This is a genomic window from Desulfovectis peckii (assembly GCF_055391705.1).
Map to the genome: position 1 here is coordinate 519,042 of NZ_AP042409.1, position 115,343 is coordinate 634,384.

Sequence of the window (115,343 nt, forward strand, 5' to 3'; positions counted from 1 at the left end):
TCGGAGACCTTCAGGGGGAAGTTATTTACCGCTTCCCGGCCTCGACATCTCTTAATATAGTAGAAATCATGAGCGGTATGCAGTTTGAAGAAGTGGATGCCTTCGTGACCTCTGCTATATCAGAGATTGCAAATATCATCAGCGGTAATGTTCTAACTGCCCTTTCCGATAACGACGTGAAGTGTGATATATTACCGCCGGTGCCAGGCAAGCTTGATGACGATAAAGAATATGAAGTGAAAACAAGTTGCCGTATTAGCACAGCAATCGGTGATGTAGGTCTGGAAATAAGATTGAACCCTGCTTCTTAACCTGCTACGAACCTGCCACGGGGACGGTTCTTGTGGCAGGTTAACCGCCCATTTACCTAAGCAATTGGTTTACTTACCTCCCATACCGTTTCAATTCCTCGCTTATTTTGAAATTATTAAGGGGGATCGCCAATTAAATGTTTAAAAAGCCATCAATGTTGGGGCTATTTGCCGGAATAATTTCCATTGGTTTATGGATATTGTTAATGTTCTTTAATCCTTATTCTAGTAATCTAAATAATGATACGATATTAATAACTTTATTTATGTTAGTATTACCTGCTATTACAGCTATAATTTCTTTTTTTACATCAAAAAGAGTATTAATGCTAATTGCCTTTTTATGGTCTTTACCGTTGAGTCTGTACATGTTAATGACTCCGGGAATTTTCCTCTTGTTTGGAATCACCTGCTTTTGTTATTTATTTAGTTATATTTTTTATGTGAAAAGGGCGCTTTCCTAGAGTAAAGAAAGTGTCTTTTTTATTTTATAAGTGTTCTCATGGCTCTGTTCTTGGTTGCAACGCCCCCAAAACATCTTAACCTTGTAGTATAAGAGACTAGAGGGAGAGAAAACAGAGGATGTCCACAATGGCCCAAGTAAATAGTATCAGAGAATCATTCTTATTTTCTTGCAAAACTGCAGCATTTGACGGGCACAACCGTAACCGTGGAACTTACAAACCTTGCTAAAAGGAAGGGTCATTAAGGAGCCGTAAAATTGGTATAATCTTTAAAGAACAGCATTTTAAAAAACTATAAGCTTATGGTATGAGGCTTGAAAAAAGAAAGAAGGGAAAATGATTATGGCGGTTATCCAAAAAATACTTGGTTTTAGCATGAACCTTGCTGCCGATATTTATAGAAAAAAATTTGAAGAGGATACCCGGCGGGCGCTTGAAGTTAATGAAGGGGTATTACGGGAAATACTGCAATTAAACAGTGAATCAGAGTATGGACGTAAATACCGTTTTTCTTCTGTCACCACGGCTGCAGATTATCAAAAGCAAGTTCCTTTAACTGATTATGAGGACTACCGGCCTTATGTTGAAAGAATGGCCAACGGTGAGAGCAATGTCTTGACAACTTTGCCTGTGATATATTTTGGACAGAGTTCCGGGACTACGGGAAAGAGTAAGCTAATACCGGTTACTGCTAAAAGCAGGAAAGTGATTAATACTCATATGATGTTGTTAACCCAGGGCATGCTGCTGAAGGCTGTACCGGCAGCCCGCAGCGGCGGTAGGGGACTGTTTCTCATGAACACCGTAAAGGCCGGGAAAACCAAGGGCGGTATCCCCATCGGGGCGGCAACCTCAGGGGGCATGCAATCCATGCAGTCTATCGTGCCTTACATATGGACGTCGCCGCCGGAAATATTGCAGCTGCAAGATCAACGCACTGCGCTATACTTACACTTGCTTTTTGCCCTGCAAGAATCAAATCTTGCCTATATTAGCGCGCCTTTTCCGTCACCTATATTGCAGTTATTCCGGTTGTTGGAACAAGAGTGGCCAAATTTAGCAGAAGACCTGGCTGAGGGCAAAATAAACAGACATTTAGAACTGGCGCCGGACATTAGAAGGCAGCTAAGCATGCGGATGCGCCCTAATGCAACGCGGGCAAAAAAGTTGGCAGCAGAAGCTAAACAGGGCATGGAGAATATCGCCCTTCGTTTATGGCCAAAATTACAATATATTACCTGTGTGGCGGGAGGAAGTTTTAGTATCTACATGGATAAAATTCGCCGGTATACCGGTGCAATACCCTACTATTCGGCAGTGTACAGTGCCAGTGAGGCTATGATCGGAATATGTACCCGCACTAATGATATTAGTTATGCGCTTACACCCCACACTGCTTACTATGAATTTATCCCGGTTACAGAGGCAGAAAAGCCTAACCCAACTGTGTTAAACTTGGCTCAGCTGGAGAAGGGTGAAAGTTATGAGGTGGTGATAACCAATTACGCCGGGTTTTATCGTTATAAACTGGGCGATGTAGTTAAGGTGGTTGATTACTATAACGAAACTCCGGTAATTGAATTCTTATATAGAAAAGGGCAATTACTTAACGTGGCGGCAGAAAAAACCTCTGAGGAAGCTGTTTTGGCGGCATTAAAAAACTCTGCCCGGCAATGGGGAACTGATATACTGGACTATACAACCACTACCGACATAGATGGACTTGTGGGCAGGTATGTATTTTATGTTGAGGTAGAGCATCCTGAAAAAGCAACGGATGTCAGCGCTTGGCAAGGGATTTTGGAAAAAGAACTACAAAAAACTAACCCCCGTTACGGGGCCGGTATTGAGGCGGGTAGAATAGCAAACCTGTTGCTGAAAATTGTGGAACCCGGCAGTTTCCAGCGTTTAAAACAGCAATTAATTCTAAGAGGAGCTTCAGAAAATCAGGTCAAAATACCCAGAGTATTAAATGATAAAGAGCTAAAGGACATTTTAGATCAACATATATTAAAAAGCGGGGATTAAAGAATGGATAAAAATTTTAAGCCGATAGTGATATTATTTATTACTTTGCTACTGGTAATGGTGGGATTTGGAATTGTAATTCCGATTTTTCCCTTTTTAATTTTTGATTTAGGCGGTGGGGCAACTGCCCTGGGCTTTTTTATGGCTGCCTACTCGGTAATGCAGTTTATTTGCGCTCCTTTCTGGGGCAGCTTGTCTGACCGAATTGGCCGAAGACCGGTACTGTTAACCGGCTTAATCGGTTATGGAATTACCTTTACTTTGTTTGCCTTTGTGTCTGAGTTGTGGATGATGTTTGCCATTAGAGTATTGTCAGGCATTCTTTCTTCAGCTACTTTGCCCACCGCAATGGCTTATATTGCCGATACTACCAGTGGCGCAGAAAGATCCAAGGGGATGGGTATACTCGGGGCGGCCATGGGGTTAGGAATGGTTATCGGGCCGGCTTTGGGGGGCTGGCTGGGCAGTGAAAATTATGCCTTGCCCTTTTTTGTAGCCGGCGGTCTGGCTATATTGACCCTGCCCTTTGCCCTTATTTTCATACCTGAATCCCTAAAAGAAGCTAATAAAACGACTCATAAAGAAAAAACCCGCATCACCTGGGAAGTGGTAAAAAACCCCCTGTTCATGTTGTTTTTAATTTGCTTTGTTTTTAACTTTACTTCCTCTTTATTTCAAGGCATCTTTGCCCCATTTGCTGCGGATAAAGTTGGCTTCGGACCCAAGGAGATAGGCATTTTATTTGCTGTTTTAGGCATTGTCAGCGCAGTTTTGCAAGGAGGGTTAATTGGCCGGCTGGTTAAGCGCTTTGGTGATGTAAAACTGGTTAAAGCAGGCTTGCTGATCGGTTCGGCAGGTATGCTACTATTGCTGTTGGCGCCCAATGTATTATGGTTATACGTAACATCTGCGATATTTAATATAGGTTGGACCTTGCTGGGCCCAACCACTTCCAGCTTGGTAACCAATAATGCTACAGGCGGGCAGGGTGCTGCTTTAGGGATTATGCAATCCTTTAATAGCTTTGGGCGTATCTTCGGGCCTATTGTCGGCGGGGTATTATATGATCTGCAAATGAACATGCCGTTTTCTTTAGGGGCAGTGATGATGTTGCTGATGTTTATATTGTCAAGCAGACAACTCTCTCGCCTGCGTGAAGGTAAAAGCCTTGAAAGGGCATCTTAACCAGCCACGGGAACCAGCCACGGGGACGGCAGACTGTGTGAAAACCTCATAAAATCCACAAAACCATGGCACCTTCTGGTAGAATGATAAATAAAGGGAGGTGCCATTATGGCATATATAAAGGGAGAAGATCGCAACCAACTTACATTGTTTCCCAATAGTATTGATGAATATATAAGTGACGATAATCCGGTACGAGTAATAGAGGCTTTTGTAGAAAGCCTTGATATGATAGAGTTAGGCTTCACACACGCCCAAACCCATTCAATCGGTAGACCCCCTTATGACCCGCGGGATCTGCTCAAACTTTACCTTTATGGTTATCTAAATGGTATTCGCTCTTCACGCAAGTTAGAAGCTGAAGCCCATAGAAATCTGGAAGTAATCTGGCTGCTCTCCAATCTTAAGCCCGATTTTAAAACCATAGCTGACTTTAGAAAAGATAACAAGAAAGCTCTTCAAAAAGTCTTTAAGCAGTTCAACCTTCTCTGCAGAGAATGGGAATTATTCGGCCAAAACGTAGTAGCTATCGATGGTTCCAAATTCAGAGCAAGCAATTCCAAAAAAAATAATTACAATAAAAAGAAACTAAATAGACTGCTCAAACACATAGATCAAAAGATAAACGACTACCTAAATGAGCTGGACAAAGGGGACCGGTGTGAAGAAGATACCCACAAACCTACCGCTGAAGAAATTGCCCAGCGTATAAGAGAACTCAAAGAGCGCAAAGAAGATTATGAAAAGAAACTGCAGACTATTGAACAAACTGATGTTACAGAAATATCTACAGTTGACCCAGACGCCAGACAAATGTCAGTCAATAACAACGGTACAAACATCTGCTACAATGTTCAAACTGCCGTTGATGGAAAGCACTCCATGATAGTAGATTACGATGTCATAAACAATCCCACGGATCATGGACAGTTAAGCCAAATGGCTAAACGGGCTCAAGAAATACTAAATAAAAAAGAACTACATATTCTGGCCGATAAAGGATATTATTCTGCAGCAGAATTAAAGGAATGTGAAAAAGCCGGATTAAAAACCTACGTGGCTAAGCAAAAATTCTCCAATGCAACGGAAGATACAGATTTCTATGCAGACAAATTTACTTATGATAAGGAACATGATTATTACATATGCCCTGCCGGGCAAACTTTGCTACCTGCCGGTTATCGTAAATCTAAAGGGAAAACAATCGGGCGAAATTATCGAAACTACAATGCTTGCCAAGCTTGCAAACTTAAGGACCGCTGTACTAAATCAGTACGTGGAAGAACGATAACCCGACATATTGACCAAGACCTTCTTGATAAAGTAGACCAACGAACACGTGAGAACAAAGAACTATATTTAAAAAGGCAAATGATAGTTGAACATCCCTTTGGTACTATCAAGGGTATCTGGGGTTTTGGTCACTTTATTACGCGCGGCCTGGAATCTGTAAAAACAGAGTCAGGTCTAGCTTTTCTTGCCTACAATTTGAAAAGAGCAATAAATATCCTGGGTGTTAAGGAATTTGTAAGGAGGTTACAGGAAGCATAGAGGAGGTTACCTCCTTTGGTTTCATTTTAATTACCAAAATTCGGGAATAATGAACGGCAGTGTGAATTTATAAGCAAAAACATGCTCGTTATTTACACAGTCTGACGTTCCTTCTGGCCGGTCTACAACCGGCCGTAAGAAAAGTAAGATTTTTAAACAATGGGAATTATTTAAAAATAAAACCCAAATACATAAGGAGGAAAGGTAATGAAGGTAGTGGCATTTAACGGCAGCCCAAATAAAGAGGGCAATACCTATCACGCAATTAAGATCGTGACAGGGGAGTTGGAAAAGGAAGGAATAGAAACAGAAATAATTCATGTGGGAAACAAGTCTATTAGAGGTTGTTTATCATGTGGTCAATGCAGAAAGAACAGGGATGAAAAATGTATTACCCGGGATGAAGTAAACGAATGGATACAAAAAATGAAAGAAGCGGACGGCATAATTTTAGGGTCACCGGTTCATTATTCGTCAATTAGTGCGACAATGAAAGCCTTTTTAGACAGGGCGTTTTATGTTGCCGGTAATAACGGTGGAATGTTTAGACATAAGGTAGGTGCAGCAGTTGTTGCTGTAAGGCGTTCAGGGGGGCTGCCTGCTTTCCATCAATTAAATCATTATCTAACTTATTCCGAAATGATCATACCGGCCTCGTGCTATTGGAATGTTATTCATGGCACGAGACCCGGAGAGGCGTTGCAAGACGAGGAAGGAGTACAAATAATGAGGGTCCTGGGTAAAAACATGGCCTGGATCCTTAAGTTAATAGAAAAAGGAAAGGGAGAGGTACCGGAGCCGGAAAGAGAAAAGAAAGTGGTTACAAATTTTATTCGCTAGGAAAGTTTAAAGGGACACCGCTATAAAACCCGGGATAACCCAGATTTGTTAGAGCGTTTATCCGATGAGGGGCTAAAGGGTGTCTGAGAGCAAATATCAATAATGTAGACTATATAAAAGTTCTGTTGCGGCTTATATTGTTCCGGCAAGCAACAGAACTTTTTATTTACCTACGGTGATAAGGCTGTTATGCATCCCTATTCAACCTGCAGCCCCGCAAACAATACTCTTAACCCATATAAGAACTGCTCATCAAAATCCAAATTCAATACATATTCCTTACCCCAAAGCCGCTCTAACTGTTTAGCTTCTTCCCGAGAAATCTGCTTGTTACGAATTTCGTCAGCAACGAATGATAAAACATAGTTATTTATAAGGTTTCCGGCGGTCAAACAGTTTCTATCAGCAACGCCGTACTTGGTTAATGTATTCAAAACAAACTTGATGACTTTTATTCTGTTTGGTGTGTTGGGAACAGACCTGGCAAATATTTCCGTAGCATCTCTGGTTTTTAATAATACCCTTCTAAACTCCAAGGCAAGGAAAGTCAATGCTTCTTTAGGATCGTCTACTGCTTCGGGTAAAGTTATATCTTGGGTAATATGTTCTGCGATTAAATTATACAAGTCCTGTTTATTCTTGATATGCCAATATAAAGAAGCAGCCTTTATATTCAGCTCTTTTGCCAGGGTGCGCATTGATAGATTATCAATTCCGTCACGGTTTAGAATCTCCAGGGACGCTTTAACAATTGCTTCTTTTGTAATAGCCATAAAATCACTCCACAAAATATGTGATTAGCTATTGTCCCTAACGGTGTTAGGTGCTATACTAACAGTGTTAGGGAACTGGCTAACGGTGTTAGATATCCTTATTGTAGTCCATTTGGCTATGATTTTCAACGAATTATAAAGGTGACGGTATCTTGAACTAAAAACAAAAGGAAGGAGGAGTAATTAAAATGATGAAAAACCTGAGGAAAAAGAAAGATGTGGGCATTTATGGAATAGCGGCAAAATGGTATGATAAAAACACTCGCAAAAGCAGGCTTGCTGAAATGGGGGAGTATGCCGATGAAATTGTATCTCTGGTTAGCCCGGGGGCCAGTATTTTGGAGGTAGCACCCGGACCGGGATATTTAGCTATTGAGTTGGCCAAGAGAGGCTTTAACGTAACAGCTGTAGAGTTAAGCCCTGATTTTATAAGAATAGCGAACAAAAATGCGCAGGAAGCAAATGTTTCAGTTGACTTTATAGAAGGCAATGCATCTGACTTACCTTGCGGGGATGAAACTTTCGATTTTATTGTTTGTAGTGCCGCATTTAAAAATTTCAAAGAGCCGGTAAAGGCACTGCATGAAATGCATAGAGTACTTAAACCGGGAGGAACGGCCCTAATAATCGACATGAATCGTGAAGCCACAAATGAAGATATTAATAACCAATTGCGGGGAATGAAAGGCTTTGATAAATACTTCGTGAAGTTTTCATTTCAGACCTTTCTGAAACAAGGTGCATACACCAAGAATGAATTCGAAGCAATGGTACAAAAGACACCGTTTCGGGACTATACAATTAAATCAGAAGGCATCAGTATATATGTATATCTTTATAAATAGGCAACCCTGCGGATAAAGAATTTATTGCCGGTATAACCTCCATTAATGAACAACAAAGGAGTACGTTCAGATGCCATTTGAAAATAACTTCCCTACTAGGCGTGATGAAGAGCTAAAAAATACACGGTCGGTGAGCTGAAGCCGCATAACGCACCGATTACTCTTGCAGAATACCATCCGGTTTGGCCCCATTTATTAAAGCGGGAAGGGAAGGGGGTTCGTTCGCTACTGGGCAGCAAAGCACTGCAAATTGAGCATGTCGGTTCCACCCCAGTGCCGGGGCTTTTGTGTGTAAGGGAGCCTCTGAAATAGACAGAAGGATAGGCTTTCGAGATTGGTTGCGTTTTGCGAATGGATCAAATGCAAAATAAAAATGAAGGAGCACTGTCACAGAGTAACCCTTCGGTGGCAGGTATTTTTTTTAAATTTTTAGAGGAAATTAATAGAAATTGTAGTATTATTTATGATAAAGTAAATTAAACTTTACAATAGGTTTTTATATTAAAGCATTTGCCTCTACCGGTAGGCCAATAAGGCAAAAGTAGGCAAGTTGCAAGAAGGGAAAGTTATAATAATATTGCAAAAATTCTGGATATTATTAAACGATGTTTAAACCTCTGGGTTTAAGGGAGAATATTATACCTTTTTGAAGGCTTTTTAAGAAAATAAAGATAAAACAAAGGAGGATGGTAAAATGTCAGAAAAATCTGCTAACAAATATGCCGGCACAAAGACGGAAAAAAACCTGTTGGAAGCATTTGCGGGGGAAAGTCAGGCAAGAAACAAGTACACATATTTTGCCAGAGTAGCCAAAAAGGAAGGCTATGAGCAAATAGCCGAAATCTTCCTAAAAACTGCAGAAAACGAACAGGTACATGCCCGGCTGTGGTTTGAAGAGCTTGGCTTAGTAGGCAACACGGCTGAAAACCTATTGGCGGCGGCAGAAGGCGAGAATTATGAGTGGACAGATATGTATGAACGTTTTGCAAAAGAGGCCGAGGAAGAAGGCTTTACTGAACTGGCGGAAAAATTCCGTAGAGTTGGTGCCATTGAAAAAGCTCACGAAGAGCGTTACCGTGCCTTATTAAAAAATGTAGAGCTGAAACGGGTTTTTGAAAAAGATGAAGAAGTCATCTGGGAATGCCGCGTTTGCGGAAATCTAGTAAAAGGTAAAAGCGCTCCGGAAGTATGTCCGGTTTGCAAGCACCCCAAAGCTTACTTTGAAATGCGCAAAGAAAATTATTAATTCATAATTAACTAATCAGTTGCTTAACCTGCCACCGGAACCTTCCTTGTGGCAGGTTTATAGTACTTGACTTATCCCAAGGAGCCGTTTTTTAGTTTATATAAAAAAAAGGAGGGTTTTATCATGTGGAAATGCAGCGTGTGCGGCTATATTCATGAAGGTGGAAGCGCTCCGGAAAAGTGCCCGAAATGTGGTGCTCCCCAGGACAAATTTGAAGCTGTGGCCGATGATGCTCGCGAGTTAATTGAAAGATCCCGTTACACGAATCAGCTTCTGGCGGCATTGATGGATATAGGCGCTCAACTGGAGGATCTGGCTTATGAAGGCATTGAAGATAACCTGGATCCCGGCTGTGTGAGAGTGTTCAATTATGTGCAAAAGGCAGCGGTAGAGATGAAGCAAATGGCAAAAGCGGAAATTCAAACCCATATATCGAAAGGTAAATGGGGTTAGGTCAGGGTACTATAAGGAGGACACCCGATGAAAAAATGGCGCTGCTTAGTATGTGGCTATGTTCATGAAGGCCCTACACCTCCCGATGAATGCCCGGTCTGTGGTGTGGGCCCGGATCAGTTTGAAGAAGTGGTAGAGAGCCCGGAACCACAAGCGCCGGATTTACCGGCAGCAGATTTAGGAGACGTAGGCAATGTCGGTACCGTTCCCGGAGGCAATCAGCGGAGTGCCATTCATAAAATAGGCTATGGTCTTTATGTGGCTACTTCCAAAAAGGGTAATCGTTTCAACGGCCAGGTATGCAATACCGTTTTTCAGATTACCAGTGAACCCCAGCGGGTAGCGGTAGCCCTAAACAAGCAGAATTTGACCAATGAATTTGTCAAAGACAGCGGCCTTATTACCGTCAGTATTTTGGGTAAGGACAACTTTGAGGATATTAAACGCTTTGGTTATCAAACCGGCCACAAAGTGGACAAGTTTTCCGGGTTTACTTACGGAGAAAGCGCCACCAATAAGCTACCGGTATTGCTGAATGCCGTTGCCTATTTAGATCTTAAGGTAGACCCGAACTTGGTTATAGAAGTGGGCACCCATACCCTTTTCATTTGCGATGTGGTAGACGGAGGGCCGATCAAAGACGGCGAACCGATTACCTATAGTTATTATCGGGCCAACAGAGATAAGGTATAAACATTAACCGGCCATGGGGGTATTCCTCGTGGCCGGTGCTTTTTTACCTGCCATGGAGATTTTTTGGTAGTTTTTAGCAATAACATATTGACAGATTATTAAGGAATGATTTTAATATAGGTGTAAGTTAGATGTTTATTTCGTAGCCGGCTACATAAAATTTACAATTGAATAATTCTTTTGAAGGGCTCTTTTGTGATCCTGTGGGCGCATGCCAAGCCTTCAGGATTGAACAAGGGAATCAGGTGAAAATCCTGAACGGTACCGCCGCTGTAAGCGCTGATGATCAAGCTCCTTGACGAAAGTCAGCCACTGGGAAACTGGGAAGGCAGAGCTTGATTGCAGATTAGTTATCTGCTAAGGCGTAAGTCAGAAGACCTACAAAAGGGCTTATTGCCTTATGGGCAAAAAAGCATTTGCCCGTCGCACAATAGGTGACGGTCTTTTCACCTATTGCCTTATAAGCGACAAAGGCATCTGTTATTTTTTGGTTAAATAACCGTTTGCAGGAAAACGGCTGCAACAATTATTTACATTGTTGTAGCCGTTTTTTGTTTGCTTTAAAAGAAACAAGGTAAAAACAAACAACCCAAAAACCACAGAACGCTACTCTTTTGCCCCTTTTAGAAAGTATAGGTCTATATCACACTGCCGTGGGTTTTCTGTATCCTGGGGGTTATGCAAGCAAACTGTTTTATGGGGGAGGAAGATCGAATGACAAGTAAGCTTTGGAAAAAATATGCAGCCCTTTTTCTGGCCTTAATGATGATTTTGTCAATCTCCTGCCCATTTACTGCATGGGCGGAAGAAGCAGCTAATCAACCGTTAGGACAGCTGGGTGTTATTGAAGAAAACACTGCTTTCACTGAAGCTGATGAAGCAACAATGCAAGCAGATAAAAGTACATTACAAAAAACCATATCGGATGCAAACACCGACAAAGGTAGTGTAGTAGTAAGCGTTTACGGAACCGATGCGGAGGCCGAAGATAAATGGGTAGGCCGGCTAGAAACAGATGCCAATGTACAGGCCATAAACCAGGAGGAGGAAAACTTTGAAATAAATGAGGCCGTTACATGGCCTGAAGATGCCTTGGCCAAACTGGTAAGCCACTATTTAGAGCATCCGCCAATGAACCCGTCAGGGGACTGGGAAACCTTCGTCGGCCTATGGGGGGCGGGAGAAGACCTGTCAGCTCCGCCGTGGCCTAGTTACCAGTGGAAAACACAAGACCTGGGATACGACCATATCCATTATATCTTTAGCTTACTGGCTACCGGTGAAAATCCGGCAAAGGCCTTTGAAACCGAAAGAAACCTCTTTGCCGAACTGGCAAGCCGGCAAAACCAAGATAACGGCAGCTTTGGGGACTTAGGAAAACACATATTTGCAATCATCGCTTTGGATGTGGGCACAGAGCTGGGAGTAGACGTAGGTGCATGGGACGAAGAGACTAGAAGCAAAGCAGTTGACTATTTATTAAGTCAGCAGAACAATGATGGCAGCTTTGGGCCATATAGCCAGATTGATTACACCGGCTGGGCGTTGATAGCGCTGTCTAAATCGAAAGACACCCATGCCGTAGCCATAAACAAGGCAAAGCAGTACCTGAAAAGCATGCAGCAAGACAGTGGCGGTTTTGGCGGAACAGGTTGGGATGCCGAAAACTGTATCAGCATTGCCTGTGCCATTCAAGGCCTAATTGCCATCGGTGAGGATATATCTTCGGCAGACGGCCCTTGGGGCAAGAACGGAAAGACCCCCATTGACGCGTTGTTAAGCTATCAAATAGAAGAGGGTTCTTTTAAATGGCAGCATGATGATTCTGAAGGCAATCCATGGGCCACCAAGCAGGCTGTAGTTGCCTTGGCTGACATTGTTAATGAGCAGTCAACCTGGTATAAATTGGGCGGCATAGATCCGGATCATGAGCAGGATGGGGATAATGAGCCTGATAAAACCGCTTTAGAAGCGGCAAAAGAACGGGCATATGCAATAAATCCGGCAAAATATACAGAAGAAAGCTATGCGGCACTATTAGCGGCCCTGGCACTGCCTGAGACAAGCCCGGAAGAAATAGCTGCCAAAGTAAAGGCCATAAACCGGGCCATTGAAAACCTGGTATTAAAAGATGCCGTATATACCTTCAATGTGCGGATAGAAGGCAATGATCGGACAATTGTGCCGTTAAGAGAAGTTTCAGTCTCAATTGCTGATTTAGACTTAAGTGAATATGGGGTTGAAACTGATTTTACGGAACCCAAGCCCCTGCACGTCATTATAAAGGCATTGGAAAATGAGGGAATTGACTGTAAAGACGGAGAGGGCATAAAGATAGTTAACTACGGAGAAAATTTTATTCTCATTTCTGCCATAGACGGATTGGTTGCCGATTATCCCGCCGGCTGGTTGTACTGTGTCAATAACCATTGGGTTGAGAAGGGTGTTGCCGAACAGGCCATTGACGAAGGCGATACCATTGTCATGTTCTTCGTAGAGGATTTCGCGGAATACACATATTCTTGGTTTGATACAGAAAAAACAGCAATTCAGCCCGGCCAGGAGTTACAACTTACTTTAACAGGTTCTGCTTATGATGCGCTGACAGGCGAGATCGTTGCCGGCCCGGTTTCAGATGCTGCCATACTTGTTAATGGTCAAGTTTATAAAGTGAACGGCGAAATAGTAAAAACCGACTCTGCGGGCAAAGTAACCCTTACTTTCAGTGAACCGGGAACCTACCATGTAACTGCGGAAAAGAAAAATGAATCCGGTGTAAGAATTATAACCAGGCCCTACTGTTTAGTTGCAGTTGAACAAACTCCCGGCAACGGTGGCGACGTAACACCTCAACCCAAAAAGTATATCACGCTCTCGGTGGACAAAATGACAATCAACAAGGGTTACGTTATACCGCCCACCCAAGTGGAACTTGAACCGGGAGATACCCCTTGGGCCGTTTTAAAAAGAGAGCTTGATGCCCGGAATATAAGCTATGAATATAAATGGCACGCAGCCTATAATACCGTACATGTACAGTCCATAGACGGGGACGGGGAATTCGACCATGGCCCATGGAGCGGCTGGATGTATTATGTTAACGGAAAATCCCCCGGTTACGGTGCCAGCCAATACCTTCTCAAAGACGGAGATGTCGTAGAGTGGCGCTATACCACGAATCTTGGGGAAGACTTGGGCGAAGATAACAGCAAATGGGGGCCGCCACCCGGCAGCCTGGCTACTGATATAACAGGCGGGGAAATAAAAGTAACGAACAGCACGGGAACGGTATCTATAACTGACGAGCAACTAAATGAGGCATTAAAATCAGCTGATAAGGATGGCTATTCTTACATTTCCATTAAAGTGGAAACCCTAGATGCGGTGAGCAAGGTAACGGTTGAATTGCCAAAGAGTTCTGTAGCTTCTATAGCCTCACGGAAAGGATACGGCTTGAAAATAGAAACCCCAGTGGGTAATTTAGATCTTTCTAATGCCGTACTGGGCTATCTTGCAAAACAGGGAAAAGGAGACAAGCTGACAGTCAGTCTGAAGTCGGTGGATACTTCCCAACTAACTGACCAACTGCGCCAAATAATAGGGGATAATCTTGCATATGACATTACCGTTGAAAGTGGCAGCCGGCCCATCAGCAACTTTGGCGGCGAAAACATCACCCTTTCCCTGCCCTATAGCTTACGGGAAGGGGAAAGGGCCGATGACGTCAAGGTGTGGTACTTAAATGATGCCGGAGAGCGGCAGCCGATAGAGTGTACCTATGATGAAAAGACCGGTCTTGCTACCTTTAAAACTTCGCAGCTGTCATGCTATTTGGTTGGTATAGCTGGAGAAGCAAAAGGGGAAGAAAAAGGCGATTTTGTTCTTAAGTTCATCGATGTGAAGGAAAGCGACTGGTTTTATGAAGCGGTGAAATATGCAGTAGAATATGGACTACTCGCCGGCACCGGTGAAAGCACTTTCAGCCCCCATGAGCCCATGACCCGGGCCATGCTGGTAACCGTGCTGCATCGGCTGGAGGGTTCGCCTGAGGCAACGGATACAAACAGCTTTACCGATGTAAAAAACGATGAATGGTACACCGATGCGGTCATTTGGGCAAATGCCAACCACATTGTAAAGGGCTACGGAAAGGGATTGTTCGGACCCGACGATCCCATTACCCGCGAGCAGATAGCGGCTATCTTATACAACTACGCTTGCTTTAAGGGATATGACCTTACCGCTACGGCAAGTTTGAGCAATTATACCGATGGGGCAGCAATCAGCAGTTGGGCTTTGAGAGCAATGAGCTGGGCCAATGCCAAAGGACTGATTACCGGACGTACCGCAACCACACTGGTACCGGGCGGCACCGCCACCCGGGCGGAAGTGGCGGCAATGCTGCAACGATTTGTCTGTCGGGAATTTTAGGCCCTGTATTGCCTATGCGGGCGGGAACAGGCTACTGGAATTAACTTACCACCTTTTTTTCGGGGGAGTGTTTTCCTTGATAAATGCCAAAATTAGGGGGTTAAAGTAGGTGAAAATAGGGATAAAGAGCGCAGCGCTGCTGCTGGCCTTGGTTTTAATATTTGCCGGGCAAATCACGGCCTGGGCTGCCGATAATCAGATAAGCGCTGTAATAAAAGATACGGCGGCATATATTTATCGAACGGTTAAAAGCCCGCAGGTAGATTCCGTGGGCGGCGAATGGGCCGTCATCGGCCTGGCCCGTTCCGGCTACAATGTGCCGAAGGGTTTTTATGAAGACTATTACCGAAGGGTAGAGGCTTACCTCAAAGCAAATAACGGTGTGCTGCACGAAAAAAAATATACCGATTATTCCCGGGCCGTCCTTGCCCTTACCGCGGCCGGTTATGATCCCACCAATGTGGCCGGGTATGACCTGACAATGCCCCTGGGTGACTTTGAAAAAACCGTCTGGCAGGGCATCAACGGCCCTATATATGCCCTGCTTGCCCTGGACTGCGGCAATTACGCCGTACCGAAAAACCCTAATGCGGCCGTGCAAGCCAGCCGCGGGATGTATGTAGATGAAATTTTGCGCCGTCAGCTTCCTGACGGCGGCTTCTCCCTCTTAGGCGGAGATAGCCAGGCAGACCCGGACATTACTGCCATGGCGCTGCAAGCTCTGGCCAAATATCAGGAACGGGCGGACGTGAGAGCGGCAACGGAAAAAGCCCTTGCCTGTTTGTCAAGACTGCAAAACAGTGAAGGCGGCTATGCAAGCCGAAACGAGAATAACCTGGAAAGTGTTGCCCAAGTCATTGTCGCTCTGACGGAACTGGGAATTCCTTTGGCGGATCCCCGCTTTGTTAAAAACGGCAACACACTGGTAGATAATCTCTTAAGCTACTATGACAAGGGGCAGGGCTTCCGTCACATCGCCGGCGGTGGCAATGATCTGATGGCCACTGAACAGGCATTTTACGCGCTGGTTGCCGTAGAGCGCGCCCAGCAAGGTAAAAGCAGCCTGTACCGTATGACCGACAGGGTACAAACCCAAGCTCCTTCCCGGGGGAATAGCGCTGTAGGTTTACCCGGCAAACATGCCGATGTTAAAGCCATGGCCTTGAGGTATCCCGGCAAGACTTTTGCTGATATCAGCAATCATGTTGCCCGCTCATCCATTGAAGCCCTGGCGGCACGGGGCATCATCGGCGGCAAGACCGAAAAAAGCTTTGCACCCAACGCTACCATGACCCGGGCAGAGTTTGCCGCCATTATTGTTAAGGGGTTGGGGCTTAGGGAGAAAACAACCGATGTTTTTGCCGACGTTCCGGCAAACAGCTGGTACGCAGGGGCGGTTGGCTCGGCCTACAGCTATGGTATTGTAGCCGGCACCACCCCCACAACTTTTAATCCGCACGGAACTGTCACCCGTGAAGAAGCGGCGGTGATGGTTGCCAGAGCGGCAAAGCTTGCCGGTATGGAAATTTTCCTGACCGACAGTGAGCTGCGAAATGTCCTGGCTCAATTTACAGATTACACCGCTTCCTCCCAGTGGGCGCGCTCTTCTCTGGCTTTCTGTTATCAAGAGGGCATTCTCTCCCAGGAGGATGTTGCTATCCGGCCAAAGGCAGCCATCAAGCGTTATGAAGTGGCCGAAATGCTGTTTAGAATGCTAGAAGCGGCAAAGCTTTTATAAAGGATGGGATAGCATATGAAGCGGCATAAAGGCAAAATCATTGCGGCGGCGCTTATTCTTTGCCTCCTTGCTGCCGCATATCTTTGGGGCGGAAACTATGCCGGCGGGGATATATTCTCCCCTGCCGGCACGGCAATGCCGGACAGCTCACAGGTAAAGCCTGCCGAAACAGAAAAGGCAAAACCCCCCACCCCCTTACCGGCAGAACAAGCCGAAGGCGAAATTAAAGGGGCGGATGCTAAGAAACAGGACACGGATGTTGACGCCAAAACAGGTAAGGACGAATATCTCACCGCTCCGGTACCGATGGGCAAGCCCCTGCCGGCAGAACCCCAGGAGGCCGTAGTCAAGGATAAGGCCTATACCTGCATCCTGTCGGTGCGTTGCGACACCCTTCTGGATAACATGGAGCTTCTTGCTCCGGAAAAGAGGGAGCTGGTGCCAAAGGACGGGGTTATTTTCCCGGCCACAGAAGTAACCTTTTATGAGGGAGAATCGGTATTCAACCTACTGCAGCGTGAGATGAAGAAAAACAAAATTCATATGGAATCTCGCTTTATGCCCGTGTATAACAGTGCCTATGTCCTTGCCATTAACAACCTCTATGAATTTGACGCAGGCGAGCTTTCCGGCTGGAAGTATAAAGTCAACGGCCGGTTTCCCAATTACGGCCCTTCACGCTATCAGCTAAAGCCCGGTGATCTGGTGGAGTGGGTATACAGCTGTGATCTGGGCCGAGATGTGGGCGCATATTATGCTAACGGAGGCAATTGATGAGGGACACATTTTCTAGCTACCATCCGGCTGTAAACTTTCTATATTTTACCATGGTGTTGCTGTTTTCAATGTTTTTTATGCATCCGCTTTGCCTGGGAATATCGTTGCTGGGCGCTTTTTGCTATTCGGTTTATCTGAACGGTAAAAAAGCTTTCTGCCTTAATGTGAAATACATGCTGCCGATGCTGCTGGTTACCGCCTTTATTAATCCGGCCTTCAACCATGAAGGGGCTACCATTCTTGCCTATCTTAGAAACGGCAATCCCGTAACACTGGAGTCCCTTACCTACGGAATTGCGGCGGCAGTGATGCTCATTACCGTAATCTGCTGGTTTTCTTGCTATAACGCGGTGATGACTTCAGATAAGTTTATCTATCTCTTTGGGCGGGTCATTCCTGCCCTGTCGCTCATTCTGTCCATGACCCTGCGCTTTGTGCCCCGCTTTAAGGCCCAGCTTAAGGCGGTTTCAAATGCACAAAAGTGCTTGGGACGGGATATATCTAACGGCAGCCCTATAAAGCGGGCAAAACATGCCTTGCGGATACTTTCCATTATGGTGACTTGGGCCTTGGAAAACACCGTGGATACGGCAGATTCTATGAAAAGCCGCGGCTATGGATTGCCGGGGCGCACAGCCTTTTCTATCTATCGTTTTGACCGGCGGGATAAAAATGCCATGCTGTTTTTGCTTTTTTGCGGCGGCTATATTTTAACCGGGGCTTTTATGGGCGGTCTTTACTGGCGCTACTTTCCTACCATGAAAGGCGTGGGGCTTACGCCTTACTCCGTCAGCCTGTTTTTATGTTATTTGGCCCTCTGTCTGATGCCGGTTGTAATCAACGTAAAGGAGGATTGGAAATGGAAATCTTTACAATCAAAAATTTAACATTTTCCTATCCTCAAAGCGATAAAAAGGTATTGGATAATCTGTCCTTTTCCATTCAGCGAGGGCAGTTTGTAACCCTTTGCGGCCCCTCCGGCTGCGGAAAAAGCACCTTGCTGCGCCAGCTTAAAACCGTACTCTCTCCCCATGGGCAGCGAAGGGGGGAGATTTTATTCGAGGGGAAACCCTTATCGGAGATTGACCGGCGTACTCAAAGTGCTCGGATTGGATTTGTGATGCAATCGCCGGACCATCAGCTCGTTACCGACAAAGTATGGCACGAGCTGGCCTTTGGGCTGGAAAGCTTGGGGCTCGATACACCGGCCATCCGCCGGAGGGTGGCGGAGATGGCTTCGTTTTTCGGGATCCAAAGCTGGTTTTACAAAAATGTCAATGAGTTATCCGGCGGACAGAAACAACTGTTAAATCTGGCCTCAATCATGGCCATGCAGCCGTCAGTACTCATTCTGGATGAACCAACCAGTCAGTTAGACCCCATCGCGGCAACGGAATTTTTGTCAACCGTAGGCAGAATAAACCGGGAGCTGGGTGTTACCGTCATCATAACCGAGCATCGGCTGGAGGAGGTATTCCCCCTGTCAGACCGGGTGCTGGTGATGGATGAAGGGCGGTTAATTTGCGACGGTAGGCCGGAGGCAGTGGGCAGGCAATTGAAAGAGCTGCATCACCGCATGTTTTTGGCCATGCCGGTGCCCATGCGCGTTTATGCCGGGGTGGAAAATGATCTGCCTTGCCCTGTCACCGTAAGAGAGGGGCGTATATGGCTGGATGCCTTCGCAGAAAAACAGCCGCTGGGTGCAGTGCCGGCGGCGGATGCCCCGATATATAAGCCAGGCGCTAAGCCTGTTATTGAGCTTAATGATGTGTGGTTCCGCTATGAAAGGGAAGGGCCGGATGTGCTGAAGGGGCTTTCCATGAAAATATATGCCGGTGAATTTTATGCCATTTTGGGCGGCAACGGCAGCGGAAAAACCACGGCGCTGTCGTTAATTTGCGGTATCAACAAGCATTACCGGGGAAGGGTGAAAATAAACGGGCAAGAACTGCAAAAGATAGGAGGGGGGCAGCTTTTTAACCGCATGCTGGGCGTGCTGCCGCAAAATCCCCAGGCCCTTTTTGTGAAAAATACGGTGCAAGAGGATCTTTTAGAAATGCTTGCGGAGGAAAAGCAGTCTAAAAAGGAAAAGGAGCGGCAGCTACAGCAAATTGCCAAGCTGTGCCGGATTGAAAATTTGCTGTCCATGCATCCCTACGACCTGTCCGGCGGTGAACAGCAACGGGCGGCGCTGGCAAAGGTACTGCTGTTGGAACCCAAAATTTTGCTTTTGGACGAACCCACCAAAGGGATGGATGCGGAATTTAAACAGATATTTGGCAGGATTCTTCATCGGCTTTTACAAAAGGGTGTCACCGTCCTCATGGTAAGCCATGACATCGAGTTCTGTGCCCAATATGCCCATCGCTGTGCCTTGTTTTTTGACGGCAATATAGTCAGCTGGGATACTCCGCGCCGCTTTTTTTCCAGCAACAGCTTTTACACCACCGCTGCCAACCGCATGGCCCGGCACAAGCTGCCAAGTGCGGTGACGGCGGAGGATATCATTGTCGCCTGTGGCGGCAAGGCTACAGCCTTTGAAATCAAAGCTTTTGAAGACTGGGCCATGACCTTTGGGGCTTTTATAGATAAACAAGCCGATGAAGCGCCGAAAGATAAGCCCATGCTGTCAGCTTTTGATGATAAGGATAAACAAATTCCTCTTTGGCGTAAAATTGGCGCCTTGCTGGTAGGGCTGGCCTTTGTGGCCACAGTTTATTTTGCCGCCGGCAGTGTAGGTGATTTGTCAGCACTCTTGCTTGTGGGCGACTTGCCGGCTGTAATTGCCGGCAACTCTGCCGATTTTTGGCCCCATGCCCTGATGATTGTTGTGCCGGTGGCGGAGCTGGCCCTGTTATTTACCCTGCTGCGTCCAAAAAAATTTTGTATTGTCAATGAGCAAACGGCGGTGGAAAAACAAAAGCTTTCTAAGCGCACTTTGGTCGCTACGGCGATGATCCTGATTATCATCCCGCTGACCATCTATGTCGGTATTTACTGCCTGGGCGACAGAAAGTATTATTTTATCAGCATGCTTATTATATTAGAAACCATGCTGCCCTTTGTCATGGTGTTTGAAGGGCGCCGGCCCCGGGCGCGGGAATTAATTATTATTGCGGTACTTTGCGCCATTGCTGTGGCGGGGCGCATTGCTTTTTTCATGCTGCCCCAGTTTAAACCGGTGGTAGCTATCGTCATTATCGCCGGCCTTGCCTTTGGCGGAGAAGCGGGATTTTTAGTGGGCGCTGTCAGCGGTTTTGTATCCAATATGTTCTTCGGTCAGGGGCCCTGGACGCCCTGGCAGATGTTCGCTTATGGCGTCATCGGTTTTTTGGCCGGTGTACTGTTTAAAAAAGGATTCTTGCGGCGCAACACCATTGCCCTGTGTATCTTTGGCGGCTTGAGCACCTTTTTTATTTACGGCGGAATCATGAACCCGGCAATGGTGTTGATGTTCCAGGCTAAACCCACAATCGAAATGTTTTATTTAGCTTATATCCGGGGCATTCCTTTTGACCTGGTTCATGCTGCGGCCACGGTATTCTTTCTTTGGTTCTGCTCCCGCCCCATGCTGGAAAAGCTGGACCGGATCAAAGTCAAGTATGGCTTGATAGAATAAATACCAGCCACGGGGACGGTTCTTTTGGCCGGTCTGGCAAAGGTAAGCTAAGAATACCCACCTTTGGCAATCCGGCGAACAAAACTCTGGAAACCTTCTACCGGCAAGGACAGCCCACTTGTTGACATAGGCATAATCATGTGATAAGTTAGGGTTGTTAAAATACGGATCATAAAGGTGCGAACGGTTAGATGTGATTCATAACATACATATAAGACAAGAACAACCATGAAAGGATGCTGGCATAAAGACAGCGACTTTTGTGGTTTTTTTATTGTTAAAACGCAAAAGTTTCAGATGCATTTATAAAGCGGCAAAGACAAAAAGGTATATACCGGCTGCTTTGAGAATAAACATGGGTTGGTAATGAAGGGGAGGAAATGAAAATGAAAACCGGAAAGTTATTGGCAGCAATTCTAATCGTAGCGTTGGGTTTGAGCGGATGTGCCTCTAATGTTTCGGCACCTGCGGCTACTTCCGGTGAATCCCGCATTGTTACGGATGCATTTGGCAGGCAGGTAGCAATACCGGAAAAAGTTGAGACCGTTGCCGCCATTGGCGGAGCCGCCCGCATCCTGACCTATGCCGGCTGTGCGGATAAGTTGGTTGGGGTAACGGATATGGATAAACAAAATGTTTCAGCAATGCCCTATTCTGTGGTCAATGCCGAACATTTTGCTACCCTTCCCTCTGTTGGCAGCGGTGGCTTTAATGACACCCCCTATATTGAAGAATTGGTGACTCTTGCACCGGACGTGATCATTGGCTTAACCGATGAAAATACCATTAAAAACGTGGCCGACAAGACCGGTATTCCTACTGTTGGTATCTATCCGCAAGGGATGTTTGATGAAAGCTTTTATGCGGCGTTGGAATTGGTTGGAGAAGTGATGGGTACGGAGGAAAGATGCGCCCAAGTAATTGACTATATTAAAGAATGCCAGGCAGATTTAGATCGCCGCACAAGAGACATCCCTGATGAGGAAAAGCCTACCGTTTATACCGGCGCCGTGAGTTTCCGCGGTGCCCGTGGATTTGAAGGCACCTATGCCAATTACCCGCCTTTTACCGCCATTCACGCCAAGAATGTGGCGGATGAAACGGGCAAAACCGGGGCATTTATTGTGGACCTGGAAAAGGTAACGGTATGGGATCCGGATATCATCTTTCTTAATCCGGCCAATATGAATCTGGTTAACGAGCAGTATGCGAAAAACAAAGCCTTTTATCAGAACCTAAAAGCGGTACAAAACGGACAAGTATACACTCAGTTACCTTATAATTACAATTGGACCAATTTAGAGCTTGCCATTGCCAATGCTTATTACGCCGGTAAAGTGATTTATCCGGAAAGGTTTGCTGATATAGATCCGGTAGAAAAAGCAGACGAAATTTTTACTGTCATGCTCGGTCAGCCCTTCTACGACAAGCTGGCCCAGGATGGAATGAAATTTGAGAAAATCACCATAGGAGAATAAAATTGCATGAAGCCCCCGAAAACATATGGAAGGTATATACGTTATAAAAAACTCTTTATCTTGCTGATGGGTGTAGCAGTGACACTGGCCGCTTTGTGGGCGCTCAGTGCCGGTTCTGCCGGCCTTTCATTGCCGGAGGTTGTAGCAACCCTGTTGGGATACGGAAGCAAACAATCAACGATTATCGTTTTTAACCACCGTTTGCCAAGAATTGTTACCGCCATTGTGGCGGGAATCGGTTTAGCCACTGTAGGCTGTGCCATGCAAAGTCTTTTGAAAAACCCTCTGGCTTCCGCCTCTACTTTAGGTATTGCCCAGGGAGCGGCTTTTGGCGCTTCTTTTGCCATTATTGTTTTGGGGGCGGGAATTCAAAATCAAAGCTTTGGCGGCATAACTATTATCAACCCTTATATAATCAGTATCTGTGCCTTTGTCAGCTCTATGTTATCTACCTTAACGGTACTGGGATTGTCCTACTTTAGAAGGGTGACACCGGAATCTATGATCCTTGCGGGTGTGGCTCTCAGCAGCATGTTTGCCGGTGCTACCGCACTCATGCAGTATTTTGCGGCAGACGTAAAGGTAGCGGCAGTGGTATTCTGGACATTCGGTGATTTAGGCCGCACCGGCTGGGAGGAAATAATTATTATGACGTTAATAGTGGCAACAGCCTTTATTTATTATGCCTTTAACCGCTGGAATTTTAACGCCTTGGAAGGCGGTGAAGAAACAGCCAAGGGGCTGGGGGTCAATGTAACCGGTTTTCGTCTGCTGGGCATGTTAATCGGCTCTTTAACTGCAGCGACTATTGTTTCTTTTATCGGCATTGTCAATTTTATCGGGCTGATTGCCCCGCACCTGGTGCGGCGGGTTATCGGCAATGACTACCGGTATTTACTGCCGGCATCGGCATTAATGGGGTCACTATTGATGGTGGCCAGCGATACAGTGGCCCGGCTGGCGGTGGCTCCGATTGTCCTGCCAATTGGGGCAATAACTTCTTTTCTCGGTGCACCTTTGTTTCTATATCTTGTGTTTAAGGGGGTAGGCGGCAGAAAATGATCCGGGTTCAGCAGTTATCCTTTGCCTATAGACATGAGACACCGATTTTGACCGATATTGATTTTTCTGCCAGTAAAGGGCAGTGCACCGCTATTTTGGGGAACAACGGTGCGGGTAAGAGCACTTTAATCAAATGCCTCAACCGTATTTTGGAGCCCCAACAGGGGGTGGTCTATGTCAATGGCGAAAACACCCGGGAACTTAAGCGGAACGATGTAGCCAAGTGCTTGGCCTACGTGGCACAGCACAATGCGGGAGCAAGATTTACGGTATTTGATAGCGTTTTATTGGGCCGAAAGCCCTATATTAAGTTTGAACCTACCCAGGAGGACATTCGGATTGTGGAAAAAGTTATCAAGCGCATGAAGCTTGAAGATTTTGCTCTGCGCTATCTTGATGAGATTTCCGGAGGAGAATTGCAAAAGGTCATGCTGGCACGGGCATTGGCTCAGCAACCGCAGGTGCTGCTGTTAGATGAGCCTACCAGCAATTTGGATTTGAAAAACCAGTATGAAGTACTGGAAATTATACAAGACATTGCCCGGACGGAGCAAATAAGTGTGCTCTTAGTTATTCACGACTTAAACCTGGCCTTGCGTTATTGTGATAAATTTTTACTCTTAAAAAACAATCGCATATTCTGCTACGGCGGAATTGAAGTCATGACACCTGAAAACATCAACGAGATCTACGAAATTCCCGTCACCGTTCAAGAAGTAAAGGGCGTAAAAGTTGTCATACCCTTTCCGAATAATTAATACCGGCCTCTACCATTTACTTATAGTGCCAGGCGCCTTTAAAAGGGGCCTGGCACTTTTTGTATGGCGAGTTATGCCGGTTTATCTTAATGTCGGTACTGTCAGATCCAAATAATTTCAAAATGTTATCATAATTTGGCAGGAAAAAATCGGAATATATATAAATATATACACCCGGAAGCTAAGTTTTGTAAATATGCCTATGGTAGAATATTTCTCTTTTTTATTTAAAAGTACTGTCATGGCAAGGAGGAGCGGCATGAGCAATAAGATACTGGTAGCAAGTTTAGGCAGCTTATCGGAACCAATTAAGACAACACTCAATTACCACCAACCAGAAAAAGTGATCTTTTTTGCCAGCCAACTTAACGTCGGACAGATAAGGGAAATTGTTGGCGATGTTGGTTACCAAGGCGAAGTGGAAGTGGTTTGTGTCCCAAACCCAAACGATCTTATGTTATGCTTTAAAACAGCAAGCTGTATGTTGGACGGGGTAAATATTGCTCCTGATCAGGTAGTGGTAGATATAACCGGTGGAACCAAGGTAATGGTGGCGGCTTTGGCAATGGCTGCTCAAGAAAAATATTCCCATTTCAGTTATGTAAACGGCATCATACCTGACAATGAGGGATTAGGTATAGCCAGTAGAGATGAACAAGTATTGGAGTTTTGGATTAAATAAATGACAATCCGAAATTTGAACAGTGGTAGTATTACGGCCCATGTTAAGGCATAGATGAACGAAGGGCAACTATTCCAGGGGGCTAAGTGAATAACAAATGGGGCGGGCAGAGACCATATTGATTGGCAGAAAAGAAGGTAAGTTGGTGGTAGCCAAAAACCTTTTAAAACTTGATATCCCTTATAGGGCAGATTGTTTTGCAACGGAAATAAACTGACAGAAAAATGGGATAAAAAAGTTGGCAGATGAAGTAGAGCAGCAGAAGAAATAAGATTACATATGTTTTCACGGTTTGGTTGTGGCAGCTTCATTTTTAAAGCTGTCTTTTATTATTTGTACTACACGTTTCAGTCCCCTTGTCATCGGGGAATGGAATGTAACCGATTCCGGAAGTAGTCGTCAACCGCATCATGGATATCAGTTTCAGTCCCCTTGTCATCGGGGAATGGAATGTAACGAAATGAAAACGTCCCTGGAAGAAAGTCTTGAAATTATGTTTCAGTCCCCTTGTCATCGGGGAATGGAATGTAACGTACAATTGTTCGGTTGGCTGTCGGCGTCACGCCAGCTGTTTCAGTCCCCTTGTCATCGGGGAATGGAATGTAACCGATTCCGGAAGTAGTCGTCAACCGCATCATGGATATCAGTTTCAGTCCCCTTGTCATCGGGGAATGGAATGTAACGAAATGAAAACGTCCCTGGAAGAAAGTCTTGAAATTATGTTTCAGTCCCCTTGTCATCGGGGAATGGAATGTAACGTACAATTGTTCGGTTGGCTGTCGGCGTCACGCCAGCTGTTTCAGTCCCCTTGTCATCGGGGAATGGAATGTAACGTAGCATTGTCGCCAAAAACATCTATGTCTTGCCCTTGTTTCAGTCCCCTTGTCATCGGGGAATGGAATGTAACAGAGCGCTCGGCAGGATACGAAATAACTCTATCCGCTGTTTCAGTCCCCTTGTCATCGGGGAATGGAATGTAACGTACAATTGTTCGGTTGGCTGTCGGCGTCACGCCAGCTGTTTCAGTCCCCTTGTCATCGGGGAATGGAATGTAACTTTCGTTCAGGAAGATGAGCCTGTTGCGGAAAATATGTTTCAGTCCCCTTGTCATCGGGGAATGGAATGTAACCCGAACCACATCGCTATCATAGGCGTCTCCAGAGAAAGGTTTCAGTCCCCTTGTCATCGGGGAATGGAATGTAACCGTATGATTTGGGATGGTTATGCTGTGTTTATGATTGTTTCAGTCCCCTTGTCATCGGGGAATGGAATGTAACTATGCAGTTTCGTTTGTCTTTTTTAGGTGCTCTGCATGTTTCAGTCCCCTTGTCATCGGGGAATGGAATGTAACCTGGGAGTATCTTCGTATGGTTTGTATACTTGGGAAAAGTTTCAGTCCCCTTGTCATCGGGGAATGGAATGTAACGACGCAAGCGGCGATGTGCATGCGCTGGCGAACGTGGGTTTCAGTTCCCTTGTCATCGGGGAATGGAATGTAACATTAAACCTCCTTGCGAAATCTCTTGCTAATGTTTGGTTTCAGTCCCCTTGTCATCGGGGAATGGAATGTAACTAAAAAAAGATATACTGACCGGAAAAGTGGAGATTTCGTTTCAGTCCCCTTGTCATCGGGGAATGGAATGTAACTGCGACTCTAATACGCCGTATGCTGGAGGTCATCACTACGTTTCAGTCCCCTTGTCATCGGGGAATGGAATGTAACAAGGATTTTCCAGCCTTAAAAATCCTATCCCATGCTATTGTTTCAGTCCCCTTGTCATCGGGGAATGGAATGTAACGTGTATTAGCTTTGGCTGCAGCATCAGGAGAAGATCTGTTTCAGTCCCCTTGTCATCGGGGAATGGAATGTAACACAACTTTAATTCCGTGCATCTTGTCAATGGCATAAAGTTTCAGTCCCCTTGTCATCGGGGAATGGAATGTAACAGCTATGTTTTGTGGCTTAAGACGTGGAGAAGTGTTGTTTCAGTCCCCTTGTCATCGGGGAATGGAATGTAACCCTCCCTATCTTCCCCAGGAGCATCATATACTTTGCCCCAGTTTCAGTCCCCTTGTCATCGGGGAATGGAATGTAACTGTGCAACCTGATCGGTACTGGATTGTCCGTTACGCGTTTCAGTCCCCTTGTCATCGGGGAATGGAATGTAACTGACCCTGCTGTTTTATCTCCCCATTCACATTTATATAACGTTTCAGTCCCCTTGTCATCGGGGAATGGAATGTAACTAAGTGCTGAATGATTTAGTCTTACATGGAATTGTAGGGTTTCAGTCCCCTTGTCATCGGGGAATGGAATGTAACTGAACGAGTAATAAAACTAAGGGGTAATGGCAATGCAGCGTTTCAGTCCCCTTGTCATCGGGGAATGGAATGTAACTCAAGCTATTGCACTAGACCTGTTTAAGAAAGCTGGCAGTTTCAGTCCCCTTGTCATCGGGGAATGGAATGTAACCCAATAGTGAAATCGAGGAATGATGCATATGATGAGTTTCAGTCCCCTTGTCATCGGGGAATGGAATGTAACTGCGACTCTAATACGCCGTATGCTGGAGGTCATCACTACGTTTCAGTCCCCTTGTCATCGGGGAATGGAATGTAACAATCCTCACAATGTCACAAAATCACAGGTAGGTTTGTTTCAGTCCCCTTGTCATCGGGGAATGGAATGTAACTAGCCTGTTCCGCTGTTGCGGGTGGGTAAGCTTCGCTGTTTCAGTCCCCTTGTCATCGGGGAATGGAATGTAACTGGTACGAGAGGTATGTTCGATGATTCATCGGCATTTGTTTCAGTCCCCTTGTCATCGGGGAATGGAATGTAACGACCATTCGGCTGCTGTCCGGAAACTTACTTTCATGGTTTCAGTCCCCTTGTCATCGGGGAATGGAATGTAACAAGGGCTTCTAAAGCAAAATCATTATCCGGAGTTAGGTTTCAGTCCCCTTGTCATCGGGGAATGGAATGTAACTCCCAAATAAGAAATGGGTTAAGGATACTACTTATCCGTTTCAGTCCCCTTGTCATCGGGGAATGGAATGTAACTGCAAAAAGCTTGAAAACTTAGGGTTTATGTATTTTAGTTTCAGTCCCCTTGTCATCGGGGAATGGAATGTAACCAAACAAAGAAACGGCCAGGGGAATTTAATATAAAAGTTTCAGTCCCCTTGTCATCGGGGAATGGAATGTAACTGTTCATTCCACTCCAGTGATAAATCTCTCGGAGCAGAGTTTCAGTCCCCTTGTCATCGGGGAATGGAATGTAACTGAATTGATTTCATCTAGGGAGATGGGTCAGTCCGGGAGTTTCAGTCCCCTTGTCATCGGGGAATGGAATGTAACCGGTTTCGCACTCAGCTGCTCGCACATGAAGCCAACGGTTTCAGTCCCCTTGTCATCGGGGAATGGAATGTAACCAAAGGGTATGGCTTTAGGTGGAAAGGTTCAAGTCATGTTTCAGTCCCCTTGTCATCGGGGAATGGAATGTAACCCAATACGGTGCAAAGAGCCAAACCCTTGATTTTCAAGGGCTACAATAACTGCCTTAAGCGTTACTAATCGCTGTTTTTTCGAAAATAACCTTTCTGTTAAAAAACCCAGGGCATTTTCGAAAATACCAATTTATTCCACAACATAATCACCTCGACAAGCAGTGTAACAAGGACAAGTTTTATAACATTCGTCTGCCAAACCCGGATCTATCTCCTCATATATCATCCGCATTTTTTCGTCTCTTTCCTCGATAAACCACTGGCGCAGTTCGTCATCAATAATATGTATGTCTTTTTTCAATATCAGCCGGCGGTCTTTGAACTCGGCATAGACAATACAGCCCAAATTCACGGGGAATTCATATACTGCTTCCATTACCAGAGCGTAACCAGTAGTTGACAAGCGGTGAAATTTTTGCGGCTTGCCGAATTTCAAATCAAGGATCATCGGCTCGCTAAAAGTAAAGGCGTCGGCGCTAAGGTTGCTGCTTAAACCTAGGAAAGAGCCGTCTAGCTTTTGTTCCACCACTACCGGAATTGCCAGTGAAACCAGAGAATCCTCTCCGATATATGGTTGCTTTACTAATATCTCCTGAATACGGCTGTTGATGCGGGTTATTTCAAAGCCGGTAATTAAACTTGCTTTGTCTTTTAGATCCTCAAAATCCCTTGTATTGAGCCTTTTCTGATAGGAACTTAAATCCGGCTCGAAAGGCTGGGAAATCTCATCTAAGATCTCCTGATAATTAGCAACGCCTTTTTCATAGATTATCCTTTTGGCCCTTACCAATACTTGTACCAAGGCATCATGAAAAGCAGCCCCTTGGATCATGGCTTTATTAGGTTCAGGTTTTAATCCGGTTACTCGTCTCAAATACAAATCCCGATTGGTAGGGCAATAAGAGTTAGCTGTTTCATAAAGGGCCAACTTTATATCATATATCGGACTAAGAGGCGGGGTATGCCAATTCCAACCTCTGAGCTCCTCATGTACTCCTAATTCTCTGGATTTAGGTAAAAATCCTTTTAATAACATTTTCTTTTCTTCATCGGTGAGAAAATACATAATTACCTCCTATCACGGCAATAATTGCGGTACTCACAATCCTTACATTTTCCTTTGCTATAAGGCGGTCTGGGGAAGGTTTCGGTTGCGATCATCTGACGGATTTTTCTCAGTGATTCTTTCACAAATTCCCGGGCACTGGGGGTGATCTCTATCGAATAAATTCGATTGCCGGGAATGAGGTACAGGAACCCTCGGCGAACGGGTTTTTGGTAGTTATCTTCCAACAACATGGCGTAGGCAACTAACTGATATTTGTGATTGAGGGCCGGTTGGTGACTGGAATATTTAAACTCCACTGGGATAGCCTCTCTGTCAGTAACAATATGCATGTCCAGCATACCTTCCAAGCGAAGTCTTGGCGAATACAGCCGAGTATGAAATATTCGTTCACCGTTTTCCAAGTGGTAACGACGAAAAGTACGCCGTTTTTCAAGTCGTTCCAATTCCATATGTTCTTCTTTACCGTAATTCATTTTATAGGTAGTTTTCTTGTCTATCGGGCAAACATAAGAATAATACAAAATGCGGGGGCAGTATAAAAATTGTTTGATATCGCTGACCTTTAGATTAATCATCAAATATGCCCTCCGGCCCTACATGGATATCTTTGCTTAAGCGAAAATCCTTATCACATATCGGTATCATAAGAATTTTGCCGTGATTTTCTCCCAACAGCCGACGAAGTCTTTGCCATAACTCTTCCCGGCGATTATGGTTTAAATCCCCCAAAAATGCACTGTACTGTATATGCTCAAGACCATAATCTTTACATGCGTCTAGTATTTTGTTTCTGATCCGGTCTTCAACAATATCATAGATTACCAAAGTCCGCATAACTACCACCTGCATATAAAAGGTTTGTATTTAGACTCGCCCCGCAGAAAGGTAGCAATCCTTCGGGCCTGCATTTGGATGATGGTACGTAATTTATATTTCTTTCCCTGGAAAGTATTTTGGGCATCCAGTCGTTCCAGTACCAATTTGGCTAGTTGCCGTCTGGTTTCCAGGGGTAGTTGACCGTCTTCTATAATAATTTCCCAACCTTTGTTGACGGCGGCAATTATTACCCGATCTACCACTGCCTGCCGGAATTCTTCGATAAAGTCATAAACCAGGCTTTTTTTGCCAGCTCGATCAACATGGAGAAAACCTCCGTAAATGTCCAGTCCGGCTAACAATAAAGCTGTTTCCACTTGTTGGGTCAAGATACCGTAGCCGTAATTTAAGGCGGCATTGATGGGATCAGTAGTGCCTTGGTGTTGTCTGCCGGGAAATTCTACCTTGGGAGCTAAAATCAGCTTAACTGCTTCCCAGTACGCGAAACCGGCCCGTCCTTCTATGGATAACAGCTGCTCTCTAACTTCATCGATGTTAGATGTCTTAACACTGTGTAACTCATCGACGGCATTTTCAATGCGAACGGTGGCTTCCCTTAACTTGTTAAAGGTATCCAAGTCATTTTTTCTGCGGTACTTGGCAAAATATTTGATTACGTTAGCCTGATTTTTGAGCTTTCCTTCAATAAAACATTTGACTAACTTCAAGCTTCGGCTGTCGTAATAAGCCAGCAGTTGCTCACGCCTGGTTATCACGGTACCGCTCAAGTGCGGGGATACCAGTTTGGCATAGGGGCGGCCGTTGGATGTCAAGAAACTTATTTGGATGCCGTGTTCCATACATTCTTTAATAAAGTCTGTCGACATAGACGCACCGGCGGTATCAATAATCACTTGTTCCAGATTGTGAAAAGGAATTTCCTTAACTATTTTGCCGTTTTGTTTCAATACCAGCCGTTCGCTCTTTTTTCCCAGAAAGGAGCCGTATTCGGATACTAAAAGTTCCATGAAATGATGCCTCCCTTACCTATGCAAAATGACATTCCCATTAGAGTGCTAAGTTGTCTAAGTACTTTGGTTTAACAGATTGCGATTCAACTGTAGCCCAAATTTCGAGCAGTATGCTACGTCTGCTACCCAAATGTTGTTCTTAAGCCTTTGGAGTTTTTTGCTTCTTAATAGGTAATTAAACTGGTTCAAAGTAACGGGGACCAGTAGCTCAGAAGATAATAAAGGCTCGATTTTTAATAGGGATTCATAATCTGCTAACAAGCTTTTTGGTAGCACTTCTTCGCCTTCAAATAATTCTGTAAAGGCTTTTTCTATCCTATCATCCGTTTCGAAGGGGTAAAGACCGGATAAGATTCTATTCTTAAAGTCACGATAAGCTTTTTGGACAGTATTTTCCCACCAAAGTCCGATGTCGTGGGAGTATACCTCATCCAGCAATTCTTGAATTAAGGATTCATCAATCAGGCTACCGTCTATTTTGCTTAATACTTTTAATGCCTGCTCAACTAATAAAGGATCATAAACCGGACAGCCTTTCGGGATACCGGTCATTACAATAACGTCTCTTTCTGGGTAATTGCGTCCTCTGTTCACCCGGCCAAAGCGTTGGAGCAAGGCTTCCAAAGGGGCTGGCTCTGAATACAGCACGTCAAAATCCACGTCCAAACTGACCTCTACTACCTGAGTGGCTACAAGTACATATGATTCCGTCTTTTTTTGCCCGGTAGCCGCTTTCTCTAGTAGTTTTTGTTCTTTAGCAAAACGATCCCTGGAGCAAAAACGGCCGTGAAGCAATTCCAAAGGTACAGAAGGAAGGAGATTGCTTAAAGCATCATAGATCTGTTGTGCACGACTGACTGTTGTGGCTACCACTAATACCGATAAACCGGATTTAACTTTTTGTACAATTTCCTGGATAACCTGTTCATCCACCAGTTCCCCTCGTTTGAGATAAAGGCGGTGGCGTTGAAACTTCTTGTAAGTGTTTAGAGAGGCTCGGACAACATGTTGGCAATCAAATAATTCTTTGAATAAGTTTTGGAGGATAGTTGGGAGCGTGGCCGACATCACTAAAACTTTACCTGATAGATCATTGGCAATATGCTGGAGCATTGCCAGAATCATGCCCAGCCGGTAGGGATCGTAAGCATGAATTTCATCTAAAATAAAATAGCCTCCGGAGCAGTCAGTCCACAAAGCTTCATGGCCTTGCAATTGAAAAGCACCGCGCAACAATTGATAGGGTGTCAGTATTCTAATTGGAGAAACGTGCAGCTTGCCAAGGTTAATTTCTTGAAGAGCTAAAGCTTTAGCAGATTCCGGAGTATATTCCTGTTCCAGCAATTGGCGATACAAAGCTTGCAGGGCTCGGGAATGCTGCAGCACCACCTTGTCGTTGCCAAATAAGCTTCCTAGCCGAAGCCGCATGGCGTTAAGACTTGCTTGATAGGGGAGGACATAAAACACCGGCGGTGCGACATCTTTTTTCTTTACGTTGTTGGCAGCCCAAAGTAAAGCTGCCTGGGTTTTACCGCTTCCGGTGGGGGCGATCAAAATAGCATTGCCTTCTGTTTCGGCAGCTTGCTGCTGGTGTGGGTATAACTTTTCCAAAGCTATTGCTTTGGTCATTGCTGCAGAATCCGCCAGGGCAGGACAGGGACGAAAACTTTTCCAAGCAGACCCGGCATGATCACTTAAGAACATGAGGCCGCGGATAAACCGCCCTTGCAATGCCAAAGGTGAGTTGTAGTCTTGAGAGTTGATTTCATAAGCAAGTTTTCGAAAAGCTCTGATGGCTTCTCGTGCTGAAGCAATGAATTCCTGCCGAGAGATTTGCGTGGGGTATTCAAAATTAAGCCGTTCCTTGTCAATTAAAGGTGTCTGCTCTAGTATAGGAAGAATTTCCTTTCTGATAAAGCAGGGCATGGTTTTGTAGAAATCATCATCAATTTGTTCGGCTATACTTTCTAACACATCAGGTAAAGGGGGATCCAGCCAAGGATCCGGCTCCTGATAGTGCAAGTTGATGTAAGAAAGGTTTTTGTGGTGAGATAAAATTCCGGCAGCTACCCATGGAAGATCTTCCTCATAGGCTTCGGGTCGGAACAGCCACGACAAAAAACCGGCAGACAATACTTCATGCCGGAAGGGGAAGCGTCCCTTGCCTCTTAGCATGGCTTGGAAACCTGCAGCTCCTTTACCTAAATCGTGGCATAGAGCGGATATCATGGCTCTATGCCACAACAAGGGTTCTTTTGCCAGTGATGCCAAAAAAGGTTGACGGTAATAAAGGGTTTCCATGGTCTTAGCAACCTGTTTCAAATGAGTCGACAAAGTCTCCCCAGGTTGGTTATTTTGACTGCTTTTTGCCCAAAGGTGGTCAAACGTTTTCTTCACCCCCCACAAAAGAGTGAAAAACAATTCCTTTATGGACACCTTCTCGGATAGGGGTGGATGGGTCAACCCACCACCAATCTCCCTCATATTGCAACAGCTTTTGCAGTGGTGTATCTACTTCCCCTGCAAAAAGCCTTTCATGGAGGATTATATATCTGCCAAAGCTGGGCTCCCGTTCCGGTGGCGGAGTAATATAACGGGGCATCAGCACGGTAATACCTTTACCTGTATATTTCCGCATGCTAAATGGCAGTAAAGTACTTTCTAAGTAGGCTCCCTTAGCTTTTTCAAGTTCTAGTTCTTCCACGGTAACTATCCTCGCCAGATCCTGAGAACGCCCAAAGTTGACACAAAAACATGGGTTTCTAAAAGCCTCTGCCAACTCCGGCGGATGGAGATAAAGGGTTAAGCTGCAGTCGTAGAGAAAATCCCGGTAATGGGGTTGGACGACCCCGGTGGTTGAGGTAGGGTACTTCTTGCCATCTAATTTGAAATCCCTTTTCCCTCTGGTAATGATGTGCTGATGTTCCAAGTCACTTCCTTTTGCTTTAAAAGTAAAGTGATAAGCAAACCGTAATGGTTCAGGTTCAATCCAATCTCCCACGGCGCTGGCTATGTGCCCGTAAATGGTTGAGGGAGGCGGCATATCAAAAGTAATCTGCCGACCAATGAGAAAATGAGGATAGCGAAAAGAAACCACCGGTGCTTCTATCCTAATTTTTGCTACAATCACTGGTACCACCCGGCATTTTTTTCTTGTCTTAGGGCTTTGGCCAATTGGTGAAGTATTTGTTTGGGATGACCTAACTGGATAGTTAATGTATTGTTATCAGATTTTTTGTATTCAGATAAGAATTTTTCCAGCTTGCTTCTCTCTTCGTCTAAAAAGCCTTTTGCCCAGCCAATATAAATATCAGATAGAAAGTCTTCCTGATAAACTTGGAGGATCTCCTTCAAAGCTTCTAAATGCAGTTCTGTTTGGTATATATTGGAGGATCTAAAAACTCGGTAAAAAGGATGGTTGCCGTTTCTGGTTATTGCTACAAATACTACGGAAGGGGCAACATCTGTGTAATGAAGAGCCTGCTTGGCTCCCCCGTCTAGTTGGGCAATACCTTCAATTAAGGTGGCAGCCCGTTCACTTCTTTCCTTAAAAGGCAATCGCCAAGCTTTTTGTTTACGAACTATTACTTCTTGACAGTTGCTTTCTTGGGCTGCTTTCCTGCGGTTACTGTCTAGGTTTTTGTATCCTACTTTTTCAGTATCGTAAAAAGTGCCAACGCTGGTGAGATCCAAAGAAAACAATCCCTGTAAATGGGCACGGTAAAACTCATGTTCATGAGGAACGGAATCACCGTCATGCCGGGACATGGTGCCAAAATCATTAATAATTGATGTGGGGGAAATGGATACTAGTGTACTGACCCGGAAAGGTGAAACTCTGGTGATCTCACGGTTTTTTTCTAAAGGAGTGGCATTGACATTTTTTGACCTATCTCCTTTTTTAGAAGGTGCCCGCATGTAACCAAATAGATCATCATCCCAGTTTTCAATCGGGTTAGCATCGGTGTAGGCAATTTTGTCTTCCCTGAATACGGGTGCGGCTACCCACTGTTCGAAATTATGTTCCAAAGTATTGCGTAGCCAGTAACGAAAAGCCTGAGCAGATACATATGGTCTAGTTCCTTCAGGTGTACGAATCTTTTTAACGACAACGGTATTATCTGTTGTTGCTCTTTGATCAGCTCCTGCATTATTTAACGCAGAGGCGGGAGCATCAATAACAAGCAAGCCGGTCACGAAAGCCATCTATTTTTCCTCCTTCACAAGATTTTAAATTTTTAAGAAACTTCTTGGCTTTCTAGGTCGTCCAACAGTTCTTTGTTGTCATCCTTTTCAAACCAGTGATGCTTGTAAAGTTGTTCTACCAAGCGAATGGAAATCAAATCTCTGGTTAGGCTCCAATCTGATTTACCTACCAAGTCTTCCGCTTCAAAGACTTCAAGGTATTCATCCAATCCAAACAAGAGTTTATTGTTGGTTTTCGCCTCGTTACGCTGGGCTTTGGTTAGAGCACTACGCAATTGCCAAGGGTGACGGCTATAAACGATTTGTCGAAACAGATTTTTGTCATTGGTTTGTTCAATATGAGCTGCCAGGGTATCGGCAAAATTTTTAATCGATTGAATATGACGTGGATCCATGCCCATCACCTCCTTGATAAATAGTTCGGTTAAAGGCCAGCAGACTATCTCTGGACTATTTAGACGTCCTTCGAAGTCCTTGCTGTCTGCGGAAAATAAACGTTGGGGAGCGGCTCTCAATAAATGACGGCGCAAAAAAGTTTTCGCTGCTTCGATATTGAGGTAACTGTCATTGTAGATATCCAATAGATCTGCTAGTACATTGTTACGGGATCGTCCCGGGCCGCCGGGGATACTATGGCCAGAACCAACAGGTTTATTCCAACCTCTGGATAGCAAGGTTTGCCAATAATTGTTATAGGAAACCAGATTAGCTAGTGACAAAAAACGTATTAGCTGAGATGGTAAATAGAAAACTTCTAATGACGGACCTTGTCCTGAATTGCTCAGCCAGTAAGCAGTTATAGAAACCGGATGTTCTCTAACAAAAGATTCATGCCTTTTAGACCATAATTCCATTAAATCGGAAGCGATGAGAGTTTCTGCTCCTTTAGCATCAGGATATTTAGGCCGTTTTTTCCCGGGATCCCAGACAGCGTGTTCTCTTTCCAGGTATGGTGACGGTCCATTTTGTTGGAGTAAACGATTGTCTCGCAATGCACCCAATAAACGGCGGTTATCTTGCAAATATCGTGTGGCAAAGTCTATAGTCAACGGAGGATAATCACTATGGGCGACAAGAAGCTTTCCTTCCACCCGCCTACCGCCCAAAGGTAATGCCTGCAGTGCTACCAAGTAAGGTCCTGCTATTGGAAGTGCACCTCTAAGGGAAGGGAAGAAATTCAGCACATTTTCCCCGGTAAGCATAGGCATTTGTCTACGCTCAATAAGGTGGGTGGCTGGTTTTCCGGAAAAAGGACATGTCAGTCCTTTTGCTCCAGCATCTCCTGTACTCCGGTGGGCACGAAGCACTCTATTTTCATATTCTTTTTTTGTTTTTGGTGAGGAAGTAGCGTTATCATAGGCGTTCATGGTGAAAACACAGGAATTATAGCTGGTCATGAGACCGCTAAAATAGTATTCGGCCATTTCATCAGCAGCATGATCCAAGTCAGTAAGTGTTAATTTCCTGGGATCATCCTTATTTACCATGGCACAAAGGGTAGCTATGCCTACATCTACCAGCGGGTGGCCTGTCCAGTCAAGTATCGGCGAGTTACCATTATTTTGGGCGGCAGCGCCCATCGTCGCAACCTCCTTTACTAGTAAATCAATTCTTTTATTTATTAGCATTAGCTCTACTTATTACCTAAAATAATAGATCGGCTACCCCGACAAACACAGTCGGGAACATATTTTCGCTCCCCCTTTACGAAGGGCTTGATTGGTAAGCCTTTCGCATAGCTTCAATTTCTTGTTTTACTTCCTCCCTGAGACTGGCCGGAGCCAGTATCTCGGCATGAGAACCAAAACTCATTATCCATCGTTTTACCTCTCCTAGGCCGCTGACTGTCAGTCGCATAATAAGAGAACCGTCTGTTTGAGGTTCAAGTACCTGGCTGGGGTGCCACTGACGTTCCTGGATCCAGCGGGCTTGGTACTGGTCAAATTTGATAATCACTTCTTCCAGGCTATTGCCAACTTCGATTCCAAGGCTGGATTGCAGAAATTCTTGAAGAGAAAAGTCAGGCTGGGGAGTAAAAGTGTTATCAGTTACGATAAGTTTCTTGATCCGGTCCAAGGCAAAAATTCTGATATCCTTTCTTAAGTGGCAATAACCGATGAGGTACCATGCTCCTTGGAAATAGCGTAAATGGTAAGGGTCTATGTAACGGTTTTCTATGGCGTTTCGCCACATACTGTGATACTTTACCCAAACGACCTTTTTATTTTGAATTGCGATAGCCAATTGATGATAAATCTGGGCCACTTGTTGTTCTGGTCCTCGTAAAGGCTGTACATCAAAGGAAATAACTTGTTCTAGAGTATCAAAATCTACAGAAACCCCTTGAGGAAGAAATAGGCAGATTTTTTCAAAGGCGCTGCGTACAGGCTCTTCCAGTGCAGTCCCTGCGCACTGGCTTAGCAGCTTTTGTCCTAAAAAAAGAGTTACCATTTCTCCCTCCGTCAGATTAATTGATGGCAGTTGGAAATCTTTTTTGGTATAATAATAGCCCATCCGATGGCGGCTATAAGCGATGGGAGCTCCTAACCGGTCGCGCATAAACTCAATATCACGTTCAATAGTACGGCGATGAACCTCCCATTTCTCAGCCAATTTTGGTACATTGGGATACTGTTGATTCCGCAATTGTTGATCAATATAGTAAATGCGGGCAAAACGGGAGCGTTGTACAGAAGAACCTTTAATCTTACTCAAAACCAATGCAACTAATCCTCCTTTATAGCAACAGTTGGTATTTCCCCATTCCAAAAGTTGCTGCCTTGCCTACATGGACCAGTTCACCGAGCTTAAGTATTGGCATAAACTGCCTGAATTCCCCTTCATAAGTGACTTGTCCCACTAATCCCCCCAGACGCATCTTTGCTTCTTGGCGGCTAGAGTACCTTTCCCAGTTCACCCACCGTGTACTATCGTTAATTCTGGTTATTGTTTCTGCTTCATTGATCAAGGCACGAAAATCTGTATCCCATTCCATGCCATGGTGAAAGTATAGAAATGAGGATAGACGTCGTAATAAAGCCCTGATTAACATATGGAATTCAATATATTTAACAAATTTGTCTTCGTGCTTGATCCTGGTCATAGTCTGGTAATGGATAGTGAGCAAATTATTTGAGGCAGAACCGAATGTTTGGATAAGAGCTTTTCCTGTTGCAGTTAGATTATGGTTATATACTTTCCCGGTAGCTGCCTGGTAGATCTCCTGTTCCTGGTTGTTGATGGGGCTGATTGCCAAAATTCTATCTAATTGAAAAGGGCGGCGGCCTTTACCAATGCCAATTTCCCCAAGTTCTTTAAAAGCTAGGATGAAGTAAGGCAAGTATTCAATGGCACGCCCTACTAAAACTAACCCGAAGGAAAGCCTTTCTCCTGGTTGGTATTGGGTCTTTGTTTCCAGAGGCGGTTCCAAAATAAAAGGTCGGGGGATGTCTTCGTATTTTCGCAGTGCCTGAGTGTTTTCTGGGGGAGCAGTTTCGAAAATGTAAGCGTACGGGCATTGCTGTGTCAAAATGCAGAGTTTGCAGTCTAAATGACTTTGGGCGCAGGCAATTTTTTTAAAAGCGGTACCAAAACCACCACGTAAGGTTGAACCTTTGTAGCGAGGTAAAATGAGGCCGGCATCACCGGCAATTAACTCCAAACGGTAACAGGCTATTTTAAAATGCTCCAACATTAGTTATTTCCTCCAAAGCTTTGAGAATTATAGTAATATTTAGTTATTTTTGTACTCTTTCCCTGCTTAATTTAGTTAAAACTTTACAAAAGTCATGGGGTTTGAATAATTTTACTGTGGATGCATTTGATAGCTGCGTTCAATCTTTGTTAAGCCATTTAATCCCTTATTTTCGAATAATGAAAATTATAGTTGTTTAGGAATTACCGGAACCAAAATAAAAAAGAGCCGTCAAAGTATCGGCTCTTATGTAAAAATGACAAAAGGTTTCAGTCCCCTTGTCATCGGGGAATGGAATGTAACTCGGGTTGTGTGGGTGAAGTATGGACTGGCCTTGGAGTTTCAGTCCCCTTGTCATCGGGGAATGGAATGTAACAAAAAGCAAACATCCGTAAGCGCCCCATGACTGCCGGTTTCAGTCCCCTTGTCATCGGGGAATGGAATGTAACGGTTTATTTACTCAAGATGTTGAAGATCTGCAAGCTTGTTTCAGTCCCCTTGTCATCGGGGAATGGAATGTAACACAGTTTCAGTTTGCGCGTTTGCGGCCAGCGCACGCGTTTCAGTCCCCTTGTCATCGGGGAATGGAATGTAACGAATCGTTGACAAAGGTGGCTTGCTGCTCATTGCCGTGTTTCAGTCCCCTTGTCATCGGGGAATGGAATGTAACCTGTTAATTTGATAGCTGATAAACCAAATAAAAGACAGTTTCAGTCCCCTTGTCATCGGGGAATGGAATGTAACCCCGCAAGAAAATTTAGAGTACGTCCTTACCTGGAACTGTTTCAGTCCCCTTGTCATCGGGGAATGGAATGTAACAATTCCCGCTTCGATAAGTATTTTGAACGCAGCATCTGTTTCAGTCCCCTTGTCATCGGGGAATGGAATGTAACTGCACCTATTGCCATTGGAATTTTTGGTATTTTCCTTGCAGTTTCAGTCCCCTTGTCATCGGGGAATGGAATGTAACTCTTATCAGCCATGAGGACAGAAGTAAGGACATTACAGTTTCAGTCCCCTTGTCATCGGGGAATGGAATGTAACTTATAATCCTTCTCATCTGGCATGGGTATCTCAAGTTTGTTTCAGTCCCCTTGTCATCGGGGAATGGAATGTAACCGAGCTTTCGGCAGGCATTATATTTCAAGGAAATGTTTCAGTCCCCTTGTCATCGGGGAATGGAATGTAACAGAAAGAATATTTACTTCAAAACGAAGATACCATCCTCCGTTTCAGTCCCCTTGTCATCGGGGAATGGAATGTAACTGAAGTTGCACGTGAGCCGCGCCACGTCAGACTGTGTAAATAACGAGCATGTTTTTGCTTATAAATTCACACTGCCGTTCATTATTCCCGAATTTTGGTAATTAAAATGAAACCAAAGGAGGTAACCTCCTCTATGCTTCCTGTAACCTCCTTACAAATTCCTTAACACCCAGGATATTTATTGCTCTTTTCAAATTGTAGGCAAGAAAAGCTAGACCTGACTCTGTTTTTACAGATTCCAGGCCGCGCGTAATAAAGTGACCAAAACCCCAGATACCCTTGATAGTACCAAAGGGATGTTCAACTATCATTTGCCTTTTTAAATATAGTTCTTTGTTCTCACGTGTTCGTTGGTCTACTTTATCAAGAAGGTCTTGGTCAATATGTCGGGTTATCGTTCTTCCACGTACTGATTTAGTACAGCGGTCCTTAAGTTTGCAAGCTTGGCAAGCATTGTAGTTTCGATAATTTCGCCCGATTGTTTTCCCTTTAGATTTACGATAACCGGCAGGTAGCAAAGTTTGCCCGGCAGGGCATATGTAATAATCATGTTCCTTATCATAAGTAAATTTGTCTGCATAGAAATCTGTATCTTCCGTTGCATTGGAGAATTTTTGCTTAGCCACGTAGGTTTTTAATCCGGCTTTTTCACATTCCTTTAATTCTGCTGCAGAATAATATCCTTTATCGGCCAGAATATGTAGTTCCCTTTTATTTAGTATTTCTTGAGCCCGTTTAGCCATTTGGCTTAACTGTCCATGATCCGTGGGATTGTTTATGACATCGTAATCTACTATCATGGAGTGCTTTCCATCAACGGCAGTTTGAACATTGTAGCAGATGTTTGTACCGTTGTTATTGACTGACATTTGTCTGGCGTCTGGGTCAACTGTAGATATTTCTGTAACATCAGTTTGTTCAATAGTCTGCAGTTTCTTTTCATAATCTTCTTTGCGCTCTTTGAGTTCTCTTATACGCTGGGCAATTTCTTCAGCGGTAGGTTTGTGGGTATCTTCTTCACACCGGTCCCCTTTGTCCAGCTCATTTAGGTAGTCGTTTATCTTTTGATCTATGTGTTTGAGCAGTCTATTTAGTTTCTTTTTATTGTAATTATTTTTTTTGGAATTGCTTGCTCTGAATTTGGAACCATCGATAGCTACTACGTTTTGGCCGAATAATTCCCATTCTCTGCAGAGAAGGTTGAACTGCTTAAAGACTTTTTGAAGAGCTTTCTTGTTATCTTTTCTAAAGTCAGCTATGGTTTTAAAATCGGGCTTAAGATTGGAGAGCAGCCAGATTACTTCCAGATTTCTATGGGCTTCAGCTTCTAACTTGCGTGAAGAGCGAATACCATTTAGATAACCATAAAGGTAAAGTTTGAGCAGATCCCGCGGGTCATAAGGGGGTCTACCGATTGAATGGGTTTGGGCGTGTGTGAAGCCTAACTCTATCATATCAAGGCTTTCTACAAAAGCCTCTATTACTCGTACCGGATTATCGTCACTTATATATTCATCAATACTATTGGGAAACAATGTAAGTTGGTTGCGATCTTCTCCCTTTATATATGCCATAATGGCACCTCCCTTTATTTATCATTCTACCAGAAGGTGCCATGGTTTTGTGGATTTTATGAGGTTTTCACACAGTCTGACGGCGCTACGGTGGAGTTTCAGTCCCCTTGTCATCGGGGAATGGAATGTAACCAGGAAGTGGGACAACGCGTTTAGATTTTTCTGTTTTGTTTCAGTCCCCTTGTCATCGGGGAATGGAATGTAACTCGTGCAAGTCTTCCCTAACCCGGTCATCTCATAAGCCGTTTCAGTCCCCTTGTCATCGGGGAATGGAATGTAACTTACAGGCGTCCACGGGGATATAATTCCTACGTCAGGGGTTTCAGTCCCCTTGTCATCGGGGAATGGAATGTAACTGATTACTCCACTCTCAGTAGTCTCAAAAATAATAGGTTTCAGTCCCCTTGTCATCGGGGAATGGAATGTAACCCGGCAAAAGCCTTCCGCAGTACATCATGCTGCGCCCTGTTTCAGTCCCCTTGTCATCGGGGAATGGAATGTAACAACCGGAACGTTTAGGGAGGGGCTCCGGGCCGCCACCGTTTCAGTCCCCTTGTCATCGGGGAATGGAATGTAACGCCGGGGTTGCACGATTGCCATTTTCACGGTGTCGATGGTTTCAGTCCCCTTGTCATCGGGGAATGGAATGTAACGCTCCGTCTGCGGGCTGTTGGGCTGTCCCGGGTACATGTTTCAGTCCCCTTGTCATCGGGGAATGGAATGTAACCAACCTGGTTACCGATCTCGTCCTCTTCCACTGTGAGTTTCAGTCCCCTTGTCATCGGGGAATGGAATGTAACCTCGCCCGAGAACTCGAACACATCGACATGATACCGAGTTTCAGTCCCCTTGTCATCGGGGAATGGAATGTAACTCCAAAAAGCAATCCGGAGCCGATAGCATTGCCGCGTTTCAGTCCCCTTGTCATCGGGGAATGGAATGTAACACTGCCTTGGTACAGGACAAGCCTGTTTCTATTGTAAAGTTTCAGTCCCCTTGTCATCGGGGAATGGAATGTAACCGACTACGGTGTAAAGACCCACTCCATTGATTCCATTATGGTTGTGATAGTTAACCGGATAAATTTTCGCCTAAGATTTTTCGAAAATGACCTTTCTGCATAAAATGCCAGAGCATTTTCGAAAATACCAGTTTGTTCCATTTATTATTCACCTTTCAGGGTGTATGTTAAGATCGACTCATAGAATAATAATGTTTTTAAATTAAATATAGAGTTGCTTTTATAATGTATCCCGATTAGGGCTACTGATACAGGATATTTCAGTGAAAGAAGAACTATGCTAATTATAAATCCTAATTCTCTGGAATTGCCAAAAGTCCTTTTAATTATAACTTCTTTTTTCCCTTGTAGAGAAGGAATATAAACCTACCATGGGTTCTTACCCTCGACAATTGCGTATCAAATTACCAAAATCGGGGAATAATGGACGGCAGTGTGGAGCTACAAGCAAAAACATGCTTGTTATTTACACAGTCTGACGTTACGGCGGCAAGTGTCACTTTTCATTTGTATTTACAGCTTAGCAATACACCTGGCAAGAAATTGCAATTTAGATATTTATTCTTCTGCAAAAATAAGGCAGGATTTGGCTTATTTTTGCAGAAGACTCTAAAAACCATAATTAACCTACCTGCTATGGAAATGTGCTTTTGGCAGGCCAACCGGTTACAAGAAACGTACCCGTAATGTTAAATTAAAGGAAAACAAGGAGGATGCAAAATGCCAAAATACCGTTGTACTGTTTGTGGGTATATTCATGAAGGAGAATTACCGGAGGACTTTAAGTGCCCTAGATGTAAACAGCCGGCCTCAGTATTTGTAAGAATTGAGGAAAACGAAAAGCCCGCTAATAAATATGCCGGAACGAAGACGGAGAAAAACCTGTTGGAAGCACTTGCCGGGGAAAGTATGGCAAGAAATAAGTACACATATTTTGCCAGAGTAGCCAAAAAGGAAGGCTATGAGCAAATAGCCGAAATCTTCTTAAAGACTGCAGAAAATGAACAGATGCATGCCCGGCTGTGGTTTGAGGAGCTTGGCTACTTAGGCAACACTGCCGAAAACCTTTTGTCGGCGGCAAAAGGTGAGAATTATGAGTGGACAGATATGTATGAACGTTTTGCAAAAGATGCCGAGGAGGAAGGTTTTACAGAACTGGCGGAAAAATTCCGCAGGGTTGCTGCCATTGAGAAAGCCCACGAAGAGCGCTACCGTGCTTTATTAAAAAATGTAGAGCTGAAACGGGTTTTTGAAAAAGATGAAGAAGTTACATGGGAATGCCGCGTTTGCGGGAATCTTGTAAAGGGTAAAAGCGCTCCGGAAGTATGTCCGGTTTGCAAACACCCCCAAGCTTTCTTTGAAATGCGCAAGGAGAATTATTAATCCATAACTGAATAACATGATGCTAAGTGCCAGGCATCCTTTTCTAACGATTTCCAAAAGGTGCCTGGCACTTTTAGTGAAAGAGAAAAAGACATTCAACGAATCCCTCCGGTGTATAGAAACCAAAGATTGTTCTTCACTTAATGAAAATACGTTAGTGTTCAGCTTAAAGAAAAAACTTCATTCTTTTAAACATCCAACGTATCAAAACGCTGAAATACTGCATAGACTATGTTATCATTCATAAGCTGATTCTTTTTAAATACAACAATCACAACAGATTTTTTTAATGCCCAAGCCCTCATAATTATTCAAACAATTTATAAAAAATCCCTTGCATAATCTTTGCTCCTGTGCTACAATCTTTTCTAAATTTTTATATCTGCGAAAAACAATGACGGAGAAAAGTAGATTAACCCCAGTCTTTCAGAGAGGAAGAGTCATCGGCTGAAAGCTCTTCTAAGACATGATTAATCGAAGTTCTCTCCTGAGTTGCCAACTGAAACCTTAAAGGCAAGTAGGTTGTGCCGGGGCTTCCGCCGTTAAAAGGAAGAGGGTATCGGACTTATCCTGTACCCTGCAAGAGATAACCTAAATATTAGTTATTAGGTTAATTAGGGTGGTAACGCGAAACTTTTCGCCCCTAAACGGGGTGAAAAGTTTTTTAATTTAGGATAAGCCGTTATCGTTAGAGTGGGTTAAAGACTGTCTTTAACCAATTAGGGTGGTACCGCGGAAGCCTCTGCTTTCGTCCCTGAAGGGATGAAAGCGGGGGTTTTTTCATTATAAAAAGCGAAGGAGGTGAGGCCCGGTGCTGGGATTAACAGATTGGGGGATTGTCGCGGCATACCTGGCCAGTGTGCTAGGTACCGTTGGCTGTGTGTTATATGGTGTGATTAACTGGAACAGAAGTAAATAAGGGGAGGTTAGATAATGGGTCAGTATACCTTTTATATTATGGTAGGTGTCTACACCTTAATCATTGCTTTTTGTGGCTACCTGGGCTACCGGCACACCAAAAATGCCAAGGATTATTTGATTGCCGGCAGTTCGGTAAATCCGGCCTTAATGGCTTTGTCTTACGGTTCTACTTTTATCAGTACTTCTGCCATTGTCGGATTTGGCGGTGCAGCAGGTATGTACGGCATGAGTCTGTTGTGGCTTACTGCCTGCAACATTATTTTCGGAGTATTCGTTGCCTTTGTGTTTTTCGGCAAAAGAACCAAAATTATGGGCACCAATCTGGGGGCACAGACATTTCCGGAGCTCATGGCCAAAAGATTTGATTCTAAATTCATCCAAGGCTACAGTGCTGCTTTGATTGCGTTAGCCATGCCTTTATATGCCGCAGCGGTAATGATCGGCGGTGCCCGTTTTCTGGAACAGGCCATTAATGTCAATTATGCTTTGGCACTGATCATTTTTGCCCTATTGGTAGGAATTTACGTTTTTTACGGGGGCTTGAAAGGGATCATTTACACTGATGCGGTGCAGGCGACGATCATGTTTGTCGGGATGGTAATTCTGATCTTTTCTACCTATAGTGCTCTAGGCGGTATTAAAGAAGCTCACCAAAAGCTGACGAATATGTCCCATCTGGTGCCGGAAACTTTAGCCGCTCAAGGGCATACCGGCTGGACCTCGATGCCTGTTTTCGGCTCTGAAATTTGGCTTTATGTGATGACCACTTTGGTATTGGGTGTAGGAATTGGCGTGCTGGCTCAGCCTCACCTGGCCGTCAGGTTTATGACTTTAAAAGGCGCTACTGACGTAAACCGGGCGGTAATTGTAGGGGGCATCTTCATTTTGTTCATGACGGGAGTCGCTTTTGTGGTAGGATCTTTGTCCAATGCTTATTTCTATGAATTATACGGTAAGATTTCCCTGGCTATGGTTACGGATCCTGCTACCGGGACACCCAATATTGATAAAATAATTCCTATGTTTATCGCCGATGCACTGCCTGATTGGTTTGCCTATTTGTTCATGTTGTGCCTGTTGTCTGCAGCCATGTCTACTTTAAGCGGCCAGTTCCACGTCATCGGCACTTCCGTGAGAGATCTTATCCAGCGGAAAGACGGCACGGATCGGGCCAATACAACCGGTTTTACCCGGATGGGGGTGCTGGTTGGTTTAGTTGTTACCCTGATACTGGGCTTTAAGCTGCCGGGCAGCATTATCGCCATTGCCACCGCCATGTTTTTCGGGCTGTGTGCCTCCGCCTTTCTGCCCATGTACATTGCAGCTCTTTACTGGCCCAGGGCTTCCAAAGAGGGGGTTATAGCCGGAATGGTGGCCGGATCGGCAATCTTCATTTTAAGTGTATTGTTTGTCCACCAGAAAGAAGCGGTAATTTTTGGGGTGTCCCAGCTGATTTTCGGCAAGCCTTACTTGTTCGGCTTCCCATGGAACATTATTGATCCTATGGTAATTTCCCTGCCTGTCGGGCTAATTGTGATGGTAGCAGTCAGCCTGGTTACTGCTCCCTATGAAGAAAAGCATTTAGAGAAATGTTTCCAAGGTATCAATGACCGAAGCCATATGTCGCCAACCCAGATGGCTTGGTCGGCAAAAAAGTAGTCTTTAGTGAAAAAGGGACACCCCACTTGTTTTTTCGAAAGGGGTGTCCCTATTTCCTGCCACAGATACGGTATTTTTGACGGGGTAGAGAGATATTTATCATGGTTTTAGTCATTGTCAGCCGGTCCGGTTTTAGCAATGCCCCTATATAATTGCCTTCTTGTTTTGGAACGGGGATTTTATTATTGCCGAACTAACTTAACGGCTAGGCATTTTGAAAAGGTTTCAAGGGATTATCTGGAGAAATATAGAAAAATATTTAATGATATGCGGGAGTAAATAAATTGAAAATTGCTTTAATTTCTTGCGCAAGTAAGAAAAAGGCATATAAATGCCCGGCAATTTTTATCTTTGCGGCACAAAATTAATTATAGAAAGGCGAGTTATTTTGAGAGAAGATTTTACGGAAGGACCAATCTATCAAAAGCTTTATTTATTTTCACTGCCTATTTTATTAACGAACTTACTGCAGGCATCGACGCAATTGATTAACAGCCTATGGGTAGGAAACTTGCTGGGGAGTACGGCATTTGCCGCGGTAACGATTGGCACGACGGTGATGACCGTGGTATTGGCATTTGTACTGGGGCTGAACAACGCCACTTTAACCATCTTTGCCCAATTGAGAGGCAAAAACGCTCAGGATGAAATAAAGTCCTACTTAAATACCTTTGTCATTATATTAGGTATCTTATCGTTGACTTTTGGGGGCCTGGGCTACATTTTTGCCGAACCGCTACTGGATTTCCTCAATACACCGACCTCGATCATCCCTAAGGCAAAAGTTTACTTGCAAATCAGTTTTATCGGCACCTTATTTTTAGTAGGTTATAACTTTATCGGCACATTGCTGCGGGCATTCGGAGACAGCAAAACGCCGCTATATTTTGTCTTACTGGCAACGGTACTAAATACTGTTTTGGTCCCGCTGTTTATTGTGGCTTTTGACTTAGACATTGCCGGTGCTGCCTATGGCACAGTACTGGCACAAACAGTGACGGTTACATACAGTATTTTTTATTTAGCCAAAAGGCTTAAAAAATTTTCCTTCAAAATTCAGTCCCCGAAATGGATGGAAATAAAAACAATTTTACAATTAGGCATACCCTCAGGAATACAAATGATTGTCATTTGTGCGGGCACCACTGCCATTTTATCTGTGGTAAATACTTTTGGGGCGCAAACAGTAGCAGGATTTGGCGCCGCCCAACGCTTAGACAGCATTATTTTATTGCCGGCAGCGGCACTTGGTACCGCCGTAAATGCCATGGCCGCGCAAAATATCGGGGCAAACAAATGGCCGCGCGTATCGCAAATTGCCAAAATAGGCCTGATATATAATATTTGCATTATGTTAACAATTGCTGTCATATTGTTCATTTGGGCGGAACCTCTGATTAGGTTATTTATTCAAGACGAAGGCAGTGTAGCCTTTGGTACATTGTATTTAAAGACAATTGCTTTCTTTTATCCCTTTTTAGGCTTTAATTTTATCTTAAACGGAGTTGTTCGCGGGTCAGGGGCAATGTTCCAAGTATTAATTTTAAACATCATCTCATTATGGGTATTGCGCGTTCCCTTGACCTATTCCGTGTCCTCTATATTTGGAGAATTAGGAATTGCCTTAGGTATCGGCATTAGCCTTTTCATCAGTTGTTTATGCTCAATCGCTTATTATCGCTGGGGCAGCTGGAGGAAAAAACAACTATTTGCTTAACGTATAGCTTTAAATCAGTGCCAGGCACCGATTTTTAGTAACACCAAAAAGCCCCTGGCACTTTTTATACCGGCCAAAAGAACCGTCCCCGTGGCCGGTCACTAAAAAGCCAAGAGACTCCCCTTTAAGGAGTCTCTCTATATTTTTAGCGAACTTTATTTATCATCATCATCATCGTCTTTCTCTTTGTCATCATCATTATCATCATCGTCATTGTCATTATCATCATCCATTGCATCTTTTTGTAATTCTTCTTGCACACCTGTGTCCTCTGCCGGAAGTTCTACATCTCCACACCCAACAACAAATACTATACTCATCATGAGAATCAGCAACAGTGCAAGAATTTTTCTCAATGAAAAAACCTCCCTTTAGTTTGTTGTATTTTAAAGCAGACATTGTACTTCCGTCAATTTCCCAGCAGCATCAAACACCGTTTATGCATTACCTCCATAACCGGCCAATTTTAAATTTAATTGGCGATGCCCGGCAGCTTTTACCGGCCAAGAGAACCGTCCCCATGGCAGGTATGAAACAATTTGGTGTAGAAAAACGTCTAATAATTGATAATCAATAAAAATTATGGAAAATGTAGTAAATGGAGGCAAATATGAAACTTAAAAAACTATGTACAGCTTTTTGCTTAACCACATTATTAGCGCTTCCTTCGCTATGCTTGGCCGATACCCCAGCAGGTGCCGAAGAAACAAAAGCAGCCCCTGACCAAAGGGTAGTATTGACATTGGGCAGCAATGAGGCATTATTGAACGATGTTCCCTACCGGTTGGATGTACCGCCCGAAGTAGTGGATGGCACGACCTTTTTGCCTATTCGCTTCGTTGCCGAAAAAGTGCTTGATGCGGCGGTAAAATGGGAACCCACTACTAAAGAAATTGAACTGGCCCAGGGCGACATACAAGTTAAGTTGTCCCTGGAAGCAGGACAGGCCTTGGTTAACGATCAAGCAGTAGAAATTACTAGCCCGCCTTTTGTCAAGGACGGGCGCACCCTGGTGCCCCTGCGTTTTTTGGCAGAAAACTTTAACATGCAAGTGGAATACAACCATACAGATAAAACCATTACCTTAACTAAGGCCAGGGCAACAGAACAGTCGCCGGTTAACATGCCACCGGTGATTACTTCTCTGGGGCTGCAAAAAGATGAAATTAAAATCGGAGAAACACCCCACTATTTTTACACATACGATAATGAACCGGGCGAGGCTATCGTTGCCGAAGAGTGGTTCTGCCGGTTTGTCGGTGACAGCCAGGCGGTAAGCGGTAAACCCCGGGCATTTTTCCGTCCCGGTGAATACATTTTGTCTTTAAGAATAAAAGATGCCGCGGGAAAATGGAGCGAAACCGCCACCGCAAGGTTTACCGTATCAGATGAGGTTCTTATAAGCGAAAGGGAATTTAAATTCACTAATCCCCTTTACGGTGAGTTATACGAAAATGCTGAGAATGTAAACTTTAACCGGCTGCCGGCCAATGAAAATACCGGCTTTGAGTTTACCGGGCCGGTGCTCCATATAAGCAACAGTCCGGAAGTGGTAACCCAGCCGGGCATTCTTTACCAAAGTGAAGCTTCAGGCGATTTTAGGCTTTTTTATCACCACTTAAACGGCTTTGACGAAAAGCAGTATCTGTATGTGATAGTAGAAAACAAGGGTACCCGTCCGGTGACCTTAAAAACTTTGAAGTCCGGGGTAGGGGGTCCCACCCAGGATTATATGAGCCTGGGGCAGACGGTATCAATGCGCTATTTGTCCTCAGCTTCATCTTCTACCGTCACTATAAAACCGGGAGAAAAGATCATTCTCAACCAGGGCCTACGGCATTTAAATAAAGGTGAGGCAGTCACCGGCATGCAGGATTTTTGGGCTGACGGCACCGTCACCATCAGTGTTGTCATGGGTCCGGAAAATCCGCCCCAGCCCGAGCCTGTGCCGGAACAAGAACCGGAAGAAACAGAGGGTAACACCGAGATATTGGTTGAGCCAATAGCCACAAGTGACACGCAGAAAACACCGCAGCAGTTACTGGAAGAGAAAATTGATTACCTACTTTCCTTACCCGCTCTGCCCGCTCGCCCACCGCAAATAAGAGGGGTCTTCCCCAGTGGGGACTGTCTGGTAACAATCCGGGCAAATGGCGAGAGCATGGAAAAAGTCATCCTCGGTAAGGAAGAAAGGGGCTTTGACAGTTGGTTGGAAGGAATGGACCCCCTTACCGGGGATGCGGTAAACAACATCGGTAATTACGGTGTAGTTTACCGGGTTAAAGTATCCTCTCCGGTAAAAACAGGTATCCTGCTCAACCCCCGGGGCAGCATATTTAAGGGAGCTTTCCGGGGCTTTGACGGTAATGTTTACCAGGTGCCGAAAGCCAGCTTCTTTATCGGAAACCAAAAGGCTGCCGTATTGGGCGTACTGCAGGCCGGCCAAACGGCAGAGTTTGTGTATACTCCACCCAGCGGTTCCGATACGCCGTTGGTGCTGGCCTTAATACCGGAACAATTTTGGACAACTGCAGACTAAAACAGCGGACGCTTTTCTGTTTAGCGACACCACACCGATACTAAAAGGGCGGTGTGGTGATTTTTTATCCCAAGCAGTGGGAGGCCGATACCGTGCTGTCAACAAAATTTACGCAAAATGTGTTTGCTCATACAAATAAATAGTTACTGCATATATAATTTATATTGACATAAATACAGTTAATATCAGAATAGAGGGATTCCTTTTGGCTTTATTATTAGAATCATCATGGGCATACGTTCTGGTATTTCTACTTAGTGCAGTACCGTTTATTGAGGCAGTCACCGTTATTCCCATAGCTATTATAGCCGGTTTATCAAGTGTTCCCGTTGTTTTATTGGCTTTCTCGGGCAACTTTATTACAATGCTTTTGGTAATTTTATTAGCTGATAAAATAAAAAGAAGAAGAATGAGAAAGAAAGGCAAGGGAGTTAATGCCGAAGTTCCTTCCAAGAGGTCTTTAAGAGCAAGAGAAATCTGGAGAAAATACGGCCTTCCGGGTTTAGCCTTTATCGGACCTCCGCTAATAGGCAGCCATTTAGCGGCTTTAATGAGTATATCTTTAGGAGGCACCAAAAAGATGACCACAATATGGATGACTGCCAGTGTAGCTTTTTGGTGCATTTTAATTGCCGTACTTGCCCACTTAGGTTATGGTTTGTTCAATTAAAGGGTCACACTTGAGTAATTTACTTACAATTGGTATGATTTAACAAGGCGATAACACACGGCAAAAGGCCGTTTACATATTATCTGTTATCTTCAAACTGATACCATATTGCTCAAAAGCTTAACTTTTCTTTTACTAATTGTATAGAAAACAGAAGAATTAGCTAAACTATTGCATTTATAGTCAGTTAACCACGGTGGTGAAAATAGATGTTATTAATTGAAGGTAAATATAACACGGCGAAGGTATTTACCGATATTATTGAAGAAGGTGCCGCTTCCCAAATTCAAACTTTATGTAATCAGGAATTTGTAAAGGGCAGTAAAATTCGCATTATGCCGGACGTGCACGCCGGTGTGGGTTGTACAATTGGCACAACCATGATCATTAAAGATAAAGTGGTTCCCAATTTAGTCGGCGTGGATATCGGCTGTGGCATGGAAACCATTTTAATTAAGAACAAACAACTGGATTTACAAAAGCTTGACGAATTGATTTATCAGAGAATTCCCTCCGGTTTTTCCATTCGCAGGACGCCACATCATTATAACGAAAAAATTGATTTGACCAAGCTTCGTTGTCTGAAAGCGATAAACCTAGACAGGGCACAAAAGAGTATCGGCACCTTAGGTGGCGGCAATCATTTTATTGAAGTTAATAAAGACGATGAGGGCAATTTGTATATTGTCGTCCATTCCGGCAGCCGCCATTTAGGCCTTGAGGTGGCAAATTATTACCAAAAAGCCGGATACCAACAACTGCGCAAAAAAGGTAAAGATGCCCATAAAAACATTCCTTCTTCACTGGCTTACGTAACCGGCAGTTTGTTTGACGACTACATTCATGATATGAAAATAGTTCAGCGGTTTGCGAAACTAAACCGCAAAGCAATAGTTGATGAGATTGTAGAGGGCATGAAAATAGATATTATAGAGCAATTTACAACCATTCACAATTATATAGATACCGATGCTATGATCCTGCGAAAAGGGGCCGTGTCTGCCAAAAAAGGGGAGCAGTTTTTAGTTCCCATTAATATGCGGGACGGCAGCCTGATTTGTATTGGCAAGGGTAACGCAGATTGGAATTACTCCGCACCCCATGGGGCAGGCAGACTGATGAGCAGAAAGAAGGCAAAAGAAACTTTCACCCTTTCAGAATATAAAAAGCAAATGAAAGATATCTACACAACATCGGTGCATAAAGAAACTTTAGATGAATGCCCGATGGCTTATAAAAGTATGGATGACATTATCAAGCATATTGAGCCAACGGCCGACGTAGTGAAAATTATTAAACCAATCTACAACTTTAAAGCTAAATAAGGTAGGGGTGACCCGGTTTTAAAAAAATATATAGTTGGAGGTGTCTTTAATGAAAGAAGTATATGATTTTTTAAAGAAATGCGGGGCATACTTCATTGCCACTGTTGACGGAGATCAGCCCAGAGTGCGCCCTTTTGGCACGGTAGAAATATTTGAGGACAGGCTCTATATTCAAACAGGCAAAGTAAAAGATGTTTCTAAGCAGATGCAGGCAAACCCCAAAATAGAAATCTGCGCGCTGGACGGTGAAACCTGGCTGCGTGTTTCGGCAACCGTGGTGCGCGACGAACGGATAGAAGCAAAACAGCACATGCTGGATGCTTATCCGGAATTAAAGGTAATGTATAAAGCCGATGATGATAACACCGAAGTGTTATATTTAAAAGATGCCACTGCTAGATTTTATACATTAGAGGGTTTACAACGTGAAATTAAGTTTTAAAATACTATCCAACAGTTTGGGCGGCAGGTACTGCCGCCTGTTTTTTTTTTACGTCCGGCAATGTATAGAAAAAGATATATAAACCATAAATTGCTAGTATTACAGAAATTTATCATTTTTGCACTTGCAATAATGGTAATTTTTATGTATAATGTTAGCAGCGAACAAAAGTGAGTGCTAGTAACAGAAAAGGCTTCTAATTAATTAATTTTGCTTAATTGCTTAATTATTTAATTGGGAGTGATTTTCTGTTTTTTATTTAAATAAGGCGGTCAAAAACACTCCCAGCAGGGGGTGTTTTTAGTTTACTAACGATGTCCTCTAATGAGGCACTATCTGAAAAAAACAAATTAATAAACTTAAAAGGGGGTATTTATTTTATGTCTAAAATTAACATTGCTATTGCAGGTGTAGGTAACTGTGCCAGTGCCTTATTGCAGGGTATCGAGATGTATAAAAAATCACCGGAAAACACCATCGGACTGTTGAATTATGACCTAGGTGGCTATACTCCCGGTGATATCAACGTAGTTGCCGCCTTTGATATTGACAAGCGTAAAGTAGGCAAGGGTCTTAAAGAGGCCGTGTTTGCCAAACCCAACTGTACTACCGTTTTTTATGACCAATTACCGGATTATCCCGTTCAGGTTCAGATGGGGCCGGTTTTAGACGGGGTATCTGAACATATGGCCGATTATGATGAAGATAAAACTTTCGTTGTAGCCGATCAAGAACCCTGCGATGTAGCTAAAGTTTTAAAAGAAACCGGTGCGGAAATTCTCATTAACTATATGCCTGTAGGATCAGAGAATGCTGCAAAGTTTTATGCTCAAGCCTGTCTGGAGGCAAATGTAGGCTTTATCAATGCTATGCCCGTTTTTATCGCTTCAGATGAAGCTTGGGCTAAAAAATTCCAGGAAAAAAATATCCCCATTATAGGCGATGACGTTAAAAGCCAGGTAGGGGCAACAATTGTTCACCGCACCCTAACCAAGCTATTTGAAAACCGTGGTGTGGTTCTCGATCGTACTTACCAATTAAACTTTGGCGGAAACACTGACTTTTTAAACATGCTTAACCGCAGCAGGCTTAAATCTAAGAAAAAATCAAAAACCCAGTCGGTGCAAGCCGAGCTGAAGAAAGCATTAGCGGATGACAATATTCATATCGGCCCCAGTGACTACATTCCCTGGTTAAATGATAATAAAATCTGCTTTATTCGCATGGAGGGAAGAGGTTTTGGCAACGTGCCGCTAACCCTGGATGTTAAACTTTCAGTAGAAGACGGGCCAAACAGCGGCGGTGTAATGATAGATGCCATTAGATGCATGAAACTGGCCCTCGATCGGGGCATTGGCGGTATATTGTACTCTATTTCCGCCTTTACCATGAAATCCCCACCGATTCAATACACAGACACAGAAGCGAAAAAGATGGTGGAAGAATTTATAGCCGGTGGGAGAGAGCGGTAATGAGAGCTGTTTTGTTAGCTGCCGGAGAAGGCAAGAGGCTGCGGCCTTACTTTAATAGGCCCAAGCCTCTTGTACCTTTATTGGGGCTTTCCCTTATCGAGCGCAACATCCTATCCTTGCGCGAATGCGGTATAAATGATTTGGTAATTATCACCGGCTGTTATGCCGACGAAATTCGCAATTATTTAGGCAATGGGGAAAAACTTGGCGTAAGCATAAAATATTTGCATAATGCGGATTGGCAGCTGGGAAACGGGACGTCGGCATATACCTTCCATAAGGACTACCGCCAAGAAGAGAAATTTATATTAATGATGTCAGATCACATTTTTGAACTAGATTTATTAAAAGCCTTTATTGCCGAGGCAAAAAACGTCAAACAGGATGAGCTGTTACTTGCCGCCGATAACCGGCTGGAAAACATTTATGACCTTGACGAGTGTACTAAGGTAAAAGCAAAGCAAGATTATGCGCTTAAACTGGGGAAGGGCTTGGATGATTTTAATGCCGTAGATTGTGGCCTTTTTATCGCTACCGGCTCACTGTTAGACGCCTTGGGCTCCTCTATTGCCAAGGGAGCCCATGCCCTCACCGATGCGGTAAACCTGCTGGCTGAACAAGGTAAAGTTAAATTACATTATATAAAAAACAGTTGGATTGATGTGGATGACCGGCAAAGCTATAAACAGGCAGAGAAGCTTCTGCTGCAGTCCCTGATACCTCTTAAAGACGGTTTTATTTCGCGGGTTATTAATCGCAAATTTTCTATCAGGATAACAAAACTGCTGGCTTCAACAAAAGTAACGCCCAACCAAATTACCTTTTTCTCCTTTTTAACGGCGGTAGCGGCAGCAGTTTCCTTTGCTTTTGCCAGCCCTTTTATCGGAGGAATACTGGCCCAGCTTGCTTCCATACTCGACGGAGTGGACGGAGAAATTGCCCGGTTGAAATTTTTAAAGAGCGGTTTTGGTGAAATATTTGATTCTATCCTTGATCGCTACGGAGATTTTTTTATTGTGATTGGTATGACCTTTTCATGGTATAGTGCCACAGGTGATATTGCGGCTTTACTGGTAGGTAGTGCGGCCCTCACCGGAATACCGATGTCTATGCTTTTTAAAGAAAAATTCCAAAATCTTCTCGGTAAAAAATTCATTCCTGAAATTTATGACGGTATAACGCGCTACCTTCCGGCAAATCGCGATGGCAGGTTGTTTATTATTATGCTGGGGGGCATTTTAAATCTGCTGCCGGAAGCCTTACTCTTTTTGGCCCTTGTCACCCACCTGCAAACTTTATATCGCCTCTATAATGTTCGTAAACTTTTAACTTAGCGGTGTGGCTTTTCTGCGGGTAAAAACATGATTGCGCAGATTAAGCTCTTTTAACAGGGCCAGGGCTTCATCTATGTGGCCGCCCAGCTCATCAGGGGAATGGGCGTCAGAACCGACGGTAAAGATTTTAATGCCGCATTTGGCTGCCAAAGCCAACATCTCTTTGGTGGGATGAAATTCCTTTAAGCCCCGGCGGCGGCTGGAAGTGTTGATTTCCAACCCCATTCCCCGGCGCGCCATTTCTTTAAAAATCGGCTCTGCCGCACCACGGTGAACAGTAAGGATTTCGGGGCCGTAATGCCTAACCCCATACCGAAGGTATAGGTCTACATGGGCGATGCAATCAAAAAAACCGGTAGTGACCGCATCTTGAAGTGTGGTAAAATAGTCGGTGCGTAATTCAGATAAGCTTTTATTTTGAAAATAGCGTGGGCTTTCTTTCATAGAAGAAATGGCGATATGGTCAAGGCAGTGGATTGCCCCCAATACAAAGTCAAAGGGATAATTGTTCACAATTTTTTCTATCTGCTTTTCACAGCCCCGGCAGTATCCTATTTCTATTCCGGCTTTTACTTTGAGATTAGTATTTTTGAATTCTTCCTGAGCCCGGGCAATTTCTTTAAAATAACAATCCAGCCAAGTATAGTTGAAAACCGATAACTTTTCTCCATTGCAAATAACAAAATTATCTATTTCGTTACGCACCGGATCCAGCTCAATATGGGTAGTAAAACAAATTTCCGAAAGCTTTAACTCCACTGCCTTTAGGCAATAGTCTCTTATCTTAAAAGGAGAGGCATCTATAGAATAGTTAGGGTGAATGTGATAATCAGTTCTGGCAGATTTCATTGTTGCTTGACTCCTCCATATGTACATAGATCAAGTGGATTAACTATATTAGTTCTATGTGTTTACATAATATCCTTTAGCATTAATTAGTAGACGGCTTAGTTTAAGAGCTTTACAAACCCGATAGTTGATGAAAGGGGATAACATAAACGTACTATACATTTTTTTGTAAAAATAAAGGATTTTATTGTAGTAATGCATTATTAAATATATAAATAACAAGATAGATGACGAGAAATGTTGAAGAACAACTTTTTGTTGCCTGTTGTAAAAGGACCGATGAAGTATATGCAGAAATTATGGCAAATAATTAAGAAGGAGTTTTTACCGGTCGCCGCAGGAACGGCTGCAGCGGTATCGGCAGTATTTGTACCCCCGTCTTTGGAATATGTGTCTTACATAGATTTTAAAGTAATTGCCATCTTGTTTTCTCTGATGGTGGTCATTGCCGGCATCAGAGAAACCGGAGCCTTTGAGGTATTAGCGCAGAAGATGCTTTTAAAAACAGGCAGTGTACGCACTATGTCACTGGCCTTAATTTTGCTGTGTTTTTTTTCATCCATGCTGATTACCAACGATGTGGCGCTGCTTACCTTTGTACCCTTTACCATAGCGGTGTTGTCCTTTGCGGGAAAGGGCAACCTTATTTTTGTGATTACCATGCAGACGGTAGCCGCTAATTTAGGTAGTATGCTCACTCCGGTGGGAAACCCGCAAAATCTATACCTCTATTCCTTTTTTCATTTAAGTATTAAGGACTTTTTGCTGATTACCTTGCCAATTGTGGCATTCAGCTTGCTCATAATTGTCGGTATCACTTTTGTGATCAAAAATAGCCTTGTTTCGGTGAATTTTGCAAAAAAAACGGATATTGAAAACCGCCGCAAGCTATATATTTTTTTGGCGATGTTTGCTCTCTGCATTGCCGCGGTTGTTGGGTTAATTTCTTACATTCCTATGCTGCTGGCGGTGTGTCTGGTAGTGATGTTTACTGATCGGCAAACATTTAAAAAGGTAGATTACAGCCTTATGTTAACCTTTGTATTTTTCTTTGTCTTTGTGGGAAACATTAGTCAGCTGGAGTCTACGCAGGAAGCTATCGGCAGCATTATTCACGGTCGAGAAATACTCTTTGCCGTGCTGTTGTCACAAATAATCAGTAACGTACCGGCAGCAGTGATGCTGTCTTCCTTTACCGATAACTACCCTATGCTCATTGCGGGTACTAATATCGGCGGGCTGGGGACACTCGTTGCTTCCCTGGCCAGCTTAATATCCTTCAAACTTTACCTAAAAACAGAGCATGCAAAGCCGGTTAAATACTTAATTGTTTTTACCCTTGTCAACCTGCTTATTCTTCCTGCACTGCTTACTTTTACTTTTCTTTGGTATTAAAAATATAGCAGGATTATCTTGGTTTATGAAGAATGTTTCGTCAGAAGCGGCGTTGCTCAAAACCAAATAACATGCCCTTTATCGAGGATTAAGTGTGGCACAAGAACAAAGATATATTGTATAATAAGAAAGCATTTGCATGTATCTAGGCATTAAGTATAATAAGGAAGGTATTTTATGTCTGCAGAAAATGAAAATAACGTTACCAGAATATGTATTGGCGATAAAGAATATATCTTAATTGGCACCGCCCACGTTTCCCGCAGCAGTGTAGAGCTGGTGAAGCGGGTTATAGAAGAAGAAAAACCGGATTCGGTTTGCATCGAATTAGATGAAAAACGATATCAAACGGTAACAGAAGGCGGTAAATGGCAAAATACCGATATTTTTAAGATTATTAAAGATAGAAAAGCAACCCTTTTGTTAGTTAACCTTATTTTATCCTCCTACCAAAAACGGGTGGCCAAACAATTTGGCATTACTGCCGGGCAGGAAATGATTCAAGGGATACAGTCAGCAAAGGAAGTCGGCGCCCAATTGGTACTGGCCGACCGCGACATTCAGGTCACCTTTGCCCGCATTTGGCGCAGCGTGGGTTTTTGGGGAAAAATAAGGTTGATGATGGAAATTATCTACAGCATTTTCAATGACGAAGCCATTACCGAAAAAGAACTGGAAAAAATGAAGTCAGAGGATATGCTGAAATCAATGCTTGAAGATTATGCCAAGTCTTTTCCGCGGTTAAAAGTTACTTTAATAGATGAGCGGGATCAGTATTTGGCCCAAAAAATCAAAGATGCTCCGGGCAAGAAAATTGTCGCCGTGTTAGGAGCGGCTCACGTACCCGGCGTTACCAGAGAAATCCACAAAGAACATAATTTGCAGGAACTAACTGCCGTGCCTAAAGGCTCTAATGTCGGAAAAATCATCGGCTGGTCTATTCCCGCATTAATTATATCCTTAATTGTATATATGTTTATCAGCAATCCGGCGGTCGGTGCGCAGCAATCAATAAGCTGGGTACTGTGGACAGGCTCCTTTGCCGCCCTGGGAACGCTGCTTGCTTTCGGACACCCGCTGGCCATTGTTACCGCCTTTGTTGTTGCGCCGATAACCACTTTACACCCCTTACTTGCTGCCGGCTGGTTTGCCGGATTGGCGCAAGCCTATGTGTGCCGGCCAAATGTAAGAGACTTTGAAAAGCTGCCCGAAGATGTTTTTAGCCTGAAAGGTTTTTGGAATAACAAGATAACGAGAATTTTGCTTGTTGTGACACTGGCCAACATCGGAGGTTCCATTGGCACCCTGATCGGGGGGGCCGACGTCATTCGCTTATTCTTGCAAAACATTTAAGGACGGGTTACTTACTATGGAAGACAAGCAATATTCCCGGCTGATTAATTCATTTTTAGAAAACAAAAACGAAGAACGGGCGGTTCAGATGGCCGCCTATATGAAAAATAAGTTTCCCTTTTTAGGCATACCTAAGCCTGAGCGGGCCAAACTGCAGAAAGATTTTATTAAGCAAGCCAAGAAAAAGGGTTCAATTGATTGGGCCTTGGTTTTTAAACTTTGGGAGATGCCGCAGCGGGAATTTCAATATTTAGCCGTTGATTATTTGCAGGCCTTAAAAAACTTTCTGCAAAAAGGTGATATCGATCAGGTAAAAACCTTAATTATTACCAAGTCTTGGTGGGATACTGTAGACAGCATTGCCCAGAACCTTGTCGGCCAGCTGTGCCTTAAGTATCCCGAGCTGATAGAAAGCCACATACTAAAGTGGGCACAAAGCGAAAATATTTGGCTGGTACGGGTGGCGATTATCTTTCAGCTAAAATACAAAGAAAAAACCGATACCAAACTTTTGGGCTTAATTATCAAACAAAACTGTGACACCAAAGAGTTTTTCATTAACAAGGCTATTGGTTGGGCCTTAAGGCAGTATTCAAAAACCAACAAAGAATGGGTTAAACAGTTTATCGAAAATAATCAGCTGCACCCACTTAGCGTAAGAGAAGGAAGTAAATATTTATAGATAGGGCAAAACCTAAAAAGTTATGAAAGTATAATAACTCCCACCCGCTGGGGGTTATTTTGCTTGGGGTTGAATGCCTTCTTATACAAACATTATGAAAAATTAGCCAACGAAAAACTGTAGCAAAGTTGGATGGGGGCGGTAAATTATATCAACTTGCCCTCTGTTTTTTTAAAAAAGTTATTGACATATGTTCAAAATCCCGTATAATGGGATTATAAATAACATATGTTCAAAACTATTTTAGTAAGGAGGGAATTTATTTATGCCAAGAGGAGACGGAAGCGGTCCATTTGGACAGGGAGCAATGACTGGAAAAGGATTGGGTGATTGCCTAGTACCTATTGAAGGGAATTTTATCCCGGCGTTGAACAGGGGGCCGGGTCGCGGCAGAGGATTTGGTAGGGGTTTTGGTAGAGGCTTTGCCAGAGGCTTTGCCAGATGCGGCAGAGGCTTCGGCAGGTATTATGCCGGGTTAACTGACAAACAATTACTGGCCCACGAAAAAGAACTGCTGCAAAAAAGGTTGGAAGTAATTAACCAACAGCTGGAAAAACAATCTGAGGAAGATAAGTAATAGAAGCGGGTTCTGTTATTTATCTTATTTAGATTAGTGCTTTTTATTTATGTTATAAACCTTGATCTAAATCAAGGTTTATTTTTATTTCTAATGTTATACTTAGATGTAATACAAATATTAGAAGTACTACAGATATTTAGGGGGAAAGAAGATGGCTAAAGCGGTATTTCAACTGGAAACAATTACCTGTCCAATGTGTGTTAAGAAAATTGAATCAGCACTGGGTAAAACAGCAGGCGTAAGTTCAGCCCAGGTATTATTTAACTCCAGCAAGGTTAAAGCCGAATTTGATGAAGCACAAGTCAGTGCCGAGCAATTACAAGAAATAATTACCAAACTGGGCTTCCAAGTGTTGTCTTCTAAAATATCTTAATGAGTAATCCGCTTTAGGTGTTATCTTAAAGCGGATTTTAATGTCATAAAAAAACAGCTTTTAATTGACATGATAAAGGAAGTGAAGCACTATGGTGCTGTTCATTAATAAATATAAAAACCAAATTACCGCAGTTTCCGGGCTTTTAATTGTTGTCGGCCTGATATTGGGGGTTTCCGGATATGCAAGGGGGCGGGCCGTTGCTTTAATTGCCGCTACCATTGTTGCCGGTATTCCCATTGCCATTAAGGCCTTTCAAGCACTGCGCTATCGGGCTTTCAGCATTGAATTGCTGGTAACAATTGCCGCTGTAGGTGCGCTTTATATACAAGAATATACTGAGTCTGCGGTAGTGACTTTTTTGTTTTTATTCGGTGACTACCTAGAAGGCCGCACGCTGGAAAAAACACGTTCTTCGCTGAAGGCGCTGGTTGACATGGCCCCTCAACAGGCAACGGTAATTCGGGATGGGCAAACCGTCACCGTGCCTGTGGAGGATGTGGTTAAAGGCGAGCGGGTGATCATTCGCTCCGGGGAAAAAGTGCCGGTAGACGGCAGCATTGTATCCGGAAAAGCGACGTTAAATGAAGCTGCCGTTACCGGTGAATCGGTGCCGGCCACAAAAAAAGTAAGGGATCAAGTTTACAGCGGGACCATTGTCGATACCGGTTATATTGAAATTGTGGCCGAAAAAGTAGGAGACGACACTACTTTTGCTAAAATTATCGAACTGGTGGAAGAGGCTCAGGAATCAAAAACTAAAACCGAAAAATTTCTTGATAAATTTTCCCGCGTTTATACACCGGCCATTATTGTGTTTGCTTTTATTGCCTTTTTAATTACCGGCAATCTGCATATGGCCATTACCTTTTTAGTAGTGGCCTGCCCCGGTGCGCTGGTAATTGGGGCACCGGTATCTACGGTGGCCGGTATTGGCAACGGGGCCAAAAACGGTGTGCTGCTCAAGGGCGGCGAAGTGGTGGACAAACTTTCCCGGCTAGATACCGTTGTGTTTGACAAAACCGGTACCTTAACCAAAGGAAAGCCGCAGGTAACCGATATCAAAGTTTTCGGCAACTCAGACGCAAATGAAACGTTAAGATTAACGGCTGTTGCGGAAACCATTTCTGAGCATCATTTAGGCCAAACCATTGTCAAAGAAGCGCAAGCCAGAAAACTGGATTTAAAATCAAAACCGATGAAGGGAGAAGTAATCAAAGGCGGCGGCATTACAGCTGTCGTCGAGGGTCATTATTTGGCAATCGGCAACCGCAAATTAATGGAGGCAGAAAAAGTCAATATTCCTGATGAGGTATTAAATTACGCGGTAAAACAAGAAAAGGCCGGTAACACAGTCGTTTATGTGGCCATAGACGGTCAAGCGGCCGGCATTATTTCCATCGCGGATCAAATTCGTGAAGATGCCCTGCCCGCACTGGCCGCATTGAGAAAGCACGGCATTAAGAAAATGATCATGCTCACCGGAGATAACAAACATACCGCTAAACTGGTAGCTGATAAGCTTGGTTTGGATGAATTTCATGCCGAACTGCTGCCGGAAAACAAAGTGGAATTTGTGAAAAAATTAAAAGCACAAGGACACATAGTAGCCATGGCCGGAGACGGCATTAACGATGCCCCGGCTATTGCCGCCGCAGATATTGGCCTAGCCATTGGCGAAGGCGGCACCGATGTTTCCATGGAAACGGCAGATGTTGTGCTGATGGCCGATAAGCTGATGCAGTTTGCTCATGCCTACTCGCTGGCCAAGGCCACTATGGGCAACATGAAACAAAACACTTTCTTTGCCCTAGCGGTGGTATTGGTCTTATTGGCCGGCGTAATCAACGGCAATGTGCATTTGGCCTCGGGTATGTTTGTCCATGAAGCCAGTATATTAATTGTCATTTTTAATGCCATGAGGCTAATTGGCTTTAAAATGTAAGTAAGGCTCATACCGCACTGCCTTGGTGCTTAAAACAAAACTAACAAGGTGGATGACAATGAACAACGGCAATCCAAAACATTGTAAACATGCCTGTATTACACGGGTACCCATTTTCAACCATTTAGAAAACGAACAAATGGCAGAAATTATGCAGGTGACCAAATCTTTCTCTTATAAAAAGGGGGAATTTATTTACGGCGCCGGTGACCTCGCTAACGCTCTTTATATAGTTGCCCGCGGCAAAATTAAAATTTACCGTCTATCTGCAACGGGTAAAGAACAATTGGTGCGCATTTTAAATCCGGGTGATTTTACCGGTGAGTTGGCTTTGTTTAAAGAATCAACCCATCAATCTTATGCCCAGGCGCTGGAAGATAGTCAAGTTTGTGTAATTACCCGGGTAGATCTGCAGCAATTTTTAATGAAATACCCTTCCATCTCGTTGAGAATTTTGTCTGAGTTTGCCCAAAGGTTAGAAGTAGCCGAAAAACGAACCACCCGTTTTGCCACTGAAAAAGTGGAAACGCGGATTGCTCATTTTCTGGCGGAATGTGTAGACCGTGAAGAACCGTCACCGGAATTTGTCCTGCCATTGACTAAAAAAGACCTAGCTTCTTATTTAGGTACTACCCCCGAAACCTTGAGCAGAAAGTTAAAGAATTTGGAAGAGGCAGGGTACATCAAACAAACCGGCCGGCGCAAGATTAAAATTTTAGATTTAAACGGCTTACTGATGGTGTAACCCTAGCCGTCAAAAACCACCCGCATCTAGGCGGGTGGTTTTTGATCTAATCTTAAGAACAATGCGTTATAATATAAAACGGCAAGGCAGTATGAGGGACAAGCGAGGTGGTAATTTGCCCATCTTGGAATTTCAAAACGTAACATTTGCCAGTGAAGGTAAGGCGATTTTGAAAAACATCTCGGTGTCTATAGAGCCGGGAGATTTTATTTCCCTAGTGGGCCCGTCCGGCAGCGGCAAAAGCACTTTTTTAAAACTCTGCAGCCATTTAATCAGCCCAACAAGCGGCGATATTTTTTTTAAAAACAAAAATATGCTGCAATATAATCCCACCGAATTAAGAAAGAGCATTGCTTATTGTTTTCAAACGCCCCATTTGTTTGGCGATCGGGTGTTGGAAAATATCAAGTTTCCTTTTGCGGTGCGCAACGAAAAGTACAATCATAAGCGGGTAGAGAAGCTGTTTTCCTTATTCGGCATGAGCACAGATTACTTAAACAGAAAGGTGCAAAACCTGTCCGGAGGAGAAAAGCAGCGCATTGCTTTAATCAGAAGCCTGATTTTCAAACCGGAAATACTGCTGCTGGATGAAGTTACCTCTGCCCTTGATGAAAAGAATACGCAAATTGTAGAAAAGGTGATTGCTTCATTAAACAAGGAAGGAATTACCCTTTTGTGGATTACTCACAACCCAAAGCAGGCAATAAAATACGCCAATAAAGTACTGACTATAGAAGCCGGTGAAATTAAGTCATTCGAGGTGATTAAATGAACGCTTCAAATGCCATTGACATTACATCGCTGTTGACTGCTTCATCATTAGTAATGGTGGCACTGTTTTTTTCTTATTGGCAGCGGCTGAAACTGGAAAAGGATTTACTGTTCAGCGTGTTTAGAGCGATTGTTCAGTTGGTGGCGGTAGGGTTTGTTTTGGAATATGTTTTTGGCTTGGAAAACCCTCTTTTTACCAGCTTGCTGCTGTTGTTTATGACTTTTAACGCCGCCTATAACGCTGCCAAAAGGGGCAAGGCCGTGAAAAACGCCTTTTTTATATCCTTTTTATCTATCAGTGTGGGAACAATCGTTACTTTGGCGGTGCTGGTTTTTTCCGGTGCAATTCAATATCAGCCCTATCAAATTATACCCGTCGGCGGTATGATTATCAGTAATGCCATGGTGGCGCTGGGCTTGTGCTATAAAAATATGCTTACCGCTTTTAAAAGCAAGCGGGAAGAAGTAGAAACCAAATTGGCATTGGGTGCGGATCTGCTACCCGCTTCTGCGGAAATAATTCGCGAGGCCATTAAAACAGGTATGTTGCCAACGATTGATTCCGCAAAAACACTGGGCATTGTAGCCCTTCCCGGAATGATGACCGGGCTAATACTGGCCGGCACGCCACCCCTGGAAGCAATTAAATACCAAATTATGGTGACCTTTATGATGCTTTCTACCACGTCAATATCTTCTTTTATGGCCTGTTATTTGGCCTACAAAGGCTTCTTTAACGACCGCAAGCAGTTAATTTCTTTTTAGACACCCATGCTGCTTATGCGGCACCAGCAGTAGGATGAAAATTGGCAACTTAATTTTCAGGGCAGGTAAACCGGAATTAATGCAGCAAATTTACAAATTAATATACCCCGGGATGCATCTTTGCCGCCCAGGGCAATTTTTAACTCACGTTTTCTCGTCCCATTTTAAACCGTTCCAGCTTGAGGTTTAAATAATTTACAAAATCTGCATCGCTTTGTTCTTTAGCTTGCAATCTCATTACCCGGTCAAACTCGATACCGGCCAAATAAACTTCTGCTTTCAATGCTTCAATTGCCGTACAACCAAAGCCAATCCAGTTTTTGATATTTCTGCAGTCATACCGGTTCAAAGTAAGCATAAACCCTTTTAATTTCATGGGCAATCCCCCTTTGTGAGATTGTTATAACTATCACTAACTTTTTAGTATAGTTTAACATAAAAGTTTTATTTTGAAAAGATACTAATTAATGTTTTATTAAAAAAATTGCGACAATAACCAGACGGTGCACGGATTAAGCCTTTGACCCATTTACTGCAGTTTGTTTTTTAAAAAAACTTGAGCAACAGGCTAATAAAAATTTTCACAATTTCTTTAAGTAGAAAAATGTAGCAATATGGGATATAATGTAGTGTGAGTAATTATATGGAACAGTAGAGGTGAACGCAGTTATGTCAGCAAACAAGGTAATTTTTCATATTGACGAGATGGCTAAGTGGAAGTTATTGTTAACCAACCTAAATAATTTGGTAGCCGCTGTTGACGCCAGGCAGTTTAATATTGAGGTTTTGGCTAATGCCGAAGCGGTAAAGTATTATCAGCGCAATGCTGAAGCACAAGACAGCGATACCATGCAAAAACTAAAGGCCCAAGGGGTAAAATTTGTCGCCTGCAATAACGCCTTAAAGGCCCATAACATACAGCCGGCAGATTTATTTGACTTTGTCGAGATCGTTCCGGCCGGTATTGTAGAGCTTATCGATAAACAAGGGGAAGGATACGCCTATATCAGACCCTAAGCCCCTAGGAGGGCGGGCCATCCCCGCCCGCAGCTGGGGCATTTTTTTTGTTTAAGTACACAATTGCTTTTTCCAATTGATGTTCCTTAATTTCCATTACTTTAATGGTCAGCCCCCACTCCTCCAGTTCGGGTGTGCTGCCGTCTTCCGGTATATAGCCCAGCATGCCGAAAACAAAGCCGCCGAAGGTATCGTATTCATCAACGGGCAGTTCAACATTGAGCTCTTTAGAAACCCCTTCCAAAGAAACGGGCCCTTGTATCTTCCAAGTGTGTGAATCAATGCGTTCAATCAGAGTCGGCTCTTCAACAACCGTTTCGTCATCTTCTAAATCGCCTACCAGCTGCTCCAGCAGGTCATTCATGGTAATAATTCCGCTCATGCCGCCGTGGTCATCCAGCACAATGGCAAAGTGCCGGCGACTTTTTTTCATGTTGCGGAACAATAAATCGGTACGGACTGTTTCCGGCACTAAATAGGCCGGTTTTACCGCCTTTTTCAAAACGTTTTCGCGGGATTTATCCCTTAGGCGAAAATAATCTTTAGTGTTTAATATGCCGACGATATTGTCAATGCTTTCGTTGCATACCGGATAGACGGTATGGCGGCTTTTATTGATGGTTTCTTCCCATTGTTCATCGCTTTCATCCAGCCACAAAATAGATACTTCCGTTCGGTGCGTCATAACTTCTTCTGCCGTTTTATCATTGAATTCAAAAACGTTTTGAATCATTTCTTTTTCGCTTTTGTTAATTGCCCCTTTCATACTGCCTTCATCCACCATCATGCGAATTTCTTCCTCGGTAATTTGCTCATCGGCAGCTTGCGGATCGATACCAAACAGCTTTAATATGGCATTGGTAGATGCCGTCAATAGCCAAACCAGCGGGGCAAAGATTTTAGAAACGGAGTAAATCATGCCGGACATGGCCAAGGCCAGCGTATCGGCATATCTCATCGCCACCCGTTTGGGAACCAGTTCTCCTAATACTAAGGTAAAATATGATAAAATTAAGGTGATCATAATTACCGCCACGGTATCTAAGGTGGCCGGCGGGGCACTGATACCAAGCTCGACAAACCAATCTACCAACATATCGGAAAAGTTATCCGCCGCAAAGGCGCTGGCCATAAAACCGGCTAAGGTAATACCTACCTGAATAGTAGCCAAAAATCGGGCCGGCTGTTCGGTCAGCTTAATCAGCTTAATGGCGCGCTTATTACCGGCGGCGGCCAGTTTGGCCATTTTATTGTCATTCATCGAAATAACCGCTATTTCGGCACAAGCAAAAACGGCGTTTAAAATAATTAACACCAGCTGCAGCACCAGCAGCCAAAATATAGAGCCGGCTTCAGACAAAAAAATTACCTCCATGAAATGATATGTCTTCAATCTATAAGTTGTCTGATAAAATGAAACAATATACCATATTCATATAAATTATCGCTGAAAGGGTGAGGATAATCAGAGCTTTTATTGGCATTGACTTTTCCAGAGAACTAAAAAATGAAATCTATAAACGGCAGCAAATAATGAAAAGCTATGCGCACCGGGGCAGGTGGAAGTACATAGATAATTTTCATCTGACGTTAAAGTTTTTGGGCGAAACTACATCTGCCCAGCGGGAACAGATTAATGAGATAATGAAAAGCATCTGTGCTAATGAGAAACCTTTTTGCCTGCAAATTAAAGGTGTGGGCACTTTTCCCGGCCGCGATTCCGTCCGCGTTTTATGGCTGGGGTTGGCCGGCGACATTGCCCCCTTGCAGTCGTTGCACCAAAAAATAGACACGGCATTGGCGCCCATTGGCTTTCAGCCGGAAAAAAGAAGTTACCGGCCCCATATCACCATTGGGCAGAATATTGTCTTTAAACGCAGCACGGCGCAAATTTTAGAGCAAATGAAGGACCTGCAGCTGGGAAGGGTAGAAGTAAGCAGCCTGTTTTTGTTTAAGAGCGAGCAAATTAACAACAAACGGGTTTATACCAAGGTGCAGGAATACCCTTTGGGTGAGTGGCAATAAAAAAACCCCCTAGGGGGTGGGGTAGCTTAAGTAAAGTTACTGTTCACGGCAACTGCCGGATTAATGAAACTCTATATCAATTTTTTTCCTGCTGTCAGATTGTACTTTAGGCATGCGAATTTCCAGCACACCGTTTTTATATGTAGCTTTAACTCCTTCAGCCGAAACCGATGCAGGTAAGCCAATAGAGCGTTGAAAACGACCGACAAAGCGCTCCTGCCGGTGCATATTTTCTTCCCTGACTTCGTTTACTCGGTTGATGGTACCGCTAATGTGAAGTACATTGTTATCAACAAAAATGTTGACATCGTCTTTCTTTTCTAAACCGGGAAGATCGCAGGTGGCCACTACTTCGTTTTCTGTTTCGTAAATGTCAACCCTTGGTTCACCAAAACTTTGGCCAAAACTGCGAAAAACCGGAAAATCAGTGTTGAAAAAACGATCGAATTCACGTCTCATATTGTTCAGATAACGAAAAGGCTCGTAAGGAATTAAAGACATTGCTGGCATTACCTCCGTTTGTGGTTTTAGTAGTATTATGTACCGACAGAAAAATGTTTATTCCGTCATTTAGTATTTTGTTGCGGCGGTAATACTAACTAATACATTGTTTTTTATTGAGGTGAAGATTACTATGAGTAATCAAGAAAAATTTGATATTAAGCAAAAGATCATTGCAGAAAACGAAAAAAAATACGGCCGGGAAATTCGTGAAAAATACGGCGATGAAGTGGTTGATAAATCATTTGAGCAAATAAAGGCCATCTCTCCGGAACAATATTATGAGATAACCAAACTGACGGCAGCGTTATTAGGAGCGCTGTATACCGCCATGAAAACCGGTGACCCGGCTAGTGAATTAGCCCAAAAAGCGGCGGATTTACACCGGCAGTGGTTAAGTTATTTTTGGGATGAATATACCAAGGAAGACCATGTAGGGGTAGCTCAAATGTATGTAGAAGATGAGCGGCTGAGAGCTTTTTACGATGCCGAACATAAAGGCGCGGCAGAGTTTTTAAGGGATGCCGTACTGATTTATACCGGCTTGAAAAAGTAAGTGTGCGTATGGCTACAACTAAACAACATTACATTTATGAGAACGGGCAGGGGACCGTCCCTGCCCGTTCTACGTCACGGTCTTGACCGCGCCGCTTGTTGATTTGTAAAGGAAAGCGGTTAAGACCGCTATTGGCTTTTGGAGTCTGCACAAATTACATTTACGGCTGAATGGCAATACCTTCGATGATATGTATGGGCAGACCCTAAGGCCGTCCGACCTAAGCAACTTTGCCTTTAAAGAGAATTGCACCATTCGCTGTTTCTAAAACGTACATAAAAGGTGGTGCCGGTGCTTCCCGTTTGATAGGTTATCCTGGCGTTATGCCGTTCGGCAATGCTGTAGCAGGTAGCTAACCCCAATCCGGTACCCTGTTCTTTGGTGGTAAAAAAGGGCGTTCCCAGTTTTTGCTGCACTTCCAAGCTCATGCCTTTACCTTGGTCTTTAACTTCCAATACCACCTCATCGTTTTCCATGTATGTTTTAATGGTTAGTTTTCCGCCCGGTTTCATTGCTTCCAGTCCGTTGCGGGCTAAATTGAGAATAACCTGGCGAATTTCTTTTCCGTCCAGCGGCAGATCACATACGTCTCCCAAATAAATTTCCACCTTTTTATTGGTGTTTAACGCGTCTGCTTTAATTAACGGGGTAAGGTTTTTTACAATGCTGTTTAAGTTCTGCATCACCAGCTCGGAAGCTTTGATGCGGCCGATAGAAAGAAACTCAGTAATAATATCATTTGCTCGGTCCAACTCTTCCAGCATGAGCTGATAATAAGAATGATACTGTTGACAATCTTTCTTCATGGCAAGAATTTGCAAAAAGCCGCGCACGGTGGTCAGCGGATTGCGCACTTCGTGGCTGATGCTGGCGGCCATTTCGCCGATAATATTTAAGCGTTCTAAGCGGGCCATTTTCCGCTCGTAAAGTTTCATTTCGGTTAAATCGCTTACTACACCGAGAATGCATTTGGAACCGTTTAATTCTATAATTTCAGCGGAAACCAAGGTATAGCGTATATTGCCGTTTTTGTCTCTAAGTTCCGCCTCAAAGTTGCGGACGGAATTGTTTTTGTTAATCAGTTCATGATATAGCCGTAGGGCATCCGATTTTTGGCAGATATTCAGCTCCAGTATAGATTTACCGATTACTTCTTCCCGGGTGTAGCCGGTTACTTTTTCAAAACTTTTGTTCACTTCATAAAGGACGCCGTTTTTGATAGAACTGATAAACATCATGTTGGGGCTGGAGTGAAACGCTTTGGAAAATCTTTCTTCAGACAGACGCAAGTTTCGCTCTGCCTGTTTGCGTTTAGTTATATCCTGAACATGGACGATAAAATATAAAGGTTGGTTCAATGGGCCCTGCACTTGCGAAACACCGGCATGTACCCAAATTTCATGCCCTGATTTGTGCAGATATCTTTTCTCAATTTGAAAAGAGTCAATGTTGCCTTCTAAAATTTGCTGCATCAATTCTTGGCATTTTTTGAAATCATCGGGGTGGGTAATATCTTTTATGTTGAGATTGATCAGTTCTTGTTCAGAGTAACCGACGATTTGACAAAAGGCAGCGTTTACTTTAAACCAGTGGCCGTTACAACTCAACAATCCAATGCCGGTGGGAGCGTATTCAAAAGAACTGCGGAAGCGCTCTTCACTTTCTATTAGCTTTTTGGTTTGCTCTTTAAAAAGTACCTCTAAATGTTCTCTTTGAGCTCTTAGCTCTTCCTCAAGCTGTCTGCGGGTGGTAATGTCCCGGATACAGGAAACCACTTTGTTTACTTTCGAATTGACTTCCGAAAGCGGAAAAGCGTAAATTTCTATCCAGATTTTTTTACCTTCACGGTCGTAAATGGGCATCACTTGAGATTGGGGCGTGCCAACTTGAAAAGTTCTCAGCACCGGACAAGAGGTACAGGATTTATTAAGTCCGCTAATTACTTGATAACAATACTTTCCGACTATCGGCCGTTGAGGCGCAAACCACTGTTCTAACTTGTTATTTGCCCGTAAAATGCGCAGCGAGCGATCAACGACAATGATACCTTCCTGAATACCGTCAAATATTGCTTTTAACAATGCTTCATTATCGTCCAATGTCTCATAAACGCTACAACTTTGATTAGCTCTAAACTTTTTTGGTTTTTCTGAATAATTACTTGACAATGTTTTGTTGTGCTGACAGCACATGCCGCATTCCCCCAAATAAATCTAATTATAGACAATATTCGCTATGACTTGTCGAACTTCCTTTATTAAGATAAAACAATTGTCTTTGTATTAAGGAAAAATTATGTCGGTCGTCAATCAAAATGTTAGTTATAGCTTGGTGCTTGTGAATTGAAGATATTTTTGCTATTATTGTCGAGGGAGTGTGATACAAAGTGAATTTGACCACTGGTTTAGTGGGCTTGCCAATGGTTGGTAAAACCACAATTTTTAATTTGTTAACCAACTCAAATTTAGAAACATCAAACTTTTTATCCGGAAAAACCGAAACCAATATCGGTGTTGCGAAAATACCGGATAAGCGTATTGATTTTTTATCCGCTATGTTTAAGCCGCGCAAAACTACATATGCACAAATACAAGTCAGTGACGTACCCGGTTTGGTGCGTGGCGCCAGCCAAGGACTGGGTATCGGCAATAAGTTTTTAGATGACATTCGCAATGTAGATATGGTGGTTCATGTGGTGCGGGCATTTAACAATCCTGATGTACCGCACGTTGAAGATAGCATTGATCCGATGCGTGATATTGAAACCATCAGTTCTGAGCTGCTGTTTGCCGACATGGAGTTGCTGGATAAGCGTATTCAGCGTATTAAGGGCGGTAAAAAAGTAAAAAAAGAGCAGCTTGCTGAATTAGAAGTATTACAAAGGTTATTGGCAGCATTGGAAGAAGAAAAGCCGCTAAGTGTGGTTGAATTGAATGAAGATGAACGGCAAATGCTGCAACATTATCACTTTTTTACCGAAAAACCACTGATGCTGGTAATTAACATTGATGAAGAACAATTTAAAAAGGGCGATTACCCAAAGAAAAAAGAAGTTGAAGCCTGGGCGGCTGAACGCGGCATACCGGTGCTGGAAATATGCGGTTTAATTGAAATGGAAATAAGTCAGCTTGACGAAGATGACCGGCAAATGTTTATGGAAGATTTAGGGATTACCGATTCCGGTATCGACAGATTGGCCCGGGCGGCTTATGCTCGTTTAGGTTTAATTTCTTTCTTTACCGCCGGTGAAGATGAAGTTAAAGCTTGGACCATTCGCAAAAACACCAACGCTAAAAAAGCAGCGGGTAAAATCCACTCTGATATTGAGCGCGGTTTTATCCGTGCCGAAGTGGTAAAATACGAGGATTTGGTTGAGCACGGCAGCATGGCCAAGTTAAAGGCAGACGGTAAGTACCGCTTAGAGGGCAAAGATTACATCGTTGAAGACGGTGATATTATCAACTTTAGATTTAATGTTTAAAAATAAACCGCCTTTTCCTTAGGCGGTTTTTTTATCTTGATTAAAATTGATAACCGGCAGCCCTTTCTATAATCGGGGCAAGTTGTTCTTTTGTACCGTGATCAGAAAATTCTTTCATTATCTTGTATTTCCGGCTGATAGAGCCTTGGCCCAAAACTGTGCTTATTAAATGATTGGGATAGGGAATCAGCGTTCTTTCTTGTTCAATAACTTCAAGGGGGAAGAAGCGGGCCTCCAGATCAACCAAGGCAGATATTAAACCCGCCAATTGCTTTCTTTTCAGGTATTTTCCCGTTGAATTTTTCACATTGGGGCACCATTCCATTTTTTTGTTGGCAATTTCATCGGGAACTTTAATTTGGTATTCTTCCCACAGTCTTTTGGCAATAGGCTTAAGTCCCTGACTGGGATAACTTTGCTCAAAATCCTCCTTATTTAGCAACCCATAGGTGCGACAAGAAAGGGGGCGAACGGAATAAATTCGGCATTTGTTGTCCGCTCCCAGAAAGGGGCATTTTTGACTGACATCCACTAAATCCAGAAAGTAATATTCTGTTGACTTAACTAAATAATCATGCCAGTGCTCTTTCTGTTTTCGGATATATTCATACAGGTTTAAATATTCTATGAAAAAAGCCGGCGGGCTGCCCCAACTGCAGCAGCTCGCACAATTGTTACAGGTGGTTTCCGGCAGCTGATCATAGATTTTTTGTAGCTCGGCAAAAAGATTTTCTGTTTTGGCCAAGTTCAGTGCTTGGTAAATTCCAGCGGCAGGTAGCATTGACCTATTCAACTCCTTTTTGATCATATTTTCACTTTTTATTATAGCAAAATATAGCAACAATGGCGATGGAATGTATTTACATCTTATGACAAGATATAAAAAATAGTAAAAATTTTCGACATTGTCGTCTAGCTGACTGTTGGTTTCTTGTCAGCGTGTAATAATATTGATAAGACACGATCCTTTTCTCTCCACGAGAACATTACCTGTAAAAATTTCTTTTTTTTGTATTTCAAACCCGGAAGTTTTTTTCCGGGTTATTTTTTTTTAATTCATGTTGTTACAATTCGTGAAATAGATTACAATATAGCTAAATACCTGTTTACTTTGGACCCAAGGGGGTGAGCGTATGTGGATGACGGTAATGTGCTTAATTGGCGGCATGGGTTTGCTGCTTTACGGAATGTATATTATGAGTGAAGGGCTGCAGAAAATTGCCGGCAGTAAGCTGCGCAGTATTCTCAGCACATTAACACAAAACCGCTTGATTGGAATGCTGATTGGAGCCTTGGTAACAATAATTTTTCAAAGTAGCACAGCTACCACAGTTATTTTGGTGGGGTTAACCAGTGCCGGTATTATTACGCTAAAACAGACATTGGCGATCATACTGGGTGCAGACATTGGCACTACGGTGACGGCCCAGTTGATTGCTTTAAAAGTTACAGAAATTTCCCTGCCTATTGTGGGTATCGGGGCGACCATTGTCTTTTTTGTCAAGCGGGAAAGGTATAGAAGAATCGGCCAAGTATTGATTGGTTTCGGTTTGCTGTTTTTAGGCTTAAAAATCATGTCTGATACCATGTACCCACTGCGGGATGACCCGCGTTTTACTGAATTGTTGATGCATTTTAGCGACCGCCCATTGTTGGCTTTAGTTATTGCCGCTATTTTTACATTTTTAGTACACAGCAGTGCAGCCACTGTCGGTATTATCATGGTGCTGGCAATGCAGGGAATGATCGGGCTTTATTCCGCTATATACTTGCTTTTTGGAGCAAATATCGGCACGTCATTTACCGCGCTAATTTCCAGCCTGGGTTCCACCAGAGAGGCACAGCGGGTAGCCACTGCTCATCTGCTCTTTAAAGTAGTAGGGGTATTAATCTTCCTGCCTTTTGTGTATCCTTTTGCCCAACTGTTAACTTGGATAACACCTAACTCGCCGGGCTTCCAAGTAGCCAACGCACACATGCTTTTCAATATTGCTATAGCGTTTTTATTTGTACCGTTTACATCCCTGTTTGCCAAACTGCTGGAATTCATTGTACCGGAAAAGAGAAGTGCCAACGGCGTAGTTCAGCCTAAATATCTTGATGAAGGGTTACTCACTTCACCGGCAATTGCCATTGGCTTGGCTACCAAAGAAATAATGCGCATTTCAGATAAAATATACTATATGTATTCCCGCACTGAAGACATGTTTAAGAACTTTGACGAACAGATTGTTCAAGATGTTTTAGACAAGGAAGAACAGGTGGATATACTTTCTGAGGCTACTAACAAGTACATTGCACAATTAATGCGGCAAAGTATTTCCCGGGATGAATATAACCAGGCAATGGGGTTAGTGAATATCCTTAAGGATTATGAGCATATTGGCGATGTGATGGAGAAAAACATAATATACTTAGCGGAAAGTAAACATGCCAACAATGCTGATTTTTCAGAGGAAGGTCATCGTGAATTAGCCTTAATGCATAAAAAGCTGTTAGAAATGATTAACGTAGTTAATACTGCATTTGCCACCAATAGCTGTAACCTGGCCGCCAAAGCACAACAAATGTATGATGAAATTGTAGATTTGGAATTTAGATTTAGAATGAGCCACTTTGCCCGCATGCATCACGGCGGCCAAGAAAGCGAAAATACCAGCTCTATTTTCTTAGATTTAATCAACTCTAATTTGCGTATTGCCGAACATTTGAAGAACATAGCCGAATCGCTCACTGACGAAATTTCCTGCACCTGGCAGGATGAGGTAGAATTAATCTACGGCCCCGACGCCACTAACTACTCGGCCACAAATGGCAACACTAAAGCTAACTAACCAATTATTGTAGAGCCGTGAGCCTGTAAAGAAACTTTATAATAGACACAGCAGAGATTAGGGCTGCCAAGGCAATGGCCTTGGCAGTTGCATTTCCCATTCTAATTTACGACCCGGGAGTGATGCGTATGCGGATGACGGTAATGTGCTTAATTGGCGGCATGGGTTTGCTGCTTTACGGAATGAATACTATGAGTGAAGGGCTGCAGAAAATTGCCGGCAGTAAGCTGCGCAATATTCTCAGCACATTAACCCAAAACCGCATTATAGGAATGCTGGTTGGGGTCTTAGTAACTATAGTTTTTCAAAGTAGCACTGCTACTATTGTTACATTGGTAGGTTTAACCAGTGCCGGTATTATTACGCTAAACCAGACATTGGCGATCATACTGGGTGCAGACATTGGCACTACGGTAACGGCCCAGTTGATTGCTTTAAAAGTTACAGAAATTTCCCTGCCTATTGTGGGTGTTGGGGCGGCCATTGTCATTTTTGGCAAGGGGGAAAGGTATAAAAGATTCGGTAAAGTATTGATTGGTTTCGGTTTGCTGTTTTTAGGCTTAAAAATCATGTCTGATACCATGTACCCGCTGCGGGATGACCCGCGTTTTACAGAATTGTTGATGCATTTTAGCAACCGCCCATTGTTGGCTTTAGTTATTGCCGCTATTTTTACATTTTTAGTCTGCAGCAGTGCAGCCACTGTCGGTATTATCATGGTGCTGGCAATGCAGGGAATGATCGGCATTCATCCCGCTATATATATGCTTTTAGGGGCGAATGTCGGCACTGCGTTTACCGCGCTAATTTCCAGCCTGGGTTCTACCAGAGAGGCACAGCGGGTAGCCACTGCTCATCTGCTCTTTAAGGTAGTCGGAATTTTAATCTTCTTACCTTTTGTGTATCCTTATGCCCAACTGTTAACTTGGATAACACCTAACTCGCCGGGCTTCCAAGTAGCCAACGCACACATGCTTTTCAATATTGCTATAGCGTTTTTATTTGTACCGTTTACATCCCTGTTTGCCAAGCTGCTGGAATTCATTGTACCGGATAAGAAAGGCGCTAACGGAGAAGTGAAGCCTAAGTACCTTGATGAAAGTTTACTCACTTCACCGGCAATTGCCATTGGCTTGGCTACCAAAGAAATAATGCGCATTTCAGATAAAATATACTATATGTATTCCCGCACAGACGACATGTTTAAGAGATTTGACGAACAGATTGTTCAAGAAGTTTTAAACAAGGAAGAGCAGGTGGATATACTTTCTGAAGCTACTAACAAGTACATTGCGCAATTAATGCGGCAAAGTATTACCCGGGATGAATATAACCAGGCAATGGGGTTAGTGAATATCCTTAAGGATTATGAGCATATTGGCGATGTAATAGAGAAAAACATAATATACTTAGCAGAAAGTAAACATGCCAACAATGCTGATTTTTCAGAGGAAGGTCATCGCGAGTTAACCTTGATGCATAAAAAGCTGTTACAAATGATTAACGTAGTTAATACTGCACTTGCCACCAACAACTGTAACCTGGCCGCCAGAGCACAACAAATGTATGATGAAATTGTAGATTTGGAATTTAGATTTAGAATGAGCCACTTTGCCCGCATGCATCACGGCGGCCAAGAAAGCGAAAATACCAGCTCTATTTTCTTAGATTTAATTAACTCTAATTTGCGTATTGCCGAACATTTGAAGAACATAGCCGAATCGCTCACTGACGAAATTTCCTGCACCTGGCAGGATGAGGTAGAATTAATCTACGGCCCCGACGCCACTGGCCACTCTGCCACAAATGGCAACATTAAAGCTAACTAATCAGTTAGCGTGAATCATGGCTGTCAAAGAAACGTTGCAATAAATGCTACTGCGGTAAGACCGCCTTGGCGGCTCTCAAGCAAAATTTCACTAAAACAAAGCATATAAACGATAAGGGCAGGGGTGAAACCCTGCCCATTCAACTTACTTATCGACAACGGTAATTTCCACTACTTCGTTATCATCTAATTCTAATTCTACTTCCCAATATTTTTTCAGATCTTCAAAATCTAATTTCTTATCGTCTACATCATCAATGATATCTACCTTTGAATCTACTTTAAAGGTAAAGCGGTTTCCGCTGTCCTGTCTGATGGTAATTTCATAATCATCTTCATCTATTTCATAAATTTCACCGGGAACGATAATGCCGTCTTCCGCTTCATCTACTTCAATGGCAATCACTTCGTCATCATGAATGTATACCGTTACCTCGCTGCCGATGATGTACTTTTTAATATCAATATCTTCGGCGATGTCATAGGTGTATTTATCATTAATTTCTATCTCATTCTTATCTAAATCCGTAATCACGCCGCTGTAACTTTCCGCTAATTTTAATTCTTTTACATCACCGCGAGAGTTCAGATAAACAATTACATACTCACCGGAACTTCTCGTTAAATCTTCAAAGTCCATTCTTTTGCCGTTTTCATCATATACTTTTACATTTTCATCAACATCATAGGTTTCTTTATCGCCGTACTGATCAATGATGGTTATTTCCCAATCATCTTCTTCATCTTCGTCATTTTCTAAATCGTGTATGGTGCCGATGATTTGATCGGCGCCGGATTCATCCAGTACTTCAATTTTAATTACCTCTTTATCGTCATTATAAAAAACCTTTACCTCGTAACCTTTGCGCAAATCATCATAGTCATAATCGTCGCCGTCTTCATCTGCTACCAGCACTTTTTCCTTGTCAACATCAAATGATTCTGTAGAGCTACCTTTGGAAATCTTAATTCTCTTGTTGTCGATATCATAAATTTTTCCCACAACACTGCTGCACTCTTCCAAATAGATTTTTTCAATTAAGCCGTTTTTTAAACTTAAGCGCACAAAAGCGTCTTTGCTTAACTGCAGCAGGGAAATAGATTTGTTATCTTGATCATAAATTTTCAGGGATGAGGCAAACCCGTAGGTTTTGCTGTCTCCGGTCAGTGTTTCGATTTCTAAAGAATTATAATTTAATTCTTTAACCAGCCCCATAACCTCTTCGGTGGTGCTTGTATTATCGTTAGTGCTTGGTGGGTTGGCAGTGCCGCTGCCATCGGTGAACTTGGTTATTGTTTTAATGAAATTGATTTTATTGCCGTCAAAGTACACACGAACCGGGGTGTTGTTGGCAACACTGCTTGCGTTTACCGCAGTACTGCCGTCATAAATGGCAACGTTGTCAGCTAAGGTATAAACGGCAACGGTTCCCTTGACATTGTGAAAAGTTACTTGGTTGCTGCCGGGGGAATAGTTGGAAATTTTACCTTCAGCCCGGTTGCCGCTGTTGGGGGCAATCATCCCTTTATCGGTCATTCGGGCAAAAATAGCGGCTAATTCCGCTCTGGTTACTTTAGCCAGCGGGTCAAAAGTAGTGGTATCGCGACCGCGCATCAAACCGGCTTCATATACACCGGCAATATGATTTTTATACTGCTGAAAAATGCTGTTATTGGTATCCGTAAAGGGCAAGTTATCTCCGTTGCCGGTTAAATTAAAGGCTGCAGATAAAATAATGGCTACTTCCTGTCTGGTAGCCAGCGGCTCGTTGCGGTTTATGCTACTTAATCCTGCCGGGTTAATCCAGCCGTTGGCGGCAGCCATTGCCAAATACCCTTTAGAACCTTCCGGCAGATTAGGAGAGTACTGATAAGGGCGGTCGACATAGTTTTTCGTTTGCGGTTCTAAATTTTTAGCTCTAATCAGCATGACCAAGGTATCGTGAATTGATACCGGGTTGTTTGGTTTAAAAGTGCCGTCGGGATATCCCTTAATTACTGCGGCGGCATTCATTTCTTCTATGTCGGGGCGGGCCCAGTGCGTATCCTTTACATCTGTAAATCTGCTTTCGGCAGCCCAGGCAGATGCAGTAAATGTCAGCAGTAAAACCAGCGCTGTTAAACACAAAAGCAATTTTTTTCTGCCGTTAATCATGACTTTCCTCCCTTTTATAGTTTGTGATATAGTTATTTAGATGATAAATTAGCCATAAAAGGAAAAAATCCTGCTGTACTGGATTAAATTGTTAATTATTTCAAGCCGATAACTATTATAGATGACATAAAAAAAGGAGCGTTAGGTAATGGGTAAGTACAAAAACGTTTTTATCAGTGCAATTATTTCGTTGTTCATGCTTTTTGCCATTACTGTGCCGGCGGCAGCTGCAAACGGCAATGATATTTTTGCCGATATAGACGCCGATAACCTGCGGATAAGTGATGCGTTTGAAAAAGAAAAAGATGACGATGCAGATGATGATGATTACATTCCGGAATATATTACCCAAACCAACATAGTTGATATTGAACTGAGATCCACCGGCTTAGACCGCAGTTATTTAAATGATACCAAGGTGTATATTAACGGTAAAAAAGCTAAACCTGTTGGGCGCCACTGGGAGTTAAACAACTTTCAGCTGCAGCCGGGAAAAAATGAAATTACCGTTACCTTAGAAAAAGATACCCCGCCCAGCGGCAGTAAAACTTTTACCGTCATTATTAACTATTTAGATGTAGATGCCCCCAATTCTGCCTATCGGGTAGTGGATATTTTTGAACATTTTACCGGCGATGACGGCTTAGTAATCAGTGCTTTTAACGATGCGGTACGCCTTGATTTAGGCACCGGCAACGCCATAATGAACCGCACCCGGAGTGAAGTAGCCGAAGAGCAAAATATAGAGATCGGCGTTTACAATAATGAATACTTAAATTTACGCGGCAACTATCTGCCGGTAAGCCGGCTGTACAAAATTGCCGCTGATGATGAAGATTATACGTTGCTAAATAGCGGCAGATTAACGCTCAAATACGATACCGACAGTTTTGGCCACGGTTTAGACACCCTAACCGTACTCTATTTTAAGGAATACGGCAAAAGCCCCAACCGTTCGGTGTTTGAAAATCTGGGCGGTGTTGTTGACGCGGAAAACAAAACCATTACCGTGCCCTTTCGCCAAGACGGGTTTGGCTACTACGGGGTGTACGCCGTGTCGGGAAGTTTCAGTGATTTTTATTACGGCAACCAAACAGTTAACTGGGCAAATACTTATGTGATGTCACTTTATGCCAAAAATATTATGAACCCGTTAAATCCGTATACCGGCTCCTTTGGTTTAGTTACCTGGGACGGCCGCGAACAGCCAATTACCCAAGGCGAGTTTGCCACCATGCTGGCGAAAGCCCTTAATTTACCGGTACGCGAAAGTGCAGTGTATAACCATGATTATTTATACGGCTACAACAATAATCTAGTACACGTTATTCAACGCCCCTATGTAGAGGCGGCATTGAGCCACGGTTTATTTAACGGCATAAGTTACAGCGATACCGCTTATCTTACCCGCGAACAAGCTGCGGTAGTGCTGGCGCGGGCAGCAAACTTAAAAATATATGATGATTTAGATGTAATCAGCCGCATTACTGGCAGAACCTTTACCGACGGGGCAAAAATCACACCTTGGCAGCGCCCGTATGTTTATGCCGCTTACCGCACCAAACTAATTAACGTTTACCGGGACGGCTCCAGATACAAATTTTTGCCCGGTGAGCCATATACCAGAGTGCAGGCTGCGGAATCGGTATATAAATTAATGCAATATAATAGGCAAGCAGAAAATAACTAGATCGGCCTATGCCGATCTGGTTTTTTTTCGGCATTAACCGGCATATACATTACCAACGCAACTATGTAAAAAAGTGGCTGGGAGGGAAACCGTTTTGAAAAAAATAGTTGTTGCCGGTCGCAATGATGCCGGAAAAAGTACTATTTTAGGAGAAATCTATAAAGGCTTAAAAAACAGAGGTTATCAGCCTTTAGCTGTGGGTTCGGGTGTGCAGGATGAAAAACCTTATCTGCACAAAGGCATAGACGTTAATTACCTGACAATAGCCGTTCCCCAACCCGGCTGGGATGTAGTGGAGGATATTGAAAGAGTAATTCGGGATGCCATCAATAAAATACGGGAAAAAAATCGGCTGATTTTGCATGCCCGCAAAGCGCTGGAAGAGCTGAATAAAGTGCGCTCGGTATTAGAGCTAGGCCATCTTTCGCAGCGGGACATTCCTAAGCGTGCCGACGAACCAAACGTAGTGCTGGTAGAAGCGGTAGGGATCAATGACGGTTATAAATCACCGGAAACGCGCAAGCTGGCCGATGTTTTAGTTACTGTCATTCCGGCAGGCATTAAAGGGGAAATATTAATGGAACCGGGAAATATTTTGCTGGATGAAGCCGATATCTTAGTGGTTACTAAAATTGATGAAACCCCCCGTGATGTTACGTCTACTACCGTTAAACTGCTGCAGCGGATCTACCCTTATAAGCCGATTATCCCGGTGGTAGCAACCCAAGGGGTGCATACCAATTTGGTGATTGATGAAATATTAAAACTAATGATCGACCCCCTAATTTTGGTGGATAAATCTCAACAGCAAAGGGATTACAAAAAGCATTAATTTATTATTTATCTCGAACAACTTTTTATTGACAGCGTCGACAATTGATAGTAAAGTATTTTTAGTAAACAGCAGACTGTTTATTCTCTTATCAAGAGAGGTGGAGGGACTGGCCCGATGAAACCCGGCAACCACCCCACAGTGGGGAAAGGTGCCAATTCCTGCAGAAGTATATGCTTCTGAAAGATGAGAGAGGTATAGCGTAAGTAAACCTCTTCTGTCTTGCAGAAGAGGTTTTTAGTATGCCTTTTAAAGATATAGGGCCCGTGTAGGGGACAACCTATAACTGTATGTACGGCAATCGCAGCATGAACTTTGGCAGCTAGATAAAAAGGAGCAGATGCAAATAATGATTACCATAAAAAACCTCAGCAAAATATATAAAAGCGGTCAAAATTCAGTGGTGGCACTGGATAATATCAGCCTACAGATTCGCAAAGGGGAAATATTTGGCATTATCGGCTACAGCGGTGCCGGCAAAAGCACGCTGGTACGCTGTTTAAACATGCTGGAAACACCTACCAACGGTACGGTCACCATTGACGATAAAGAAATTACCGCCTTAAGCGGCGATGAATTAAGAATGGCCCGGCGGGAAATTGCCATGATCTTTCAGCACTTTAATTTGTTATCATCACGTACCGTGTTTGGCAACGTAGCCTTTCCGCTGGAGATTGTCGGCACGCCGAAAAACGAAATTAAAAAGCGGGTTAAAGAACTGCTTGATTTGGTGGGCTTAAGTGATAAGATAGACGCCTATCCCGCCCAGCTTTCCGGCGGCCAAAAACAGCGGGTAGGCATTGCCCGGGCACTGGCCAACAACCCTAAACTTTTGCTTTGCGATGAAGCTACATCTGCACTGGACCCGGAAACCACCAAGTCAATCTTAAAATTAATTAAAGATATTAACCGCAAGCTGGATTTAACCGTGATGATTATTACCCATGAAATGAAGGTAATTACCGAAGTATGTGATACCGTGGCGGTACTGGAAAACGGCAAGATTGTTGAAATGGGCACGGTGGTTGATGTATTTACCCGACCGCAGCATCCTACCACCAGAGCTTTTGTACAAACGGTGATCAACACCAGTGTGCCCGAACCGGTTAAGCAGCGCATGAATCAGCCCGGCAAAGGATTGTTTGTTCGCATTTCCTTTATCGGCGATCATACCGAAAAACCGGTGATTTCCGAGTTGGTAAGAAAATTTAATGTCAATGCCAACATCCTTTACGGCAACATTGACCATTTACAAGACACTCCCTTTGGTGTGTTAATTATCGAACTGACCGGCGAGCAGGATAGCATTAATCAGGGCCTGCAATATCTTTCTAAGCAGGGGCTGCAGATTGAGGTGATTAATAATGGCAGAGTTGATTAACCACATTATTGCAATTGGCCCGGACTTGTGGAAAGCCACTGTAGAAACGTTAATTATGGTTGGCGGCACGATGCTGTTTTCTACAATTATCGGTTTGCCGCTGGGGGTTTTGTTGGTAACTACCGAGCGGGGCCATATTTTAGAAAGCCCTAAGTTTTGTCAAGCATTAGGCTGGATTACTAACATTCTCCGCTCAGTGCCGTTTATTATCTTACTGATTGCTTTGTTTCCCTTAACCCGCCTGATCGTCGGCACCACCGTTGGTACCACGGCGGCGATAGTGCCCTTGGTAGTAGGGTCGGCACCCTTTGTGGCCCGCATTGTGGAAACTTCTTTAAAAGAAGTGGATCGCGGGGTAGTGGAAGCGGCGATATCTATGGGAGCCAAACCAATGCAGATTATCAACAAAGTAATGCTTCCCGAAGCGCTGCCCGGTATCATTTTAGGCTTAACTATTACCACCGTAACCGTCATTGGCTACACCGCAATGGCCGGTGTGATCGGCGCCGGCGGTTTGGGTGACTTAGCTTACCGCTATGGGTTTATGCGTTTCGATATGATCACTACTTGGGCGGTTGTGGTAATTTTGGTGGTTATGGTACAAGTGATTCAGTCTTTTGGCAGTTGGTTATCCAACAAAGTCAATAAAAAATAATATTAAGGGGGAATTAAAGTGAAAAAAGCCATTCTTGCGCTGACACTGGTGCTGGCGCTGGTGTTGGCCGGCTGCGGCGGCAATGCTGCGGATAACACCGAAGGAACTGCAGGCGAAGGGACCAAAACCTTGAAGGTGGGAGCAACACCGGTACCTCACGGGGAAATTTTAGAAGTAGTTGAGCCGATTTTGGCTGAGCAGGGAATTGAACTGGAAATAGTAGAATTTACTGATTATGTAATTCCCAATACCAGTTTAAATGACGGCGAATTAGACGCTAACTTTTTCCAGCATCAGCCTTACTTAGATGACTTTAACGCCAAACAAGGCACTAAACTGGTCTCAGTAGCGGCAGTTCACTTTGAACCGATGGGCCTGTACTCCACAAAATACAATGATGTTTCCGAGTTTCCGGAAGGGGCAAAAATCGGTATTCCCGGTGACGCCACCAACGGCGGTCGGGCACTGGTAGTACTGCAAAAGGCCGGATTAATCACCCTGAAAGAAGGGGTAGGCATTGATGCCACCAAAAATGACATTGTAGAAAGCAAGATAGAAGTAGTAGAAATGGAAGCCGCTGCCTTACCCCGGACCCTGGAAGACTTAGACGGAGCGGTAATTAACGGTAACTATGCGGTAGATGCCGGACTGACACCTGCCGATGCTTTAGTAGCGGAAGATTCCTCCTCTGAGGCGGCAGAAACCTACGCTAACGTTTTGGTTGTGCGCGAAGGCGATGAAAACCGTGAGGAAATTCAAAAGCTGGTAGAAGCAATACTGTCTGACGAAGTAAAAGCATTTATTGAAGAAAACTATGCCGGAGCCGTTATCCCGGTATTTTAACGGGCAAGCAAGTCGCTTAAAGGGGCTGAAGCACTAAGGGCCAAAAGCTTCCCAGTGCTTCAGCCTTTTTGTGTGTTAGGGGTTGGTTAGGGGTTGGAATGTAGGGGCTGCCTTCCACGGCAGCCCGCTGAAGAAACGCTACATATATGAGAACGGGCGGCATTGGGCCCCCTACAGGTGAACGTAAATCAATAAAAACGCAGGGCCCGGTCGTGACACTTCCGTCTTGTTATCGCAAACGGAACGGTCAAGAGCTTCTCTACACCCAGATTCCGCATAAGCTACATTAATGGCTGAATGGAAGCATCTTTTGGTATAATCTATATTATGAACCACCCTGGTTGGGGCATCAGGTTGCCACAAATTCCGGATAAGTGGTATAATTGAGTGATTTTTAGAAATAAGGAGAGATGGCTTTGGACAGTAAGGCGGGTACCGGTAACAAAATAAAGGCAATGTTGGTGTTGCTGGCGGCAGTAATGGCCGGGCTGATTTTTTACGTGCAGTGGCAGCTAAAACCGGTAGACAAAGAACAAAGTGAACCGGTAATTGTAGAAATACCTTCTAACAGCAGTTGTGCCTCAGTAGCAAACTTGCTTGAGGACAAGCACTTAATTAAAAATGCCTGGGCATTTCGTGCTTATGCTCGTTACACAGGACTGGACAGTAAAATTCAAACCGGTGAATACCAATTAAGTGCCGATATGTCGGTACCGCAAATACTGGAGCATCTCGTCAGTGGCAACGAAGTGCTGCACACCGTGACCATTCCCGAAGGTTACACAGTGGAAGAAACAGCGGCGTTATTGGCCGGTAAAGGGTACGTTGATAAAGAGAAATTTTTAAAACTGTGCAAAGAAGGGGATTTTAACTACCCCTTTTTAAAAGGGCAAAAAAATACCAACTATGTATTAGAAGGCTACCTCTTTCCCGACACATATAAGTTTTCTAAGCAAGCCACCGAAGAAGAAATAATCCAAATGATGCTGCAACGCTTTGTCCAAGAAATGGACAAGCTGGATTTTACCCAAAAAGCACAAAAATTAAATTTAACGGTGCACGAGGCGGTAACAATAGCAGCGATGATTGAAAAAGAAGCAAGGGTAGACAAAGATCGCCCGTTGATTTCCGGTGTCATACAAAACCGTATGAAGAAGAATATGCCGCTGCAAATTGATGCCACTGTACTATATGCATTAGGCGAACACAAAGAAGTGGTGTTGTATCAAGATTTAGAGGTAGATTCCCCGTACAACACCTATAAAGTAAATTCACTGCCACCCGGGCCGATCGCCTCGCCGGGGGCTGCTTCATTAAAAGCGGCGGTAGAGCCCAATAATCACAATTACCTGTATTATGTAGCCAAACCGGACGGCAGCCATGATTTTTCGCAAACATTGGATGAACATAACCTTAAAAAGGCACAGTATTTGTAACTATTTGTGGTAACGGTTGTGCTTTGAGGAGTGATACATTAATGAAAAAACCCGAACTGCTTGCTCCGGCCGGAAACTTAGAAAAACTAAAGGCAGCGGTAATTTATGGCGCGGATGCCGTTTACCTTGGCGGCAAACAATTCAGTTTGCGGGCGGGTGCCGGCAACTTTGAAAGGGAAGAACTGGCTGCCGGCCTTGAGTTTGCTCATCGGTATGGAGCAAAAGTGTATGTAGCGGTAAATATCTTTGCCCATAACCCGGATTTAGACGCCCTGCCTGCATATTTTAACCGGCTGTATGAGATGGGGGTTGACGGGGTAATTGTTTCCGACCCGGGCGTTATAAGCATTGTGCGGCAAACCACCCCCGATTTACCAATTCATCTCAGTACTCAGGCCAATACCACCAATTGGCTAAGTGCCCGGTTTTGGCAAGGCCAAGGGGTAAAAAGAATTGTACTCGCCCGAGAGTTATCACTGGAAGAAATTAAGCAAATAGCAAGCCGCGTAGATATCGAATTAGAAATATTTGTCCACGGGGCAATGTGCATGGCTTATTCCGGACGCTGCCTGTTAAGCAACTTTCTTACCGGGCGGGATGCCAACCGCGGTGATTGCGCCCAGCCCTGCCGCTGGCGCTATTATTTAATGGAAGAAAAGCGCCCCGGACAGTATTTTCCGCTGGAAGAAGACAACCGCGGCACTTACTTTATGAGTTCACGGGACCTATGCTTAATTGAATATCTGCCGCAGTTAATTGATGCCGGGGTAACCAGCCTGAAAATTGAAGGCCGCATGAAAAGCCTGCACTATGTAGCCACCGTGGTAAAAAGCTACCGCCAGGCTATTGATCGCTACTTTGCCAACCCCGATGCTTATACTTTTGATCAAAGCTTACTGGATGAAATATCCAAAGTAAGCCACCGGGATTACACCACCGGCTTTATTTTTGGCCGACCGGGGATAGAGGCGCAATCCGATAAATCTTCCCAGTATCGGCGCGATTACCGCTTTGTGGGGGTAGTAAAGGGTTACGATCACCTAAGCAAAACGGCAGATGTAGAACAACGCAATAACTTTGCCGTAGGTGACACCATTGAAGTACTGCAGCCCAAAGGCGAAAACTTTATATTTACAGTGAAAGAAATTTACGATGCAGAAGGGAACCCCCAGCCCAGTGCTCCCCATCCGCAGCAGCAACTAAAAATACCGCTGCCCCAGCCGGCATTAAAATGGAGCATGCTGCGCCAAATAGTAAACAGGTAGTAGATTGTATATTTTGTTCAATGGGTGCACATCATATTAGGTAATAACTGGAAAACTACCTAATAAGGTGTGTGCCTATGAACTTATTTCAGCAAAAAAGACTGGTAAAAACATTTTATCTGCTGCTAATACTGTTTATTCCCATTGTTGTTCGTTTAATAGATGTGCAAATTACCCACAGCCCGGAATATGCCCGGCGGGCACTGGAGCAGCAGTCAGTGAAAGTAGTGTTGGAAGATATCCCGCGGGGGGATATTCTCGATCGCAATCATCATTCATTAACCGGCAGCGACACTGAAGAACGGATTATTGTTTTTCCCGATTTAATGGACGATCCGCTGGAAGTTGCCAAAGTGCTGGCGGATATTGTCGGGGTAAAAAAAGAAGAGGTGTTAAAACAAATTCGTGCCGGTAGCGGTATTCTGCCTTATCAACTAAGTTTAGAGCAGGTTGAAAAAATAAAAGAGGCCGCCTATGACGGGGTGACGGTGCTGCCGGTTGAATACCGCTATTATGGGCAGCCGCTGGCAGTGCATGTGGTTGGCCACTTAGGCAGCATTAGCTCTCAAGAAATGCTGACTGAACTTACCGCTGCTGCTGACAAACCATATGCCTTAGGCGACTTAGTGGGTCAAATGGGATTGGAAAAATACTATGAACCGTACTTAAAAGCAACCGCACCGGAGCGACTGGTGTACACAGTGGCTGATGCCGCCGGCAACTTGCTGGCCGGTATCGGCTTAAAAGTGGAAGTAGAGCGGCCCGACCCCAAACGCTGCGATGTAGTTACCACCATTGATTATCGGATACAGCAAATTGTGGAAAAAGTAATGGATGAAAACGAGATAAAGCAGGGCGCGGTAGTGGTAATGGATGTGCATAACGGCGATATTGTGGCCATGGCCAGCCGTCCTAACTTTCATCCGGCAGAAGTTTCCCGCTTTATGGGGAAGGATTCTGTAAATACCTTTATTGACCACTGTACCGCATTGTATCAGCCCGGCTCGATTTTTAAAATTGTGGTGGCCGCTGCCGCTTTAGAAGAAGGGCTGGTTACTCTTGACAGCACCTTCGTCTGTTTGGGCCACAATGCTGATTTAGTAAGCTGCTGGCACCATACCGGACACGGGCTGATTACCTTTAAAGAGGCCTTTGCTCAATCATGCAACCCGGTTTTTGCCGAGTTGGCATTAGAATTAGGGGCGGAAAAAATTATTAGCTATGCCCAAAAACTGGGGTTAGATAACCAAACAATTATCGGCTACCCCTATCCGGAGGATACCCGGCAGGATTTAAATAAAATCGCTGAGCCTTACAATTTAGTGAACAGCAGTATTGGGCAGGGCCCGGTTTTAGCTTCACCGGTACAATTAACCGCCATGCTGAATGCGGTAGTTAACGACGGCACCTATCTACCGCCCCGGTTGGTGAGAGAACTGCGCACTGCCGACGGCAAAGTGGTAAAACGCTTTGCCGTTGGCAACAGTAATAAAGCAATTTCTGCAGCTACAGCCGAGCAGCTGCGTGAGCTATTGTCCTTTTCGGTACAAGAAGGGGTAGCAAGCAAAGCCATGGTGGCCCATTTTGGCAGTGCGGGCAAAACCGGCTCTGCCGAACTGCCCGGTAAAACGGAAGTAAATGCTTGGTTTTGCGGTTACGCTCCGCTAGACCGTCCCCGCTATGCCGTTACGGTATTGGTCGAACAGGGGGTTAGCGGCGGCGAATCTGCTGCGCCGATATTTAAAGAAATTATTGAGCAATCCTTAAGTCTCTCCGTTGACTAAATAGTAGTGATATAGTAGAATAATAGTATAATTTTAGAGAAATAATTCACTAAATGGGGTGTAAATGATGATTGTTCGGGGAGAACGCATACGGGCGTTGCGAGAAGAGCGTGGTTATACCTTACAGGATTTAGCAAAACGGGCTAACTTATCTTTATCATACTTAAGCGAAATAGAGCGGGCCTCTAAACGGCCTTCGCTAAAAACAATTGAAAAACTGGCCAATGCCTTAAATGTGCCCAAAACCCACCTGATTGAAGGAGAGGTATGCGATACCGGCCTAAAATTGGGAGAAAAAATTCGCATCATTCGCAACGAAAAAGGCCTGTCTTTACAGGAACTGGCGGACAAAGCAGGCATTTCTCTTTCTTATTTAAGCGAAATCGAGCGCGGCACGGTTTATCCCGCACTGAATACATTAAAAAGATTGGCGGCAGCCTTAGGGGTATCGACCAGTTCAATAATGGGCAACGAAGGTACACTTGGCCATAGATTAAGATCACTGCGTGAAGAGTACGGGTTAACCCAGGCGCAATTGGCTAACTTAGCCGGCGTTACCGCCGGGTTAATCGGACAAATTGAACAGGGAAAAGTGCAGCCTTCCTTAAAGACCTTAGAAAAAATTGCCGATGTAATGGGCGTATCACCCTGCTATTTTATTATGGAATCCGGTTCTGTTGACCAAGTAGTCAGTTTGATGAACCCCGAATTGCGCGAACTGTTGGTGCATCCTAATGTGCAGTCCGTTTTAAGTCTCATCACAAATTTAAATGAAAAAGAACTGCAGTTTGTGCTTAATTTTATTCAACTGTTCAAACGTTCAGAGTTAACCTAGGGGTGGGGGAAAACAAATGCCTGTATACGATTTTCGCTGTCAGCAGTGCGATCATAAATTTACCGTGATGGTTTCAATAAATGAAAAAGATCAAGTTAAATGTCCGAAATGTGAGAGCGAAAAGGTACAGCAGTTGTTTACCGGCTTTTTTACTAAAAAATCTTCCTGTGGGCACAATCACTCCGCCGGCGGTTGAAAAATTTAATTTTTGCTAAGACAGGTAGTCTTTGCGAAAAAATTCTGCTATTATTATATACAGAATAAAAATAGGCGGGTGATAAAAGTGCCAATTGAATTAAATGAAACTAACTTTGAAGAAGAGGTATTAAAATCTGACGTGCCGGTGCTGGTTGACTTTTGGGCTAATTGGTGCGGGCCATGCCGTAGCATTGCTCCGATATTAGAACAGTTAGCCGAAGAATACGCCGGTAAAGTAAAAATCTGTAAAGTTAACGTCGACTTTAACCAAGCACTGGCTAAGCAGTATCAAGTAATGAGTATTCCTAACCTAGTATTCTTTAAGGACGGCAAAAAAGTGGAACAAATTGTTGGCTTTACTCCCAAACCGGAAATCGCTAAACGACTTGATGCTTTGCTTTAAAAATTAGGTCAAGCTTGAAGGTATTTCAAGCTTGACCTTTTTATTTTGTGCATTACATTTATTTTTATTGAAATAATATCAGCAGGAGGTGATTGAAATTGGAAATCGGGCAAAATTGGCACCGCTGGAAAAACGTATTGGGCGCAGCAACCCAACTTGCCGAGCGCATTGGCATATCGGATGAAACCATTGAAGATACTGCCACTAAAATCGGCAATTTCTTAGCCAATACATTTGACCCGGCCAATGACGAACAGCGACTGCTGAAAGAACTGTGGGAAAACGCCACAGAAAAAGAAAAACACGAGCTTGCTTCCATGATCACTAAAATGAGTCAGCGCGACCGCTGAGCAAAACAAAGAACCGTCAGACTGTGTGAAAACCTCATAAAATCCACAAAACCATGGCACCTTCTGGTAGAATGATAAATAAAGGGAGGTGCCATTATGGCATATATAAAGGGAGAAGATCGCAACCAACTTACATTGTTTCCCAATAGTATTGATGAATATATAAGTGACGATAATCCGGTACGAGTAATAGAGGCTTTTGTAGAAAGCCTTGATATGATAGAGTTAGGCTTCACACACGCCCAAACCCATTCAATCGGTAGACCCCCTTATGACCCGCGGGATCTGCTCAAACTTTACCTTTATGGTTATCTAAATGGTATTCGCTCTTCACGCAAGTTAGAAGCTGAAGCCCATAGAAATCTGGAAGTAATCTGGCTGCTCTCCAATCTTAAGCCCGATTTTAAAACCATAGCTGACTTTAGAAAAGATAACAAGAAAGCTCTTCAAAAAGTCTTTAAGCAGTTCAACCTTCTCTGCAGAGAATGGGAATTATTCGGCCAAAACGTAGTAGCTATCGATGGTTCCAAATTCAGAGCAAGCAATTCCAAAAAAAATAATTACAATAAAAAGAAACTAAATAGACTGCTCAAACACATAGATCAAAAGATAAACGACTACCTAAATGAGCTGGACAAAGGGGACCGGTGTGAAGAAGATACCCACAAACCTACCGCTGAAGAAATTGCCCAGCGTATAAGAGAACTCAAAGAGCGCAAAGAAGATTATGAAAAGAAACTGCAGACTATTGAACAAACTGATGTTACAGAAATATCTACAGTTGACCCAGACGCCAGACAAATGTCAGTCAATAACAACGGTACAAACATCTGCTACAATGTCCAAACTGCCGTTGATGGAAAGCACTCCATGATAGTAGATTACGATGTCATAAACAATCCCACGGATCATGGACAGTTAAGCCAAATGGCTAAACGGGCTCAAGAAATACTAAATAAAAGGGAACTACATATTCTGGCCGATAAAGGATATTATTCTGCAGCAGAATTAAAGGAATGTGAAAAAGCCGGATTAAAAACCTACGTGGCTAAGCAAAAATTCTCCAATGCAACGGAAGATACAGATTTCTATGCAGACAAATTTACTTATGATAAGGAACATGATTATTACATATGCCCTGCCGGGCAAACTTTGCTACCTGCCGGTTATCGTAAATCTAAAGGGAAAACAATCGGGCGAAATTATCGAAACTACAATGCTTGCCAAGCTTGCAAACTTAAGGACCGCTGTACTAAATCAGTACGTGGAAGAACGATAACCCGACATATTGACCAAGACCTTCTTGATAAAGTAGACCAACGAACACGTGAGAACAAAGAACTATATTTAAAAAGGCAAATGATAGTTGAACATCCCTTTGGTACTATCAAGGGTATCTGGGGTTTTGGTCACTTTATTACGCGCGGCCTGGAATCTGTAAAAACAGAGTCAGGTCTAGCTTTTCTTGCCTACAATTTGAAAAGAGCAATAAATATCCTGGGTGTTAAGGAATTTGTAAGGAGGTTACAGGAAGCATAGAGGAGGTTACCTCCTTTGGTTTCATTTTAATTACCAAAATCCGGGAATAATGAACGGCAGTGTGAATTTATAAGCAAAAACATGCTCGTTATTTACACAGTCTGCCGTCCCCTGTTTCGGAGGGCTGTTCTCAAATTTCGCCTATACAAGATTGCTTCTTTTTAAAATCTGCAAAATATCTGCCTCATTTGGCCGACGGGGGCATTTAACGATGTTTTTACTCTGCAGTGTTTGTTGTGCATATAATTTTTGTTCTTCGTCAGAGAGTTTAATATCCACCTTCTGCATTAATTTGTTTAACAGCGAACCCAATGCGGCAATATCATTACAACCAAATGCTTTTACAATCTGCTCAACCCGCTGCGGGCTGCCTTCAGCCATAAACTCTAAAGAAGCCTGCAATAACACCCCGTTAGCCAAACCGTGCGGCAACCCTTTATAATAAGTTAACGGATACCCCAAAGAGTGAATAAAATTAGTGCCGGTTTGAGCAATAACGACTCCGGCCAGCATTGAAGCGTAAAGCAACTTTTCCCGCTCATTGAGGGTAATATTTTCGGCATCAATATTTTGCAGCACCGAACCGATAATGGCAATACTCTCTAAAGCCAGCAAATCAGAATATATTGAAGCCGTGGTATTAATAAAGCCCTCAATGCTGTGAGCCAAGGCGTCTATCGCCGTGTTAACGGTTACTTCCCACGGCAGGTTTATCGTATAGCGGGCATCCATCAAGGCCAGTGCCGGGAACAAATCATCGCCGCCAATAGACCTTTTGGTTTTTGCCCAAGGTACGGTAAGCACCGCATAAGGGGTAACTTCACTGCCCGTTCCTGCGGTGGTAGGCACGGCCACAACCGGCAGCGGGCGGTTTGTCCACTTGCGGGCCATTAAATCTTCTTCACTGAGATCATTCACCGCTAATATGGCAATGGCCTTAGCGGCATCCATCGGTGAACCGCCGCCGATACCAATGACAAACTGCGCACCCCAATCTTTAGCTAACTGCGCTCCCTGATAAACAGTAGCTAAACTTGGGTTTTGCTCTACCCGATCAAACAGCCGGTAACTTATGCCTTCTTTTGTTAAAGCATTTTGCACATCCTTTAAAGACCCATTTCTTTTGGCTGAACTGCCGCCGGTAACAATTAACGCCTTCTTACCCAAAGAAGACAACTGATTACTGTGTTCATTAATGCAGCCGCTGCCAAAAAAAATCTTGGTTGGACATCGAAATTTAAATTGCAATCAAACCCCTCCTTATATAAAAACAGCACCGATACTATTTTATACCAACAAAACACAAATGCAACGACCGGCTCTTATTGGGCAATTGTAGGGGCAAATATACGACAACACCCCCGCTTACAAAAAGCACAGCGAATAAACCCAATAGTTTCTACCTAAATAACAATGTTAAATCAAAAAGCTTATTGTCGATAAATCAAATAATATTAGATTATACGGTAAATACCATCAAATTTTTTCGATAATTATATTCAGAAAATTACAAGCAATTAGGAGGATTTTCCTAATAGATGTAGAATTTAAGGCATATCTGGAAAAACAAAGCAAAAGGTAGCACTATTAAGTGGCCAAAGCAAGAAAACCGCATATTTTTTTACCTAACCCGTAATTTATTTTTTATTATTACGGTTTTTTTCCACTATAAGGTAATGAAAAAGTAAACAACTTTCTTTTCAGCAACGGGGTGATTTTTTGGCAATTCAAGATACATTTCAAGCAACCGAAAAACAGCAAAGATGTATTTGCAACAAATTACTGTGTGTAATTAAAGAAGATACTATCGAAATTAAGTGTAATAAATGTAAACGAATGATGCAAATAAAAACTAAAGGTATAGAAAGTGTAGAAGTAAAATAAAACCGGCACAAAAAAGAACAAATTAACAAAAAGTAAAGCCCAAAGAGGCAATACGAGTGTGCAAATGCAAAAAATGCGTACGCACTTGTATTGCCTTTTTTAATGAAAATTTAAGGAGGTGCAAGTTAGTTATTAAACCCAATTTACTGTCCGGTAACAAGCATCAAGCAACCGAAAAACAACAAAGATGTTCTTGCAACAAACTGTTGTGTGTGATTAAAGAAGATACCATCGAAATTAAGTGCAATAAATGTAAGCGGATAATGCAAATAAAAACCAAAGGCATAGAAAGCGTAGAAGTAAAGTAAGACTGGTACAAAAAACAAGTTAATAACCAAAAAGTAAAGCCCAAAGAGGCAATACAAGTGTGTGCAAATGCAAGAAAAATTGCAAATGCACTTGTATTGCCTTTTTTAATAAAAGACTTTAAAGAAGTGACAAATTAACCTATTAAACCCAATCTACAATTGTTTTAATCATTTTATTTAAAAAGTCTGAGGGAGGGAGAAAGTTGAAAGCAAAGCTTAAAGTATCGATTGCCTTAATGCTTGCAGTGTGTATGCTTTTAACTTTTGCCGGGCCTAGCTTTGCCCAGCCAACTGATATTCAAGGGCACTGGGCAGAAAGCCAAATAAACAAGTGGGTAAACCAAGGCTTGGCTAAAGGCTACACTGACGGAACATTTAAACCCAATAACAGTATAACCAGAGCAGAGTTTATTACCTTAGTAAACCGTGCTTTAGGTTATACCGAAACGGCGGAAATTAACTTTAGTGATGTTTCACCAACTGATTGGTATGCCGGTGAAATTGCCAAAGCTAAAGCCGCCGGCTATGTCTCAGGTTACCAGGACGGTACAATAAAACCCAATAGCCAAATTAGCAGGCAAGAAGTGGCCTCAATGTTGGCCAGAATCTTAAAGCTGGAAGCAGATAACCCGAATATAGTAAACAGCTTTAAAGACGCGCAAGCCATACCGCAGTGGAGCAAAGGCTCAATTGCCGCGGTAGTTGAAAAAGGCTATATGGGCGGCTACCCTGACCAAACCTTTAAAGCAACCAGATCAATTACCCGGGCGGAAGCAATTGTTACCTTAGACCGGGCAGTTCAGCCAAGTGCAGTTCAACCTGTAGAACCGGCTGAAATTAACTACGATAAAGCCGGCACCTACGGACCGGCAAGCGGTACTGAAACTATCGAAGGTGACGTTACCATTAGTGCTTCTGGTGTTACCTTACAAAACCTAGTTATTACCGGTGACTTACTCTTAGCTGAAAGTATAGGCGATGGGGACGTAACCCTGAAAAACATTACTGTTAAAGGTGAAACCATTATTAAAGGCGGCGGCAAAAACAGTGTCGAGTTAGTTGACTGTGATCTGCCGAGTATCACTGTTGATAAAGACGGGGTAAGAATAGTTGCCAAAGGCAAAACCTCAGTAAAAATAGTTAAACTGGAATCTGGGGCAACCTTGGTAGAACTAAGCATTAGCGGCCCCGGCTTTGAAAATGTAACCGTTACCCAAGAGGTACCGAAAGATGCAAAAATCTCACTCTCCGGTGACTTTACAAACATAGAAGTAGCAGCTGCTGAGGTAAAAGTTTCCTTAGAAAAAGGCAGCATTAAAGACCTAACCGTTACCAAAGACGCTGAAGACGCAGAAATTAATCTGGCTAAAAACACCAAAGTAGAAGAAATGACCATAGACGCCAAGATAACCATCAAAGGTAAAGGTGAAATTGACACCGCCAATGTAAATGCTGATGGTGTAAAATCAGAAATTGAGCCGAAAGAAACACAAGGCAAGGAAATTAGTGAAGAAAGAAGAACCACCGGCGGTGGCGGTGGTGGCGGTGGTGGTGACAGTGATAGTGATAGTAAGGTTGAGGTAACTGCTATTAAAGTGACAGGTGTTGCTAATGTCGGAGAAACATTGACGGCTGAAGTAACGCCATCTGGAGCAAAGGTTAATTATCAGTGGATGAGTAGCGGCAGTAAAGATGGCACATACACCAACATTAAAGGAGCAACAAATAAGACTTATACGCTTACTGAGGCCGATGCAGGTAAATGGATTAAAGTAAAAGCAACAGGAACAGGCAACTATAAAGGAACGGTAGAAAGTAAGCCGGTGGGGCCGGTAAAAGAATTTAACGTAATCTCTAATATCTTGGAAGCCGAATTTGAAGTAACTAAGTAATTTGGCCCAACTATTTATGACAATATAATGCCATAAATAACAATGAGCAATAAGCGCGGACATGCACCCAACTTAAGTCCACAGAGGCAAATGAAGGGGATGCCCGAGTAATTCGGGTATTCCCTTTTTGCGTTACTAACTACAACAGGCAATAAATATATGTTGGGAAAGGGGTGAAGTTGAAAAAACAGAGGTGTTTAAGTAAAAGATGTTGGTTAGTTGTTGAGAATTAAAAAAGGCAAAACCTGTCGAAAGGCGAGAACGCAAAGCTAAAGAGCCTTTCGGAAACTAATGGCAGCTTGGTTGCCAACTAATTGAGAAGATCAAAGTGAACAGGGAGGTTATAAAGTGAAGAAGAGAATTTCAATAGTATTTGCACTTACTTTAGCATTTTTGCTGGTAATGACATCAGCGGCAATGGCAGAAACCGGACTCCCCGATGGAGTTAATGGAAAGGTAATTTCTAATGTGCTAGAAGGTTCAATTACTGTAGGTGAAGAACCAAGTGAAGAAAAAGAAGTAGCTAATATAGACGAGTTAAAGACAGCGCTAACAGATGATAATGTAAAGACAATCAATATTACAGGTGATATTTCAAGTATTACCGAAACAATATTAGTAGACAGATCAGTAACAATTAAAGGTAATAACAAAACTTTGTCATTCACGGATGCTTTAAATGAAGGAGCTAACGGAAAAAGAAACGGGTTACTTGTTACAGCAGACGGTGTGACAATTGAAAACTTAAATATTAAAATGACAGCAGAAACAGGGTGGCAAGGTGTTTACGGCATCCAAGTATATGGAGCAACTAATGTAACTATTAATGGTTACACAGGTAGCGGCGGAGACGCAGCTTTGCTGGTTAACGGTTCAACAGTAACCTTAAACGGAACTATCAATGTAAGCGACAACGAATTTGGTGGTATTGAAGTATCTGGTGATACATTAGGAATAGGTAATTTATCATTGGATGTAAATAATGCAACTATAGAAAACACTTCAGAAGCTCCTGGCAAGCCAACAATCTGGGAAGATAAAGTAAGTGGACATGTTAAAGGAATAGATGAGTATCACCCCATTAGAGTTTTAAAATATGATAATGATGGAAATCCAACACAATCACAAGTACAATACTACAAGGACAAAGCAAATTCACAATTTATTGAGTTAAAATGGGTAGAAAAACCTGATAGTACTACTGATAGTACTTTTGAGGTTTCAGTAAGTGCAAAAAATAATGTTGCTGGTGTAGCAATTCCAAACGTTCTCTATATTATAGATGTACAAGGTGGTAACTTTGAAGCCGTTGAGCTTGTAAATGGTGAGGAAAAACAGAAGCTTGGCGAAGGTGATGGTTACTGGTATTGGGGCAATCTAAATGGTGGATTTACCTTTGATTTTAGAGAAGCAACAACAACTTTCAAGGTAACTGCTGAAGAAAATGGTAAATACAATGTTAAGATTTATGCTGTACAGCTAGAAAAATAAAATCTTCATCGAGGGAAATCCCTAATTAATCGTAACAACGAAAGAAACTGAAAGAAAGAAAGGTCACCTAAATGCAGGTGACCTTTCACTTTATGGCACACCTGCCACGGGGACGTTCCTTATGGCAGGTGAACTGCCATAAGGAAAGCCCCATGAGGCTCTTTTTTTATACCATCTTCTTCCATGCTATAATGTTAACATATTGAGTTTTTAGTTTTGAAGCTTTTTATAAAGCCAAACTCTACAACAACTTTGGAGGTAATTTCATGATTTCTCATCTGCAGGCAATGCAAATAGAAGTCAGCGCAGTGTGCAATCTAAAGTGTACTTTTTGCCCTACCACTTACATAAAATCGGCTCGGGAACCCCGGTTTTTCCCGCTCGAACTTTATAAAGATTTAATTCCATATTTCCCTAATACCAACTGGGTTTATTTGCAGGGCTGGGGCGAGCCTTTTCTGCACCCGGACCTGTGGACTATGGTTGCCTTGGCGAAAAAAACCGGGGCCAAGGTGGGGCTAACCACCAACGGCAGCTATTTTGATGATCAAAATCTGGCCCGGCTTTTTGAAGGGGGCGCCTCTGGCCTGGATCTGGTTTCCATTTCCATTGCCGGTGCCACACCCGAAACGCACAACAAGATACGGGTGGGCTCGGATTTAAAGGCCATATTTGCGGCCGTGCGGGATCTCATTGAGGCTAAGAAGCAACATAAAAGTGTGTTACCCATCGTTAAGTTTTCATACATGCTGACTAAGCAATCAATTGCCGAACTGCCTGCCGCAGTGGCTGCCGCGGCTAATTTGGGTGTAGATGAGCTTTACACCACAAATCTGGATTATGTTTTTGACGCCCGGGCAGATCAGAGCAAAGTGTTTGCCTACCAGGAAGAACCGGACCCAGCCCATTTGAAATATATATCTGAAGCGGAGAAAGTGGCGCGGGATAGGGGGTTCCCCTTTCGCAGTTATCCGTTGCATATAAAAACTGAACTTGCGGTTTGCGATTTAAACCCCAATGAATTTGTTTATATCACCGCCAACGGCGATGTGACCCCCTGTACCTACTTGGGTCTGCCAAATAACCCGCGCTACTTTAAAGGAAAGGCCACTGATGTTCCTAAAAAGGTTTTTGGCAATCTCGCGGAGGCTTCCTTTGAAGAGATCTGGAAGCGGGATGACTATGTTCGCTTCCGCGAACCCTTTGCTGCCCGCAAGGCCGCCTACGATGCCATGCTCTCTAACTGGCTGTATCACATCTCCGACTTCACCAAAACCAGATTTGCCGAGCGCAAATACCGGGATGCCCTAAAGAATAACCCGGTTTCCCCGGAATGCGCCACCTGTTATAAACTATATGGTGCCTAGACCGGCCACGGGGACGTTCCTTTTGGCTGGTGGTTTTCTGCCAAAAGGAGCGTCTCCATGGAGCCCATGGGTGCCGGTTTGACGCTTACAACAACGTCTTTGAAGGTGTTTAACATCCCTCATCTGCAGACTTCACAAATAAAAGTCAGCACGGTATGTATTACGATGTGTATTTTTTGCCCTACCACCTGTATTAAACCACAACCAACCCTCATTGTGCGATCGCTAAATGAAGGAACGAGCCCTAAACACCCCGTGGCAAGTGCCCATAGCGGCTTGATAAATAACTTACAAAAAATACATATAATTAGAAGGGTTTTCCTTATAGTTGAAGAATTTAGATAATATTGACATTGGAAAAACAAGTCATTGCATCATTTTTAAGAAGATTTAGATAATTTACAATCTCTGTAGATGTTTGTTTTACGGCTTTTACTGATTTAGGTAATGACAAAATATTGATTACATAATAACTTTCTTCCAAGACCGGGTGATTTTTTGGTACTTGCCAATGAGAGCGGAGTTTTTGGTGTTGTTATTCTTTGCTTTAAGATGCTTTATATAAGTGAAGAAAGAGCTGGAAAGGGATTACCCTCAGCACCCCTTGGGAGAAATCAAGCTCTTTAAAGGCAATGGTTTGTTTTTTTACCGGAATTGGGGGTTATTTCTGAACGCTCTTTAGCTATCTGCTGAAGGTCATGTATTAGCACTTGGTGTAAGGGTGCTTTTTTCTTGCCTACGTTGTGTCAAAGCAAAACGATTTTTCTCTAAAAACCAGTTATTTTGTTGAAAAAAGTTTATTATATCTCAGAATAAAAATAGGCAATAGCAGGTTGGAATTGCATATCAGCTTGGAATGTGCTTTATCATTGTATAATCAATACCGGCGCTGGCCGGCTATTGGGGGATTACAAATGAAAGGCAAAAAAAATACTTCTCTAAAGCACCGGATATTTAATGTGGTTTTTCTGGTAGGTATTTTTATGTCATTTTCATGTAGTTTAATTAATTATCTTTTGGATTTTGGAACAGTAGAAACATTAATAACCTTAACTTGTGGCGTTATTACTGTAGGGTTATATATAGCCTTCAAAATCAGCAAGAATTATGAGCTACTGTCATTGATAGTAGTTATTTTGTTAAGTTTTGTTTTTTTTTCCAACCATATGGCTCGTTACCGGGGGGACTTACGCCAGCATTCCATATTATATAATTATAAATGCCGGGATAATTGCCTTATTGCTTGATGGATTAAAGAGAAAAGTAATCTTTTTCCTTTTCGCTTTAGTTGTTGGTGTTTTAATAATTGTTGAGTATCATAGGCCTGATTTAGTGACAGTATATGATTCCCAGTTAGTTAGATATATAGATTTATCTTTTGGCTTGTTTATTTGTTTGATTTCTATCGTAGTTTTAATTGCTGTTCTTATAGATAGCTATATAGAGGAGCTCGAAAAATCTGAGCAATACCTGGCCGCCCTTGAGGAAAAAAATAAAGAGATAGAAGCTAAAAACAGGATGTTGGAAAAAAGAAATGCTGAGTATATGCAGGCTAAAGAAAGAGCGGAAGAATTGAATAGGCTGTTGTATGAAGAAAAACAAAAGCTGCAAAAGCTGTCAATAACAGATTATTTAACAGGAGCTTTTAATCAAAGGTTTATTACTTCTCGCTTAAAGGAAGAGATTGAGGCGTCGCGTAAAAAACAGAAAAAACTGACTGTTGCCATGGTAGATATTGATAACTTTAAAATTATAAATGATACCTACGGGCACTTGTATGGAGATTATGTCATAAAGAGGGTAGTTAAGACAATAAAAAGTAACCTGAGGAAAAATGACATAATAGGGCGTTATGGAGGCGATGAGTTTTTAATTATTTTGCCTGACACCGACAAGGAAGAAGGACACGCCATGATGGAGCGTGTGCGCCAAAAGATACTGGAGTTGGAATGGGAAAGTGATTTAGTAGTAACGATTAGCGGTGGTGTTATAGAAGTAGATAGTGACGAGTCAACCGGTTTATTAAAGAAGGTTGATCGGCTATTATATAGAGCTAAACATAAAAACAAAAACCTGATAGAAAAAGAGGCCAGCGGTTAGTGGAGGTGCCTACAGCCATGGGGACGGTTCTTTTGACCGGTTGCAGTGCTTCGAAAGTGCAGCTTATCATTCGAACTGGATCGTTTTACTTAATTGATTTAACCCATACTAACCATAGCAAGGAACTATAACCTGCCTCGTAGGGAAGCAGCGATTTAGTGCTTTCTCACGGGGCGCTTTCTTTTTCTTGGCATCATGAGTTAAATTTTTCTTGTAAAAAAATTGATGCGAGATTATAATCTAATTAACCAATTAGTTAAATTAACCAAATGGTTAAGTTGGGTGGCGTGCAGGGAGTGAAGCTAATATATAAAAAACCATCAGTAGAAAAATATTTTAGTAACTTTGCTCTAATGAGTACGAAATTAGGGAAAGATTTAACCAGAACTATCAAGAAGCGATGTGATCAATTAGAGGCGGCAGCTAATTTTAGCATATATCTAAGTACCGGGCTTGGAAAACCTCACTCATTAAGCGGAAATCTAAAGGGCTGTTATGGGATTAGTATTAGCGGTAACATTAGGCTTATTGTTAGGCCGGATGCAGAAAGCTTAGATCCTGCTTCTTTAACGAAATGTGATTCAGTAATCATAGAGGGGGTGATGGATTATCATGGTCAAAAACAAGAATGGCTTATCCCGTGAATTTATTATTCACCCTGGAGAAACCTTAAAAGAAATTCTTGAAGATCGAGGCATGAGTCAAAAAGAATTAGCCATAAGAACTGATGTGACAGAAGCGTATGTCAGTAGTGTGGTCAATTGTCAAAAAGCTATATCAGTTAGGTTTGCCAAAAAGTTGGAATATGCTTTAGGTATCGATGCTAGTTTTTGGATTAATCTGCAAGCTAATTATGATAAGGAACTTTCGGATTTTGAAGAGCTCAATGAAATTTCAGGCGAGGAGTTTGAGATTTTAAAAAGGTTAAATAGCATTGTAAAGCACCTTAAACAAATAGGCTTCTTAGAACAGGGAGCTTACGGACCAATACTTGTCATTCAACTAAGGAAACTATTAAATGTCAGCAGCTTAGTACGTATACCTGAAGTTTCCCAAGCAGGTGCCTATCGTTTGGCTAAAGATACTAGCGTTGATCCGTACGTTTTATTCACCTGGCTTAGGATGTGTGACTTGATAGTAAAGGAACAGCAAGTTAAACAGCAATTGGATATTGATAAATTAAAAGATAAAATTCCTCTGATAAAAGAACTGATGTTTGAAGATGTGGCTGCTATACAACCTCGCCTAAAAGATTATTTGGCTGAGTGTGGAATTAAATTTTCCATTGTTAAACATTTCAGGGGTGCACCTGTTCAAGGGGTGATTAAAAAGAACGATGACGGCACCTTAAATTTACTTATGACTACGAGACGCAAATTTGCAGATATATTTTGGTTCACATTTTTCCATGAGATTGGGCACATCATAAACGGAGATATTGAGGATAAGTTGATTGACTACGAATTTGCAAAAGGTGAGATAGAGGATAGGGCGGACAAATTTGCCGCAAATACTTTAATTGATCCGACAGAGTATGATAATTTTGTGAGAAAAGAAGATTTTTCTTTGCCAAGCATCAGAAAGTTTTGTGCTACTCAGGGTATTCCCACCTATATCCTAATAGGCAGGCTTCAACGAGATAAGCATCTAAAATACCACCAATATTCAACAGAAAAGATCAAGTATGAACTGTGAGTTTGAAACCTTAAGCAGAGGCTTTGTTTATATGTAGGACCGCCACGGGGACGTACCTTTTGGCCGGTTGCTGTGCTTAGAAAATGGCGGGTTAAAGGAACATATCCTCTGTGTTGAAAACTCTGCTCCCTCGTTATATATTTTGTTTTAGGGGGTAGATGGCGGTATGAAATACAAAAACCCTAGATATAGAAAGAGACGAAACACCTTTCCGCTTGAAGTTTCTTGTGGTAATTGTAAAACACCTATGGTAATATACGCAAAAGGGGGAAAGGGGAATTTAATAAAGCTACAACTTCCTAGAATTATAGAATCTGAAGTGAATCTTGAAGAACACGAAGGTAATTTAGTGTGTTCTAACTGTAAAGAAGAGCTTGCAAAGAAAGGCAAATACAACGGAAATGTAACTTATTGGATTATTAGGGGAAAGGTCAATAGCAGAAGATTAAATAACTATCGATAATACCCCTGCCATGGGGACGGTGCTTATGGCAGGTTGTGGTACTTCTCTCACCGGCCACAAGGAACGTCCCCGTGGCAGGCAAAAGAAGCGTGGTGCCTCAAAACACCACGCTATTCTTTGTTTACTGGGGTTTTGTCCCAAAGCTTCTTATTTTTAAGCTTCTTCAGATTTCGGGGTGGGTGCAGCTGCCTCTTCTGTTTTTTCCTCTTCGCTTTCTGTTTCAAGCACAGGTGCAACTACAGTTACTATGACTTGCTCGGGATCCGTTAAGATAGTTACTCCTGAAGGTGCTACCAAATCCCCAACCTTTTTCATATCTCCGATTTCTAAATCACTTACATCAACATCAATATCTTCAGGAATATCTGTGGGCAAACATTCAATTTCAACTTCACGAATACCAAACTGCAGAACACCGCCTTGAGTAACCCCTTTGGGTTTTCCGGTAATTACTAAAGGAATAACCGTTCTCAACTTTTCAGTCAACGAAACCTCGTACAAATCCAAATGAATTACTTTTTGGTTAATTGGGTGCCTTTGGTATTCACGAATCAAAACAGTATGTTCACTTTCTCCGTCCACAACCGCCTTAATAATATGGGTGGAATCCAGGTTTATTTTTCTTAACTCTTTTTCGGAAATTGAAACTGTTAAATTTTTGATATTGCTTCCATAAAGGACTCCGGGTATAAAACCTTTTTTGCGAAGACGATTTACCGTACCTTTACCTACTTCTTGACGTTTTTTAACAGCTATTGTAGGTATTTGCACGTTATCATCCTCCCCCTAGAAAACAATATCGTATTTTGACAGTTCCTTAAAATATATTCTAATTATTAGTGAAAAATCCTTCTTTTTGAAAGCTGTCAAGGGCGACCTGTAATTCTGCAATCAAAGAGTTAACGCTGTTTGACACCGCCTAAGGGTTATAATAAACTATCGCTGGGGTGGCGTTTTATTTCATGAGGCACACCTGGCAGGCCCCCTGGAGGAAGGTGATTGTTTGTTTTATAAAAACCCCTATTACCGGAAGGTTAAAGGTAGTCATACTTTACTTATCCGCTGTGGCTACTGCAAAACCGATATAGCTGTGTATCAAAAAGTAGGCAAAGGCGGTTTATTGAGAATGCATCTAGACAGAATTGTTAAAAGCTCCGTTGACCTGTCCGATAAACCGGGAGCATTATTTTGCCCCAATTGCAGTAAGCAGCTGGGTACAAAAGTTTATTTAAAAAGCAAAAATAAAGATGTATATATAATGTCAAGGGGTGCATTTAATACCAAAGTGCTATGATAAACGGGCTCAAACCCGGCCACAAGGAAGGTCACCATGGCAGGTGATGTGGCACAAAAGGAAAACCTGCCACAAGAAACATTCCTGTGGCAGGTTTGTGGGTGCTACTTGTTTACATAACTTTTGCTCAGTAGTTTTAGTCCGCCCAATGAGTAGCGATATTTTATGGGTATTAAGTCTTTTAGTAACACGGCAGCGGTACCTTTAAGTTTAAAGCCTTTTATTTTACCCAACCCTTTTTTGCTGCCAATGGAAATCAGCGTACCCAGCACTGCCGGGCGGTAAACTTTTTTGTTTTTACCGCTGATGTCGGCGTAAATGTTGTAGGCGCATATCTCACCCTGCTGTAGGGCGGCTTGAGCGGTAGGTATTACCGGACAGCCGGTTTGGGGGTTTTTCGCCGAGGCGCTGTCGCCAACCACATAAATGTTTGGGTCGTCAACGTATTGCAGGTACTGGTTAACCGGCACCCGGCCCCTGGCGTCTGTTTTAAAGTTAGACTTGGCTAATACCCGGTTACCGCGAACGCCGCCTGCCCACAGTAAGGTGCGATATTTAATTTTCTTTCCGGAACTTAAATAAACGGTATCTGCGGTTACTTTTTTGATCAGTTCACCGGTGTGCACTTCCACACCCATTTGCTGCAGGGTTTCTTTGGTATAATCAGCCATGTCGGTGGGCATTCCCGGCAGCAGCTCAGGGGCTCCTTCTATTAAAATTATTTTGTAGTCAGATTGTTTTAACCCATATTGATCCTTAATTTTTTGCAGCTTTTCTGCCAGCTCGCCGGCAAATTCCACCCCGGTAAAACCGCCGCCGCCAATCACGAAAGTTAACATTCTTTTTCTTTCTTTGCCGGGCGGCATTTGGGCTGCTTGGTTTAATATATTCTCGATTTCACGGCGAATTTTGCCGGCACTGTGCAAACTGCGCAGACTGACGCTGTGTTCCTTTAATCCTTCAATATTAAAGTATTCCGGTTCGCTGCCCAAAGCAACCACTAAATATTTAAAGGGAACTTTTATTTCCCCGTGATTTACCACTACTATTTTATTTTCTAAATCGATATCGTCAACCCAACCTTTAATAAATCTAACAGCGGTGTTTTTTAAAATTTCATCTAACGGCACCTTTAGTTGATATTCTTTTGAGCTGCCGACAGCATGTTCGTGCAGCTGGGTCATAAACATATGAAAGTTATGTTTGTTGATTAACATCAGCTGATATTGGCTGCTGTGGCCCAAATATTGATTTAACCGCTGAGTAACTTTCAGCCCTCCGTAACCGGCTCCCAATACCACGATGTTTTGTTTAGCCACTTTTCTGCCTCCTTACTAAACCAGCTACTAGGGACATTTTCGCGGAAGCTCCTACCAGCCACAAGGAACGTCCCCGCGGCAGGTTTTCCGTGGATGCTACTAGCCGTAACTGTGTAAGCCGGGCATAAAAATTGTTACGCCAAACAGGGTAAAGATAACCGCTGCAAAGCCAACTACCGCCATCCAAGCCGCTCTTCTGCCCCGCCAGCCGGGGGTGAAGCGGGCATGCAGGTAAAGAGCATAGATAATCCAGGTTATCAGTGCCCAAGTTTCTTTGGGATCCCAGCTCCAATAGCGACCCCACACTTGTTCGGCCCAAACAGCACCGGTAATTAACACCAGGGTCATAAACGGAAAACCAAAAGCAACCGCGCGATACAGTAAGTTATCCAGCCTATCTAATGCCGGCAGGCACAGTGAGCTTTTGCCGCTACCCTGCCGGCCACAAGGAACGTCCCCGTGGCCGGTCATTCTGGCCTTTAATAGGTAGAGCACGGCCAGGCAAAAAGATACCGCAAAGGCGCCATAAGCAAGCACTGCTACCGCAACATGAATATGCAGCCAGTAGCTCTGCAGCGCCGGCATCAGCGGACGGATTCCGCTGTTTAAGGCAGATGCATAGGCTAACAGCACAATGGTTATCGGCAGTACCAACAGTCCTAACAAGGGAATTTTAAACCGTGCTTGCACAAACAGATAAATTAAAGCAATACCCCAAGCAAATAACAGGATAAATTCCTGCATGGTGGCAAAAGGAAGGCGGTTTGCTGCTAATGAGTGCATGGTTAAGGCAGTGGTGTGTACCGCAAAGGATACCGCCGCTGTCCAGTAAGCCAGCCTGCCCAAAAAATCGCGGTTAATCCAAGGGACAATTAAATATAGCAAACTGCTGATTACATAACCGCTAAATGCCAGAGTTATTAAGTTTACCCCCCAGTTGTAGTACATGTAAAAGCCCCCCTTTTAACTTTTGCAAACCCATAGCCTTAGTATTATGCCTACTGTAGTTAATACAAAGCCTGCCATTACTATCGGAACGCCGTGATCCTGCTTTACTTCTAAGCCGGTAAAGGGTTTTACGGCGGTAAATTGAACGGTACCGCAGGGAAGCTCTATTTTTTCATTAAGCTCTGCCCGGCCTAAAAAAGGCTGATTATTCCCCCAGTGCAGGCTGTAAAGCACGCTGTTATCTGCCGCCGTCATGTCGCTGCTTGCCGGAATTGCTTTCATTAAGTAATGATCGTCAAGGGCCAGTGCTTTGCCGGCGGATATTTTAAACTCTTTAGTCTTTCCTTCATTGGTAACTTTGCCCTGCATTAACCAGCCGTAATTTGCTTGATATACTTTTGTACCTTGAAAATTTAACGGGTGGTTTACTTTAATTTCTTCCCTGTGCAGCTCTTGGCCGTCTTTCAATACCGTAAGAACAGAGCGGTATTGTTTTGGTTGAGGCGGCTCGAATGCCTCATTTTGCGGGTAATAGTCAATTTCAAAATTATCTACCCGCAAATCAAAGGGATAACCATGAGCAGACGTCTGAACAATCCCGTTTACCGGCACCTCAAAGTAGTGGCTTTTGCCGAAAAAGCCGCTCACTAAGCCGCCGACAATTACCGCTACCAGCCCTAAGTGCAGCAGGGCGGAGCAAGCCCGCCACCAATTTAGTTGCGGCAAATTTTTAATGCACCGCCGATAAGTGCAGGCGCTGAGATTTAGCAACAGCGTCAGCACTGCGGCAATAAACCAGCTACTTTTATACACGGCGGTAAGCCCCACATAGAACATAAATGAACCCAAGGCATGACCGTAGGCATCTTGATAGTAAATCAGCGGTTGCCCTTGGGGTATTAACGATCCGCAAATGCCGGCCACCGCCACAATAATCAGCAGCGCAATACCCAAATGCAATGAAGCTAAAAAGTTCATTATAAAGTGCAGTATGCTTCTGCTTTCTTTTTTCAAACGGGTAATCTCTCCTTGGTGTTTTTTTAAAAACAGCTATCGGTAAACCGATAATTGCTTTCTAAAAGCACTGCCGTTTTATAAGCTTATGTTTTCACCGTAGATTAGCAATTATACTAGAGGCTGCATTAAGCGGATAATTTTGCTGTATAATAGAAGTGTTTACAAGGAACCAGCCACCGGCCACAAGGAACGTCCCCGTGGCAGGTGGAAAGGAGGTTTATTTATGTATCACAATTTAGCTCCCTATTATGATTACATTTTTCCGGCCGGAGAAAAACAACTGCAGTTTTTTCAGGAAGAATTTGAACGGCAGGGGGTAAAGTCAGTACTGGATTTAGCCTGCGGCACCGGCAATTATAGTTTGCAGTTTGCTCGCTGGGGGCTGGATGTAGTCGGAATAGACTATGAGGAAGAAATGATTAAATATGCTAAGCAAAAGGCGGCCCGGCAAAATATAGATAATGTAAAATTTATGGTGGGGGATATGAGAAGTTTGCCGGATATGCCACCCTTTGATGCAGTAATTTGTATCGGCAATTCTCTGGTGCATTTGCTGACCGATGAAGATTTAAGTGCGGGTTTAAAAGAAATGTATAGATTATGTAAAGCGGGCGGTTTGTTAGTCATTCAAATTCTCAATTACAATTATATTTTAGATCAAAAGGTTACTAAATTGCCGGATATTCGCCATCAAGAAAAAGCTTTGCTTTTTACCCGGCAATATCAATTTCGGGATGACGGTTTAATTAACTTTATTACTTCGTTAACCATAAATACCGGGGATCAACAAAAGACACTGGATACCGGCAGTGTAAAGCTGCGCCCGTTGCGTCCGCAGCAGCTGGCAGGCTTTTTAGAACAAGCCGGCTTTGGCGACTTGCATTTCTATGCCGGTTTTACCCGCAAACCGGTGGATGACCAAAGCATGCCGTTGGTGGTTAAAGCATATAAGAAATAGGTGAAAAAATGGATACCGTTAAGTATTTAAAAGGCTGCCCTTTGTTTGCGGATTTAGATGAAAGTTATTTGGCCGAAATAGCCCACCTGGTAAGAGACCGCCAATATGCCAAAGGCAGTTTGGTATTTATTGAGGGAGAACCCGGCGAGGCGATATATATCCTTAAAAAAGGTTTGGTAAAGCTTACCAAGCGCACCGAGGACGGGCGGGAACATATTTTGCGTTTTATCTACCCCGGCGAAGTTTTTGCCGAAGTAGTGATATTTGATAACGGCGAGTATCCCGCTACTGCGGAAGTGCAAAAAAATTCGCTAATCGGTGTCATCAGAAATGCAGATATGAAGCAGTTAATTGCCAACAATCCCGATATTGCCGTGGCCATGCTGAGCATTATGGCCAAGCGGCTGCGCATTGCTCAAGAAAGGGCAATGAATTTGGCGTTAAATGATGTGCGGCGCAGATTAGTATTTCTGCTGCTGGAAATGGCGGCGGAATACGGCAAGCCGGCGAAAGAAGGTATTACTATTGATATGGCTTTAACCAATCAAGAATTGGCCAGTATGATTGGCACGTCAAGGGAATCGGCCAACAGAATAATCAGTGATTTAAAAAAATCCGGCTTAATTGACGTCAACCGCCGGCAAATCATCATTAAAGACCGGCAAAAGCTGCGGAATTTAATGTAACTTTGCGCTATAAGGGGCGAGGTTCCATCCCCGCCCGATTTCGTAAATGTGAGGTTTTAGCAGTGATATTTAATTCAGCAGCTTAATTCATATGTAGGGACGGCCTTGGCCGTTCCGCTAAATTGAACTAGCGGCACGGCCAAGACCGGGCCCTACGAATTATCAGCAATGTTGCTTTCAACCGTATGGTCAGGTAAGCATGCCTGCCCGTCTACCATCAATGCAAACGTTTCAACCCTTATATACCCTACCCGTGAATCAATGCCGGCAGGCATCTGGTGCATACCCACACACTTTCGCCTTCTTTGCGGCAGGGCAGCAGCGGGCGATCCATTTCAGTGTTACCGCAGTTAAAGCATTTTTGCACTTCAATACGCACCTGCTCTTTTTGCTGCAGATGTTTTTTTACCGCTTCCTCCGAAAACTCTTCCGCTTCTCTGGTTTCCAATGTTAAAGCGCCGGTAGGGCAAACGCCGATGCAAAAACCTGCCCCGTCACACAATTCATCACGAATTACTTTTGCTTTGCCGTTGACAATTTCAATGGCTCCTTCTGCACAGGGGCTGACACATTTACCGCATCCGTTACATTTCTCTTCATCAATTTTTATAATTTGTCTTTTTACTTTTGCCATGTTGTTCACTCCTTAAATTATTTTCCTAACTACCGTTAATATTAGCGCCTTATTTACCGATATTGTAATGATCAAGATCACTATTATAAATGATCGAGATCACAAATGTAAGATATAATAGAGGATAACCGACAATTATAGCAAATATTTTAAAAAAGGTATCCTTTAATCCAACGGAGGCGGTTAATTTTGAAGGAAAAATCACCCGTTTGGAAATGCGAAGGCTGTCCGGTGCGCAAGCTGACTATTGTATGTGATTTAAAAGGCGACGATTTACTGGAATTTCAAAGCCAAGTACAAAAACATAGAATGAAGGCCGGGCAATTAATTTATGCGGAAGGTGATGAATGCCACGGCCTGTATATCATTATGCACGGCCGGGTGAAGTTGTATTACGAAAGTATGGATGGGAAAGAACAAATTCTGGATATTATCGGCCCGGGCTCGGTATTCGGTGCGGTTTCATTAAACGTTAACAGCAGGTGTGATGTCAGTGCCGAAGCTTATGAGGACGGAGTATACTGCCAAATACCGTTAGATTATTATCATCATTTAGTGCAGACCAAACCGCAAGTGGCCATTAGGCTGTTAACGGTACTGGAATCTAAATTGGCCATGTCGCGAAAAACCATTCGTGATTTATCACTAAAAAGGGCACGGCACAGAGTAGCTTCGGTAATTTTAAGACTGGCGAAGGAGGAAGGTATCCGTACCGCCGACGGTATTGAAATAAAACTGCCGATTACGGTGCAAACCCTGGCTTATATGAGCGGTTTAACCCAAGAAACGGCTTCCCGGGTGATCAGTGAATTTCGCAAAGAAAAACTGCTGACTTTAAAAAAGAAAGCATTAACAATTTTAGACATAGAAGAATTAAACGCCATAGCGGAAACGGATTAAAAAACAGGTGGGAAATTTATGTCGTTCAAAGATACCGAGACGGTTACTCTTAAATTTTCATCCGGTGAAATTGACGAAAAAACACTGCGAAAAATTGGCTTGGTGATGAAAAAGTACCATATCCCGCTGGCCAAGGTAAGGGGCAGGGGCTCGATGACGCTGGCCGGAATTAAGAAAGCGGATCTGGCAGCCGTCAGAAAGGAATTAGGTTTATCTGCCGCTGAACAGACTCAAAAACCATTAACTATTAATTTCTGTATGGCTGAAAACTGCTTGTTGGCCTTGGCTGATTGTAAAAGCTTAACGGCAAAACTGGAAAAAGAGTTAGATATGGCCTTGCCCCGCAAAGTAAAGGTAGCCGTATCCGGCTGTTCCCACTGCTGCATGCAGTCGATGCTGCGGGATATCGGCTTTATTGCCACAGCTCATGGTTGGACTTTAACGGTTGGCGGCAGTACCGGCGGCTTAAAACCGCGGGTGGCCAATGTAGCCGGCCAAAAGCTAACGGAAGAGCAGGCGGTAAAACTGGCCAAAAAGCTTATGCAAGTATATGCCGAACATGCCAAGCCACGGGAAAGAATCGGCAGCACAATAGACAGAATTGGCTGGAATACCTTTAAAAACAGGGCAGGTTGCTAAGCCGGCTGTTGCACTGTAGTTGTTAAATTTCTTTTATGTTTTTGGAAAAATCTCCTTAACTGTTAAATAGATCACAGTTTTAGTTTTTAACCTATGTTATATTTAACCCAGTTAAATAAATATTAACTGGGGTCATCGGTATTATAAAAAATTGCTGTGGTGAAAAACTATTACCATACTAAAGTTAAGGAGAGTGATTTACATGAAAATTACTAAAGACATGACCATGGGATACATCGTAAAAGCGTTTCCGCAAACTATAGAGGTTTTTAAAAAGAAAGGGATGGGTTGCATCAGCTGCCCTACCGCGCAGTTAGAAAGTTTGGAAAAGGGTGCGGCCCTGCACGGCATTGATGTTAATGATTTGCTCAAGGAGCTAAACGAAGCGGTTAAATAGTATATCGGGAGCGATTGGGATGACTCTGGTTGGTTTGATGAATTGGCTGCACTACCTTGGCTTTGTTACTTGGATAGGCGGCATGATTTTTATGATGCTGGTGCTTACACCGGCAGTGGGGGCAAAAGGAATACCGCCGCAGTTTTTGAGGCTAATGGGCATTGAACGCTTCCGTTATTTTGCCTGGGGAAGCATGGTGTTGCTTATAGTCAGTGGCATTTACCGTTTGTTTCCCCGGCTTTATTATCAGGGCTGGGAATTGTTTAGCCAAACTCGCTACGGGCAGTTAATGACATTGAAATTATTTTTAGTACTGGTAATGGTTGTTATTACTATTATAGTGAGCGGCTATATGGCTAAACGCATTCCGGCAATGGCTCCCCCGCCGGGTGAGCAGCCCTCTAAAGAGTTAATGCGAATGCAAAAGCAGTTTGTTGTTTTATCAAATGCCAGTTTAATCTTAGGCATTACCATACTTTTTATCATGTCAATTATCAGATAACAAACTATAAGTTTAGATATTTTTAGCGCAGAGTTATTGTCTAAATTTAATAAAAAGATTATTATAAAGTGGTACAAGCAGTTAAAAGGCGGTGATACGGTGCGACCGGTAATTAACCATGAAACTTGCATAGGCTGCGGAAACTGCCACAATGTTTGCCCGGCTGAACCTAACGTGTTTGAAATTGATGAGCATGACTGTCAGGTAGTTAATCCCCAAGCCTGTACCGGCTGTTTAGAATGTGAAGTAAACTGCCCTACCAGTTCTATTTTTATGCTGGATGAATAGACAACTAATTAAAAGCTGAATACCTGCAAATCAATTTAAAAGCGTCCAAACAGGTGGGCGCTTTTTTTATTATACAAGATTATTTTTTCCATGCCTGGGAACAATAAAAAAGCCAATACTTTTTTACAACAAAAAGATTGGCATAACTATTTTAATGGGAGGAGTATTTTATATGGGTAATAATCAAAGGGATATTGCCATTATCGGCATGGTTGTCGATGAACGGGCTTCGCGAGCTCCGGAAGTACAAGAGGTACTTACCCGTTACGGTCAGCAAATACTGTCCCGCAGCGGCATTTCTGCTCCCAGCAGAAACCGCGGTGTGATCACGCTGACGGTGGAAGCAACTGAACAAGAAAGACAAGAAATAGAACAAAGTTTGCAACAGATTCACGGTGTTGAGGTGCGCACAGTGAGTTTTGATGTACCTGCGGACAGCTTTCATTAATCTTGACGGTTATTTTATAGCGTAATTATCCAATAAAGTATCATTCCCATTAGAAAACTTATTGGCAGGGTAATTGCCCAGGTAATCAGCAGGTCGCGCACTGTTAGCCAGTTGACGGCATGGCGCCCTTTGCTCATTCCTACCCCCACAATAGAAGAAGAAATGACATGGGTGGTGCTTACCGGCAGTTTTAACAAGGTGGCTGATAAAATAATACTTGCGGAAGACATATCGGCAGCAAATCCGTTGGGCGGTTTAAGTTCGGTAATTCCCCGGCTGACAGTGCGTATTATTCGCCAACCGCCGGCAGACGTGCCCAAAGCTATGGCCGCTGCCGCGGAAACCTTTACCCACAGAGGAACGGTCATCGTTTCTAAAATTCCTGTGGCTACCAAGGCAAAGGTAATTACCCCCATAGTTTTTTGCGCGTCATTGCTGCCATGGCTGAAAGCTTGAAAAAAAGCGGT

At 43.3% G+C, this 115,343-nt stretch carries 103 protein-coding genes, 1 pseudogene, 3 CRISPR repeat arrays, 3 riboswitches and 1 other annotated feature (2 of these 111 cut by a window edge); of the genes and pseudogenes, 77 read left to right on the forward strand and 27 right to left on the reverse strand.

Features of this window, described 5'->3' with window-relative positions:
- The 5 genes from ACZ5NG_RS02625 to ACZ5NG_RS02645 all read left to right on the forward strand — a co-directional run.
- On the forward strand, positions 1–311 hold the 3' portion of the coding sequence (locus ACZ5NG_RS02625) for a chemotaxis protein CheX (protein WP_464252445.1). It extends 139 nt beyond the left edge of the window; the window shows 311 of its 450 coding nt (coding positions 140–450); its start codon lies beyond the left edge, outside the window; it ends in the stop codon at positions 309–311.
- Between the two features lie 806 nt (positions 312–1,117).
- On the forward strand, positions 1,118–2,803 hold the full coding sequence (locus ACZ5NG_RS02630) for a GH3 auxin-responsive promoter family protein (RefSeq protein WP_464252446.1): 1,686 nt from the start codon (positions 1,118–1,120) through the stop codon (positions 2,801–2,803).
- 3 nt (positions 2,804–2,806) lie between these two features.
- Entirely contained in the window at positions 2,807–3,988 is a 1,182-nt protein-coding gene (locus ACZ5NG_RS02635; RefSeq protein ID WP_464252447.1) for an MFS transporter, read from the forward strand.
- 108 nt (positions 3,989–4,096) lie between these two features.
- Positions 4,097–5,539, forward strand: a complete 1,443-nt coding sequence (locus tag ACZ5NG_RS02640) for an IS1182 family transposase (protein WP_464252448.1) — start codon at positions 4,097–4,099, stop codon at positions 5,537–5,539.
- A gap of 207 nt (positions 5,540–5,746) precedes the next feature.
- Positions 5,747–6,379: a flavodoxin family protein gene (locus tag ACZ5NG_RS02645; RefSeq protein ID WP_464252449.1), complete on the forward strand. Its 633-nt coding sequence runs from the start codon at positions 5,747–5,749 to the stop codon at positions 6,377–6,379.
- 197 nt (positions 6,380–6,576) lie between these two features.
- Here the strand turns inward: ACZ5NG_RS02645 and ACZ5NG_RS02650 are convergent, their stop codons facing one another.
- Entirely contained in the window at positions 6,577–7,152 is a 576-nt protein-coding gene (locus tag ACZ5NG_RS02650) for a TetR/AcrR family transcriptional regulator C-terminal domain-containing protein (RefSeq protein ID WP_464252450.1), read from the reverse strand.
- Between the two features lie 188 nt (positions 7,153–7,340).
- On the opposite strand from ACZ5NG_RS02650, the gene ACZ5NG_RS02655 reads away from it, so the two are divergent.
- From ACZ5NG_RS02655 to ACZ5NG_RS02720, 14 genes are all read left to right on the forward strand, one after another.
- Positions 7,341–7,997, forward strand: coding sequence for a class I SAM-dependent methyltransferase (locus tag ACZ5NG_RS02655; RefSeq protein ID WP_464252451.1), 657 nt, complete (start codon positions 7,341–7,343; stop codon positions 7,995–7,997).
- Between the two features lie 156 nt (positions 7,998–8,153).
- Complete coding sequence (locus ACZ5NG_RS02660; protein WP_464253098.1) at positions 8,154–8,309, forward strand: GrpB family protein; 156 nt, start codon at positions 8,154–8,156, stop codon at positions 8,307–8,309.
- 382 nt (positions 8,310–8,691) lie between these two features.
- Positions 8,692–9,243, forward strand: coding sequence for a rubrerythrin (rbr, locus tag ACZ5NG_RS02665; protein WP_464252452.1), 552 nt, complete (start codon positions 8,692–8,694; stop codon positions 9,241–9,243).
- 123 nt (positions 9,244–9,366) lie between these two features.
- A complete protein-coding gene (locus ACZ5NG_RS02670; protein WP_464252453.1) occupies positions 9,367–9,696 on the forward strand; it encodes a rubredoxin-like domain-containing protein in 330 nt (109 codons plus the stop codon).
- A 27-nt stretch (positions 9,697–9,723) separates the two neighbouring features.
- Positions 9,724–10,389, forward strand: a complete 666-nt coding sequence (locus tag ACZ5NG_RS02675; RefSeq protein WP_464252454.1) for a flavin reductase — start codon at positions 9,724–9,726, stop codon at positions 10,387–10,389.
- 176 nt (positions 10,390–10,565) lie between these two features.
- Positions 10,566–10,789, forward strand: a riboswitch (cobalamin riboswitch).
- A 314-nt stretch (positions 10,790–11,103) separates the two neighbouring features.
- Positions 11,104–14,820, forward strand: coding sequence for an S-layer homology domain-containing protein (locus ACZ5NG_RS02680; protein WP_464252455.1), 3,717 nt, complete (start codon positions 11,104–11,106; stop codon positions 14,818–14,820).
- A gap of 109 nt (positions 14,821–14,929) precedes the next feature.
- Positions 14,930–16,558: an S-layer homology domain-containing protein gene (locus tag ACZ5NG_RS02685; protein WP_464252456.1), complete on the forward strand. Its 1,629-nt coding sequence runs from the start codon at positions 14,930–14,932 to the stop codon at positions 16,556–16,558.
- Between the two features lie 15 nt (positions 16,559–16,573).
- A complete protein-coding gene (locus ACZ5NG_RS02690) occupies positions 16,574–17,332 on the forward strand; it encodes a DUF4430 domain-containing protein (protein ID WP_464252457.1) in 759 nt (252 codons plus the stop codon).
- The gene (locus ACZ5NG_RS02695; RefSeq protein WP_464252458.1) at positions 17,332–18,222 is read left to right on the forward strand and encodes an energy-coupling factor transporter transmembrane component T; all 891 of its coding nucleotides are present in this window, start codon (positions 17,332–17,334) and stop codon (positions 18,220–18,222) included. Before ACZ5NG_RS02690 ends, ACZ5NG_RS02695 begins: the two co-directional genes overlap by 1 nt.
- Complete coding sequence (locus ACZ5NG_RS02700) at positions 18,195–20,954, forward strand: ATP-binding cassette domain-containing protein (RefSeq protein WP_464252459.1); 2,760 nt, start codon at positions 18,195–18,197, stop codon at positions 20,952–20,954. The genes ACZ5NG_RS02695 and ACZ5NG_RS02700 overlap by 28 nt, the downstream gene beginning before the upstream one ends.
- A 386-nt stretch (positions 20,955–21,340) precedes the next feature.
- The gene (locus ACZ5NG_RS02705; RefSeq protein WP_464252460.1) at positions 21,341–22,432 is read left to right on the forward strand and encodes an iron ABC transporter substrate-binding protein; all 1,092 of its coding nucleotides are present in this window, start codon (positions 21,341–21,343) and stop codon (positions 22,430–22,432) included.
- A gap of 6 nt (positions 22,433–22,438) precedes the next feature.
- Positions 22,439–23,494, forward strand: coding sequence for a FecCD family ABC transporter permease (locus tag ACZ5NG_RS02710; RefSeq protein WP_464252461.1), 1,056 nt, complete (start codon positions 22,439–22,441; stop codon positions 23,492–23,494).
- Positions 23,491–24,252 carry an ABC transporter ATP-binding protein gene (locus ACZ5NG_RS02715; RefSeq protein ID WP_464252462.1) on the forward strand — a complete coding sequence of 254 codons (762 nt, stop codon included), beginning with the start codon at positions 23,491–23,493 and terminating at the stop codon, positions 24,250–24,252. The genes ACZ5NG_RS02710 and ACZ5NG_RS02715 overlap by 4 nt, the downstream gene beginning before the upstream one ends.
- 259 nt (positions 24,253–24,511) lie before the next feature.
- Positions 24,512–24,934 carry a hypothetical protein gene (locus ACZ5NG_RS02720; protein ID WP_464252463.1) on the forward strand — a complete coding sequence of 141 codons (423 nt, stop codon included), beginning with the start codon at positions 24,512–24,514 and terminating at the stop codon, positions 24,932–24,934.
- A gap of 344 nt (positions 24,935–25,278) precedes the next feature.
- Positions 25,279–28,440: a CRISPR direct-repeat array (repeat unit 37 nt; unit sequence GTTTCAGTCCCCTTGTCATCGGGGAATGGAATGTAAC).
- Positions 28,441–28,571: 131 nt separating this feature from the next.
- On the opposite strand, the gene cas4a is transcribed toward ACZ5NG_RS02720, so the two are convergent.
- From cas4a to ACZ5NG_RS02775, 11 genes are all read right to left on the reverse strand, one after another.
- A complete protein-coding gene (gene cas4a, locus ACZ5NG_RS02725; protein ID WP_464252464.1) occupies positions 28,572–29,507 on the reverse strand; it encodes a type I-A CRISPR-associated protein Cas4/Csa1 in 936 nt (311 codons plus the stop codon).
- A 2-nt stretch (positions 29,508–29,509) separates the two neighbouring features.
- The gene (cas4, locus tag ACZ5NG_RS02730; RefSeq protein ID WP_464252465.1) at positions 29,510–30,085 is read right to left on the reverse strand and encodes a CRISPR-associated protein Cas4; all 576 of its coding nucleotides are present in this window, start codon (positions 30,083–30,085) and stop codon (positions 29,510–29,512) included.
- Positions 30,078–30,344 (reverse strand): CRISPR-associated endonuclease Cas2, encoded by a 267-nt coding sequence (gene cas2 / locus ACZ5NG_RS02735; protein ID WP_464252466.1) that lies wholly within the window; start codon positions 30,342–30,344, stop codon positions 30,078–30,080. The genes cas4 and cas2 overlap by 8 nt, the downstream gene beginning before the upstream one ends.
- 2 nt (positions 30,345–30,346) lie before the next feature.
- Entirely contained in the window at positions 30,347–31,354 is a 1,008-nt protein-coding gene (cas1, locus tag ACZ5NG_RS02740) for a CRISPR-associated endonuclease Cas1 (RefSeq protein WP_464252467.1), read from the reverse strand.
- A 57-nt stretch (positions 31,355–31,411) separates the two neighbouring features.
- On the reverse strand, positions 31,412–33,754 hold the full coding sequence (gene cas3, locus ACZ5NG_RS02745) for a CRISPR-associated helicase Cas3' (protein WP_464252468.1): 2,343 nt from the start codon (positions 33,752–33,754) through the stop codon (positions 31,412–31,414).
- The gene (cas5, locus tag ACZ5NG_RS02750; protein ID WP_464252469.1) at positions 33,738–34,487 is read right to left on the reverse strand and encodes a CRISPR-associated protein Cas5; all 750 of its coding nucleotides are present in this window, start codon (positions 34,485–34,487) and stop codon (positions 33,738–33,740) included. Before cas5 ends, cas3 begins: the two co-directional genes overlap by 17 nt.
- A complete protein-coding gene (gene cas7i / locus ACZ5NG_RS02755) occupies positions 34,484–35,563 on the reverse strand; it encodes a type I-B CRISPR-associated protein Cas7/Cst2/DevR (protein ID WP_464252470.1) in 1,080 nt (359 codons plus the stop codon). The genes cas5 and cas7i overlap by 4 nt, the downstream gene beginning before the upstream one ends.
- A 32-nt stretch (positions 35,564–35,595) precedes the next feature.
- Positions 35,596–37,143, reverse strand: coding sequence for a hypothetical protein (locus tag ACZ5NG_RS02760; protein ID WP_464252471.1), 1,548 nt, complete (start codon positions 37,141–37,143; stop codon positions 35,596–35,598).
- Positions 37,144–37,267: 124 nt separating this feature from the next.
- Positions 37,268–38,284 (reverse strand): helix-turn-helix transcriptional regulator, encoded by a 1,017-nt coding sequence (locus tag ACZ5NG_RS02765; protein WP_464252472.1) that lies wholly within the window; start codon positions 38,282–38,284, stop codon positions 37,268–37,270.
- 16 nt (positions 38,285–38,300) lie between these two features.
- On the reverse strand, positions 38,301–39,257 hold the full coding sequence (gene cas6, locus ACZ5NG_RS02770; RefSeq protein ID WP_464252473.1) for a CRISPR system precrRNA processing endoribonuclease RAMP protein Cas6: 957 nt from the start codon (positions 39,255–39,257) through the stop codon (positions 38,301–38,303).
- A 266-nt stretch (positions 39,258–39,523) separates the two neighbouring features.
- Positions 39,524–40,523: a CRISPR direct-repeat array (repeat unit 37 nt; unit sequence GTTTCAGTCCCCTTGTCATCGGGGAATGGAATGTAAC).
- A gap of 131 nt (positions 40,524–40,654) precedes the next feature.
- On the reverse strand, positions 40,655–42,097 hold the full coding sequence (locus tag ACZ5NG_RS02775; RefSeq protein ID WP_464252474.1) for an IS1182 family transposase: 1,443 nt from the start codon (positions 42,095–42,097) through the stop codon (positions 40,655–40,657).
- Between the two features lie 95 nt (positions 42,098–42,192).
- A CRISPR array of direct repeats spans positions 42,193–43,118; the repeat unit is 37 nt; unit sequence GTTTCAGTCCCCTTGTCATCGGGGAATGGAATGTAAC.
- Positions 43,119–43,841: 723 nt separating this feature from the next.
- Between ACZ5NG_RS02775 and rbr (ACZ5NG_RS02780) the strand changes: the two are divergent.
- From rbr (ACZ5NG_RS02780) to ACZ5NG_RS02800, 5 genes and pseudogenes are all read left to right on the forward strand, one after another.
- Positions 43,842–44,501 (forward strand): annotated as a pseudogene (gene rbr / locus ACZ5NG_RS02780) (rubrerythrin); the annotation flags it as partial.
- 182 nt (positions 44,502–44,683) lie between these two features.
- Entirely contained in the window at positions 44,684–44,791 is a 108-nt protein-coding gene (locus ACZ5NG_RS02785; protein WP_464253099.1) for a hypothetical protein, read from the forward strand.
- Positions 44,792–44,886: 95 nt separating this feature from the next.
- Positions 44,887–45,149, forward strand: a binding site (T-box leader).
- Positions 45,150–45,312: 163 nt separating this feature from the next.
- Positions 45,313–45,420 carry a symporter small accessory protein gene (locus tag ACZ5NG_RS02790; RefSeq protein WP_464252475.1) on the forward strand — a complete coding sequence of 36 codons (108 nt, stop codon included), beginning with the start codon at positions 45,313–45,315 and terminating at the stop codon, positions 45,418–45,420.
- Between the two features lie 14 nt (positions 45,421–45,434).
- Positions 45,435–47,081 carry a sodium:solute symporter family protein gene (locus tag ACZ5NG_RS02795; RefSeq protein ID WP_464252476.1) on the forward strand — a complete coding sequence of 549 codons (1,647 nt, stop codon included), beginning with the start codon at positions 45,435–45,437 and terminating at the stop codon, positions 47,079–47,081.
- Between the two features lie 331 nt (positions 47,082–47,412).
- Complete coding sequence (locus ACZ5NG_RS02800; protein ID WP_464252477.1) at positions 47,413–48,798, forward strand: MATE family efflux transporter; 1,386 nt, start codon at positions 47,413–47,415, stop codon at positions 48,796–48,798.
- Between the two features lie 155 nt (positions 48,799–48,953).
- On the opposite strand, the gene ACZ5NG_RS02805 is transcribed toward ACZ5NG_RS02800, so the two are convergent.
- Positions 48,954–49,154 (reverse strand): hypothetical protein, encoded by a 201-nt coding sequence (locus tag ACZ5NG_RS02805; RefSeq protein ID WP_464252478.1) that lies wholly within the window; start codon positions 49,152–49,154, stop codon positions 48,954–48,956.
- On the opposite strand from ACZ5NG_RS02805, the gene ACZ5NG_RS02810 reads away from it, so the two are divergent.
- The 7 genes from ACZ5NG_RS02810 to ACZ5NG_RS02840 all read left to right on the forward strand — a co-directional run bounded on the left by ACZ5NG_RS02810 (position 49,154) and on the right by ACZ5NG_RS02840 (position 56,580).
- Positions 49,154–49,375, forward strand: a complete 222-nt coding sequence (locus ACZ5NG_RS02810) for a hypothetical protein (RefSeq protein WP_464252479.1) — start codon at positions 49,154–49,156, stop codon at positions 49,373–49,375. The two genes, ACZ5NG_RS02805 and ACZ5NG_RS02810, sit on opposite strands and share 1 nt — an antisense overlap.
- A 33-nt stretch (positions 49,376–49,408) precedes the next feature.
- A complete protein-coding gene (locus ACZ5NG_RS02815) occupies positions 49,409–51,337 on the forward strand; it encodes a copper amine oxidase N-terminal domain-containing protein (RefSeq protein WP_464252480.1) in 1,929 nt (642 codons plus the stop codon).
- A 205-nt stretch (positions 51,338–51,542) separates the two neighbouring features.
- Positions 51,543–52,007, forward strand: coding sequence for a small multi-drug export protein (locus tag ACZ5NG_RS02820; protein ID WP_464252481.1), 465 nt, complete (start codon positions 51,543–51,545; stop codon positions 52,005–52,007).
- Positions 52,008–52,216: 209 nt separating this feature from the next.
- Positions 52,217–53,332 carry an RtcB family protein gene (locus tag ACZ5NG_RS02825; RefSeq protein ID WP_464252482.1) on the forward strand — a complete coding sequence of 372 codons (1,116 nt, stop codon included), beginning with the start codon at positions 52,217–52,219 and terminating at the stop codon, positions 53,330–53,332.
- 49 nt (positions 53,333–53,381) lie between these two features.
- A complete protein-coding gene (locus tag ACZ5NG_RS02830) occupies positions 53,382–53,774 on the forward strand; it encodes a pyridoxamine 5'-phosphate oxidase family protein (RefSeq protein WP_464252483.1) in 393 nt (130 codons plus the stop codon).
- A gap of 380 nt (positions 53,775–54,154) precedes the next feature.
- Positions 54,155–55,246, forward strand: coding sequence for an inositol-3-phosphate synthase (locus ACZ5NG_RS02835; protein ID WP_464252484.1), 1,092 nt, complete (start codon positions 54,155–54,157; stop codon positions 55,244–55,246).
- Entirely contained in the window at positions 55,246–56,580 is a 1,335-nt protein-coding gene (locus ACZ5NG_RS02840) for a sugar phosphate nucleotidyltransferase (protein WP_464252485.1), read from the forward strand. The genes ACZ5NG_RS02835 and ACZ5NG_RS02840 overlap by 1 nt, the downstream gene beginning before the upstream one ends.
- Here the strand turns inward: ACZ5NG_RS02840 and ACZ5NG_RS02845 are convergent.
- Positions 56,572–57,429 (reverse strand): histidinol-phosphatase, encoded by an 858-nt coding sequence (locus tag ACZ5NG_RS02845; RefSeq protein WP_464252486.1) that lies wholly within the window; start codon positions 57,427–57,429, stop codon positions 56,572–56,574. The two genes, ACZ5NG_RS02840 and ACZ5NG_RS02845, sit on opposite strands and share 9 nt — an antisense overlap.
- A 237-nt stretch (positions 57,430–57,666) precedes the next feature.
- Here ACZ5NG_RS02845 and ACZ5NG_RS02850 point away from each other — a divergent pair, with 237 nt between their 5' ends.
- The 9 genes from ACZ5NG_RS02850 (at position 57,667) to ACZ5NG_RS02890 (ending at position 66,038) form a co-directional block, all read left to right on the forward strand.
- Positions 57,667–58,824, forward strand: coding sequence for an SLC13 family permease (locus ACZ5NG_RS02850; RefSeq protein ID WP_464252487.1), 1,158 nt, complete (start codon positions 57,667–57,669; stop codon positions 58,822–58,824).
- Positions 58,825–59,001: 177 nt separating this feature from the next.
- The gene (locus tag ACZ5NG_RS02855) at positions 59,002–60,177 is read left to right on the forward strand and encodes a TraB/GumN family protein (RefSeq protein WP_464252488.1); all 1,176 of its coding nucleotides are present in this window, start codon (positions 59,002–59,004) and stop codon (positions 60,175–60,177) included.
- A gap of 16 nt (positions 60,178–60,193) precedes the next feature.
- Positions 60,194–60,859 carry a DNA alkylation repair protein gene (locus ACZ5NG_RS02860; RefSeq protein ID WP_464252489.1) on the forward strand — a complete coding sequence of 222 codons (666 nt, stop codon included), beginning with the start codon at positions 60,194–60,196 and terminating at the stop codon, positions 60,857–60,859.
- Positions 60,860–61,124: 265 nt separating this feature from the next.
- A complete protein-coding gene (locus ACZ5NG_RS02865) occupies positions 61,125–61,436 on the forward strand; it encodes a DUF5320 domain-containing protein (RefSeq protein ID WP_464252490.1) in 312 nt (103 codons plus the stop codon).
- A 154-nt stretch (positions 61,437–61,590) separates the two neighbouring features.
- The gene (locus tag ACZ5NG_RS02870) at positions 61,591–61,812 is read left to right on the forward strand and encodes a heavy-metal-associated domain-containing protein (RefSeq protein ID WP_464252491.1); all 222 of its coding nucleotides are present in this window, start codon (positions 61,591–61,593) and stop codon (positions 61,810–61,812) included.
- A gap of 91 nt (positions 61,813–61,903) precedes the next feature.
- Entirely contained in the window at positions 61,904–63,757 is a 1,854-nt protein-coding gene (locus ACZ5NG_RS02875; protein WP_464252492.1) for a heavy metal translocating P-type ATPase, read from the forward strand.
- A gap of 58 nt (positions 63,758–63,815) precedes the next feature.
- A complete protein-coding gene (locus ACZ5NG_RS02880) occupies positions 63,816–64,502 on the forward strand; it encodes a Crp/Fnr family transcriptional regulator (protein ID WP_464252493.1) in 687 nt (228 codons plus the stop codon).
- Positions 64,503–64,617: 115 nt separating this feature from the next.
- A complete protein-coding gene (locus tag ACZ5NG_RS02885) occupies positions 64,618–65,274 on the forward strand; it encodes an ABC transporter ATP-binding protein (protein WP_464252494.1) in 657 nt (218 codons plus the stop codon).
- Positions 65,271–66,038, forward strand: coding sequence for an ABC transporter permease (locus ACZ5NG_RS02890; RefSeq protein WP_464252495.1), 768 nt, complete (start codon positions 65,271–65,273; stop codon positions 66,036–66,038). The genes ACZ5NG_RS02885 and ACZ5NG_RS02890 overlap by 4 nt, the downstream gene beginning before the upstream one ends.
- 139 nt (positions 66,039–66,177) lie before the next feature.
- Here the strand turns inward: ACZ5NG_RS02890 and ACZ5NG_RS02895 are convergent, their stop codons facing one another.
- Positions 66,178–66,414 (reverse strand): hypothetical protein, encoded by a 237-nt coding sequence (locus tag ACZ5NG_RS02895; RefSeq protein ID WP_464252496.1) that lies wholly within the window; start codon positions 66,412–66,414, stop codon positions 66,178–66,180.
- Between the two features lie 293 nt (positions 66,415–66,707).
- Between ACZ5NG_RS02895 and ACZ5NG_RS02900 the strand changes: the two genes are divergently transcribed.
- Complete coding sequence (locus ACZ5NG_RS02900) at positions 66,708–67,055, forward strand: DsrE family protein (protein WP_464252497.1); 348 nt, start codon at positions 66,708–66,710, stop codon at positions 67,053–67,055.
- Positions 67,056–67,059: 4 nt separating this feature from the next.
- Here the strand turns inward: ACZ5NG_RS02900 and ACZ5NG_RS02905 are convergent, their stop codons facing one another.
- Positions 67,060–68,415, reverse strand: a complete 1,356-nt coding sequence (locus ACZ5NG_RS02905; RefSeq protein ID WP_464252498.1) for a hemolysin family protein — start codon at positions 68,413–68,415, stop codon at positions 67,060–67,062.
- Positions 68,416–68,510: 95 nt separating this feature from the next.
- Here ACZ5NG_RS02905 and thpR point away from each other — a divergent pair, with 95 nt between their 5' ends.
- Positions 68,511–69,080 (forward strand): RNA 2',3'-cyclic phosphodiesterase, encoded by a 570-nt coding sequence (gene thpR, locus ACZ5NG_RS02910; RefSeq protein ID WP_464252499.1) that lies wholly within the window; start codon positions 68,511–68,513, stop codon positions 69,078–69,080.
- 60 nt (positions 69,081–69,140) lie between these two features.
- On the opposite strand, the gene ACZ5NG_RS02915 is transcribed toward thpR, so the two are convergent.
- Positions 69,141–69,581, reverse strand: coding sequence for an Hsp20/alpha crystallin family protein (locus tag ACZ5NG_RS02915; protein ID WP_464252500.1), 441 nt, complete (start codon positions 69,579–69,581; stop codon positions 69,141–69,143).
- A 133-nt stretch (positions 69,582–69,714) separates the two neighbouring features.
- On the opposite strand from ACZ5NG_RS02915, the gene ACZ5NG_RS02920 reads away from it, so the two are divergent.
- A complete protein-coding gene (locus ACZ5NG_RS02920) occupies positions 69,715–70,137 on the forward strand; it encodes a TipAS antibiotic-recognition domain-containing protein (protein ID WP_464252501.1) in 423 nt (140 codons plus the stop codon).
- 236 nt (positions 70,138–70,373) lie between these two features.
- On the opposite strand, the gene ACZ5NG_RS02925 is transcribed toward ACZ5NG_RS02920, so the two are convergent.
- Entirely contained in the window at positions 70,374–72,329 is a 1,956-nt protein-coding gene (locus tag ACZ5NG_RS02925; protein WP_464252502.1) for a PAS domain-containing protein, read from the reverse strand.
- A 194-nt stretch (positions 72,330–72,523) separates the two neighbouring features.
- Between ACZ5NG_RS02925 and ychF the strand changes: the two genes are divergently transcribed.
- Positions 72,524–73,618 carry a redox-regulated ATPase YchF gene (ychF, locus tag ACZ5NG_RS02930; RefSeq protein WP_464252503.1) on the forward strand — a complete coding sequence of 365 codons (1,095 nt, stop codon included), beginning with the start codon at positions 72,524–72,526 and terminating at the stop codon, positions 73,616–73,618.
- Between the two features lie 40 nt (positions 73,619–73,658).
- Here ychF and ACZ5NG_RS02935 read toward each other — a convergent pair whose 3' ends face one another.
- Positions 73,659–74,399: a YkgJ family cysteine cluster protein gene (locus tag ACZ5NG_RS02935; RefSeq protein WP_464252504.1), complete on the reverse strand. Its 741-nt coding sequence runs from the start codon at positions 74,397–74,399 to the stop codon at positions 73,659–73,661.
- Between the two features lie 352 nt (positions 74,400–74,751).
- Here ACZ5NG_RS02935 and ACZ5NG_RS02940 point away from each other — a divergent pair, with 352 nt between their 5' ends.
- Both ACZ5NG_RS02940 and ACZ5NG_RS02945 read left to right on the forward strand, forming a co-directional pair.
- On the forward strand, positions 74,752–76,452 hold the full coding sequence (locus ACZ5NG_RS02940) for a Na/Pi cotransporter family protein (RefSeq protein ID WP_464252505.1): 1,701 nt from the start codon (positions 74,752–74,754) through the stop codon (positions 76,450–76,452).
- Positions 76,453–76,526: 74 nt separating this feature from the next.
- Positions 76,527–78,281, forward strand: a complete 1,755-nt coding sequence (locus tag ACZ5NG_RS02945) for a Na/Pi cotransporter family protein (RefSeq protein ID WP_464252506.1) — start codon at positions 76,527–76,529, stop codon at positions 78,279–78,281.
- 144 nt (positions 78,282–78,425) lie between these two features.
- On the opposite strand, the gene ACZ5NG_RS02950 is transcribed toward ACZ5NG_RS02945, so the two are convergent.
- Positions 78,426–80,435: an S-layer homology domain-containing protein gene (locus ACZ5NG_RS02950; RefSeq protein ID WP_464252507.1), complete on the reverse strand. Its 2,010-nt coding sequence runs from the start codon at positions 80,433–80,435 to the stop codon at positions 78,426–78,428.
- Between the two features lie 148 nt (positions 80,436–80,583).
- Between ACZ5NG_RS02950 and ACZ5NG_RS02955 the strand changes: the two genes are divergently transcribed.
- From ACZ5NG_RS02955 to ACZ5NG_RS03015, 13 genes are all read left to right on the forward strand, one after another.
- Positions 80,584–82,125, forward strand: a complete 1,542-nt coding sequence (locus ACZ5NG_RS02955) for an S-layer homology domain-containing protein (protein ID WP_464252508.1) — start codon at positions 80,584–80,586, stop codon at positions 82,123–82,125.
- A gap of 94 nt (positions 82,126–82,219) precedes the next feature.
- On the forward strand, positions 82,220–82,957 hold the full coding sequence (locus ACZ5NG_RS02960; protein WP_464252509.1) for a P-loop NTPase family protein: 738 nt from the start codon (positions 82,220–82,222) through the stop codon (positions 82,955–82,957).
- Between the two features lie 85 nt (positions 82,958–83,042).
- Positions 83,043–83,150, forward strand: a riboswitch (SAM riboswitch).
- Positions 83,151–83,306: 156 nt separating this feature from the next.
- On the forward strand, positions 83,307–84,338 hold the full coding sequence (locus ACZ5NG_RS02965; RefSeq protein ID WP_464252510.1) for a methionine ABC transporter ATP-binding protein: 1,032 nt from the start codon (positions 83,307–83,309) through the stop codon (positions 84,336–84,338).
- On the forward strand, positions 84,322–84,993 hold the full coding sequence (locus tag ACZ5NG_RS02970) for a methionine ABC transporter permease (RefSeq protein WP_464252511.1): 672 nt from the start codon (positions 84,322–84,324) through the stop codon (positions 84,991–84,993). The genes ACZ5NG_RS02965 and ACZ5NG_RS02970 overlap by 17 nt, the downstream gene beginning before the upstream one ends.
- A gap of 18 nt (positions 84,994–85,011) precedes the next feature.
- Positions 85,012–85,836: a MetQ/NlpA family ABC transporter substrate-binding protein gene (locus tag ACZ5NG_RS02975; RefSeq protein WP_464252512.1), complete on the forward strand. Its 825-nt coding sequence runs from the start codon at positions 85,012–85,014 to the stop codon at positions 85,834–85,836.
- 416 nt (positions 85,837–86,252) lie between these two features.
- On the forward strand, positions 86,253–87,272 hold the full coding sequence (gene mltG, locus ACZ5NG_RS02980) for an endolytic transglycosylase MltG (protein WP_464252513.1): 1,020 nt from the start codon (positions 86,253–86,255) through the stop codon (positions 87,270–87,272).
- 41 nt (positions 87,273–87,313) lie between these two features.
- A complete protein-coding gene (locus ACZ5NG_RS02985) occupies positions 87,314–88,537 on the forward strand; it encodes a peptidase U32 family protein (RefSeq protein WP_464252514.1) in 1,224 nt (407 codons plus the stop codon).
- A gap of 77 nt (positions 88,538–88,614) precedes the next feature.
- Positions 88,615–90,321: a peptidoglycan D,D-transpeptidase FtsI family protein gene (locus tag ACZ5NG_RS02990; RefSeq protein WP_464252515.1), complete on the forward strand. Its 1,707-nt coding sequence runs from the start codon at positions 88,615–88,617 to the stop codon at positions 90,319–90,321.
- Positions 90,322–90,388: 67 nt separating this feature from the next.
- The gene (locus tag ACZ5NG_RS02995) at positions 90,389–91,156 is read left to right on the forward strand and encodes a helix-turn-helix domain-containing protein (protein ID WP_464253100.1); all 768 of its coding nucleotides are present in this window, start codon (positions 90,389–90,391) and stop codon (positions 91,154–91,156) included.
- A 16-nt stretch (positions 91,157–91,172) separates the two neighbouring features.
- Complete coding sequence (locus ACZ5NG_RS03000) at positions 91,173–91,352, forward strand: FmdB family zinc ribbon protein (RefSeq protein ID WP_464252517.1); 180 nt, start codon at positions 91,173–91,175, stop codon at positions 91,350–91,352.
- Between the two features lie 87 nt (positions 91,353–91,439).
- Entirely contained in the window at positions 91,440–91,757 is a 318-nt protein-coding gene (trxA, locus tag ACZ5NG_RS03005) for a thioredoxin (protein WP_464252518.1), read from the forward strand.
- Positions 91,758–91,855: 98 nt separating this feature from the next.
- On the forward strand, positions 91,856–92,107 hold the full coding sequence (locus ACZ5NG_RS03010; RefSeq protein WP_464252519.1) for a DUF3243 family protein: 252 nt from the start codon (positions 91,856–91,858) through the stop codon (positions 92,105–92,107).
- 96 nt (positions 92,108–92,203) lie between these two features.
- The gene (locus ACZ5NG_RS03015; protein WP_464252474.1) at positions 92,204–93,646 is read left to right on the forward strand and encodes an IS1182 family transposase; all 1,443 of its coding nucleotides are present in this window, start codon (positions 92,204–92,206) and stop codon (positions 93,644–93,646) included.
- A gap of 141 nt (positions 93,647–93,787) precedes the next feature.
- Here the strand turns inward: ACZ5NG_RS03015 and ACZ5NG_RS03020 are convergent, their stop codons facing one another.
- On the reverse strand, positions 93,788–94,894 hold the full coding sequence (locus ACZ5NG_RS03020) for an iron-containing alcohol dehydrogenase family protein (protein WP_464252520.1): 1,107 nt from the start codon (positions 94,892–94,894) through the stop codon (positions 93,788–93,790).
- 692 nt (positions 94,895–95,586) lie between these two features.
- Here ACZ5NG_RS03020 and ACZ5NG_RS03025 point away from each other — a divergent pair.
- The 9 genes from ACZ5NG_RS03025 to ACZ5NG_RS03065 all read left to right on the forward strand — a co-directional run bounded on the left by ACZ5NG_RS03025 (position 95,587) and on the right by ACZ5NG_RS03065 (position 104,846).
- Positions 95,587–95,838, forward strand: coding sequence for a hypothetical protein (locus tag ACZ5NG_RS03025; RefSeq protein ID WP_464252521.1), 252 nt, complete (start codon positions 95,587–95,589; stop codon positions 95,836–95,838).
- A 203-nt stretch (positions 95,839–96,041) separates the two neighbouring features.
- Positions 96,042–97,730, forward strand: a complete 1,689-nt coding sequence (locus tag ACZ5NG_RS03030) for an S-layer homology domain-containing protein (RefSeq protein ID WP_464252522.1) — start codon at positions 96,042–96,044, stop codon at positions 97,728–97,730.
- A gap of 227 nt (positions 97,731–97,957) precedes the next feature.
- Positions 97,958–98,041: riboswitch (cyclic di-GMP riboswitch) on the forward strand.
- 37 nt (positions 98,042–98,078) lie between these two features.
- Positions 98,079–99,221, forward strand: a complete 1,143-nt coding sequence (locus tag ACZ5NG_RS03035) for a pectate lyase-like adhesive domain-containing protein (RefSeq protein ID WP_464252523.1) — start codon at positions 98,079–98,081, stop codon at positions 99,219–99,221.
- A 266-nt stretch (positions 99,222–99,487) separates the two neighbouring features.
- Entirely contained in the window at positions 99,488–100,588 is a 1,101-nt protein-coding gene (locus ACZ5NG_RS03040) for a radical SAM/SPASM domain-containing protein (protein ID WP_464252524.1), read from the forward strand.
- A gap of 914 nt (positions 100,589–101,502) precedes the next feature.
- Positions 101,503–101,835 carry a hypothetical protein gene (locus ACZ5NG_RS03045; RefSeq protein WP_464252525.1) on the forward strand — a complete coding sequence of 111 codons (333 nt, stop codon included), beginning with the start codon at positions 101,503–101,505 and terminating at the stop codon, positions 101,833–101,835.
- Positions 101,828–102,688: a GGDEF domain-containing protein gene (locus ACZ5NG_RS03050; RefSeq protein WP_464252526.1), complete on the forward strand. Its 861-nt coding sequence runs from the start codon at positions 101,828–101,830 to the stop codon at positions 102,686–102,688. The genes ACZ5NG_RS03045 and ACZ5NG_RS03050 overlap by 8 nt, the downstream gene beginning before the upstream one ends.
- Positions 102,689–102,984: 296 nt before the next feature.
- A complete protein-coding gene (locus ACZ5NG_RS03055; RefSeq protein WP_464252527.1) occupies positions 102,985–103,332 on the forward strand; it encodes a hypothetical protein in 348 nt (115 codons plus the stop codon).
- Complete coding sequence (locus ACZ5NG_RS03060) at positions 103,301–104,383, forward strand: HigA family addiction module antitoxin (protein WP_464252528.1); 1,083 nt, start codon at positions 103,301–103,303, stop codon at positions 104,381–104,383. Before ACZ5NG_RS03055 ends, ACZ5NG_RS03060 begins: the two co-directional genes overlap by 32 nt.
- 166 nt (positions 104,384–104,549) lie before the next feature.
- Positions 104,550–104,846 (forward strand): hypothetical protein, encoded by a 297-nt coding sequence (locus ACZ5NG_RS03065; protein ID WP_464252529.1) that lies wholly within the window; start codon positions 104,550–104,552, stop codon positions 104,844–104,846.
- 153 nt (positions 104,847–104,999) lie between these two features.
- Here the strand turns inward: ACZ5NG_RS03065 and ACZ5NG_RS03070 are convergent, their stop codons facing one another.
- Positions 105,000–105,617 (reverse strand): 50S ribosomal protein L25, encoded by a 618-nt coding sequence (locus ACZ5NG_RS03070; protein ID WP_464252530.1) that lies wholly within the window; start codon positions 105,615–105,617, stop codon positions 105,000–105,002.
- Positions 105,618–105,849: 232 nt separating this feature from the next.
- On the opposite strand from ACZ5NG_RS03070, the gene ACZ5NG_RS03075 reads away from it, so the two are divergent.
- Entirely contained in the window at positions 105,850–106,140 is a 291-nt protein-coding gene (locus ACZ5NG_RS03075) for a hypothetical protein (protein WP_464252531.1), read from the forward strand.
- Between the two features lie 104 nt (positions 106,141–106,244).
- Here the strand turns inward: ACZ5NG_RS03075 and ACZ5NG_RS03080 are convergent, their stop codons facing one another.
- The 3 genes from ACZ5NG_RS03080 to ACZ5NG_RS03090 form a co-directional block, all read right to left on the reverse strand.
- A complete protein-coding gene (locus tag ACZ5NG_RS03080) occupies positions 106,245–107,459 on the reverse strand; it encodes an NAD(P)/FAD-dependent oxidoreductase (protein ID WP_464252532.1) in 1,215 nt (404 codons plus the stop codon).
- A 99-nt stretch (positions 107,460–107,558) separates the two neighbouring features.
- Positions 107,559–108,407, reverse strand: coding sequence for a c-type cytochrome biogenesis protein CcsB (gene ccsB / locus ACZ5NG_RS03085; protein ID WP_464252533.1), 849 nt, complete (start codon positions 108,405–108,407; stop codon positions 107,559–107,561).
- Positions 108,408–108,422: 15 nt separating this feature from the next.
- Entirely contained in the window at positions 108,423–109,421 is a 999-nt protein-coding gene (locus tag ACZ5NG_RS03090) for a cytochrome c biogenesis ResB family protein (protein ID WP_464252534.1), read from the reverse strand.
- Between the two features lie 226 nt (positions 109,422–109,647).
- Between ACZ5NG_RS03090 and ACZ5NG_RS03095 the strand changes: the two genes are divergently transcribed.
- A complete protein-coding gene (locus tag ACZ5NG_RS03095) occupies positions 109,648–110,382 on the forward strand; it encodes a class I SAM-dependent methyltransferase (RefSeq protein WP_464252535.1) in 735 nt (244 codons plus the stop codon).
- Between the two features lie 8 nt (positions 110,383–110,390).
- Positions 110,391–111,068, forward strand: a complete 678-nt coding sequence (locus tag ACZ5NG_RS03100) for a Crp/Fnr family transcriptional regulator (protein WP_464252536.1) — start codon at positions 110,391–110,393, stop codon at positions 111,066–111,068.
- 247 nt (positions 111,069–111,315) lie between these two features.
- Here the strand turns inward: ACZ5NG_RS03100 and ACZ5NG_RS03105 are convergent, their stop codons facing one another.
- Positions 111,316–111,702, reverse strand: a complete 387-nt coding sequence (locus ACZ5NG_RS03105) for an ATP-binding protein (RefSeq protein WP_464252537.1) — start codon at positions 111,700–111,702, stop codon at positions 111,316–111,318.
- A gap of 189 nt (positions 111,703–111,891) precedes the next feature.
- Between ACZ5NG_RS03105 and ACZ5NG_RS03110 the strand changes: the two genes are divergently transcribed.
- From ACZ5NG_RS03110 to ACZ5NG_RS03135, 6 genes are all read left to right on the forward strand, one after another.
- Positions 111,892–112,602 (forward strand): Crp/Fnr family transcriptional regulator, encoded by a 711-nt coding sequence (locus tag ACZ5NG_RS03110; RefSeq protein WP_464252538.1) that lies wholly within the window; start codon positions 111,892–111,894, stop codon positions 112,600–112,602.
- Positions 112,603–112,620: 18 nt separating this feature from the next.
- Complete coding sequence (locus ACZ5NG_RS03115) at positions 112,621–113,241, forward strand: hypothetical protein (protein WP_464252539.1); 621 nt, start codon at positions 112,621–112,623, stop codon at positions 113,239–113,241.
- A gap of 202 nt (positions 113,242–113,443) precedes the next feature.
- Positions 113,444–113,638, forward strand: a complete 195-nt coding sequence (locus ACZ5NG_RS03120) for a DUF1858 domain-containing protein (protein ID WP_464252540.1) — start codon at positions 113,444–113,446, stop codon at positions 113,636–113,638.
- Between the two features lie 19 nt (positions 113,639–113,657).
- Positions 113,658–114,140 carry a CopD family protein gene (locus ACZ5NG_RS03125; protein WP_464252541.1) on the forward strand — a complete coding sequence of 161 codons (483 nt, stop codon included), beginning with the start codon at positions 113,658–113,660 and terminating at the stop codon, positions 114,138–114,140.
- Positions 114,141–114,239: 99 nt separating this feature from the next.
- Positions 114,240–114,428, forward strand: a complete 189-nt coding sequence (locus ACZ5NG_RS03130; RefSeq protein WP_464252542.1) for a 4Fe-4S binding protein — start codon at positions 114,240–114,242, stop codon at positions 114,426–114,428.
- Positions 114,429–114,600: 172 nt separating this feature from the next.
- Positions 114,601–114,876, forward strand: coding sequence for a hypothetical protein (locus tag ACZ5NG_RS03135; RefSeq protein WP_464252543.1), 276 nt, complete (start codon positions 114,601–114,603; stop codon positions 114,874–114,876).
- A gap of 14 nt (positions 114,877–114,890) precedes the next feature.
- Here the strand turns inward: ACZ5NG_RS03135 and ACZ5NG_RS03140 are convergent, their stop codons facing one another.
- A protein-coding gene (locus ACZ5NG_RS03140) for an anion permease (RefSeq protein WP_464252544.1) crosses the window boundary here: on the reverse strand, positions 114,891–115,343 show its 3' portion. The gene runs 540 nt beyond the window's last position; the window shows 453 of its 993 coding nt (coding positions 541–993); its start codon lies off the right edge, out of view; its stop codon occupies positions 114,891–114,893.

Coding starts and splice junctions, on each gene's coding strand:
- ACZ5NG_RS02800 (WP_464252477.1), top strand. CDS start 47,413: ATGCCCGGCAATTTTTATCTTTGCGGCACAAAATTAATTATAGAAAGG.
- cas2 (WP_464252466.1), bottom strand. CDS start 30,344: ATGCGGACTTTGGTAATCTATGATATTGTTGAAGACCGGATCAGAAAC.
- ACZ5NG_RS02705 (WP_464252460.1), top strand. CDS start 21,341: ATGAAAACCGGAAAGTTATTGGCAGCAATTCTAATCGTAGCGTTGGGT.
- ACZ5NG_RS02860 (WP_464252489.1), top strand. CDS start 60,194: ATGGAAGACAAGCAATATTCCCGGCTGATTAATTCATTTTTAGAAAAC.
- ACZ5NG_RS02880 (WP_464252493.1), top strand. CDS start 63,816: ATGAACAACGGCAATCCAAAACATTGTAAACATGCCTGTATTACACGG.
- ACZ5NG_RS02845 (WP_464252486.1), bottom strand. CDS start 57,429: ATGAAATCTGCCAGAACTGATTATCACATTCACCCTAACTATTCTATA.
- ACZ5NG_RS02675 (WP_464252454.1), top strand. CDS start 9,724: ATGAAAAAATGGCGCTGCTTAGTATGTGGCTATGTTCATGAAGGCCCT.
- ACZ5NG_RS02995 (WP_464253100.1), top strand. CDS start 90,389: ATGATTGTTCGGGGAGAACGCATACGGGCGTTGCGAGAAGAGCGTGGT.
- ACZ5NG_RS02715 (WP_464252462.1), top strand. CDS start 23,491: ATGATCCGGGTTCAGCAGTTATCCTTTGCCTATAGACATGAGACACCG.
- rbr (WP_464252452.1), top strand. CDS start 8,692: ATGTCAGAAAAATCTGCTAACAAATATGCCGGCACAAAGACGGAAAAA.
- ACZ5NG_RS02955 (WP_464252508.1), top strand. CDS start 80,584: ATGGGTAAGTACAAAAACGTTTTTATCAGTGCAATTATTTCGTTGTTC.
- ACZ5NG_RS02970 (WP_464252511.1), top strand. CDS start 84,322: ATGGCAGAGTTGATTAACCACATTATTGCAATTGGCCCGGACTTGTGG.
- ACZ5NG_RS02670 (WP_464252453.1), top strand. CDS start 9,367: ATGTGGAAATGCAGCGTGTGCGGCTATATTCATGAAGGTGGAAGCGCT.
- ACZ5NG_RS02875 (WP_464252492.1), top strand. CDS start 61,904: ATGGTGCTGTTCATTAATAAATATAAAAACCAAATTACCGCAGTTTCC.
- ACZ5NG_RS03100 (WP_464252536.1), top strand. CDS start 110,391: ATGGATACCGTTAAGTATTTAAAAGGCTGCCCTTTGTTTGCGGATTTA.
- ACZ5NG_RS02695 (WP_464252458.1), top strand. CDS start 17,332: ATGAGGGACACATTTTCTAGCTACCATCCGGCTGTAAACTTTCTATAT.
- ACZ5NG_RS02950 (WP_464252507.1), bottom strand. CDS start 80,435: ATGATTAACGGCAGAAAAAAATTGCTTTTGTGTTTAACAGCGCTGGTT.
- ACZ5NG_RS02925 (WP_464252502.1), bottom strand. CDS start 72,329: ATGTGCTGTCAGCACAACAAAACATTGTCAAGTAATTATTCAGAAAAA.
- ACZ5NG_RS02935 (WP_464252504.1), bottom strand. CDS start 74,399: ATGCTACCTGCCGCTGGAATTTACCAAGCACTGAACTTGGCCAAAACA.
- ACZ5NG_RS02985 (WP_464252514.1), top strand. CDS start 87,314: ATGAAAAAACCCGAACTGCTTGCTCCGGCCGGAAACTTAGAAAAACTA.
- ACZ5NG_RS02775 (WP_464252474.1), bottom strand. CDS start 42,097: ATGGCATATATAAAGGGAGAAGATCGCAACCAACTTACATTGTTTCCC.
- ACZ5NG_RS02920 (WP_464252501.1), top strand. CDS start 69,715: ATGAGTAATCAAGAAAAATTTGATATTAAGCAAAAGATCATTGCAGAA.
- ACZ5NG_RS02965 (WP_464252510.1), top strand. CDS start 83,307: ATGATTACCATAAAAAACCTCAGCAAAATATATAAAAGCGGTCAAAAT.
- ACZ5NG_RS02680 (WP_464252455.1), top strand. CDS start 11,104: ATGACAAGTAAGCTTTGGAAAAAATATGCAGCCCTTTTTCTGGCCTTA.
- cas4a (WP_464252464.1), bottom strand. CDS start 29,507: ATGTATTTTCTCACCGATGAAGAAAAGAAAATGTTATTAAAAGGATTT.
- ACZ5NG_RS02655 (WP_464252451.1), top strand. CDS start 7,341: ATGATGAAAAACCTGAGGAAAAAGAAAGATGTGGGCATTTATGGAATA.
- cas1 (WP_464252467.1), bottom strand. CDS start 31,354: ATGGAACTTTTAGTATCCGAATACGGCTCCTTTCTGGGAAAAAAGAGC.
- ACZ5NG_RS02645 (WP_464252449.1), top strand. CDS start 5,747: ATGAAGGTAGTGGCATTTAACGGCAGCCCAAATAAAGAGGGCAATACC.
- ACZ5NG_RS02810 (WP_464252479.1), top strand. CDS start 49,154: ATGAAAAAACCTCCCTTTAGTTTGTTGTATTTTAAAGCAGACATTGTA.
- ACZ5NG_RS03065 (WP_464252529.1), top strand. CDS start 104,550: ATGAAATACAAAAACCCTAGATATAGAAAGAGACGAAACACCTTTCCG.
- ACZ5NG_RS03045 (WP_464252525.1), top strand. CDS start 101,503: ATGAAAGGCAAAAAAAATACTTCTCTAAAGCACCGGATATTTAATGTG.
- ACZ5NG_RS02945 (WP_464252506.1), top strand. CDS start 76,527: ATGGCCTTGGCAGTTGCATTTCCCATTCTAATTTACGACCCGGGAGTG.
- ACZ5NG_RS02635 (WP_464252447.1), top strand. CDS start 2,807: ATGGATAAAAATTTTAAGCCGATAGTGATATTATTTATTACTTTGCTA.
- cas4 (WP_464252465.1), bottom strand. CDS start 30,085: ATGATTAATCTAAAGGTCAGCGATATCAAACAATTTTTATACTGCCCC.
- ACZ5NG_RS03040 (WP_464252524.1), top strand. CDS start 99,488: ATGATTTCTCATCTGCAGGCAATGCAAATAGAAGTCAGCGCAGTGTGC.
- ccsB (WP_464252533.1), bottom strand. CDS start 108,407: ATGTACTACAACTGGGGGGTAAACTTAATAACTCTGGCATTTAGCGGT.
- ACZ5NG_RS02815 (WP_464252480.1), top strand. CDS start 49,409: ATGAAACTTAAAAAACTATGTACAGCTTTTTGCTTAACCACATTATTA.
- ACZ5NG_RS03015 (WP_464252474.1), top strand. CDS start 92,204: ATGGCATATATAAAGGGAGAAGATCGCAACCAACTTACATTGTTTCCC.
- ACZ5NG_RS03105 (WP_464252537.1), bottom strand. CDS start 111,702: ATGGCAAAAGTAAAAAGACAAATTATAAAAATTGATGAAGAGAAATGT.
- ACZ5NG_RS03120 (WP_464252540.1), top strand. CDS start 113,444: ATGAAAATTACTAAAGACATGACCATGGGATACATCGTAAAAGCGTTT.
- ACZ5NG_RS03125 (WP_464252541.1), top strand. CDS start 113,658: ATGACTCTGGTTGGTTTGATGAATTGGCTGCACTACCTTGGCTTTGTT.
- ACZ5NG_RS02940 (WP_464252505.1), top strand. CDS start 74,752: ATGTGGATGACGGTAATGTGCTTAATTGGCGGCATGGGTTTGCTGCTT.
- ACZ5NG_RS02825 (WP_464252482.1), top strand. CDS start 52,217: ATGTTATTAATTGAAGGTAAATATAACACGGCGAAGGTATTTACCGAT.
- ACZ5NG_RS02890 (WP_464252495.1), top strand. CDS start 65,271: ATGAACGCTTCAAATGCCATTGACATTACATCGCTGTTGACTGCTTCA.
- ACZ5NG_RS02850 (WP_464252487.1), top strand. CDS start 57,667: ATGTTGAAGAACAACTTTTTGTTGCCTGTTGTAAAAGGACCGATGAAG.
- ACZ5NG_RS03115 (WP_464252539.1), top strand. CDS start 112,621: ATGTCGTTCAAAGATACCGAGACGGTTACTCTTAAATTTTCATCCGGT.
- cas6 (WP_464252473.1), bottom strand. CDS start 39,257: ATGTTGGAGCATTTTAAAATAGCCTGTTACCGTTTGGAGTTAATTGCC.
- ACZ5NG_RS03000 (WP_464252517.1), top strand. CDS start 91,173: ATGCCTGTATACGATTTTCGCTGTCAGCAGTGCGATCATAAATTTACC.
- ACZ5NG_RS02650 (WP_464252450.1), bottom strand. CDS start 7,152: ATGGCTATTACAAAAGAAGCAATTGTTAAAGCGTCCCTGGAGATTCTA.
- ACZ5NG_RS02710 (WP_464252461.1), top strand. CDS start 22,439: ATGAAGCCCCCGAAAACATATGGAAGGTATATACGTTATAAAAAACTC.
- ACZ5NG_RS02865 (WP_464252490.1), top strand. CDS start 61,125: ATGCCAAGAGGAGACGGAAGCGGTCCATTTGGACAGGGAGCAATGACT.
- ACZ5NG_RS03060 (WP_464252528.1), top strand. CDS start 103,301: ATGGTCAAAAACAAGAATGGCTTATCCCGTGAATTTATTATTCACCCT.
- ACZ5NG_RS02630 (WP_464252446.1), top strand. CDS start 1,118: ATGGCGGTTATCCAAAAAATACTTGGTTTTAGCATGAACCTTGCTGCC.
- ACZ5NG_RS03095 (WP_464252535.1), top strand. CDS start 109,648: ATGTATCACAATTTAGCTCCCTATTATGATTACATTTTTCCGGCCGGA.
- ACZ5NG_RS02640 (WP_464252448.1), top strand. CDS start 4,097: ATGGCATATATAAAGGGAGAAGATCGCAACCAACTTACATTGTTTCCC.
- ACZ5NG_RS02990 (WP_464252515.1), top strand. CDS start 88,615: ATGAACTTATTTCAGCAAAAAAGACTGGTAAAAACATTTTATCTGCTG.
- cas7i (WP_464252470.1), bottom strand. CDS start 35,563: ATGGCTTTCGTGACCGGCTTGCTTGTTATTGATGCTCCCGCCTCTGCG.
- ACZ5NG_RS02895 (WP_464252496.1), bottom strand. CDS start 66,414: ATGAAATTAAAAGGGTTTATGCTTACTTTGAACCGGTATGACTGCAGA.
- ACZ5NG_RS02840 (WP_464252485.1), top strand. CDS start 55,246: ATGAGAGCTGTTTTGTTAGCTGCCGGAGAAGGCAAGAGGCTGCGGCCT.
- ACZ5NG_RS02915 (WP_464252500.1), bottom strand. CDS start 69,581: ATGTCTTTAATTCCTTACGAGCCTTTTCGTTATCTGAACAATATGAGA.
- ACZ5NG_RS03135 (WP_464252543.1), top strand. CDS start 114,601: ATGGGTAATAATCAAAGGGATATTGCCATTATCGGCATGGTTGTCGAT.
- ACZ5NG_RS02835 (WP_464252484.1), top strand. CDS start 54,155: ATGTCTAAAATTAACATTGCTATTGCAGGTGTAGGTAACTGTGCCAGT.
- ACZ5NG_RS02900 (WP_464252497.1), top strand. CDS start 66,708: ATGTCAGCAAACAAGGTAATTTTTCATATTGACGAGATGGCTAAGTGG.
- ACZ5NG_RS02720 (WP_464252463.1), top strand. CDS start 24,512: ATGAGCAATAAGATACTGGTAGCAAGTTTAGGCAGCTTATCGGAACCA.
- ACZ5NG_RS02690 (WP_464252457.1), top strand. CDS start 16,574: ATGAAGCGGCATAAAGGCAAAATCATTGCGGCGGCGCTTATTCTTTGC.
- ACZ5NG_RS02870 (WP_464252491.1), top strand. CDS start 61,591: ATGGCTAAAGCGGTATTTCAACTGGAAACAATTACCTGTCCAATGTGT.
- ACZ5NG_RS02855 (WP_464252488.1), top strand. CDS start 59,002: ATGTCTGCAGAAAATGAAAATAACGTTACCAGAATATGTATTGGCGAT.
- ACZ5NG_RS02760 (WP_464252471.1), bottom strand. CDS start 37,143: ATGGGCGCTGCCGCCCAAAATAATGGTAACTCGCCGATACTTGACTGG.
- ACZ5NG_RS02830 (WP_464252483.1), top strand. CDS start 53,382: ATGAAAGAAGTATATGATTTTTTAAAGAAATGCGGGGCATACTTCATT.
- ACZ5NG_RS02795 (WP_464252476.1), top strand. CDS start 45,435: ATGGGTCAGTATACCTTTTATATTATGGTAGGTGTCTACACCTTAATC.
- ACZ5NG_RS02700 (WP_464252459.1), top strand. CDS start 18,195: ATGGAAATCTTTACAATCAAAAATTTAACATTTTCCTATCCTCAAAGC.